At 61.0% G+C, this 112,386-nt stretch carries 105 protein-coding genes, 5 tRNA genes and 1 pseudogene (1 of these 111 only partly in view); 88 read left to right on the forward strand and 23 right to left on the reverse strand.

Annotated elements, in window-relative coordinates:
• The 21 genes and pseudogenes from B9Z47_RS12765 to B9Z47_RS12865 all read left to right on the forward strand — a co-directional run.
• Window positions 1-127 (forward strand): annotated as a pseudogene (locus B9Z47_RS12765) (elongation factor Tu); the annotation flags it as partial.
• An 11-nt stretch (window positions 128-138) separates the two neighbouring features.
• Window positions 139-214 (forward strand) — tRNA-Trp (locus B9Z47_RS12770).
• Between the two features lie 99 nt (window positions 215-313).
• On the forward strand, window positions 314-697 hold the full coding sequence (gene secE, locus B9Z47_RS12775) for a preprotein translocase subunit SecE (protein WP_108331633.1): 384 nt from the start codon (window positions 314-316) through the stop codon (window positions 695-697).
• Complete coding sequence (gene nusG / locus B9Z47_RS12780; RefSeq protein ID WP_108331634.1) at window positions 697-1,278, forward strand: transcription termination/antitermination protein NusG; 582 nt, start codon at window positions 697-699, stop codon at window positions 1,276-1,278. Before secE ends, nusG begins: the two co-directional genes overlap by 1 nt.
• A gap of 112 nt (window positions 1,279-1,390) precedes the next feature.
• On the forward strand, window positions 1,391-1,822 hold the full coding sequence (rplK, locus tag B9Z47_RS12785; protein WP_062407242.1) for a 50S ribosomal protein L11: 432 nt from the start codon (window positions 1,391-1,393) through the stop codon (window positions 1,820-1,822).
• A complete protein-coding gene (gene rplA / locus B9Z47_RS12790; protein WP_108331635.1) occupies window positions 1,823-2,518 on the forward strand; it encodes a 50S ribosomal protein L1 in 696 nt (231 codons plus the stop codon).
• A 257-nt stretch (window positions 2,519-2,775) separates the two neighbouring features.
• A complete protein-coding gene (rplJ, locus tag B9Z47_RS12795) occupies window positions 2,776-3,282 on the forward strand; it encodes a 50S ribosomal protein L10 (protein ID WP_108331636.1) in 507 nt (168 codons plus the stop codon).
• A gap of 40 nt (window positions 3,283-3,322) precedes the next feature.
• Window positions 3,323-3,697: a 50S ribosomal protein L7/L12 gene (gene rplL, locus B9Z47_RS12800; RefSeq protein ID WP_090140537.1), complete on the forward strand. Its 375-nt coding sequence runs from the start codon at window positions 3,323-3,325 to the stop codon at window positions 3,695-3,697.
• Window positions 3,698-3,992: 295 nt separating this feature from the next.
• Window positions 3,993-8,117, forward strand: coding sequence for a DNA-directed RNA polymerase subunit beta (rpoB, locus tag B9Z47_RS12805; RefSeq protein WP_108331637.1), 4,125 nt, complete (start codon window positions 3,993-3,995; stop codon window positions 8,115-8,117).
• Window positions 8,118-8,140: 23 nt separating this feature from the next.
• Entirely contained in the window at window positions 8,141-12,355 is a 4,215-nt protein-coding gene (gene rpoC / locus B9Z47_RS12810; RefSeq protein WP_108331638.1) for a DNA-directed RNA polymerase subunit beta', read from the forward strand.
• Between the two features lie 99 nt (window positions 12,356-12,454).
• Entirely contained in the window at window positions 12,455-12,997 is a 543-nt protein-coding gene (locus B9Z47_RS18440; protein ID WP_146185804.1) for a LemA family protein, read from the forward strand.
• Window positions 12,998-13,028: 31 nt separating this feature from the next.
• The gene (rsmB, locus tag B9Z47_RS12820; RefSeq protein WP_108331640.1) at window positions 13,029-14,381 is read left to right on the forward strand and encodes a 16S rRNA (cytosine(967)-C(5))-methyltransferase RsmB; all 1,353 of its coding nucleotides are present in this window, start codon (window positions 13,029-13,031) and stop codon (window positions 14,379-14,381) included.
• The gene (locus B9Z47_RS12825) at window positions 14,338-14,976 is read left to right on the forward strand and encodes a DUF4390 domain-containing protein (RefSeq protein ID WP_233253800.1); all 639 of its coding nucleotides are present in this window, start codon (window positions 14,338-14,340) and stop codon (window positions 14,974-14,976) included. The genes rsmB and B9Z47_RS12825 overlap by 44 nt, the downstream gene beginning before the upstream one ends.
• A 1-nt stretch (window position 14,977) precedes the next feature.
• Entirely contained in the window at window positions 14,978-17,275 is a 2,298-nt protein-coding gene (locus tag B9Z47_RS12830; protein WP_108331641.1) for an ATP-binding protein, read from the forward strand.
• A 19-nt stretch (window positions 17,276-17,294) separates the two neighbouring features.
• Window positions 17,295-17,954 (forward strand): response regulator, encoded by a 660-nt coding sequence (locus B9Z47_RS12835; protein ID WP_108331642.1) that lies wholly within the window; start codon window positions 17,295-17,297, stop codon window positions 17,952-17,954.
• Between the two features lie 54 nt (window positions 17,955-18,008).
• A tRNA-Phe gene (locus tag B9Z47_RS12840) sits at window positions 18,009-18,084 on the forward strand.
• 57 nt (window positions 18,085-18,141) lie between these two features.
• Window positions 18,142-18,217: transfer RNA gene (locus B9Z47_RS12845), tRNA-Asn, on the forward strand.
• A 25-nt stretch (window positions 18,218-18,242) separates the two neighbouring features.
• Window positions 18,243-18,319: transfer RNA gene (locus tag B9Z47_RS12850), tRNA-Asp, on the forward strand.
• Between the two features lie 11 nt (window positions 18,320-18,330).
• A tRNA-Gly gene (locus B9Z47_RS12855) sits at window positions 18,331-18,406 on the forward strand.
• An 8-nt stretch (window positions 18,407-18,414) separates the two neighbouring features.
• Complete coding sequence (locus tag B9Z47_RS19005; RefSeq protein WP_108331643.1) at window positions 18,415-18,612, forward strand: hypothetical protein; 198 nt, start codon at window positions 18,415-18,417, stop codon at window positions 18,610-18,612.
• A 16-nt stretch (window positions 18,613-18,628) separates the two neighbouring features.
• Window positions 18,629-19,618 (forward strand): tripartite tricarboxylate transporter substrate binding protein, encoded by a 990-nt coding sequence (locus tag B9Z47_RS12865; protein WP_108331644.1) that lies wholly within the window; start codon window positions 18,629-18,631, stop codon window positions 19,616-19,618.
• A gap of 83 nt (window positions 19,619-19,701) precedes the next feature.
• Here B9Z47_RS12865 and B9Z47_RS12870 read toward each other — a convergent pair whose 3' ends face one another.
• Both B9Z47_RS12870 and B9Z47_RS12875 read right to left on the reverse strand, forming a co-directional pair.
• Window positions 19,702-20,625: an MBL fold metallo-hydrolase gene (locus B9Z47_RS12870; protein WP_108331645.1), complete on the reverse strand. Its 924-nt coding sequence runs from the start codon at window positions 20,623-20,625 to the stop codon at window positions 19,702-19,704.
• A 3-nt stretch (window positions 20,626-20,628) separates the two neighbouring features.
• Window positions 20,629-22,314: an AMP-binding protein gene (locus B9Z47_RS12875; RefSeq protein WP_108331646.1), complete on the reverse strand. Its 1,686-nt coding sequence runs from the start codon at window positions 22,312-22,314 to the stop codon at window positions 20,629-20,631.
• Window positions 22,315-22,598: 284 nt separating this feature from the next.
• Between B9Z47_RS12875 and B9Z47_RS12880 the strand changes: the two genes are divergently transcribed.
• From B9Z47_RS12880 to B9Z47_RS12915, 8 genes are all read left to right on the forward strand, one after another.
• Window positions 22,599-23,219, forward strand: coding sequence for an N-acetyltransferase family protein (locus tag B9Z47_RS12880; protein ID WP_369912248.1), 621 nt, complete (start codon window positions 22,599-22,601; stop codon window positions 23,217-23,219).
• Window positions 23,220-23,300: 81 nt separating this feature from the next.
• Window positions 23,301-24,188, forward strand: coding sequence for an HlyC/CorC family transporter (locus B9Z47_RS12885; RefSeq protein ID WP_108331761.1), 888 nt, complete (start codon window positions 23,301-23,303; stop codon window positions 24,186-24,188).
• Window positions 24,185-25,747, forward strand: coding sequence for an apolipoprotein N-acyltransferase (lnt, locus tag B9Z47_RS12890; protein WP_108331648.1), 1,563 nt, complete (start codon window positions 24,185-24,187; stop codon window positions 25,745-25,747). Before B9Z47_RS12885 ends, lnt begins: the two co-directional genes overlap by 4 nt.
• Window positions 25,748-25,936: 189 nt before the next feature.
• The gene (gene glyQ, locus B9Z47_RS12895) at window positions 25,937-26,842 is read left to right on the forward strand and encodes a glycine--tRNA ligase subunit alpha (RefSeq protein WP_108331649.1); all 906 of its coding nucleotides are present in this window, start codon (window positions 25,937-25,939) and stop codon (window positions 26,840-26,842) included.
• A gap of 12 nt (window positions 26,843-26,854) precedes the next feature.
• Window positions 26,855-28,987, forward strand: a complete 2,133-nt coding sequence (gene glyS, locus B9Z47_RS12900) for a glycine--tRNA ligase subunit beta (protein WP_108331650.1) — start codon at window positions 26,855-26,857, stop codon at window positions 28,985-28,987.
• 20 nt (window positions 28,988-29,007) lie between these two features.
• Window positions 29,008-29,589, forward strand: coding sequence for a D-glycero-beta-D-manno-heptose 1,7-bisphosphate 7-phosphatase (gene gmhB, locus B9Z47_RS12905; protein ID WP_108331651.1), 582 nt, complete (start codon window positions 29,008-29,010; stop codon window positions 29,587-29,589).
• Between the two features lie 27 nt (window positions 29,590-29,616).
• Window positions 29,617-30,366, forward strand: coding sequence for a 1-acyl-sn-glycerol-3-phosphate acyltransferase (locus B9Z47_RS12910; protein ID WP_108331652.1), 750 nt, complete (start codon window positions 29,617-29,619; stop codon window positions 30,364-30,366).
• Between the two features lie 19 nt (window positions 30,367-30,385).
• Window positions 30,386-31,336, forward strand: coding sequence for a M48 family metallopeptidase (locus tag B9Z47_RS12915; RefSeq protein WP_108331653.1), 951 nt, complete (start codon window positions 30,386-30,388; stop codon window positions 31,334-31,336).
• On the opposite strand, the gene B9Z47_RS12920 is transcribed toward B9Z47_RS12915, so the two are convergent.
• A complete protein-coding gene (locus tag B9Z47_RS12920; protein WP_108331654.1) occupies window positions 31,327-32,451 on the reverse strand; it encodes an MBL fold metallo-hydrolase in 1,125 nt (374 codons plus the stop codon). The two genes, B9Z47_RS12915 and B9Z47_RS12920, sit on opposite strands and share 10 nt — an antisense overlap.
• A gap of 132 nt (window positions 32,452-32,583) precedes the next feature.
• Here B9Z47_RS12920 and B9Z47_RS12925 point away from each other — a divergent pair, with 132 nt between their 5' ends.
• The 12 genes from B9Z47_RS12925 (at window position 32,584) to B9Z47_RS12980 (ending at window position 43,013) form a co-directional block, all read left to right on the forward strand.
• The gene (locus B9Z47_RS12925) at window positions 32,584-32,988 is read left to right on the forward strand and encodes a MerR family DNA-binding transcriptional regulator (RefSeq protein WP_108331655.1); all 405 of its coding nucleotides are present in this window, start codon (window positions 32,584-32,586) and stop codon (window positions 32,986-32,988) included.
• 98 nt (window positions 32,989-33,086) lie between these two features.
• Window positions 33,087-33,521 carry a PaaI family thioesterase gene (locus B9Z47_RS12930; RefSeq protein WP_108331656.1) on the forward strand — a complete coding sequence of 145 codons (435 nt, stop codon included), beginning with the start codon at window positions 33,087-33,089 and terminating at the stop codon, window positions 33,519-33,521.
• Window positions 33,522-33,582: 61 nt separating this feature from the next.
• On the forward strand, window positions 33,583-34,764 hold the full coding sequence (locus tag B9Z47_RS12935; protein WP_108285900.1) for an isovaleryl-CoA dehydrogenase: 1,182 nt from the start codon (window positions 33,583-33,585) through the stop codon (window positions 34,762-34,764).
• A 46-nt stretch (window positions 34,765-34,810) separates the two neighbouring features.
• A complete protein-coding gene (can, locus tag B9Z47_RS12940; protein ID WP_108331762.1) occupies window positions 34,811-35,464 on the forward strand; it encodes a carbonate dehydratase in 654 nt (217 codons plus the stop codon).
• A 13-nt stretch (window positions 35,465-35,477) separates the two neighbouring features.
• Complete coding sequence (locus B9Z47_RS12945) at window positions 35,478-35,984, forward strand: hypothetical protein (RefSeq protein ID WP_108331657.1); 507 nt, start codon at window positions 35,478-35,480, stop codon at window positions 35,982-35,984.
• Between the two features lie 11 nt (window positions 35,985-35,995).
• A complete protein-coding gene (locus tag B9Z47_RS12950; RefSeq protein WP_108331763.1) occupies window positions 35,996-37,180 on the forward strand; it encodes an acetyl-CoA C-acyltransferase in 1,185 nt (394 codons plus the stop codon).
• A gap of 127 nt (window positions 37,181-37,307) precedes the next feature.
• Window positions 37,308-37,985 carry an SDR family oxidoreductase gene (locus B9Z47_RS12955; protein WP_108331658.1) on the forward strand — a complete coding sequence of 226 codons (678 nt, stop codon included), beginning with the start codon at window positions 37,308-37,310 and terminating at the stop codon, window positions 37,983-37,985.
• A gap of 20 nt (window positions 37,986-38,005) precedes the next feature.
• The gene (locus B9Z47_RS12960) at window positions 38,006-39,133 is read left to right on the forward strand and encodes an acyl-CoA dehydrogenase family protein (protein WP_108331659.1); all 1,128 of its coding nucleotides are present in this window, start codon (window positions 38,006-38,008) and stop codon (window positions 39,131-39,133) included.
• Window positions 39,134-39,182: 49 nt separating this feature from the next.
• Window positions 39,183-40,574, forward strand: a complete 1,392-nt coding sequence (gene trkA / locus B9Z47_RS12965) for a Trk system potassium transporter TrkA (protein WP_108331660.1) — start codon at window positions 39,183-39,185, stop codon at window positions 40,572-40,574.
• On the forward strand, window positions 40,574-42,037 hold the full coding sequence (locus B9Z47_RS12970; protein ID WP_108331661.1) for a TrkH family potassium uptake protein: 1,464 nt from the start codon (window positions 40,574-40,576) through the stop codon (window positions 42,035-42,037). The genes trkA and B9Z47_RS12970 overlap by 1 nt, the downstream gene beginning before the upstream one ends.
• Window positions 42,038-42,073: 36 nt before the next feature.
• Window positions 42,074-42,505: a rhodanese-like domain-containing protein gene (locus B9Z47_RS12975; RefSeq protein WP_108331662.1), complete on the forward strand. Its 432-nt coding sequence runs from the start codon at window positions 42,074-42,076 to the stop codon at window positions 42,503-42,505.
• A 115-nt stretch (window positions 42,506-42,620) separates the two neighbouring features.
• Window positions 42,621-43,013 (forward strand): YchJ family protein, encoded by a 393-nt coding sequence (locus B9Z47_RS12980; protein WP_108331663.1) that lies wholly within the window; start codon window positions 42,621-42,623, stop codon window positions 43,011-43,013.
• Here B9Z47_RS12980 and B9Z47_RS12985 read toward each other — a convergent pair.
• Complete coding sequence (locus B9Z47_RS12985) at window positions 42,989-43,405, reverse strand: VOC family protein (RefSeq protein WP_108331764.1); 417 nt, start codon at window positions 43,403-43,405, stop codon at window positions 42,989-42,991. The genes B9Z47_RS12980 and B9Z47_RS12985 overlap by 25 nt on opposite strands.
• Before the next feature lie 68 nt (window positions 43,406-43,473).
• Between B9Z47_RS12985 and B9Z47_RS12990 the strand changes: the two genes are divergently transcribed.
• Window positions 43,474-44,121: an HAD family phosphatase gene (locus tag B9Z47_RS12990; protein WP_108331765.1), complete on the forward strand. Its 648-nt coding sequence runs from the start codon at window positions 43,474-43,476 to the stop codon at window positions 44,119-44,121.
• Between the two features lie 21 nt (window positions 44,122-44,142).
• On the opposite strand, the gene B9Z47_RS12995 is transcribed toward B9Z47_RS12990, so the two are convergent.
• Entirely contained in the window at window positions 44,143-45,186 is a 1,044-nt protein-coding gene (locus tag B9Z47_RS12995) for an AraC family transcriptional regulator (protein WP_108331664.1), read from the reverse strand.
• A gap of 133 nt (window positions 45,187-45,319) precedes the next feature.
• On the opposite strand from B9Z47_RS12995, the gene B9Z47_RS13000 reads away from it, so the two are divergent.
• From B9Z47_RS13000 to B9Z47_RS13025, 6 genes are read left to right on the forward strand one after another with little or no spacing between them, the layout of a single operon-like run.
• Window positions 45,320-46,927 (forward strand): carboxyl transferase domain-containing protein, encoded by a 1,608-nt coding sequence (locus B9Z47_RS13000; protein ID WP_108331665.1) that lies wholly within the window; start codon window positions 45,320-45,322, stop codon window positions 46,925-46,927.
• Window positions 46,928-46,971: 44 nt separating this feature from the next.
• On the forward strand, window positions 46,972-47,292 hold the full coding sequence (locus tag B9Z47_RS13005; RefSeq protein WP_108331666.1) for a type II toxin-antitoxin system VapB family antitoxin: 321 nt from the start codon (window positions 46,972-46,974) through the stop codon (window positions 47,290-47,292).
• Window positions 47,289-47,696, forward strand: coding sequence for a PIN domain-containing protein (locus B9Z47_RS13010; RefSeq protein ID WP_108331667.1), 408 nt, complete (start codon window positions 47,289-47,291; stop codon window positions 47,694-47,696). The genes B9Z47_RS13005 and B9Z47_RS13010 overlap by 4 nt, the downstream gene beginning before the upstream one ends.
• A complete protein-coding gene (locus B9Z47_RS13015; RefSeq protein WP_108331668.1) occupies window positions 47,684-48,223 on the forward strand; it encodes a DinB family protein in 540 nt (179 codons plus the stop codon). Before B9Z47_RS13010 ends, B9Z47_RS13015 begins: the two co-directional genes overlap by 13 nt.
• Complete coding sequence (locus B9Z47_RS13020; RefSeq protein WP_108331669.1) at window positions 48,220-49,002, forward strand: enoyl-CoA hydratase/isomerase family protein; 783 nt, start codon at window positions 48,220-48,222, stop codon at window positions 49,000-49,002. Before B9Z47_RS13015 ends, B9Z47_RS13020 begins: the two co-directional genes overlap by 4 nt.
• A gap of 9 nt (window positions 49,003-49,011) precedes the next feature.
• Window positions 49,012-51,024, forward strand: coding sequence for an acetyl/propionyl/methylcrotonyl-CoA carboxylase subunit alpha (locus B9Z47_RS13025; protein ID WP_108331670.1), 2,013 nt, complete (start codon window positions 49,012-49,014; stop codon window positions 51,022-51,024).
• A gap of 24 nt (window positions 51,025-51,048) precedes the next feature.
• Here B9Z47_RS13025 and B9Z47_RS18590 read toward each other — a convergent pair whose 3' ends face one another.
• The gene (locus B9Z47_RS18590; RefSeq protein WP_158271686.1) at window positions 51,049-51,222 is read right to left on the reverse strand and encodes a hypothetical protein; all 174 of its coding nucleotides are present in this window, start codon (window positions 51,220-51,222) and stop codon (window positions 51,049-51,051) included.
• Between B9Z47_RS18590 and B9Z47_RS13030 the strand changes: the two genes are divergently transcribed.
• The 4 genes from B9Z47_RS13030 to B9Z47_RS13045 are packed head-to-tail and all read left to right on the forward strand — an operon-like array spanning window position 51,215 to window position 53,819.
• On the forward strand, window positions 51,215-52,135 hold the full coding sequence (locus tag B9Z47_RS13030; RefSeq protein WP_108331671.1) for a glyoxylate/hydroxypyruvate reductase A: 921 nt from the start codon (window positions 51,215-51,217) through the stop codon (window positions 52,133-52,135). The genes B9Z47_RS18590 and B9Z47_RS13030 overlap by 8 nt on opposite strands.
• Before the next feature lie 17 nt (window positions 52,136-52,152).
• Window positions 52,153-53,061 (forward strand): hydroxymethylglutaryl-CoA lyase, encoded by a 909-nt coding sequence (locus B9Z47_RS13035; RefSeq protein WP_108331672.1) that lies wholly within the window; start codon window positions 52,153-52,155, stop codon window positions 53,059-53,061.
• A gap of 3 nt (window positions 53,062-53,064) precedes the next feature.
• Window positions 53,065-53,586 (forward strand): YbaK/EbsC family protein, encoded by a 522-nt coding sequence (locus tag B9Z47_RS13040; protein ID WP_108331673.1) that lies wholly within the window; start codon window positions 53,065-53,067, stop codon window positions 53,584-53,586.
• Window positions 53,583-53,819 (forward strand): DUF1289 domain-containing protein, encoded by a 237-nt coding sequence (locus B9Z47_RS13045; RefSeq protein ID WP_108331674.1) that lies wholly within the window; start codon window positions 53,583-53,585, stop codon window positions 53,817-53,819. The genes B9Z47_RS13040 and B9Z47_RS13045 overlap by 4 nt, the downstream gene beginning before the upstream one ends.
• A 10-nt stretch (window positions 53,820-53,829) precedes the next feature.
• Here the strand turns inward: B9Z47_RS13045 and B9Z47_RS13050 are convergent, their stop codons facing one another.
• Complete coding sequence (locus B9Z47_RS13050) at window positions 53,830-54,273, reverse strand: universal stress protein (protein WP_108331675.1); 444 nt, start codon at window positions 54,271-54,273, stop codon at window positions 53,830-53,832.
• A 150-nt stretch (window positions 54,274-54,423) separates the two neighbouring features.
• Between B9Z47_RS13050 and B9Z47_RS13055 the strand changes: the two genes are divergently transcribed.
• A complete protein-coding gene (locus B9Z47_RS13055) occupies window positions 54,424-55,059 on the forward strand; it encodes a 2-hydroxychromene-2-carboxylate isomerase (RefSeq protein ID WP_108331676.1) in 636 nt (211 codons plus the stop codon).
• Between the two features lies 1 nt (window position 55,060).
• On the opposite strand, the gene B9Z47_RS13060 is transcribed toward B9Z47_RS13055, so the two are convergent.
• Window positions 55,061-55,315, reverse strand: a complete 255-nt coding sequence (locus tag B9Z47_RS13060) for a DUF4212 domain-containing protein (protein ID WP_108331677.1) — start codon at window positions 55,313-55,315, stop codon at window positions 55,061-55,063.
• A gap of 294 nt (window positions 55,316-55,609) precedes the next feature.
• Here B9Z47_RS13060 and B9Z47_RS13065 point away from each other — a divergent pair, with 294 nt between their 5' ends.
• The 3 genes from B9Z47_RS13065 to B9Z47_RS13075 all read left to right on the forward strand — a co-directional run bounded on the left by B9Z47_RS13065 (window position 55,610) and on the right by B9Z47_RS13075 (window position 64,238).
• Window positions 55,610-57,370: an MFS transporter gene (locus tag B9Z47_RS13065; RefSeq protein WP_108331678.1), complete on the forward strand. Its 1,761-nt coding sequence runs from the start codon at window positions 55,610-55,612 to the stop codon at window positions 57,368-57,370.
• 89 nt (window positions 57,371-57,459) lie between these two features.
• Window positions 57,460-57,651 (forward strand): hypothetical protein, encoded by a 192-nt coding sequence (locus tag B9Z47_RS13070; protein WP_108331679.1) that lies wholly within the window; start codon window positions 57,460-57,462, stop codon window positions 57,649-57,651.
• 440 nt (window positions 57,652-58,091) lie between these two features.
• Window positions 58,092-64,238 (forward strand): excinuclease ABC subunit UvrA, encoded by a 6,147-nt coding sequence (locus B9Z47_RS13075; RefSeq protein WP_369912296.1) that lies wholly within the window; start codon window positions 58,092-58,094, stop codon window positions 64,236-64,238.
• A gap of 69 nt (window positions 64,239-64,307) precedes the next feature.
• Here the strand turns inward: B9Z47_RS13075 and B9Z47_RS13080 are convergent, their stop codons facing one another.
• From B9Z47_RS13080 to nthA, 3 genes are read right to left on the reverse strand one after another with little or no spacing between them, the layout of a single operon-like run.
• The gene (locus B9Z47_RS13080) at window positions 64,308-64,697 is read right to left on the reverse strand and encodes a nitrile hydratase accessory protein (protein ID WP_233253795.1); all 390 of its coding nucleotides are present in this window, start codon (window positions 64,695-64,697) and stop codon (window positions 64,308-64,310) included.
• A gap of 10 nt (window positions 64,698-64,707) precedes the next feature.
• Window positions 64,708-65,385 (reverse strand): nitrile hydratase subunit beta, encoded by a 678-nt coding sequence (gene nthB / locus B9Z47_RS13085; RefSeq protein WP_108331681.1) that lies wholly within the window; start codon window positions 65,383-65,385, stop codon window positions 64,708-64,710.
• Complete coding sequence (nthA, locus tag B9Z47_RS13090) at window positions 65,382-66,017, reverse strand: nitrile hydratase subunit alpha (RefSeq protein ID WP_108331767.1); 636 nt, start codon at window positions 66,015-66,017, stop codon at window positions 65,382-65,384. Before nthA ends, nthB begins: the two co-directional genes overlap by 4 nt.
• A gap of 192 nt (window positions 66,018-66,209) precedes the next feature.
• Here nthA and yajC point away from each other — a divergent pair, with 192 nt between their 5' ends.
• The 3 genes from yajC to secF all read left to right on the forward strand — a co-directional run bounded on the left by yajC (window position 66,210) and on the right by secF (window position 69,456).
• The gene (yajC, locus tag B9Z47_RS13095) at window positions 66,210-66,542 is read left to right on the forward strand and encodes a preprotein translocase subunit YajC (protein WP_108331682.1); all 333 of its coding nucleotides are present in this window, start codon (window positions 66,210-66,212) and stop codon (window positions 66,540-66,542) included.
• A 70-nt stretch (window positions 66,543-66,612) separates the two neighbouring features.
• Complete coding sequence (gene secD / locus B9Z47_RS13100) at window positions 66,613-68,493, forward strand: protein translocase subunit SecD (RefSeq protein WP_108331683.1); 1,881 nt, start codon at window positions 66,613-66,615, stop codon at window positions 68,491-68,493.
• A 12-nt stretch (window positions 68,494-68,505) separates the two neighbouring features.
• On the forward strand, window positions 68,506-69,456 hold the full coding sequence (secF, locus tag B9Z47_RS13105; RefSeq protein WP_108331684.1) for a protein translocase subunit SecF: 951 nt from the start codon (window positions 68,506-68,508) through the stop codon (window positions 69,454-69,456).
• A gap of 137 nt (window positions 69,457-69,593) precedes the next feature.
• On the opposite strand, the gene dprA is transcribed toward secF, so the two are convergent.
• A complete protein-coding gene (dprA, locus tag B9Z47_RS13110) occupies window positions 69,594-70,739 on the reverse strand; it encodes a DNA-processing protein DprA (protein ID WP_108331685.1) in 1,146 nt (381 codons plus the stop codon).
• A gap of 201 nt (window positions 70,740-70,940) precedes the next feature.
• Here dprA and def point away from each other — a divergent pair, with 201 nt between their 5' ends.
• From def to B9Z47_RS13135, 5 genes are all read left to right on the forward strand, one after another.
• Window positions 70,941-71,447, forward strand: a complete 507-nt coding sequence (gene def / locus B9Z47_RS13115) for a peptide deformylase (protein WP_108331686.1) — start codon at window positions 70,941-70,943, stop codon at window positions 71,445-71,447.
• A gap of 21 nt (window positions 71,448-71,468) precedes the next feature.
• Window positions 71,469-72,443: a methionyl-tRNA formyltransferase gene (gene fmt, locus B9Z47_RS13120; RefSeq protein WP_108331687.1), complete on the forward strand. Its 975-nt coding sequence runs from the start codon at window positions 71,469-71,471 to the stop codon at window positions 72,441-72,443.
• Window positions 72,443-73,174 (forward strand): AzlC family ABC transporter permease, encoded by a 732-nt coding sequence (locus B9Z47_RS13125; RefSeq protein WP_108331688.1) that lies wholly within the window; start codon window positions 72,443-72,445, stop codon window positions 73,172-73,174. Before fmt ends, B9Z47_RS13125 begins: the two co-directional genes overlap by 1 nt.
• Window positions 73,171-73,506 carry an AzlD domain-containing protein gene (locus B9Z47_RS13130; protein WP_108331689.1) on the forward strand — a complete coding sequence of 112 codons (336 nt, stop codon included), beginning with the start codon at window positions 73,171-73,173 and terminating at the stop codon, window positions 73,504-73,506. Before B9Z47_RS13125 ends, B9Z47_RS13130 begins: the two co-directional genes overlap by 4 nt.
• Window positions 73,507-73,612: 106 nt before the next feature.
• Entirely contained in the window at window positions 73,613-74,830 is a 1,218-nt protein-coding gene (locus tag B9Z47_RS13135) for a phosphoglycerate kinase (RefSeq protein WP_108331690.1), read from the forward strand.
• Between the two features lie 312 nt (window positions 74,831-75,142).
• On the opposite strand, the gene B9Z47_RS13140 is transcribed toward B9Z47_RS13135, so the two are convergent.
• Window positions 75,143-76,258, reverse strand: coding sequence for a fatty acid desaturase (locus tag B9Z47_RS13140; protein ID WP_108331691.1), 1,116 nt, complete (start codon window positions 76,256-76,258; stop codon window positions 75,143-75,145).
• A 231-nt stretch (window positions 76,259-76,489) separates the two neighbouring features.
• Between B9Z47_RS13140 and pyk the strand changes: the two genes are divergently transcribed.
• The 3 genes from pyk (at window position 76,490) to B9Z47_RS13155 (ending at window position 80,258) form a co-directional block, all read left to right on the forward strand.
• Window positions 76,490-77,923, forward strand: a complete 1,434-nt coding sequence (gene pyk, locus B9Z47_RS13145; RefSeq protein ID WP_108331692.1) for a pyruvate kinase — start codon at window positions 76,490-76,492, stop codon at window positions 77,921-77,923.
• A gap of 245 nt (window positions 77,924-78,168) precedes the next feature.
• Window positions 78,169-79,233 (forward strand): class II fructose-bisphosphate aldolase, encoded by a 1,065-nt coding sequence (gene fba, locus B9Z47_RS13150; RefSeq protein ID WP_108331693.1) that lies wholly within the window; start codon window positions 78,169-78,171, stop codon window positions 79,231-79,233.
• Between the two features lie 116 nt (window positions 79,234-79,349).
• Complete coding sequence (locus B9Z47_RS13155; RefSeq protein WP_108331694.1) at window positions 79,350-80,258, forward strand: phosphoribosylaminoimidazolesuccinocarboxamide synthase; 909 nt, start codon at window positions 79,350-79,352, stop codon at window positions 80,256-80,258.
• A gap of 173 nt (window positions 80,259-80,431) precedes the next feature.
• On the opposite strand, the gene trxA is transcribed toward B9Z47_RS13155, so the two are convergent.
• A complete protein-coding gene (gene trxA / locus B9Z47_RS13160) occupies window positions 80,432-81,385 on the reverse strand; it encodes a thioredoxin (RefSeq protein WP_108331695.1) in 954 nt (317 codons plus the stop codon).
• Between the two features lie 81 nt (window positions 81,386-81,466).
• Here trxA and purE point away from each other — a divergent pair, with 81 nt between their 5' ends.
• From purE to B9Z47_RS13175, 3 genes are read left to right on the forward strand one after another with little or no spacing between them, the layout of a single operon-like run.
• Window positions 81,467-81,967: a 5-(carboxyamino)imidazole ribonucleotide mutase gene (gene purE, locus B9Z47_RS13165; protein ID WP_108331696.1), complete on the forward strand. Its 501-nt coding sequence runs from the start codon at window positions 81,467-81,469 to the stop codon at window positions 81,965-81,967.
• Window positions 81,964-83,154: a 5-(carboxyamino)imidazole ribonucleotide synthase gene (locus B9Z47_RS13170; protein WP_108331697.1), complete on the forward strand. Its 1,191-nt coding sequence runs from the start codon at window positions 81,964-81,966 to the stop codon at window positions 83,152-83,154. The genes purE and B9Z47_RS13170 overlap by 4 nt, the downstream gene beginning before the upstream one ends.
• 8 nt (window positions 83,155-83,162) lie before the next feature.
• Window positions 83,163-84,155 carry an L-threonylcarbamoyladenylate synthase gene (locus B9Z47_RS13175; RefSeq protein WP_108331698.1) on the forward strand — a complete coding sequence of 331 codons (993 nt, stop codon included), beginning with the start codon at window positions 83,163-83,165 and terminating at the stop codon, window positions 84,153-84,155.
• Between the two features lie 66 nt (window positions 84,156-84,221).
• On the opposite strand, the gene B9Z47_RS13180 is transcribed toward B9Z47_RS13175, so the two are convergent.
• The 3 genes from B9Z47_RS13180 to dacB form a co-directional block, all read right to left on the reverse strand.
• Window positions 84,222-85,493 carry a lipase family protein gene (locus B9Z47_RS13180; protein ID WP_108331699.1) on the reverse strand — a complete coding sequence of 424 codons (1,272 nt, stop codon included), beginning with the start codon at window positions 85,491-85,493 and terminating at the stop codon, window positions 84,222-84,224.
• Between the two features lie 113 nt (window positions 85,494-85,606).
• On the reverse strand, window positions 85,607-85,861 hold the full coding sequence (locus tag B9Z47_RS13185; RefSeq protein ID WP_108331700.1) for a SemiSWEET transporter: 255 nt from the start codon (window positions 85,859-85,861) through the stop codon (window positions 85,607-85,609).
• A gap of 35 nt (window positions 85,862-85,896) precedes the next feature.
• The gene (gene dacB, locus B9Z47_RS13190; RefSeq protein WP_233253796.1) at window positions 85,897-87,588 is read right to left on the reverse strand and encodes a D-alanyl-D-alanine carboxypeptidase/D-alanyl-D-alanine-endopeptidase; all 1,692 of its coding nucleotides are present in this window, start codon (window positions 87,586-87,588) and stop codon (window positions 85,897-85,899) included.
• 53 nt (window positions 87,589-87,641) lie between these two features.
• On the opposite strand from dacB, the gene B9Z47_RS13195 reads away from it, so the two are divergent.
• The 4 genes from B9Z47_RS13195 to B9Z47_RS13210 are packed head-to-tail and all read left to right on the forward strand — an operon-like array spanning window position 87,642 to window position 90,860.
• Window positions 87,642-88,637: a DMT family transporter gene (locus B9Z47_RS13195; protein WP_108331701.1), complete on the forward strand. Its 996-nt coding sequence runs from the start codon at window positions 87,642-87,644 to the stop codon at window positions 88,635-88,637.
• Window positions 88,634-89,410 carry a tRNA (adenosine(37)-N6)-threonylcarbamoyltransferase complex dimerization subunit type 1 TsaB gene (tsaB, locus tag B9Z47_RS13200; protein ID WP_108331702.1) on the forward strand — a complete coding sequence of 259 codons (777 nt, stop codon included), beginning with the start codon at window positions 88,634-88,636 and terminating at the stop codon, window positions 89,408-89,410. The genes B9Z47_RS13195 and tsaB overlap by 4 nt, the downstream gene beginning before the upstream one ends.
• Before the next feature lie 8 nt (window positions 89,411-89,418).
• A complete protein-coding gene (gene rimI, locus B9Z47_RS13205) occupies window positions 89,419-89,916 on the forward strand; it encodes a ribosomal protein S18-alanine N-acetyltransferase (RefSeq protein WP_108331769.1) in 498 nt (165 codons plus the stop codon).
• An 8-nt stretch (window positions 89,917-89,924) separates the two neighbouring features.
• Window positions 89,925-90,860 (forward strand): uracil-DNA glycosylase, encoded by a 936-nt coding sequence (locus tag B9Z47_RS13210; RefSeq protein WP_108331770.1) that lies wholly within the window; start codon window positions 89,925-89,927, stop codon window positions 90,858-90,860.
• Between the two features lie 71 nt (window positions 90,861-90,931).
• On the opposite strand, the gene asd is transcribed toward B9Z47_RS13210, so the two are convergent.
• Window positions 90,932-91,789 (reverse strand): archaetidylserine decarboxylase, encoded by an 858-nt coding sequence (asd, locus tag B9Z47_RS13215; protein ID WP_108331703.1) that lies wholly within the window; start codon window positions 91,787-91,789, stop codon window positions 90,932-90,934.
• 123 nt (window positions 91,790-91,912) lie between these two features.
• On the opposite strand from asd, the gene B9Z47_RS13220 reads away from it, so the two are divergent.
• Together B9Z47_RS13220 and B9Z47_RS13225 are read left to right on the forward strand one after the other, a co-directional pair.
• On the forward strand, window positions 91,913-92,842 hold the full coding sequence (locus tag B9Z47_RS13220) for an ATP-binding cassette domain-containing protein (RefSeq protein ID WP_108331704.1): 930 nt from the start codon (window positions 91,913-91,915) through the stop codon (window positions 92,840-92,842).
• A 2-nt stretch (window positions 92,843-92,844) separates the two neighbouring features.
• On the forward strand, window positions 92,845-93,651 hold the full coding sequence (locus B9Z47_RS13225; protein ID WP_108331705.1) for an ABC transporter permease: 807 nt from the start codon (window positions 92,845-92,847) through the stop codon (window positions 93,649-93,651).
• 136 nt (window positions 93,652-93,787) lie between these two features.
• Here the strand turns inward: B9Z47_RS13225 and B9Z47_RS13230 are convergent, their stop codons facing one another.
• Complete coding sequence (locus B9Z47_RS13230; protein ID WP_158271687.1) at window positions 93,788-95,266, reverse strand: S-layer family protein; 1,479 nt, start codon at window positions 95,264-95,266, stop codon at window positions 93,788-93,790.
• 238 nt (window positions 95,267-95,504) lie between these two features.
• Here B9Z47_RS13230 and B9Z47_RS13235 point away from each other — a divergent pair, with 238 nt between their 5' ends.
• The 4 genes from B9Z47_RS13235 (at window position 95,505) to B9Z47_RS13250 (ending at window position 99,543) form a co-directional block, all read left to right on the forward strand.
• Complete coding sequence (locus tag B9Z47_RS13235) at window positions 95,505-96,422, forward strand: LysR family transcriptional regulator (protein WP_108331707.1); 918 nt, start codon at window positions 95,505-95,507, stop codon at window positions 96,420-96,422.
• Between the two features lie 43 nt (window positions 96,423-96,465).
• A complete protein-coding gene (locus B9Z47_RS13240) occupies window positions 96,466-97,539 on the forward strand; it encodes a tripartite tricarboxylate transporter substrate binding protein (RefSeq protein ID WP_108331708.1) in 1,074 nt (357 codons plus the stop codon).
• Window positions 97,540-97,629: 90 nt separating this feature from the next.
• Entirely contained in the window at window positions 97,630-98,505 is an 876-nt protein-coding gene (locus B9Z47_RS13245; protein ID WP_255418463.1) for a 3-hydroxybutyryl-CoA dehydrogenase, read from the forward strand.
• Between the two features lie 231 nt (window positions 98,506-98,736).
• Window positions 98,737-99,543: a crotonase/enoyl-CoA hydratase family protein gene (locus B9Z47_RS13250; RefSeq protein ID WP_108331710.1), complete on the forward strand. Its 807-nt coding sequence runs from the start codon at window positions 98,737-98,739 to the stop codon at window positions 99,541-99,543.
• Here the strand turns inward: B9Z47_RS13250 and B9Z47_RS13255 are convergent.
• Window positions 99,530-99,982, reverse strand: a complete 453-nt coding sequence (locus tag B9Z47_RS13255) for a potassium channel family protein (RefSeq protein ID WP_108331771.1) — start codon at window positions 99,980-99,982, stop codon at window positions 99,530-99,532. The two genes, B9Z47_RS13250 and B9Z47_RS13255, sit on opposite strands and share 14 nt — an antisense overlap.
• Before the next feature lie 156 nt (window positions 99,983-100,138).
• Here B9Z47_RS13255 and B9Z47_RS13260 point away from each other — a divergent pair, with 156 nt between their 5' ends.
• Genes B9Z47_RS13260 through B9Z47_RS13270 form a run of 3 tightly spaced genes read left to right on the forward strand, consistent with a single transcriptional unit; the run spans window position 100,139 to window position 103,390 of the window.
• Complete coding sequence (locus B9Z47_RS13260; protein WP_108331711.1) at window positions 100,139-100,906, forward strand: metallophosphoesterase; 768 nt, start codon at window positions 100,139-100,141, stop codon at window positions 100,904-100,906.
• Window positions 100,903-102,342: a bifunctional serine/threonine-protein kinase/universal stress protein gene (locus B9Z47_RS13265; protein WP_108331712.1), complete on the forward strand. Its 1,440-nt coding sequence runs from the start codon at window positions 100,903-100,905 to the stop codon at window positions 102,340-102,342. The genes B9Z47_RS13260 and B9Z47_RS13265 overlap by 4 nt, the downstream gene beginning before the upstream one ends.
• 28 nt (window positions 102,343-102,370) lie before the next feature.
• Window positions 102,371-103,390: a serine/threonine protein kinase gene (locus B9Z47_RS13270; protein ID WP_108331713.1), complete on the forward strand. Its 1,020-nt coding sequence runs from the start codon at window positions 102,371-102,373 to the stop codon at window positions 103,388-103,390.
• Window positions 103,391-103,392: 2 nt separating this feature from the next.
• On the opposite strand, the gene B9Z47_RS13275 is transcribed toward B9Z47_RS13270, so the two are convergent.
• Genes B9Z47_RS13275 through B9Z47_RS13285 form a run of 3 tightly spaced genes read right to left on the reverse strand, consistent with a single transcriptional unit; the run spans window position 103,393 to window position 106,580 of the window.
• Window positions 103,393-104,376 (reverse strand): glucokinase, encoded by a 984-nt coding sequence (locus B9Z47_RS13275; RefSeq protein WP_108331714.1) that lies wholly within the window; start codon window positions 104,374-104,376, stop codon window positions 103,393-103,395.
• A 10-nt stretch (window positions 104,377-104,386) separates the two neighbouring features.
• Window positions 104,387-105,901: a sensor histidine kinase gene (locus B9Z47_RS13280; protein WP_108331715.1), complete on the reverse strand. Its 1,515-nt coding sequence runs from the start codon at window positions 105,899-105,901 to the stop codon at window positions 104,387-104,389.
• A gap of 10 nt (window positions 105,902-105,911) precedes the next feature.
• Entirely contained in the window at window positions 105,912-106,580 is a 669-nt protein-coding gene (locus tag B9Z47_RS13285; RefSeq protein WP_108331716.1) for a response regulator transcription factor, read from the reverse strand.
• Window positions 106,581-106,783: 203 nt separating this feature from the next.
• Here B9Z47_RS13285 and B9Z47_RS13290 point away from each other — a divergent pair, with 203 nt between their 5' ends.
• From B9Z47_RS13290 to fumC, 5 genes are all read left to right on the forward strand, one after another.
• The gene (locus B9Z47_RS13290; RefSeq protein WP_108331717.1) at window positions 106,784-108,028 is read left to right on the forward strand and encodes an ABC transporter substrate-binding protein; all 1,245 of its coding nucleotides are present in this window, start codon (window positions 106,784-106,786) and stop codon (window positions 108,026-108,028) included.
• 107 nt (window positions 108,029-108,135) lie between these two features.
• Entirely contained in the window at window positions 108,136-109,014 is an 879-nt protein-coding gene (locus B9Z47_RS13295; RefSeq protein ID WP_108331718.1) for a carbohydrate ABC transporter permease, read from the forward strand.
• Window positions 109,011-109,865, forward strand: coding sequence for a carbohydrate ABC transporter permease (locus B9Z47_RS13300; protein ID WP_108331719.1), 855 nt, complete (start codon window positions 109,011-109,013; stop codon window positions 109,863-109,865). Before B9Z47_RS13295 ends, B9Z47_RS13300 begins: the two co-directional genes overlap by 4 nt.
• 12 nt (window positions 109,866-109,877) lie before the next feature.
• A complete protein-coding gene (locus B9Z47_RS13305; protein WP_108331720.1) occupies window positions 109,878-110,945 on the forward strand; it encodes an ABC transporter ATP-binding protein in 1,068 nt (355 codons plus the stop codon).
• A 314-nt stretch (window positions 110,946-111,259) separates the two neighbouring features.
• Window positions 111,260-112,386 carry the 5' portion of a class II fumarate hydratase gene (fumC, locus tag B9Z47_RS13315; protein ID WP_369912299.1) on the forward strand. It continues 292 nt past the right edge of the window, so 1,127 of the gene's 1,419 nt are visible here — the first part of the coding sequence; it begins with the start codon at window positions 111,260-111,262; its stop codon lies beyond the right edge, outside the window.

Here is a 112,386-nt window from a genome sequence, read left to right on the forward strand (position 1 = left end):
TGGTGACAACGTGTCGATCACTGTGAAGTTGATCAACCCCATTGCGATGGAAGAAGGCTTGCGCTTCGCCATCCGCGAAGGTGGCCGCACGGTTGGCGCTGGCGTCGTTGCCAAGATCATCGCTTAAGAGGTTCATACAGGGGTATAGCTCAATTGGCAGAGCGTCGGTCTCCAAAACCGAAGGTTGTAGGTTCGATTCCTACTGCCCCTGCCACCTGAAAAAGGTGGATTTCAAGCCCGCTAGACCCTAGCGGGCTTCCTTGTCTGATAAGAGGCCTCAATTGGTTGGGGTGCAACAAAGGTTTCAAGCCGTATGGCATCGTCCGAAGTTCAAACTGTGAGTGCTGCTGGTGACAAAATGCGCTTGGCCTTGGCGGGTGCCTTGGTCATTGCTGCATTGGTAGCCTATTACATGCTGTCCAAACAAGGTGGCTTGGCGCAATGGGCGGGCTTGCTGGTGGGCTTGACGGCTGCGCTGGTCGTTTTCTTCACCAGCGAATCCGGTCGCCAGTTGATCGCCTTTGGTCGAGATGCTGTGCGTGAAGTCAAAAAAGTGGTCTGGCCCGAGCGCAAAGAAGCCATGCAGATCACGGCCTATGTGTTTGCTTTTGTGGTGGTGATGGCCCTATTCCTGTGGCTCACTGACAAAACTCTGGAATGGGTTTTTTACGATCTGATTCTTGGGTGGAAAAAATAATGAACGATGCTGTAGTCAATGCGCCCATGGCGGGTTCGTCCACCAATCCTGAACTGAAGTGGTATGTGGTTCATGCCTATTCGGGTATGGAAAAGGCGGTTGAGCGCAACATCATTGAGCGCATCGCCCGTTCGGGTATGGAGTCCAAGTTTGGTCGCATTCTTGTGCCCACCGAAGAAGTGGTGGAAGTCAAGAATGGTCAAAAACGGACCACAGAGCGTAAATTTTTCCCGGGTTATGTGCTGGTGGAAATGGTCATGGACGACGAAAGCTGGCACTTGGTCAAGCACACCAACAAGGTTACCGGCTTTGTGGGCGGCGCGAAAAATCGGCCTGCACCCATTTCCGAAGCAGATGTGGCCAAAATTGTGAGCCAGATGCAAGAGGGCACTGACAAGCCCCGCCACAAGGTGGAATTTGAAGTGGGTGAGTACATCCGCGTCAAGGAAGGCCCATTCACCGACTTCAATGGCACGGTAGAGGAAGTCAATTACGAGCGTAACAAGATGCGCGTCTCAGTGACGATTTTCGGTCGCGCCACACCCGTCGAGTTGGAGTTTAGCCAAGTCGAAAAAACCTGATCGGTTTGCAAAGTTTTCTGCCTGGCGTTTCTCGACTCGGCGCCAGGCATTGCAAGTGAGTCGTTAACCCCGGGGAGCTCATCAGAGCGTTATCACCCGTAAGGAGAAAAGCATGGCGAAAAAAATCGTCGGCTTCATCAAGCTGCAAGTTCCAGCTGGTAAAGCCAATCCATCGCCACCTATTGGCCCAGCACTGGGTCAACGTGGTCTGAACATCATGGAATTCTGCAAGGCGTTCAACGCCCAGACCCAAGGCGTCGAGCCAGGTCTGCCGTTGCCTGTGGTCATCACAGCGTTTGCAGACAAGTCCTTCACCTTCATCATCAAGACGCCACCTGCAGCGACCCTGATCAAGAAGTCCATCAAGATCGACAAGGCTTCGACCAAGCCAGGTCTGGAAAAGGTTGGCAAGATCACCCGCGCTCAGTTGGAAGAAATCGCCAAGACCAAGATGAAAGATCTGACGGCTGCCGATTTGGATGCTGCTGTTCGCACTATCGCTGGTACTGCCCGTTCCATGGGCGTGAATGTGGAGGGCGTGTAAATGTCCAAGCTGACTAAAAAGCAAAAAGCCCTCGAAGGCAAAGTGGACAGCAACAAGCTGTACGCGATTGCCGATGCTTTGAGCATCGTCAAAGAATGCGCGACTGCCAAGTTCGACGAGTCCATCGACGTGGCTGTGCAACTCGGTATCGATGCCAAGAAGTCTGACCAAGTGGTTCGTGGTGCTGTCGTGTTGCCTAACGGTACAGGCAAAACCGCCCGCGTGGCTGTGTTCGCACAAGGTGCCAAGGCTGAAGAAGCCAAAGCCGCTGGTGCTGATGTCGTCGGTATGGACGATCTGGCTGCCCGCGTGAAAGCGGGTGACATGCCTTTCGACGTGGTTATCGCCGCACCTGACGCCATGCGCGTTGTGGGTACTTTGGGTCAGATCCTGGGCCCACGTGGCCTGATGCCTAACCCCAAAGTGGGCACTGTGACCCCAGACGTGGCCACTGCCGTGCGCAACGCCAAAGCTGGTCAAGTCCAGTTCCGCGTTGACAAAGCCGGTATCGTGCACGGCACGATCGGGCGCCGTTCGTTTGATGCTGACAAGTTGCAAGGCAACTTGGCTGCCTTGGTCGAGGCTCTGGTCAAGGCCAAGCCAGCCACCAGCAAAGGTGTTTACCTGCGCAAAGTGGCCGTGTCTTCGACCATGGGTGTGGGCGTTCGCGTCGACACACAATCTATCGCGGCTTGATCGTGAGAAATTTGAGACGGTCTTAGGGTCGTCTCAATGTGGTGGGCTGCAGCGTCGCTGAAAAGAACGCGGCAGGCCATCCAAGACCGTTGGTGCACACACTGTTGTGCTTAATCCGCAAACAAGCAGTCTGACTGCAAGTTTGGGCCAACGCAGATGGCGATCCCGCTGCAGATGGATAAATATCCAAAACAGTTGGTCGCTGCAAATAGGCGTGCTCAAGGGGTGACCCGAAAGCACATATAAAGGAGTAGACCTTGAGTCTGAATCGCAGTGAGAAAGAAGCAGTCATTACCGAAGTGACTGACCTCGCCGCTAAAGCTCAAACGCTGGTGATGGCGGAATACCGTGGTATCACGGTCGCTGACATGACAAACTTGCGCGTCAAAGCTCGCAGCCTCGGCGTTTCGCTGACGGTGTTGAAAAACACCTTGGCTCGCCGTGCTGTGACAGGTACGCAGTTTGAAGTTGTCGCCGATCAGATGACCGGCCCGCTGATCTATGGCTTCTCTGAAGATGCTGTGGCTGCCGCTAAGGTGGTGGCTGACTTCGCGAAAACCAACGACAAGTTGGTGATTCGTGCAGGTGCATTTGCAGGTAAAGCTCTGGACGTCAATGGCGTTAAGCAATTGGCTAGCATCCCTTCGAAAGAAGTTTTGTTGGCTCAGTTGTGTGGCTTGCTGATGTCGCCAATGTCCCGCACCGCTGTGGTGTTGGGTGCTCTGGCGGCCAAAAAAGGCGAAGGCGAAGCTGTTGCCGCTTGAGGCCAGCGTTCGTGTTTTAACCAATTGTTAGGAAATAAAAATGGCATTCGATAAAGACGCATTTTTGACCGCGCTGGACAGCATGACGGTCATGGAACTCAACGACCTGGTGAAAGCCATCGAAGAGAAGTTTGGTGTGAGCGCTGCCGCCATGGCCGCTCCTGCTGCTGCTGGTGGCGGTGCCGCTGCTGCTGCTGAAGAGAAGACTGAATTCAACGTCATGTTGCTCGAAGCCGGCGCCAATAAAGTGTCCGTGATTAAAGCTGTGCGTGAAATCACCGGTCTGGGCCTGAAAGAAGCCAAAGACTTGGTGGACGGCGCTCCTAAAGCAGTCAAAGAAGGTCTGCCAAAAGCTGACGCTGAAGCTGCCAAGAAGAAGCTGGAAGAAGCTGGCGCCAAGGCCGAACTCAAGTAATTCGGTTTTGTTCCAAGGCTGGAGTGCCCGCAAGGGTCTCCAGCCTTTGGTGCTTGAAGGGCCTGCAGAAGAAACCGTCCGGGTTTCTTCTGCAGGTGTTTCAAAACACCGGAAAATGGATTTTCGAAGTCTCTTTTCCAGTGTTTTCTGACCCGACTGCAGAAGACCCTTGGTTCGGGTTGCGTGCAATGCGCAATCGTCCGCCAACGCTGGTAGAGGCCAGCCGCCAAGCCCGTTGATTAAGTTCCCAAACTCGATCGACACACAGTTCTGAAAGATCAAGCCCGGAGATCTCATGGCCTATTCCTATACCGAACGCAAGCGAATTCGCAAAAGTTTCGGCAGCCGCGAAAGCGTGCTCGAAGTTCCTTACCTGCTGCAAATGCAAAAAGACGCTTACACGTCGTTCTTGCAGGCAGGCGTTGTTCCATCCAAACGCACCCATGAAGGCTTGCAAGCCGCGTTTGAGTCCGCTTTCCCGATCGTCTCCCACAACGGCTTTGTGGAGATGAAGTTTGTCGAGTACAACCTGGCCAAGCCGGCGTTTGACGTGCGTGAATGCCAGACCCGTGGTCTGACTTTCTCCTCGGCTGTGCGTGCCCGAGTTCAGCTCATCATTTATGACCGCGAGTCTTCGACTTCGCAGTCCAAAGTGGTCAAGGAAGTCAAAGAACAAGAAGTCTACATGGGCGAAGTGCCTCTGATGACCGACAAAGGCTCCTTCATCATCAACGGCACTGAGCGCGTCATCGTGTCGCAGTTGCACCGTTCGCCGGGCGTGTTCTTCGAGCACGACAAGGGCAAGACACACAGTTCGGGCAAGCTGCTGTTCAGCGCACGCATCATCCCTTACCGTGGTTCGTGGCTCGACTTCGAATTCGACCCGAAAGACATCCTGTACTTCCGCGTCGATCGTCGCCGCAAGATGCCCGTGTCGATCCTGCTCAAGGCCATCGGCCTGAACCCTGAATCGATCCTGGCGAACTTCTTCGTCAACGACAATTTCCGCCTGATGGACAGCGGCGCACAAATGGAATTTGTGGCTGAGCGTCTGCGCGGTGAAGTCGCCCGTTTTGACATCACCGACAAGTCCGGCAAAGTCGTGGTGGCCAAAGACAAGCGCATCACCGTGCGTCACACGCGCGAGCTCGAGCAATCGGGCACCACGCACATCAGCGTGCCAGAAGATTACCTGTTGGGTCGCGTTGTTGCACGCAGCATCGTCGAAGCGGACACCGGCGAGATCATCGCCAAGGCCAACGAAGAGTTGACCGAAGCCTTGCTGAAAAAGCTGCGCACATCGGGCATTCAGGATTTGCCTTGCATCTACACGAACGAACTCGACCAGGGCGCGTACATTTCGCAAACCCTGCGCATCGACGAAACCGTCGACGAGTTTGCTGCACGCGTGGCCATCTACCGCATGATGCGTCCTGGCGAGCCGCCTACAGAAGACGCAGTGCAGGCCCTGTTCCAGCGCTTGTTCTACAACCCTGACACGTACGATCTGTCGCGCGTGGGCCGCATGAAGTTCAATGCCCGCGTCGGTCGCAGCGAGTCGACCGGCCCGATGGTGCTGACCAACGAAGACATTTTGGCCGTGGTCAAGATTTTGGTGGACTTGCGCAACGGCAATGGCGAAGTTGATGACATCGACCACCTGGGCAACCGCCGCGTGCGTTGCGTCGGTGAATTGGCCGAAAACCAGTACCGCACTGGTCTGGCGCGTATCGAAAAAGCCGTGAAAGAGCGTCTGGGCCAGGCCGAACAAGAGCCGCTCATGCCGCATGACCTGATCAACTCCAAGCCGATCTCGGCTGCGTTGAAAGAGTTCTTCGGTGCTTCGCAGTTGTCGCAGTTCATGGACCAGACCAACCCGCTGGCCGAGATCACCCACAAGCGCCGCGTGTCGGCTCTTGGCCCAGGTGGTTTGACCCGCGAACGTGCAGGCTTTGAAGTGCGTGACGTGCACGTGACCCACTACGGTCGCGTTTGCCCCATTGAAACGCCTGAAGGTCCCAACATTGGTTTGATCAACTCGCTGGCTTTGTACGCCCGCTTGAACGAGTACGGTTTCATTGAGACCCCATACCGTCAAGTGATTGACGGCAAAGTCACGATGAACATCGACTACCTGTCGGCCATCGAAGAAGGCAAGTACGTCATTGCCCAGGCCAACGCCACATTGGACAAAGACGGCAAGCTGACCGGTGACCTGGTCTCTGCCCGTGAAAAAGGCGAATCCATCCTGTGCGGTGCCGAGCGCATCCAGTACATGGACGTGTCACCTGCCCAGATCGTGTCGGTCGCCGCATCGTTGGTTCCATTCTTGGAGCACGATGACGCCAACCGCGCTTTGATGGGTGCCAACATGTCGCGTCAGGCTGTGCCTGTGCTGCGTCCTGAAAAGCCCATGGTCGGTACCGGCATCGAGCGCGTTGCAGCGGTCGACTCGGGCACTGTGGTCACGGCCACTCGCGGCGGTATCGTTGACTATGTCGACGCAACCCGCATCGTGATTCGCGTGAACGACGCTGAGGCATTGGCTGGTGAAGTGGGTGTGGACATCTACAACCTGATCAAATACCAGCGTTCCAACCAGAACACCAACATCCACCAGCGCCCGATCGTCAAGCGTGGCGACAAGCTGGCCAAGGGCGATGTGATTGCAGACGGCGCATCGACCGACCTGGGCGAGATCGCCATTGGTCAGAACATGCTGATCGCCTTCATGCCCTGGAACGGTTACAACTTCGAAGATTCGATCTTGATCTCTGAGCGTGTCGTGTCGGAAGACCGTTACACCTCGATCCACATCGAAGAACTCGTGGTCATGGCCCGTGACACCAAGCTGGGTGCCGAAGAAATTTCGCGCGACATCCCCAACTTGTCCGAGCAGCAACTGGGCCGTCTGGACGACTCCGGCATCATCTACGTGGGTGCCGAAGTGCAACCCGGCGACGTGCTGGTCGGCAAGGTCACACCCAAAGGCGAGACCACCCTCACGCCAGAAGAAAAACTGCTGCGCGCCATCTTTGGTGAAAAAGCCAGCGACGTGAAAGATACTTCGCTGCGCGTGGACCAAGGCTCGCAAGGCACCGTGATCGACGTGCAGGTCTTCACCCGTGAAGGCATCGTGCGCGACAAGCGCGCCCAGCAGATCATCGACGACGAACTCAAGCGTTTCCGTCTGGACCTGAACGACCAGCTGCGCATTGTGGAAGCCGACGCGTTTGACCGTATCGAGAAACTGTTGATCGGTCGCGTGGCCAATGGCGGCCCTCAGAAACTGGCCAAGGGCACCAAGATCGACAAGGCTTATTTGGAGTCGGTCGACAAGTTCCACTGGTTCGACATCCGTCCAGCCGAAGACGAAGTGGCCACCCAGCTGGAGTCCATCAAGAACTCCCTGGAGCAAACCCGTCACAGCTTCGACCTGTCTTTTGAAGAAAAGCGCAAAAAGCTCACCCAAGGCGACGAGTTGCCTGCAGGCGTGCTCAAAATGGTCAAGGTCTATCTGGCCGTCAAGCGTCGCTTGCAGCCCGGTGACAAGATGGCCGGCCGTCACGGTAACAAGGGTGTGGTCTCCAAGATCGTGCCTGTGGAAGACATGCCTTACATGGCCGACGGCACCCCTGCCGACATTGTGCTGAACCCGTTGGGCGTGCCATCGCGCATGAACGTCGGTCAGGTGCTCGAAGTGCACCTGGGCTGGGCCGGCAAAGGCATTGGCCACCGCATTGGCAACATGCTGCAGGCCGAGACCCAACGTCTGGAAAAAGTGGCCGAGCTGCGCAAGCTGTTCGACCAGCTGTACAACAGTCTGGGCCGCAAGGAAGACCTGTCGCAGTTGTCTGACGACGAAGTGCTGGCCATGGCCGAAAACCTCAAGGAAGGTTTCCCCTTCGCCTCGCCCGTGTTCGACGGTGCTGCCGAAGAAGAAATCCGCGCCATGCTGCACTTGGCGTATCCGGAAGACTTGGCCAAGGCCAAAGGTCTGACCGCGACACGCACGCAAGCGAACTTGTTCGACGGCCGTACCGGCGACGCCTTTGACCGTCCCACCACGATCGGTTACATGCATTACCTGAAGTTGCACCACCTGGTCGACGACAAGATGCACGCCCGTTCCACCGGTCCTTACAGCCTGGTCACGCAGCAGCCGCTGGGTGGTAAGGCGCAGTTCGGTGGTCAGCGTTTCGGTGAGATGGAAGTGTGGGCTTTGGAAGCTTATGGCGCCTCTTACGTTCTGCAAGAGATGCTCACCGTGAAGTCTGACGACGTGCAAGGCCGTACCAAGGTGTACGAGAGCATCGTCAAAGGCGAACACTCCATCGAAGCGGGCATGCCCGAATCGTTCAACGTGCTGGTCAAGGAAATCCGTTCGCTGGGCCTTGACATCGAGCTCGAGCGTTCTTAATTCACAGGCAAAGGATTTAAACCATGAAATCACTACTCGACCTGTTCAAGCAGTTCACGCCCGATGACCACTTCGATGCGATCCGCATTGGCTTGGCGTCGCCCGAGAAGATTCGTTCGTGGTCTTTCGGTGAAGTGAAGAAGCCGGAAACCATCAACTACCGTACCTTCAAGCCCGAGCGTGATGGTCTGTTTTGCGCCAAGATTTTTGGCCCTATCAAAGACTATGAATGCCTGTGCGGCAAGTACAAGCGCCTCAAGCACCGGGGTGTGATCTGCGAGAAGTGTGGCGTTGAAGTCACGCAGACCAAAGTGCGCCGCGAGCGCATGGGCCACATCGATCTGGCCGCGCCTTGCGCCCACATCTGGTTCCTGAAATCGCTGCCGTCGCGTCTGGGCCTGGTGCTCGACATGACGCTGCGCGACATCGAACGCGTGCTTTACTTTGAAGCCTATGTGGTGACCGATCCCGGCATGACCCCGCTGAAGAAATTCAGCATCATGAGCGAAGACGACTACGATGCCAAAGTCAAGGAATACGGTGACGAGTTCATCGCCAAGATGGGTGCAGAAGGCATTCGAGAGTTGCTTGAAGGCATCGACATCGAAAGCGAAATCGAACGCCTGCGTGGTGACTTGACCGGCTCTGAATTGAAGGTCAAGAAAAACTCCAAGCGCCTCAAAGTGCTGGAAGCCTTCAAGAAATCTGGCATCAAGCCCGGCTGGATGGTGCTCGAAGTGCTGCCCGTGCTGCCACCGGACCTGCGTCCTCTGGTGCCACTGGATGGCGGCCGATTTGCGACTTCCGATTTGAACGACCTGTATCGCCGCGTCATCAACCGCAACAGCCGTCTGCGCCGTTTGCTGGAGTTGAAGGCCCCTGAGATCATTGCCCGCAACGAAAAGCGGATGCTGCAAGAAGCCGTGGACAGCTTGCTGGACAACGGCCGTCGCGGCAAGGCCATGACCGGCGCCAACAAGCGTGCCCTCAAGTCTTTGGCCGACATGATCAAAGGCAAGAGCGGTCGTTTCCGTCAAAACTTGCTCGGTAAGCGTGTCGACTACTCCGGTCGTTCCGTGATCACCGTGGGCCCAACGCTCAAGCTGCACCAGTGCGGCTTGCCCAAGTTGATGGCCATCGAGTTGTTCAAGCCCTTCATCTTTGCGCGTCTCGAAGCCATGGGCATCGCGACCACCATCAAGGCCGCCAAGAAAGAAGTCGAAGCCGGCACACCGGTGGTGTGGGACATCCTGGAAGAGGTCATCAAAGAGCACCCTGTGATGCTCAACCGTGCGCCTACACTGCACCGTTTGGGTATCCAGGCCTTTGAGCCCTTGTTGATCGAAGGCAAAGCCATTCAGTTGCACCCCCTCGTTTGCGCGGCCTTCAACGCCGACTTCGACGGTGACCAGATGGCCGTTCACGTGCCCTTGTCGGTGGAAGCCCAGATGGAAGCCCGCACCTTGATGCTGGCCTCGAACAACATCTTGTTCCCTGCTTCTGGCGAACCGTCCATCGTGCCTTCGCAAGACGTGGTGCTGGGTCTGTATTACGCGACCCGTGACCGCATCAATGCCAAGGGCGAAGGCCTGATCTTCTCCGACATCGGTGAAGTGCAGCGCGCGCTGGATGCGGATGCTGTCGAGTTGACTGCAAAGATCAACGTGCGCATGACCGAGTGGACCAAAGACAAAGTCACGGGTGAATTCACTTCATCGGTGTCGATGGTCGAAACCACCGTCGGCCGTGCATTGTTGTCGGAAATCTTGCCCAAAGGCCTGCCTTTCTCCAACCTGAACAAAGCGTTGAAGAAGAAGGAAATTTCCAAGCTGATCAACACGTCTTTCCGCAAGTGCGGCTTGAAAGAGACCGTGGTGTTCGCCGACAAGCTGTTGCAAAACGGTTTCCGTCTGGCCACACGCGCCGGTATCTCGATCGGCATCGACGACATGTTGGTGCCGCCAGAGAAGCCCGCCATCATTGAAGCCGCTGAAAAAGAAGTCAAAGACATCGAGCAGCAATACGTCTCCGGTCTCGTGACCGCTGGCGAGCGCTACAACAAGGTGGTGGACATCTGGGGCAAAGCCGGTGACGTCGTCTCCAAGGTGATGATGGACCAACTCCGGAAAGAGAAGACCATCGACCGCCATGGCAACGAAGTCGATCAGGAATCGTTCAACTCGATTTACATGATGGCCGACTCCGGTGCCCGTGGCTCTGCAGCGCAGATTCGCCAGTTGGCCGGTATGCGTGGCCTGATGGCCAAGCCTGACGGCTCCATCATCGAGACCCCCATCACGGCGAACTTCCGTGAAGGTCTGAACGTGTTGCAGTACTTCATCTCGACCCACGGTGCACGTAAAGGTCTGGCCGACACGGCTTTGAAAACTGCCAACTCGGGTTACCTGACCCGTCGTCTGGTGGACGTGACCCAAGACTTGGTCGTGACCGAGCTCGATTGCGGCACCACCGATGGCTCGCTGATGCGCGCCATCGTTGAAGGTGGTGAAGTGATCGAATCGCTGCGCGACCGTATCCTGGGCCGTACCGTCGTCGAAGACGTCCTGCACCCCGAAAACCGTGCGGTCCTGGCCGAAGCGGGCGTCTTGCTCGACGAAGACATGCTCGACGAACTCGAAGCTGCTGGCGTCGACGAAGTTAAGGTGCGCACTGCATTGACTTGCGCCACACGTTTTGGCTTGTGCGCCAAGTGCTACGGCCGCGATCTGGGCCGTGGTGGTTTGGTCAACAACGGCGAAGCGGTTGGTGTGATCGCCGCCCAGTCGATTGGCGAGCCGGGCACCCAGCTGACCATGCGTACCTTCCACATCGGTGGTGCGGCTTCGCGTGCAGCCGTGGCTTCCAGCGTGGAAGCCAAGTCGAACGGTACCATTGGTTTCAATGCCACCATGCGTTATGTGACCAACAGCAAGGGCGAACTGGTGGTGATTTCCCGTTCCGGTGAAATTGTGATCGCCGAACACGGTCGTGAACGAGAGCGTCACAAAGTGCCTTATGGTGCGATTTTGTCGGTCAAGGCCGACCAGACCATCAAGGCTGGCACGATCCTGGCGAATTGGGACCCCTTGACCCGTCCGATCATCACCGAGTACGCCGGTACGGTGAAGTTTGAGAACGTCGAAGAAGGCCTGACTGTGGCCAAGCAACTGGACGAAGTCACTGGTCTGTCAACGCTGGTGGTCATCGACCCCAAGCGTCGTGGTGCTGCCAAGGTCATCCGTCCCCAGGTCAAACTGATTGACGCGCAAGGCAAAGAAGTCAAGATTCCTGGCACCGACCACTCGGTGACCATTGGCTTCCAGATCGGCTCGCTGATCCAGGTGCGTGACGGCATGGATGTGGGCCCAGGCGAGGTGCTGGCCCGTATCCCGGTCGAAGGTCAGAAGACCCGAGACATTACCGGCGGTTTGCCGCGTGTGGCCGAGTTGTTTGAAGCCCGCACACCCAAAGACAAGGGCATGCTGGCGGAGATCACTGGTACAGTGTCTTTCGGCAAGGAAACCAAAGGCAAAGTCCGTTTACAGATCACCGATCCTGAAGGTAAGGTCTGGGACGAATTGATCCCCAAGGAGAAGAACATCTTGGTGCACGAAGGCCAGGTGGTCAACAAGGGCGAGAGCATTGTGGACGGCCCCGCCGACCCGCAAGACATCTTGCGTCTGTTGGGCATTGAAGAACTGGCCCGTTACATCGTGGACGAGGTGCAGGACGTTTACCGCTTGCAAGGCGTGAAGATCAACGACAAACACATCGAGGTGATTGTTCGTCAGATGTTGCGTCGTGTTGTGGTCGAAAACATCGGTGATTCCAACTACATCTCCGGTGAGCAGGTGGAGCGTTCCGAAATGCTCAACACCAACGATGCATTGCGACGCGACGGCAAAATGCCGGCGACATTCAGCAACTTGTTGCTGGGTATCACCAAGGCATCCTTGTCGACCGATTCGTTCATCTCGGCCGCTTCCTTCCAGGAAACCACCCGTGTTCTGACCGAGGCGGCCATCATGGGCAAGCGCGACGAGCTCCGTGGCCTGAAGGAAAACGTCATTGTGGGTCGCCTGATCCCGGCCGGTACCGGTCTGGCCTACCACCAGGCACGCAAAGTGAAGGACGCTATGGACGACGCCGAGCGACGTGCCATCGCCGATGCCGAAGCAGCCGAATTGGCGGGTGATTCGACTGAGGATGTGGTTGCAGAGGGTGGTGAATCCACCTGATCGATGAGGTCACCCGTTTCGCGGTGACATTGGACAGCCCCTGTACCGCGGTGTGGTCAGGGGCTGTTTCATTCGAGACAACGCAAAGGAGGAACAGACATGTGGGCTCTGACGGTGGGTGTCCTGATGGCACTGTGCTTATTTTGGTCTGTGGGGGCTTACAACAGGTTGGTGCGTTTGCGGGCAGACGTCGTAAGGCAGTGGGGCAGTGTGGATGCTGTCTGGCTCCGGCTTCTTGTGCGTTTACAAGGCGGACTCGCTGCCAGACAAACCTTGGTCAACGACATTGATTTTCAAAGCCTGCAAGCTTTGCAATTGACCAGTGATCAAATGCTCGAAGCACTCGCGCAGGCTCGCTTGCAACCGTTGGACGAGGTCAATCAGAAGCAAGTGATTGCACAGCACCTTAAACTCGTCAGCGAAATAAGAGCTTTGCTGCAAACGGCAACCGAGGCCATTCAACCTGATTTGGAAATTGCCTTGAACAGGATGAGGCAGACGCTGCCTGCTGCAATGATTCCTTACCATGTCGCTGTAAGTGGCTACAACGACGCCTTGAAAATGCGTCCCGCATCTTGGCTGGCCAGGCACTTGAACTTCAAACCGGCTTTGCGCATGGATTTGACAGCCGCCTTGAATTGATCTGACCAGTGCAACATTTCACCTTATTACCATGAACACGCCACAAAGCAATGCCAGCCATTCCACTGCCTCGTCTGCGCCTTTGTGGCGATTGATGGTGGCAACGGGTAACGTGGTGCAGGCCGTCAGGGCCGGACGCTCGATGACGGCCGAGTTGGAGGCCGTTTCGGCAGAGCTTCGACCTGGTGTGCAAGCCTTGAGTTTTCAGGTCATGCGGCAATTGGGACGAGCGATAGCGCTGCGTGCATTGTTGGCGAAAAAGGCACCGCCGCCTGCAGCAGATGCCCTTTTGTGCACAGCACTTGCATTGGTGTGGGACGAGCATGCCGCACCATATCCGGTGCATACCTTGGTCAATCAGGTTGTGGAGGCCGCACAGCAGCAGCGTCAAACGCGGCCGCAAAGCGGCTTCATCAATGCATGTTTGCGGCGCTTCATGCGAGAGCGTGCAGAGTTGGTCGCACGCACTGAAACCGATCCACATGCCCAATGGAATCATCCCCATTGGTGGGTTGAGCGTTTGCAGCTTGAGCGTCCTGAGCAATGGCAAACTTTGTTGTCCGTGGCGCAAAAACCAGCGCCGATGACTTTACGTGTTCATCAGGGGCATCACACCGTAGCGGCGTATCAGTTGCAACTCGAAGTCCTGGGGATCTCATCCAAAAAGGTGGGTCTGAGCGGATTGCAACTGGACAAAGCTGTGCCCGTGCAACAACTGCCTGGATTTGCACAAGGGCATGTGTCGGTCCAAGACGCTGCCGCACAATTGGCAGCGCCTTTGTTGTTGGCGGGCTTGGATACAGAGAAGTCGTTGAAAATTCTGGATGCCTGTGCTGCACCGGGGGGTAAGACAGGTCACTTGCTGGAGTATTGTCCGCAAGCACGTGTGGTGGCGTTGGACGTGGACGCCGCGCGTTGCCAGCGCATTCATCAGAACTTGCAGCGCTTGGGTGTTCAGGCAGACGTCCGTGCGGCCGATGCGGGTCAAGTGTCTACCTGGTGGGATGGCGAGGCCTTTGACGCCATATTGCTTGATGCGCCCTGTACGGCATCGGGCATAGTGCGCAGGCATCCTGATGTGCGTTGGCTGCGTCGGCCAACGGACAGTGCGCAATTGGCGAAGATACAAGCGCAGTTGTTGCATGCCCTGTGGCCTTTGCTGGCGTTCGGGGGCAGACTTTTGTATTGCACATGCTCGGTGTTCAAGGCTGAGGGGGATGACGTGGTCCAAACGTTTGTTCGACGCAACACAGACGCGCTATTGCAAGCTTCACCAGGGCATTTGATACCCGGGCAGATACCCAGAGGCCTTCCAGTCGGGGACAATGCGCTGGGTGAGCATGATGGTTTTTATTACGCGTTGCTGGAAAAGCGTCGGCATTGATTTGATGCGAGGATTCTGGCGCATTCCGGCAGTATGGCTGCTGGGGCTTTCTTGTGCCTGGGCACAAAGTTCGGTATTGGATTTGACAGAACTGAAAGTCACGCGCCAAGACAGTGTGCTGGCATTGAGTGCTCAGCTGAAGTTGGAGTTGGGGCCTGTTTTAGAGGATGCCCTCACGAAGGGGCTTGCCTTGCATTTTGTCGCGGAAGCTGAGGTCATGCGGGACCGATGGTATTGGACCGATCGCAAACTGGCGACCGTCAATCGCTACTACCGTTTGGCTTTTCAGCCGCTCACACGCCGTTGGCGTCTGAATGTTTCCAGTGAACCTATTTCCGGTGCGGCATTGGCAGGCAGTATTTCACAAAATTTTGAAACCCTGAGTGACGCCCTCGGTGTCATTCGCAGACAGTCAGGCTGGCGGCTTGCCGATGTTGCCGACTTGAATCCAGAGGGACGTCAATACATCAGTTATGCGTTCAAACTGGACGTCTCGCAGTTGCCCAGGCCTTTTCAAATTGCTGCCGGCAACCAAGCCGATTGGAACTTGCAAGTGAGCAGAAGTTTGCGTATCGGTAAAGAGCTGGTGCGCTGAAATGCGCGGCATCAAAACAGCCAAGACCCAACCGTTTGATCAGCGATCAAAGCTCAATCGCTGGTTGGTCCTTATGGGCATAGTGAGTGTCGGGGTGATTGGCATCGGTTTGTTGGTTTTGATGACGCAAGCGACAGGCAATCGCGAGCGTTACAACCAAAACTACGAATGGTTGGTTTTGACCAATGCCGTTGTGGCCGCAGGCTTGCTTGTCACGATTGCTTGGGGCATGGTCCGCCTGTTGCTCAGGCTGCGCAGAGGGCAGTTTGGATCCAGACTGTTGCTCAAGTTGGCCGGCATTTTCGCCTTGGTGGGGGTCATTCCGGGTGTGCTGATTTACGTGGTTTCTTACCAGTTCGTATCACGGTCCATTGAAAGCTGGTTTGATGTCAAAGTTGAGGCGGCACTAGTAGCGGGCTTGAACCTGGGACGAGCCACCTTGGACACCCTCAGTGAAGATCTGGCCAAGCAGGCGAAAGCGGCCGCCACACAATTGGCGGAAACCAACGACATGACGGCCGGTTTTGCCGCAGAAAAAATCAGAACCCAAATGGGTGCAAGTGATGTTGTCATCTGGACGGGCAATGGCCGGATGGTGGCCAGTTCCGGGCAATCGCGGTTTCAAATCAGGGCAGAGCGTCCCAGTGCGCAGCAGCTCAAGGAGGCGCGTCAAAACGGCCGAGCCGTGTGGATCGAAGGGCTGGACGAATCCATACCCGGCGGTGATAAGGGGCGTATCAAGGTGCTGGTGTCCATTCCTCAGCTCAGTTTGGCCTTTGATGAGGATCGTCGCCTGTTGCAAGTCATTCAAGACTTGCCGCCGACCCTGGTGAACAATGCCTTGGACGTGCAATCAGCTTACCGCGAATACCAAGAGCGGGCATTGGCAAGAGAGGGGCTGCGACGCATGTACATCGGCACACTGACATTGAGTTTGTTTCTTGCTGTTTTGGGTGCCATTTTGCTGGCTGTTTTGTTGGGCAATCAACTGGCCAGGCCTTTGTTGCTTTTGGCCCATGGTATGCGACAAGTGGCAGCGGGAGACCTCCGGCCCAAACTGGCCTTGCAAGGCAAGGATGAATTGGGTGGATTGACACGCTCGTTTGCCGACATGACGCAACAACTCTCGGACGCACGTGGCAGTGTGGAGCGTAGCCTGAGCCAGCTGGGTCAGGCACGAAGCAATTTGCAAACGATTCTTGACAACCTCACGGCAGGGGTGATGGTGCTGGATGGACAAGGTGTCATTCAATCAGCCAATCCGGGGGCAACGCGCATTCTGCGTGTGCCCGTGGCGGCCTACGAGGGTCAAGCCATGTTGAAGTTATCAGGCTTGGAAAGTTTTTCCCAAGGTGTGGCCGATCAATTCACACTATTGCGATCTGACAAAGAAGCGCATGAGTTGGACCATTGGCAAAAATCTTTCGAGATCCATGCATCTGGCCAGGGCCTGGCCCAAACGGCCATTACCGTATTGGCACGAGGTGCGGTGCTACCGGATGGCATGCGCTTGCTGGTGTTCGATGACATCTCGGAAATCGTCTCTGCAGAGCGCGCGCAAGCCTGGGGAGAAGTGGCCAGAAGGCTGGCGCATGAAATCAAAAATCCCTTGACCCCCATTCAATTGTCAGCAGAAAGACTGCAGCGCCGGTTGATCGGAAAGCTGGCTGAGCCCGATGAAGCCGTGTTGGCCAAATCGGTCAAAACCATCGTTGATCAAGTGGATGCCATGAAGCGTCTCGTCAATGAATTTCGCGACTATGCTCGCTTGCCCACAGCAGAGCTAAAACCCGTACAACTCAACACATTGATTTCAGACGTGATGGCCTTGTACGCATCTGAACCGAATGACCATGTCAGTCGTGCGCTCATCACCACCGAACTGGACAATGCGTGCCCTGTCATCATGGGGGATGAACAGCAGCTGCGACAAGTCATTCACAATCTTTTGCAAAACGCACAGGATGCATGCGAGGCGCGAGGCAATGGTCTTCAAGATGCGCAAGTTTGTGTTCGCACGGATTGGGGTGCCTCCCGGCATCGGGTTCGACTGACAGTGACTGACAGTGGACCGGGGTTCACGCCCAACATCTTGCAGCGGGCTTTTGAACCCTATGTCACCACCAAGTCGAAGGGCACAGGTTTGGGCTTGGCCGTTGTGAAAAAAATCATTGATGAACATGGTGCCAAAATTGATCTTGGAAACATTCAGGAAAATGGCCTGATCAAGGGTGCTCAAGTGTCGTTATCATTCGCAGTTGTGCAGGCAACAGAGGCGCATGATCAGCCCTCTTCATGAACAGAGACAAGACAGGCATATGGCAAATATATTGGTGGTTGACGATGAGCTGGGCATTCGCGACCTGCTCTCAGAAATCCTCTTTGACGAGGGGCACCAGGTCGAACTTGCCGAAAATGCAGCCCAAGCCAGACAAGCGCGGCAAAACATGCGCCCGGATCTGGTCCTGCTGGACATCTGGATGCCCGACACGGATGGCGTCAGTCTGTTGAAGGAGTGGGCGGCTTCCGGACTGTTGAACATGCCTGTCATCATGATGAGTGGGCACGCCACCATCGATACTGCTGTGGATGCGGTCAAGATTGGTGCTCAAGCATTTCTGGAAAAACCCATCACCTTGCAAAAATTGCTCAAGGCGGTAGAACAAGGCTTGGCACGCGACCAAGTCAAGCAAGCGGTGTTGGCTGCAGCACCCCTGGCACCATCGAATTTTTTGTCCATGTCTTCGCTCCTGGCAGAGTCGAGCATGGCACCAGAAGTACAGCAAAGTTTTGAATTGGATCGCCCTTTGCGTGAAGCGCGGGATGCTTTTGAAAAAGCTTATTTTGAATTTCACTTGGCACACGAAGGTGGATCCATGACGCGGGTCGCTGAAAAAACAGGTCTTGAGCGCACACATCTTTATAGAAAACTCAAACAACTGGGTGTTGACTTGTCACGAAGCAAGCGTCTTGGTTGAATTGCGTTGACGCATGGCAGACGTGGCTTTTTCCTCTGCTATAATTCAAGCTTAGGCCCGGTAGCTCAGTTGGTAGAGCAGCGGATTGAAAATCCGCGTGTCGATGGTTCGATTCCGTCCCAGGCCACCAAATCAACGTCGTAGAAATTCAAGCTTCTACGACGTTTTCTTTTCGATAAAACCCTTTTCCTCGATAGCTCAGTCGGTAGAGCGCCGGACTGTTAATCCGTAGGTCCCTGGTTCGAGCCCAGGTCGAGGAGCCATCTGGGGTGGTGTCGAAAAAAGCACGGAGTGGTAGTTCAGTTGGTTAGAATACCGGCCTGTCACGCCGGGGGTCGCGGGTTCGAGTCCCGTCCACTCCGCCAAAGTGATATCTGCGGGAATAGCTCAGTTGGTAGAGCGCAACCTTGCCAAGGTTGAGGTCGCGAGTTCGAGCCTCGTTTCCCGCTCCAGATGCCGCATGCATCTGGTGATGCAAGCCTCAGTGGAACTGAACAAGCAAGGCTTTTTCGTTGCCGAGGTGCTCAAAGTGCTGCGCCCGCCAACCATCTGCTGGCGGGATGCCCAGCAGGTCGTTTCAAACATGCGTACACACCTGAGCTGCTTCGCGTCATTTTCCCGGCATGATTTGCCCTCAAAATCCGCTTCTGTACGATGAAGATGGAGTTCGTTGAATGACCCCCACAGATTTTTCTCGCCGCCAATGGGTGGCCTCTGCTGTGACCAGCAGTTTGCTTTGGCACGTTGGAGCTCGGGCCAGTGCATACCCTGAGCGAACAGTGCGAATCGTTGTGCCTTTTGCAGCGGGTGCAGGCACGGATGCGATGGGGCGTTTGTTGGCTCAGAAACTCTCGGACTTGCTCGGCGCCAGCGTGGTGGTCGAAAACAGGACGGGCGCATCGGGAGCCATTGGCACACAGCATGTGGCCCAGAGTGTGCCGGATGGTTACACACTCTTGCTGGTGGCGGCTCCATTTACGACAGTGTCTGCTGTTTTGCCGAGTGCAGGCTATGACCCCGTGACCAGTTTTACGCCGATCAGCATGGTGGCACAAGGACCGTTGATGTGGGCATGCAACAAAGATTTGCCGGTTCAAACCTTGGCTGAATTGGTGGCCTATGCCAAAGCGCGTCCGGGGCAACTCAACTATGGTTCAGCGGGAGCTGGCGGTATCAACCATTTGGTTTTGGAGCAATTGAAAGCGCGCACGGGGGTGTCGATTGTGCACATTCCGTATCGGGGCATAGCACCTGCTACGCTGGACATGATTGGGGGACAAATTCACCTGATCACGGGCACCATTCCGGCTTTGGCGCCGTTTGTGCGTGATGGTCGAATCAAGCCCTTGGCGGTAACGACGTCGCAGAGACACCAGGCATTGCCACAGGTTCCTGGGCTGCTGGAGTTGGGTTTGGCGGATCTGGTCGCTTTGAATTACTTCGGCTTGGTCGCACCCAAGAGTACGCCACTCGATGTGACGGAGCGGCTGGCTCAAGCGATTGGCCGTATCTCGGCCATGCCCGATGTGCAGGCGCGCTTCAGGGTGGATGCGCTTGAGGTCGCGCCATTGGGGTCGTCTTACCTTGAGCGATTCATACGCACTGACCTGGATGCCTGGAAAAAAGTGGTGCAGCAGCAAGGCATCAAAATCGATCAGCTCTGAGCGCCTGCATGACCGGGCTGGCAACAAGCGTTTTCAACGAAGCCAGAGCTGTTCTGGATAGACATCAAGGGCGTCCGCGAGACTCATGCGTCAAAAAGCATGTTGTTTTGCATTTGCACAGCACCACTGCGTGCCAGTTCGTCCAGCATCATGTCCAGCCATGCATTCAGGCTATGACCTTGTCCAAAACGCTGGTGAAGTTCTTTCATGTAGGGAACGCTCAAGGCCCATTCGTTGAATTCGACTTTCGAAATTTGGCCCCATTCAAGTAATTTGAACTTGATCAAGACCTTGGTGCCATAGCGGGCATGCCGCTCGGGCTGTCTGGCAAAACCTTCCAGCTTTTGGCGGGCCAGCGCCAATGCAGGCGCGACCTCGGTGAACACCGCGCCATGCCCGGGGATGATGGTGGCCGGGTTCAGTCGCTCGATCAGGTCCAGCGTTTGCCCCACTTCATCAAAGGCTGCCACACCGGCCAGTTCGGGAAACACCACGCCAAAACCGTTTTGCCACAAGGCGTCGGCTGACATGAGCAGGCGGTGCGCCGGGGCAAACAAAATCACCGAATGGGGGTCATGGCCCGGGGCTGCATGCACTTCCCAGTCCATGTCTGCCCAGTGGTGCGTGCAGCCCGGTTGCAGCAGTCCGGTGAAGCGAAAGGGGGGGCAATTTTGGCCGGTGGGCTGATAACTCAAGGCGTCTTCGTTCCAGCCCTGTACGGCATCTGCCAGACCTGGAGGAATCCAGGTGGACAGGGCGGGGTAATGCGCCTGCAGCGCCTGGTTGCCACCGCAGTGGTCGCTGTGCAGGTGCGTGTTGACCAGCTGGTCGAGGGGATGTCCCTGCAAAGCTTGCGTGACCAGGGCGAGGGTTTGCTCCTGATGGGTCACATACCCGCTGTCGACCAGGGTGGCGCTGTGTGCGTCCTGCAGCAAGATGTTGTTGGCCGACAGCCAACCACGTTCGAACACGGTGACGCCGGGCGGCAAAAGGCGGGTATGGGTCATGTTTTATTTCTGGCTGCGCAGGTCACGCCGCAAGATCTTGCCCACGTTGGACTTGGGCAGCTCGTCCCTGAATTCGATGTATTTGGGGCGCTTGTAACCCGTCAGGTTGTCATGGCAGAAACGGGCCACGACCTCTTCGGTGAGCAGAGGGTCGTTGCGCACCACAAACACCTTGATGGCCTCGCCCTGCATTGCGTCCGGAATGCCGATGACCGCACATTCCACCACTCCCGGGCAGGTCGAGATGAGATTTTCCAGTTCGCTCGGGAAGACGTTGAAACCGCTGACGATGATCATGTCCTTTTTACGGTCCACGATGCGTGTGAAGCCCTGTTCGTCCATGATGCCAATGTCGCCCGTGCGCATGAAACCATCGGCGGTGAAAGTTTTGGCGTTTTCCTCAGGCTGGTTGAAATAACCGGGCATCACGTTGGGGCCGCGGATGCAAATCTCGCCCGATGTGCCCAGTGGCTGGCTGTGCCCCGCATCGTCTTTGATGGCGATGTCGATGCTGGGCAGTGGCAGGCCAATGTTGCCGCTGAACACGGTCTGGGTGACCGGGTTGTTGGTGCCGATCGCACAGGTCTCGCTCATGCCCCAGCCTTCAATCATGGCGCTGCCTGTGGCCGCTTGCCAGCTGCGGGCCGTGCCTTCCGATGCGGCCATGCCGCCCGCTTGAGTCAGCTTGAGCGAAGAAAAATCAATGGCCTTGAACATCGGGTGCTGCATCAGGGCGTTGAACAGGGTGTTCACACCGGGCAACACATGAAAGGGACGCTGCTTGAGCACTTCGATGAATTTGGCGAAGTCGCGTGGGTTGGGCACCAAAGTCAGAAAGGAACCCTGTCGCATCGCCAGCAGGCACAGTGTCAGTGCAAAGATGTGGTAAAGCGGCAAAGCCGCCACGTTGTTGACTTTGCGCAGGTCAGGGATGTCGGTCAGCGCGGGCGAAAACCAAGCCTCGGCTTGCAAGATAGCGGCGACAACGTTGCGGTGGGTCAACACAGCGCCCTTGGACAGACCGGTCGTGCCGCCGGTGTACTGAAGGAATGCGGTGTCATCCAGTGATTGCGGCGTCGGACGCAGGGTCAGGTTGCGGCCCTGTGAAAGGGCTTGTTTGAAGGTCGTGACCGTGCGTCCGCCATCCAGCGGCAACTCGAATTCAGGCACCATTTTGGCCAGGTGACGCACGGCAAAGGTCATCCAGCGGCCATACCAGGGGCCCAGCAAGTCACCGATCGACGCCAGCACCACATGCTGCACGCCCGTCTGTGCGATCACGTCCTGCAAGGTGGCCGCAAAATTTTCCAGGATGACGATGGCGCTGGCGCCCGAATCCTTGAGCTGATGTGCCAGCTCGCGGGCGGTGTACAGCGGGTTCACGTTCACGCAGGTGTACCCGGCACGTAAAACAGCGGCCATGGTCACGGCAAACTGGGGCAGGTTGGGCAGCATGATGGCCACCCGGCTGCCCGGGGCCAGGCCCTGGCTTTGCAGCCAGGCACCCAGGGCGGTGGACAGCTGGTCCAATTCCTTGTAACTCATCCAGCGGTTCATGCAGACCGAGAACGGGCTGTCACCATGTTGACGAAAAGCCGTCTCCAGCAAATCGGTCAGGCTTTTGTATTGCTCGGTGTCGATGTCGTGGGGTACGCCGGGGGGGTAATTTTTTAGCCAGATACGTTCCATGTACTTCTCTCCTACTGAGTAAGCATTGTCACCAGCTCCGGTCTGTGCCGTGATCGGGCAAATCCCATGTGTGTGCGATAGAGGTCTCACAGGCGACAAATCCGGGGGCTGGTGAGGTCAAGGTAAAGGGTGCAAAATAAGCGTTAACCCTAGGTCTTGACATGAGCAGCCCCGCCCCACGCCCACCTTTTCGTTTGAGCCAGGTTTTGAGCCGTCTGTGGCAGCGATGGGTCAGGCCCGGAGACCCGCCACCCGGCAGCTCACCCAGCAGGCGTCTGAGAGCATTGCGCTGGGTGCCAATCCGGTCGCTGTCGGCCCGCCACAAGCCACGCATCGAACGGCATCTGCTGGCCCTGGCCCCGCAAGACCGATACCTGCGGTTCGGCTATGCCGCCACCGACGAGCAGATCGGGCGTTACGTGATGGGGCTGAATTTCGAGCGCGACGAGATTTTCGGCGTGTTCAACCGGCGACTGGAACTGGTGGCCATGGCGCATCTGGCCTATTCCATCGACCCGCAATGGGCCACCTGCGCCGAGTTTGGCGTGTCGGTGTCGTCCCATCAGCGCGGTAAGGGACTGGGGGCCCGGTTGTTTGACCATGCGGTCATGCATGCTCGCAACCAAGGCGTGAGCTTGTTGTTCATCCATGCCCTGAGCGAAAACTCGGCCATGCTCAAGATCGCCCGCCAGGCGGGGGCGGCGGTGCAACGTGACGGCAGCGAAAGCGAGGCCTATCTCACCTTGCCGCAAGCCAATCTGGACAGCCAGTTCAGCGGCTTGATGCAGGAACAAATGGCCCAGGTGGATTACCAGCTCAAAATGCAGGCCCAGCAATTTCGGGAGTGGTTGGCCACCTTGCAAGAGATTCGGCAAGGTGTGCGTGAGGCCCGCCACAAATCCTGAGCTCGGCCATGCGCTGGGCTGTCATGTGAATCCGCTATCCTAGAGGCCTTGCAACAACCGCATGTCCTGCACTTTGTGACTGTGTCAGACCCTTATCCTGCGCGCCCAGCCGAGCGCGAAGACAAGCGCAGTTTTCTGCAAAAACTCGCTGAATTCATCCATCCCGGACCAGACTCCACCGACGAATTGATCGAAACGCTGGCCGAGGCAGAGGACAACCAGATCATCAACGCCGAGAGCCGCCTGATGCTGGAAGGCGTGATCCGCATGGCCGATATGCGGGCGGGTGATGTCATGGTGGCTGCACCCCGCATGGACTTGCTGAACATTGAGGCCCCGTTTGAGCAATTGCTGCACCAGGTGATCGAGACCGCGCATTCGCGTTTTCCGGTCTACGAAGGCAAGCGGGAAAACATCATTGGTATTTTGCTGGCCAAAGATCTGCTGAAGTTGCAGCGAGCCCCTGAGCTGAACATTCGGGCCCTGCTGCGACCTGCCGTGTTTGTCCCTGAAAGCAAGGCCCTGAATGACCTGTTGCGACAGTTCCGTGACAACCGCAACCACCTGGCCATCGTCATCGACGAGTTTGGCCGCACCGCAGGTCTGATCACCATCGAAGATGTGTTGGAACAAATCGTGGGCGAGATCGAGGATGAATTCGACATCGCCGATGACGAGGGCGATATTTTTGGTTTGCCGGATCGCAGTTTCCGCGTCAGCGGTGACACGTCGTTGAATCGTGTCAGCGAAGCCTTTGGGGTGAATTTGCACAAAGCCCGAGAAGACGCTGAAGGTCCGGACTTCGACACCATTGGAGGACTGATTGCCCACGAAATGGGCCATGTGCCGCGTCGGGGTGAGCAGTACATTTTGGCGGGCCTGCAGTTTGTGGTCCTGCACACCCGGGCGGGGACCGTGCGCTGGTTCAAGGTTTTTCCTGCGGCCCCTGCACCAGGGAATCCTGGATGAAGTTCGGTCAGCAGCCTGCGCGCAGGTTTCAAACCCTGTGGCCTGCTTTGGCAGGTGCCTTGCAGGCCATGTCCATCGCCATGCCCGGCAGTGGCCAAGCACAGGGTTGGTTGCAGGTTCTGAGTCTGGCCATGCTGGCTGCTGGGCTGGCTGGCTTGGCCCGCAATGCTGTGTCTGGCCGCCCAAGCGTCCAGCAGGCCGCTTGGTTGGGCGGGGTGTTTGCCACGGGCTGGCTGGCGGGCTGTTTTTGGTGGTTGTACGTGTCCATGCACCATGTGGGGGGAATGCCCGCGCTGCTGGCGGCTCTGGCGGTGCTGGCACTCGCGGCATCATTGGGGCTGTATTACGCTGCTGCAGCGGCCACCTGGCTGGCTTTGGCGCGGGGCCTGACAGCCCATCGGCCCGGCCTGGCCAGCGCCTTGTTTGCCGCCTTGTGGACCTTGGCCGAGCTCATGCGCGGTCGCTGGCTCACCGGCTTTCCCTGGGGAGCCGGGGGTTACGCACACGTGGACGGCATGCTGGCCGCTTGGGCACCCTGGATCGGCGTCTACGGCATGGGTGCCATTGCCGCCTGGCTGGCCATGCGCCTGGCCCTGGCAGGCTGGCGGCTGCACGCGCTCAGGCCCTTGGTCGGTGTGGCGCTGGCCTCCTGGGGCCTGCAGGCCTGGGTGCCGACCTTCACGACCTCGGCTGGACTGGCGCAAGTCGAACTTCTGCAAGCCAACATTTCCCAAACTGACAAGTTCCAAGTGGGCAGTGGCGTGCGAGATGCGCTGCAGTGGTACGACGCCCAATTGCGCAGCACCCGCCAGCCCTTGGTGGTGGCACCGGAAACCGCGATTCCCCTGCTGCCACACCATTTGCCCGAAGGCTATTGGACCGGTTTGCAGCAGCATTTCGCTCGTTCAAACATATCGATGGCTTTGGTCGGGCTGCCCCTGGGCAACCTGGCCGAGGGTTACACCAATTCGGTGGTCGCCCTGGGGCCCGAAGGCAGCGCCCCTTACCGCTACAACAAATCGCACTTGGTGCCTTTTGGCGAGTTCATGCCGCCGGGCTTCGTCTGGTTCATCCGCATGATGAACATCCCGCTGGGTGATTTCCGCTCGGGCGGCTGGCGGCAACCCTCGCTGGTCTGGCAAGGCCAGCGTCTGGCCCCCAACGTCTGCTACGAAGACTTGTTCGGAGAGGAGTTGGCCATCCGTTTCCGGGATGCGGAGCAAGCCCCCACCGCCTTGGTCAATGTGAGCAACATCGCGTGGTTTGGCGACACCCTGGCGGTCGACCAGCATCTGAACATCTCGCGCCTGCGGGCCATGGAACTGGGACGCCCCATGCTGCGCGCCACCAACACGGGGGCTACGGCCATCATTGACCACATGGGCCGCGTCACGCAACAGTTGCCGCGTTTCACACGGGGCAGTTTGACCGGCACGTTTGACGGTCGACAGGGTCTGACGCCCTATGCACGCTGGGCTGCCAACTGGGGCTTGTGGCCGCTTTGGTGTTTGTGCTGTGCGGTGGTGGCGCTGACCCTGTGGCGTCGTCGGGTGCGCTGACCCGGCACAGGGGCGGTCGCTGCAAATTCGCCAGCTTGGACAGGATTGGGGCATCCTCTGCCCTCGGGGCGAAGTCGGCCACTTCACGCCAGACTGGCTGAACAGCAAAGACCGTAAAATCGAGGGTTCGCGCCAGTGCATGGTGCCCACTCAACCTATAAGCCAGCTTGCTGCTGGCCGCCTGAGTCCATGTTGACCTTCCAGCAAATCATTCTCAAATTGCAGCAATACTGGGACGCCCAGGGCTGTGCTCTACTCCAGCCCTACGACATGGAAGTTGGCGCGGGCACCAGCCACACCGCCACGTTCTTGCGCGCCATCGGCCCCGAGCCATGGAAAGCCGCCTATGTGCAGCCCAGCCGCCGCCCCAAAGACGGCCGCTACGGCGAAAACCCCAACCGTTTGCAGCACTACTACCAATTCCAGGTGGTTTTGAAGCCAGCGCCCAGCAACATCCTGGAGCTGTATTTGGGCAGCCTGGAAGCCTTGGGTTTTGACTTGAAGAAAAACGACATCCGTTTTGTCGAAGACGACTGGGAAAACCCAACGCTGGGCGCCTGGGGCCTGGGCTGGGAAGTCTGGCTCAACGGCATGGAAGTCACGCAGTTCACCTATTTCCAGCAAGTGGGCGGCATCGACTGCAAGCCGATCACAGGCGAGATCACCTACGGCCTGGAGCGCTTGGCCATGTATTTGCAGGGCGTGGACAACGTCTACAACCTGAAGTGGACCGAGACCATGAGCTATGGCGACGTGTACCACCAAAACGAGGTCGAGCAGTCCACTTACAACTTCGAGCACTCGGATGCTGATTTCCTGTTTGTGGCCTTCAGCGCCCACGAAAAACAGGCGCAGAACCTGATCGTTCAGCAGCTGGCGCTGCCCGCCTACGAGCAAGTGCTCAAGGCCGCGCACACCTTCAACCTGCTGGACGCGCGTGGCGCCATCAGCGTGACCGAGCGCGCCGCCTACATCGGCCGCATCCGCAACCTGGCCCGCAGCGTGGCCCAGAGTTATTACGAAAGCCGCGAACGTCTGGACTTCCCGATGGCCCCGCGTGAATGGGTTGCCCAAATGCCCAAGAAAGCCGCGTGAGGGAGAAACGACATGACGACACAAAATTTGCTGGTGGAATTGTTTGTGGAAGAGCTGCCGCCCAAGGCGCTCAACAAGTTGGGTGCGGCGTTTTCGGGCGTGCTGGCCGAGCAACTGAAGGCCCAAGGCTTGGCTTCGGCCGACGCGGTGGTGACGGCCTTTGCCTCACCCCGCCGCTTGGCCGCGCATGTGACCGCCGTAGCCGCGCAAGCCGCCGACAAGGCCGTGCAGCAAAAGCTGATGCCCGTGGCCGTGGGCCTGGACGCTGCGGGCAACGCGACACCGGCACTTCTGAAAAAACTGCAAGCTCTGGGCGCCGATGTGAGCGACCCGGCTGCGGCCGTGGCCGCGCTCAAGCGCGCCCCGGACGGCAAGGCCGAGGCGCTGTTTTACGACAGCCTGCTGAAAGGCGCTTCGCTGCAAGCGGGCCTGCAAAAAGCTTTGGAAGAAGCGCTGGCCAAGCTGCCCATCCCGAAGGTCATGCAGTACCAGCTGGAAACCGATTGCGAGCTTCCAGGCTGGAGCAGCGTGAATTTTGTGCGCCCCGCGCACAGCCTGATCGCCCTGCACGGCAGCGTCGTGGTGCCGGTCAAGGCGCTGGGCCTGACGGCTGGCAACAGCACGCAAGGCCACCGCTTTGAGGCCAAAGTCTCGCCCGTGGTCTTGCCCCACGCCGACCAATACGACGAAGTGCTCAAGCGCGACGGCTCGGTGATCGCCAGCTTTGCCGAGCGCCGCGCCGAAATTGTGCGCCAGCTGCAAGCTGCGGCTGCCAAGGTGGGTGGTGGTTGCCAACCGATTGAGGATGACGCCCTGCTGGACGAAGTGACCGCGCTGGTCGAGCGCCCGAATGTGCTGACCTGCCAGTTCGAGACCGAGTTTTTGGGCGTGCCGCAAGAGTGCCTGATCCTCACGATGAAGGCCAACCAGAAATACTTCCCTTTGATCGATGCGTCGGGCAAATTGACGAACCGTTTTTTGGTGGTGAGCAACATCAGCCCCGACGACGCCTCGTTCGTGATCGGCGGCAACGAGCGCGTGGTGCGCCCGCGCTTGGCCGATGCCAAATTCTTCTTTGACCAGGACCGCAAGAAAACGCTCGAATCACGCGTCGAAGGCCTGTCTAAAGTGGTCTATCACAACAAGCTGGGCACGCAAGGCGAGCGCATGGCGCGGGTTTGCGCCATCGCCAAGGCGATTGGCCAGCAAGTGGGTGGCGACGCCCTGGCCGCGCAAGCCGAACAGGCGGCCCGCCTGGCCAAAACCGATTTGCTGACCGACATGGTGGGCGAGTTCCCTGAGCTGCAGGGCATCATGGGCGGCTACTATGCCCGCCACGATGGCCTGTCCACCGAGGTGGCCGAGGCGATTGAAGACCACTACAAGCCGCGCTTTGCGGGCGACGAGTTGCCGCGCAACAATGTGGGCCTGGTGGTGGCGCTGGCCGACAAGCTCGAAACCCTGGTCGGCATGTTCGGCATTGGCAACGTACCCACGGGCGACAAAGACCCGTTCGCGCTGCGCCGCCATGCTTTGGGCGTGATCCGCATGCTGATCGAAAAAGACGTGGCTTTGGGCTTGCCGGAGTTGCTGGCCCTGTCTGCCCCCGTGTTTGGCGACAAGATCAGCGGTGGTGCAGACGCCTTGATCGACTTCATCTACGACCGCCTGTCCGGTAGCTTGCGCGAGCAAGGCTACAGCGCCCAAGAAGTCGACGCCGTCATGGCCCTGCGCCCGGCCCGTCTGGGTCAGGTCAGCCAGTTCCTGTCGGCCGTGCGTGCCTTTGCCGCCCTGCCCGAGAGCCCCGCGCTCGCCGCAGCCAACAAGCGCATCGGCAACATTCTGAAGAAAGCCGGGGAGGTGGACGCGCATGTGAACACTGCCTTGCTGCAGGAAGACGCCGAGAAAAACCTCTACGCCGTCATGCAAAAGCTCTTGCCTGAGTCGCAAGCGCAGTTCCAGGCAGGCGACTACACCGCCAGCCTGCAGACGCTGGCCGCGCTGCGCGCCCCGGTCGATGCCTTCTTTGACGATGTGATGGTCAACGCCGAAGAAATGGACTTGCGTCTGAACCGCCAGGGCTTGCTCAAAAGCCTGCACGTGGCGATGAACCGCGTGGCCGATTTGTCGCGTCTGGCGGCCTGAGTGCCTGATCCCGCTCCGCCATGAACACCCACCTAAAACTCGTCATCCTGGACCGCGACGGCACGATCAACCGGGCCAGTGACGAGTTCGTCAAATCACCGGACGAGTGGCACCCCCTGCCTGGCGCGCTGGAGGCGATCAGCCGCCTGAACCATGCCGGTTTTCATGTGGTGCTGGCGACCAACCAGTCGGGGCTGGGTCGGGGCTTGTTTGACATGGCTGCGCTCAACGCTGTACACAGCTGCATGCTCAAGACGCTGGCCGCATCGGGGGGGCGCATTGACGCGATTTTTTATTGCCCGCATGCGCCGGACGAAGGCTGCACCTGCCGAAAGCCCGCTCCGGGGTTGCTGCATCAAATTCAAGAGCGTTACGGTATGGAACTTCAAGGCGTTCCTTATGTGGGCGACAGCCTGCGTGACATGCAGGCCGCGGAGTCGGCCGGGTGTGCGCCGCATCTGGTCAAAACCGGGCGACATCCCGATGTGACAGCTTCGTTGTTGCCGCAGGACTTTCCTGTCCAGACGCAGGTCCACGCCGATCTGGCCGCTTTTGTGGATCACCTGCTGCGGGTCACGCCTGCCGCCGATGCCGTGGTCTGATGTGCCTTCACTGAATCCTCACGCCGCATGAATTTCATTCGCTCTCTTGTCCATATCTTGTGGATGGCCATCACTGTGGTGCCTTGGGCGCTGTTCGTGGTTGTCATCTCTTACTTTGTCAGCAGCACACGCTTGTACTGGATTTGTGCCGCATGGCTGCGTCTGGCGGTGAACAGCGGCACCTGGATTTTGGGCATTCAAAACCGCATTCAGGGCATGGAAAACCTGCCTCAAGGCAGCAAAGACCCGGCGGTCTTGCTGGTCAAGCACCAGTCCACCTGGGAGACCTTTGTCATGCCCGCGATCATGCCGCACCCGCTGGCCTATGTGTTCAAAAAAGAGCTGCTCAGCGTGCCGTTTTTCGGCTGGGCCATGGGCCGTCTGGACATGATTCACATCGACCGCAAGCAGCGCTCGCGCGCTTTTGCCAAGGTGGTTCAGCAAGGCCGCCGCCTCATGGAAGAGGGCGTGTGGGTGATCATGTTTCCGGAGGGCACGCGCATCCCTCGGGGCCAAAAGGGCGAATACAAAAGCGGCGGTGCCCGTCTGGCCATTGCAGCGGGCGTGCCGGTCATTCCAATTGCAGTCACGTCGGCGCGTTGCTGGCCGACCCGAGCGTTCGTGAAGACGCCCGGTGTGGTGGACATCTCGATCGGTAAAGCCATCTCCAGCGAGGGGCGCAGTGCCGATGAGCTGATGCTCGAAGCCGAGACCTGGATTGAGTCCGAAATGCACCGCCTTGACCCCGATGCTTATCCGGAATCAGTGGCCCACTGAGGCGTGTGGCGGGCAAACCATGCGTGCGCCTTTGCAATTTGTATTGGATTTTTTCACGGGGGGAGATCCCGTGATGCCAGCGTCCGGTCGTGCGTCCGGGCCTGCACAGGCCATACCCACCACGCCAGCCCTGTTGCCACGGGATGCGGATGCGCCGCCGTCAGACCACCGTTCTCCTGTTGTTGATTCGGGCTTGACCGGAGGCGCGCATGTGCTTGCCTCTTCTGGCTTCACCCACCCCGCAGCCAATCGCCATGCGCAGTTGCAAGAGGTGCGGGTGTCTTACCGTTTTGAGCGCTCGCGCCGCAAGAGCATCGGCTTCATGGTGGGTGCCGATGGCTTGGTGGTGCGCGCGCCCAACTGGGTGCCGCTGCGCGAGGTGGACGCCGCCGTGCAGGAAAAAGGGGCCTGGATCGTGGCCAAGCTGCAGCAGTTCAAGGAGCGGCAGACCGAGCAATTCCAAAAAGCCATCGAGTGGCGCCATGGTGCCGAGGTGCCTTTTTTGGGGCGCACGGTCCAGCTGTGTGTGCTCGAGCGCGGCGTGGGCCGGGTGTTGGGGCAAGACATTCCACCGGATCAGGTGTTGCCCGTCACAGTGCCGCCAGGGGCTTCGGTGACCCAGGTGCGCGATGCTGCGCAGGTGTGGCTCAAGAAGCAGGCCAAAGCTTTGTTTGAGCAGCGTCTGCACCACTTCGCGCCTTTGTTGGGCGTGCGCTGGCAAAAGCTCAGCCTGTCAAGCGCCAGCACGCGCTGGGGCAGTGCCCGCACGGATGGCCATATCCGCTTGAACTGGCGCTTGATCCACTTGCCGATCAGTCAAATCGACTATGTCGTGGTGCATGAACTGGCGCATCTTCGGGAGATGAACCACAGCCCCCGTTTCTGGGAAACCGTGGGCGAGGTCATGCCGGACTACGCACAGCGGCGCAAAGCCCTTCGGCAAGCGCCTGTGGACTTGGCTCAGGATTGAGCGGTGCTGAAACGGTAAATGCCGTCGGCACCGCGATGGCGTGCCAGTCGGCCAGCCAGCCAAAGCAAATTCAGATGGGCCACGGCTTCGCCCACGGCAAAGGTGGTCTGGTGGACATCCAGAGCGCGTCTGAAAATCAAAGGCAGTGCATCGTGCGCGCTGAGCGCCTGCTGGCTGCAGGCTTCCAGCAATTCGCTCAAACGTTCGTCATGGTGGGCGCGCAATTGCGCAATGCGGTTGGCAGCCCCTTTGAATGGCCGCCCGTGCGAGGGCAGGATCAGCGTCTCGTCCGGCAGGTGGGCCATTTTGTCCAGCGAGTCCAGAAACAGCTGCAGCGGGTTGCTGTCGGGCTCCATGGCGTACACGCTGACGTTGGTGGAAATCGAGGGCAGCAACATGTCGCCGCTGATCAGCAGCTGGTTGTGGGCATCGTGCAAAGCCATGTGCTCAGGTGAATGGCCAAAGCCGCTGATGCATTGCCAGGTTCGCTCGCCGATTTTGACCGGTGCACCCGCCATGAGACGCACGAACGTGGGCGGTATCTTGGGCACCATGCTGGGGTAGTAGCCCACGCGTGAGCTGACCACGGCCAATTCGTCGGGTTGGGTCCAGCCGTGGGCGGCAAAGAATTTCACGGTCGCATCGCCACCAAAGTTGGATTGACCGCTGCAAGCCAGCATGGCCGATTGGTATTCGCTGGTGCTGATCCACAAAGGCGCTTGCCAGCGTTCACACAGCCAATGCGCCAGGCCCATGTGATCCGGGTGCATGTGGGTCACCAGCACGCGCAAGATGGGCAGACCTTGCAGCAACGCTTGCTCAACCTGCAACCAGGCCTCTCGTGTGGCCGGGTTGTCGATCCCGCAGTCCACCGCCGTCCAGCCCTCTTGCATCACGCCCGCTTGTGTGGGGTGGGGCATGCGGTCGCGCAACAACCACAAATTGATGTGGTTGAGCGCAAAGGGCAGGCCCATGCGCAACCAAAAAATGCCCGGTGCCACCTCGGTGACTGAACCCGAGGCGGGCAACTGTTCGCCCAGGGGGTAGTGCAGCGGTGGGGGTTGGACGCTGGCCTCTGGTCGATGCATCACGGGGGCTGTGGGCAATGTGGACATACGTCAGGTGGTTTGGGTTAGCATTCGGATCATTGACGTTAACGTTAACGTCAAACATGAAATCACATTCTAGGGGGCGGTTTTTGACCCAACTGTCTCCGTTGCGCAAGCAAGCTAAGGACCCTCCACGCCATGGCGAACACGTACACGATCAGCGATCTGGCCCAGGAATTTGACCTGACCACCCGCGCCATCCGTTTTTACGAAGACATGGGCCTGCTGGAGCCCGAGCGCTCCGGTCCGGGTGGGCGCAACCGGGTTTATTCGGCCAGGGACCGCACCCGCCTGAAACTGACGCTCAGGGCCAAACGCCTGGGCTTGTCGCTCACCGAGGCCAAGGACCTGATCGACATGTACGACAGCCCGCGTGACACGGGCCCTCAGCTCAAGAAATTTCTGGTGGTGCTGGCCGAACACCGCCGTCAGCTCGAATCGCAACTGGCCGACCTGCAGGCGACGCTGGACGAGGTCAAAACCCACGAAAAAGAGACCCGCAGTTTGCTGAATAAGGCGTCCAAAGCCACAAATCCCGGTTGAATCCGGCGCAGACAAGGCGTGCATTCTGGTGTTCTCCTGATTGACGTTTACGTAAACGTCAATTAAAGTCTTGCCCTGAACTGCTTTCAGGACTCCATGTGACCACAGCCCCATCTCCTCATGAGCGCGTAGCCCTCAGCCTGGCCCGTCAAGGCATGATGACCCACTTGGGCGTGCGCTTGGTCTCGGCCACGCCCGGGCAGGTTGAGTTGGCCCTGCCCTACAGCGACAAACTGACCCAGCAGCAAGGGGGCTTCCATGGTGGCGCCATTGGCGCACTGGCGGACATTGCCGGGGGCTACGCTGCTCTCACGGTGGCACCCGAGGGCATGGAGGTGGTCACCGTGGAATACAAAATCAATTTTCTGAACAGTTTGCAGGGCGGCGAAATTCGCGCCATCGGCAAAGTGATCAAGGCGGGTCGCCGCGTCATCGTCACGTCGGCAGAAGTGGTACACATCGATGCCGATGGCAAAACATCGCCCTGCGCGGTGATGCAGCAGACCGTGGCACCCGTTCCCCAAACGTATTAACCCCTGTTTCAAGCCGCAGCACAGCGCGCTGAACCCCAAAAGACCCCCACAAGGAGACCCCATGAACAACCTGCCCGGCCTGAATTTCCAACTCGGTGAAGACATCGACGCCCTGCGCGACGCGGTGCGTGACTTTGCCCAAGCCGAAATCGCCCCCCGCGCCGCCGAGATTGATCGCAACGACCAGTTCCCGATGGACCTGTGGCGCAAGATGGGCGATCTGGGTGTGCTGGGCATCACCGTGGGTGAGGAATACGGCGGTGCCAACATGGGCTATCTGGCGCACATGATTGCCATGGAAGAAATTTCGCGTGCCAGCGCCTCTGTGGGCCTGAGCTATGGCGCGCACTCCAACCTGTGCGTGAACCAGATCAAGCGCAATGGCACACCCGAGCAGCGCGCCAAATACCTGCCCAAGCTGATTTCTGGCGAGCATGTCGGGGCCTTGGCCATGTCCGAACCCGGTGCAGGCTCGGACGTGCTGAGCATGAAGCTCAAAGCCGAAGACAAAGGCGGTTATTACCTGCTCAACGGCTCCAAGATGTGGATCACCAACGGTCCCGATGCCGACACCTTGGTGGTGTACGCCAAGAGCGAGCCAGAACTCGGCGCGCGCGGCGTGACGGCCTTTTTGATCGAAAAAGGCATGAAGGGTTTTTCCATCGCGCAAAAGCTCGACAAGCTGGGCATGCGCGGCAGCCACACGGGCGAGCTGGTGTTCAACAACGTCGAAGTACCCGAAGCCAACATCCTGGGTGGTCTGAACAACGGCGCCAAGGTGCTGATGAGCGGCCTGGACTACGAACGCGCTGTGCTCACGGGTGGCCCGTTGGGCATCATGCAGTCCGTCATGGACAACGTCATCCCCTACATCCACGACCGCAAGCAGTTTGGCCAAAGCATTGGCGAGTTTCAGCTGATTCAGGGCAAAGTGGCCGACATGTACACCGTGCTGCAAGCCGGTCGCAGTTTCGCCTACACCGTGGCCAAAAACCTCGATCTGCTGGGTGCCGAGCATGTGCGTCAGGTGCGCAAAGACTGCGCCAGCGTCATCCTCTGGACGGCTGAAAAAGCCACTTGGATGGCAGGCGAGGGCGTGCAGATTTTCGGCGGCAACGGCTACATCAACGAATACCCGCTGGGTCGCCTCTGGCGCGACGCCAAGCTGTACGAAATTGGTGCGGGCACGTCAGAGATTCGCCGCATGCTGATTGGCCGAGAGCTGTTTGCCGAAACCTGCTGAAGTCGTCTGTCACACAGCGCAAGGCCAGTGCGGCGACAATCCGACCATGACCTCTTCACTGCAAAACCTTCTGGACAACAACCGCCAATGGTCTGAGCGCATGGTGCGCGATGACCCGGCTTTTTTCTCGCGCCTGGCCAACCAGCAAAACCCCAAGTATTTGTGGATCGGCTGCTCCGACAGCCGCGTGCCCGCCAACCAGATCACCGGGCTGGACCCGGGCGAGGTGTTCGTGCACCGCAACGTGGCCAACGTGGTGGTGCATTCCGACCTGAACGCCCTGTCGGTCATCCAGTACGCGGTGGACGCGCTCAAAGTCGAGCACATCATGGTGGTTGGGCATTACGGCTGCGGTGGCGTGCTGGCCACGCTGCGGGGCATGCGCGTGGGCCTGGCCGACAACTGGCTGCGCCATGTGCACGACGTCAAGGTGCGCCACCGTCGCCGCCTCGATCACCTGACGGTGCCCGAGCAAGAAGATGCTTTGTGCGAGATGAACGTGATCGAGCAGGTGGGCAACGTGGCCCTGACCAATGTGGTGCAAGACGCCTGGTCGCGCGGACAAAAGCTCAGCGTGCACGGCTGGTGCTATGGCATCAAAGACGGACTGGCCAAAGACCTGGGCGTGAGCATGAGCGGCGCGCACGAGGTGGTGGACGTGTTCCGCAACGCCTTCAAGCGCTACCCCCGGGGCGTCTGAGCGCCGTGTGCTCATGAGCTTGGCCGAACTTCTGGAGATGGGCAGTTATGCGGTGACCGTGTTCGGTCTGCCCTATGCGGCCTGGGCCTTCTGGGTTGAGCAGCGCAAGGAGCGCGAGAACGAAGAAGAAGAGGCTTACCAGCACCTGTCGGACGCCTACAACGATTTCCTGAAAGTGGTGCTGGACCACGCTGATCTGCAGCTGCGCACCACGCAGGCTCTGCCGAACCCGACGCCCGAGCAGCGCGAGCGCATGATGACCATCTTCGACATGCTGATCGCCTTGTTCGAGCGGGCCTATCTGATTGCGTATCGCGCGGAAATGAGCGCCACCGAACAGCGGCGCTGGAACTCCTGGGACGACTATATGCGCGAGTGGTGCAGGCGTGACGATTTCCGCCAAGCCTTGCCCCTCATGCTGCGTGGCGAAGACCCCGACTTCGTGGCTTATATCCGCCGCATTGCCGAAGAAGAAACCGGCGAACACCTCATCATTGCCGACATCCACCAAAACACTTGAAAGGCCCCACCATGTCACTCGATCCCATCGTCATTGTCAGCGTTGCCCGCACACCCATGGGCAGCTTCCAGGGCGACTTCTCCGCGCTGGCCGCCCACGACTTGGGCGGCGCGGCCATCAAAGCCGCTGTCGAGCGCGCAGGCATCAGCTCTGAGCTGGTCACCGAAGTGCTGTTTGGCAACTGCCTGATGGCGGGCCAGGGCCAGGCGCCTGCGCGTCAGGCGGGCTTCAAAGGCGGCTTGCCCAAGAGCGCGGGCGCAGTCACGCTGTCTAAGATGTGTGGTTCCGGCATGCGTGCGGCCATGTTCGCGCACGACATGCTGGTGGCGGGCACGCACGATGTGCTGGTGGCCGGCGGCATGGAAAGCATGACCAATGCGCCCTACCTCATGCTCAAGGGCCGAGGTGGCTACCGCATGGGTCATGACCGCATCTTCGACCACATGATGCTCGACGGCCTGGAAGACGCTTACGAGCCCGGCCGCAGCATGGGCACCTTTGGCGAAGATTGCGCGGCCAAATACAGCTTCACCCGCGCCGAGCAAGACCACTTTGCCACCACCAGCGTGCAGCGTGCCAAGGCCGCCACCGAGTCGGGCGCGTTTGCCACCGAAATCACGCCTGTGACGGTGAAAGACCGCAGCGGCGAGCGCGTGGTGTCCATTGACGAAGGCCCGGGCAAAGTCAAACTCGACAAGATCACCAGCCTCAAGCCCGCCTTCAAAAAAGACGGCACCATCACCGCCGCCAGCAGCTCGTCCATCAACGACGGCGCGGCCGCGATGGTGCTGATGCGCGAGAGCACCGCCGCCAAGCTCGGCTGCAAACCGCTGGCCCGCATCGTTAGCCATGCCACCCACGCGCAAGAGCCCGAGTGGTTTGCCACTGCCCCCGTGGGCGCGACCCAAAAGGCGCTGGCCAAAGCCGGTTGGAAAGTGGAAGACGTCGACCTGTGGGAGGTCAACGAAGCCTTTGCCGTGGTGCCCATGGCGCTGATGAAAGAGCTGAACGTGCCGCACGACAAGGTCAACGTGAACGGTGGTGCCTGTGCTTTGGGCCACCCCATCGGTGCATCCGGTGCCCGCATCATGGTCACCCTGATCCACGCGCTCAAGGCGCGAGGCCTCAAGAAGGGTCTCGCCACGCTGTGCATCGGCGGCGGCGAAGGCACGGCTGTGGCGTTGGAGTTGGTGTGAATTCGGTTTCCGTAGGTCGGAGCTTCAGCTCCGACATCTGCCTGCAAAGGTTTCATGTCGGGGCTAAAGCCACCGACCTACAGCTGGACTGCCGCGCTTCGCTCTCAGTGACGAATGGAGATGCCTCATGACCACCGTCCTCCTCATCGGCGCATCCCGCGGCATCGGCTTTGAATTGGCCCGCCAATACCTGGCCGACGGCTGGCGCGTGATCGCCACCGCCCGCTCTGACGATGGCTTGGCCCGGCTCAAAGCCCTGGGCGCACAAACCCTGCGCCTTGACGTGGCCAACCCGGCCAGCAACTCGGGCCTGTCCTGGCAGCTCGATGGCGAAAAAATCGACCTGGCCATTTACGTGGCGGGCGCGATGGACCGCAACAATGCCAGCACCCCGCCCACCCGCGACAGCTTTGACGCCGTGATGCACGCCAATGTGATGGGCGCGATGCAGGTCATTCCCCAGATCGCGCCCATGGTGCAAGAAACGCAAGGCGTGATCGCTTGCATCAGCTCCATCATGGGCAGCATGCACGAAACCACCAGTGGCAATGCCGCGCTTTACCGCGTGAGCAAGGCGGCGCTCAACATGGTGGTGCGCTGCACGCAAGCCGAGCAGCCCGACGTGACCGTGCTGGCCATCCACCCCGGTTGGGTGCAGACCGACATGGGCGGCGCGCAAGCCCCCCTCACGCCCGAGCAAAGCGCAAGCAGCCTGCGCCAAACGCTGAACCACATCCTTGAACATCGCGACCCGAAACACCGGGGTGCATTTTTGAACCACGACGGCCAGAGCCTGCCGTGGTGACCCGATAAAGAAAGACAGACATGCTGCTGACCCCCGACCAGGAAATGATCCGCGACGCCGTGCGCGACTTTGCACAACGCGAACTCTGGCCCCGCGCCGCGGAGTGGGACAAAAAGCACCACTTTCCCAAAGGTGTGCACAAGGGCCTGGCCGAGCTGGGTGCGTATGGCATTTGTGTGCCCGAAGAACTGGGCGGGGCGGGCCTGGACTACGTGACGCTGGCGCTGGTGCTCGAAGAAATCGCGGCCGGTGACGGCGGCACCAGCACCGTCATCAGTGTGACCAATTGTCCCGTGAACGCCATCTTGATGAAGTTTGGCAACGCACAGCAAAAGAAGCAGTGGCTCGAACCTCTTGCGCGTGGCGAGATGCTGGGCGCGTTCTGCCTGACCGAGCCGCATGTGGGCAGCGATGCTTCGTCGTTGCGCACGACGGCGGTGAAAGACGGCGACAGCTACGTCATCAACGGGGTCAAACAGTTCATCACCAGTGGCAAGAACGGGGACGTGGCCATCGTCATCGCCGTGACCGACAAGGGCGCAGGCAAAAAAGGCATGAGCGCTTTCCTCGTGCCGACCAACGCCCCGGGCTATGTGGTGGCGCGCCTGGAGGACAAGCTGGGCCAGCACAGCAGCGACACCGCACAGATCAACTTCGACAACTGCCGCATCCCGGCTGAGAACCTGATTGGCAAAGAAGGCGAGGGCTATGGCATTGCCCTAGGCGGTCTCGAAGGCGGGCGCATCGGCATCGCCGCGCAGAGTCTCGGCATGGCCCGCAGTGCGCTCGAAGTGGCGATTGACTACGCCAAGCAGCGCGAAAGCTTTGGCACCCCCATCTTCAACCACCAGGCCGTGGGTTTCCGCCTGGCCGACTGCGCCACGCAGCTTGAAGCCGCGCGCCAGCTGATTTGGCACGCGGCCAGCCTGCGCGACGCGGGACGCCCTTGCCTCAAAGAGGCCGCCATGGCCAAGCTGTTTGCCAGCGAGGTGGCCGAAACAGTTTGCTCGGCCGCCATCCAGACCCTGGGCGGCTACGGTTATGTGAGCGACTTCCCGGTCGAGCGCATCTACCGCGATGTGCGCGTGTGCCAGATTTACGAAGGCACCAGCGACGTGCAGAAAATCATCATCCAGCGCGCACTTTGATGTGGTGACCGGGCGGTTGCCCCCGGCCGCTCACGTATGATTTCGGCTTATGAATATCATCATCCTGGGCGCGGGCCGCGTGGGCGAAAGCGTCGCTGAAAGCCTGGTCTCCGAGCAAAACGACATCACCGTCATTGACCAGGACCCGGCACGCCTGCGCTTGCTGGAAGAGCGCCTGGACCTGCGCGGCGTGGTGGGCAATGGCATCCAGCCTTCGGTGCTGCAAGAGGCGGGTGCCAAGGATGCCGACATGCTGATCGCCTGCGCCGCGGCAGACGAATCGAATCTGGTGGTCTGCAAGATTGCCCACGACCTGTTCAACGTGCCCACCACCATCGCCCGGCTGCGTTCGCCCGAGTTCAATGAAGGCGATGAACTGCTGGGCAAATCGGGTTTCGCGGTGGACCATGTGATCTGCCCGGAAGAGTCGGTCACCCGTTACATCGAGCAACTCATACAGTATCCCGAGGCCTTGCAGGTGCTTGAATTTGCCGAGGGCCGGGTCAGCCTGATCGTGGTGCGCGCCGCGGTCGATAGCCTGCTGGTGAACCACACCATTGCCGAGTTCCGTGACCGTTTGCCCGATGCCCAGATGCGCGTGGTGGCCCTGTACCGCCAAGACGCCCAGGTCGACGCCGCGCCCGAGACGCGCATCCTGCCCGGCGACGAGGTCTTTGTGCTGGCCGACACACGCAAGATCCGCATCGTGCTGGCGGGTATCCACAAAACCGACAAACCCGTGCAACGCCTGATGCTGGCTGGGGGCGGCAAAGTGGGCTTGCGCCTGGCGCGCATTCTGGCCAACCAGTACGACGTGAAGCTGATCGAGCGGGACAAAAAGCGCTGTGAATACCTGGCCAGCCAGCTGCCCTCGAGCACACTCATCCTCAACGGCGACGGTGCCGACGAAGACTTGCTGCACGAAGAAAACGTGGGCGAGATGGACCTGTTTCTGGCGCTGACCAGCGACGACGAAGACAACATCATGTCCGCCATGTTGGCCAAGCGCATGGGCGCGCGCCGCGTCATGGCCCTGATCAACCGCCGCGCTTACGCTGACATGATGCAGGGCAGCACGATCGACATCGCGATCTCGCCCGCGCAAACCGTGATCGGCGAGCTGTTGGCGCATTTGCGCCGGGGTGATGTGGCGGCGGTACACAGCTTGCGCCGGGGCGCGGCCGAAGCGCTGGAGGGCATTGCGCGCGGCGACCTCAAAACCTCCAAGCTGGTCGGGCGACGCGTTGAGGAAATCAAGCTGCCCCCGGGCGTGAGCATGGGTGCCATTGTCCGGGGCGAGGGTAAAAAGTCCGAGGTGCTCATGCCGCACCACGACACCCTGATCGAGGCCGACGACCACATCATTCTGTTCATCCCCAACAAGCGCGATGTGCGTGCGGTGGAAAAACTGTTCCAGGTCAGCGCGACCTTTTTCGGCTGATGCTCAAGACCTTTTTCCCCGTGCTGTCGCTGATGGCGCGCATCCTGCTCGCGTTTTCGGTCACCTTTCTGGTGCCCGGCATCTGGGCCTGGTTTGAAGACCACCGCGACCTGCAGTGGATCTGGCTGGCGGGTTTCGGTCTGACGGCCGTTAGCGGTTTGCTGTTGGCGGCCATCACCCAGCGCCATCGGCGCGAACTGCTGGCCAAGGACGGCTTCTTGCTGGTCAACCTGGTGTGGCTGGTGTTGCCCGCCTATTCGGCCTTGCCGCTCATGTTTCTGGTGCCCGAGATCACCTGGTTCAAGGCCTACTTTGAAGCCATGAGTGCGCTCACCGCCACCGGGGCCACGGCCTTGTCGGGGCTGGACCATTTGCCGGTGTCGGTCAACATCTGGCGCTGCTTTTTGCAGCTGATCGGTGGCCTGGGCATCATGCTGCTGGTGGTGGCGGTGCTGCCTTTGCTGGGGCTGGGCGGTGTGCAGCTGTACAAGGCCGAGACCCCCGGCCCCATGAAAGACACCAAGTTCACCCCTCGCATCGCCGAGACGGCGCGGGGCCTTTGGGGCGTTTACTTCTTGTTTTCGGGCGCGTGTTGGCTGGCCTACCGCTGGGCCGGCATGAGCTGGGCCGATGCCTTCATGCACATGTGCACCACCATGGGCCTGGGTGGTTTTTCTTCGCATGACGCCAGCTTTGCGCACTTCAATTCGCCCCTCATCGAAATGGTGGCCATCGTGTTCATGACGCTGGCGGGCATCAGTTTTGTGCGCTACTTCGTGGTGCTGCGCAGCCTGTCGCTCAAGCCCGTGACCGGTGACCATGAAATCCGCACCTATTTCGCGGTGCTGGTCTTGTCCACCCTGCTGCTCTCCGCCTTGTTGCTGGCCCATGGTGTGTACACCGATGTGCCGCAGGCTTTGCGTGCCAGCGCTTTCCATGTGGTGTCGCTGGCCACCACCACCGGCTATGCCGCCACCGATTACGCCCTGTGGCCTGTTTTTGCACCGGTCATGCTGATGTTTCTGGGCTGCTTCGTGTCGTGCGCGGGCTCCACGGGCGGCGGCATCAAGATGGTGCGCATGATTTTGTTGATCAAGCAGGCCCGGCGCGAGCTGGTGCGCATCATCCATCCGCGTGTGGTCAACCCGGTCACCTTGGGCGGCGGCGTGTTGCCCATGTCGGTCATGACGGCGGTGCTGGGCTTCATGCTGATTTATGGTGCCGCCACCATGGGCCTGAGCATGTTGCTCTTGCTCAGCGGCATGGACATCGTCACCGCGTTCTCGGCGGTGATCGCCACCGTCAACAACATTGGCCCCGGGCTGGGCGAGGTGGGGCCGTCGGGCAACTTCGGTGGTCTGAGCCCGTTTCAGCTGGGCGTGTTGACGTTTGCCATGCTGCTGGGCCGACTTGAATTGTTGTCGGTGCTGGTGCTGTTCAGTTCACACTTCTGGCGTAAATAAACCCGGCTCTTTTGCCGTTGACACGAGGAGACACACATGCCCATCACCAAAGGATTCCAAGCCCTCGTGGACGAGGCCATGGCCCAGGTCACCACGCACAGCGTGGATGACGTCCGCGCCCGCTTGAGCGACCCCCAAGTCCAGATCGTGGACATCCGCGACCCGCGCGAGCTGGAACGCGAGGGCACCTTGCCGGGCGCCTTGCTCGCGCCCCGGGGCATGCTCGAATTCTGGGTGGACCCGGCTTCGCCCTACTTCAAGCCCGTGTTCGCCGACGAAAGCAAACAGTTCATCCTGTTTTGCGGCGCAGGCTGGCGCAGCGCCCTGGCCACCAAAACCCTGCAAGACATGGGCATGACCAACGTGGCCCACATTGACGGCGGTTTTGCTGCCTGGAAAAAAGCCGCCGCTCCCACCGTCACGCTGGAGCAGCACAAGGCCGAAAGCGCCTCGCGCAAAGGGCATTGATGCTGTTTTCCTGTAGATCGGAGGCTTCAGCCTCGACGAACTGGGCGGGTCCAGCATGTCGGGGCCACAGCCAGTGACCTACAGCCCTGCCTGAAGCTGCCGACAAACCAAATCCATGAATTTGACCCCCTGCCCCTGTGGCCGCACCACCCCTAAAGGCCAAGCCCTGAGTCTGGCTGACTGCTGTGGCCCTCTGCACGACGGCCTGGCCGCGTCCGATGCCGAGCGCCTGATGCGCTCGCGTTACAGCGCCTTCGTGCTGGGCAACGTGCCGTATTTGCTCGCCACTTGGCACAGCAGCCACCGGCCTGTCGAACTGACGCTCGAAGCCGGGGCCAGATGGCTGGGGCTGGACATCAAACAGCACCGCGTCACGGGCGCTGACACGGCAGAGGTCGAATTTGTGGCCCGCTTTCGCGTTGGCGGTAAGGCCGTGCGCCAGCACGAACGCAGCCGCTTTGTGCGCGAGGAGGGGCGTTGGTTTTATGTGGATGGCGATGTCCTGTGATGGGGCACTTCGTACAGCTCGAGCGGCAGTCCGTCGGGGTCGGCAAAAAATACAAAGCGCTGTCCTGTGTATTCATCGGTGCGGATGTCTTCGACGGCGATGTTTTGGGCAAGCAGGTGTTGCACCCAAGCGGTGACGCTTTCGACGGCAAACGCCAGGTGGCGTAGACCTCGCGCTTCAGGGTAGCTTGGGCGAGGTGGCGCGCCTTTGAAAGAAAACAGCTCGACTTGAGCGCCATCCGGCAACACCATGTCCAGCTTCCAGGACGCACGTTCAGCTCTGAAGTTTTCAGCCAGTACCTTCAGGCCCAGCACTTGGGTGTAAAAGTGTTTGGACCGTTCGTAATCTGAACAAATGATGGCGGCGTGGTGGATGCGAAGCAGGTTGGGCATGGTGAGCGCTTTGGTGGTCAATTTGAGGTCGTAGTTTGCCTTGAAGCGATGGCTTTATGATCATTGGCATGAACTTTGAAGCCATTTTGTTTGACTGCGACGGCGTGCTGGTGGACAGCGAAGCCATCACCTGCGGCGTGCTGCGCGACATGTTCGAAGAGCAGGGCTGGCGCATGACGCTGGCCGAGTGCATGCAGCGCTTTGTAGGCCACACGGTCAAAAGTCAGCGTGACACCATTGAAGCGCACACAGGCGTGCCGTTGACCGACGCTTGGCTGGAACAGTTTTTTGCCCGGCGCAATGAGCGCTTGACGCAAAGCATCACCGCCATCGACGGCGTGCACGAAGCGGTGGCGCACCTGCACGACCACTGTCAGGGCCGCATTGCCGTGGCCTCCGGTGCCGACCGCTTCAAGGTCGAAATGATGCTCAGGCAAGTGGGGCTGATGGATTTTTTTGAAGGCCGGATTTTCAGTGGGCATGAGATGCCGCGCAGCAAGCCGCACCCCGATGTGTACCTGGCCGCAGCCGCGCACCTGCAGATCGACCCGGCGCGCTGTCTGGTGGTGGAAGACACCACGGTGGGCATCACGGCGGGCGTGGCCGCAGGAGCCACCGTGTGGGCCTATGCCGCGCCGCCCGCCGAGCATGCGCCGCTGTTGCAGGCTGGGGCGCACCGGGTGTTCACCGGCATGCACGCGCTACGTCTGGCTTGAGCCCGGATTGACGGGCGTTTTTCACGGCAACCTGGCCAGCCTGAACTCCTCAGGCGTTTGCCCCGTCCAGCCTTTGAACGCCCGCATGAAACTTTTCTCGTTCTGAAAACCCACCTCGGTGGTGATCTGTTTGATCGGGCGTTGCGTGCGCAGCAGCAGGTCCATGGCCAGGTCGCGTCGTACCGCGTCTTTGAGTTGCTGCAGGCTGGCCCCTTCTTCTTTGAGTTGGCGGTGCAGGGTGCGCGCCGAGAGGTTCAGCCAAGCGGCCAGGTCGTCGGCGTTGCGGCTGTGCTCGGGGTGTTCGGCCAGGGTCTGGCGTACCTTTTCCACCAGCAGGCGATCGCGCCGGTAGGGGCGTACCGTGAGCAACAAGGCGCGTTGCAGCATGCGTTGCAGGGCGGCCTCGTCGCGGCGCACCGGCAGGCTCAGGTAACCCGCGTCGAACTGCAGGCTGTGCGCTGGGCCGTTGAATTGCGTGGGGCCGTCAAACAGTACGCGGTAACTGTCCGCGTGGGACGGTGGGGCAAAGCGCAAGCTGGTTCGCAGCAGCGGAATGCGCGAGTCGGTCAGCCAGCACGCCACGCCCAATGCATTGCGCAGTACCGACACCACGGCAAATTCCTGCAGTGCACCCAGAGGCCGGTGCTCTTGCAGCTGCAAATGCGCCACGCCGGATTCGGTACTGACTTGCAGGTGAATGTCGTCGGTCAGCAGGCCGTGGTGGCGGCACCAACGCTGCAGCGCGACGCCCAAGGTGGGTGCGGTCAGTGAGGCACGCACCAGCATGCCGTAGCTGCCCCAAGGCAGGCGACGGCTGAACCAGCCCAAAGCCTCATCGTCCAGCTCGCGCATGGCGGTGGCCGACAGCCACTCCATTTGCAGCGCGGTGATGCGGGCATCGTCTCGGTTCAGTAAGTTTGGCGCAATTTGTGCCTCGGTCAGGGCAGGCATGGGGTCCATGTCGCGCTGGGTGTAGGCCTGCACAATGGCTTTGACAAAAGCCATTGGCGTCTCGGCACGACCGGTGAGGGGCGGGTGAAACGGGGCGGGCAGTGCATGGTCCATGTGGCTTGAAATTGTGGCACGATTTGCAACCCAATTGACGCCACAAGACACGCAAACGGGCCTAAGCTGGCAGGCATTGCACATTCGATGCGCCCTAGGACCGGGTCCGACGGGCCACAGCCAAGGAAGACACATGACTGTTTTGCACTCCCAACTGAACCCGCGTTCAGCTGATTTTCAGTCCAACGCCTCCGCCATGCGTGGCTTGGTCGATGACCTGCGCATCCACCTGGAGCGCGTGGCCCAAGGCGGTGGCGAAGGCCCCCGCGCCAAGCACACCGCCCGGGGCAAGCTGCTGCCGCGTGACCGCGTGCAAATGCTGCTCGACCCCGGCACGCCTTTCCTCGAAGTTGCACCGCTGGCTGCGCTCAACATGTACAACAACGACGCGCCCAGCGCGGGCGTGATCGTGGGCATTGGCCGCGTGAGCGGGGTGGACTGCATGATCGTCTGCAACGACGCCACGGTGAAGGGCGGCACCTATTACCCGATGACGGTGAAAAAGCATTTGCGTGCCCAAGAGATCGCACAGCAAAACCGCCTGCCCTGCATTTATCTGGTGGACTCGGGCGGTGCCAACTTGCCCAACCAAGACGAGGTCTTCCCCGACCGCGACCACTTTGGCCGCATCTTCTTCAACCAGGCCAACATGAGTGCTTTGGGCATTGCCCAGATCGCGGTGGTCATGGGCAGTTGCACAGCAGGCGGCGCTTATGTGCCCGCCATGAGCGACGAGACGATCATTGTCAAGAACCAGGGCACCATCTTTTTGGGTGGCCCGCCCTTGGTCAAGGCCGCCACGGGCGAAGTGGTTACCGCCGAAGATTTGGGCGGTGGCGACGTGCACACCCGTCTCTCCGGTGTGGCCGATCATCTGGCGCAAAACGATGTGCACGCGTTGGCATTGGCCCGTCAGGCCGTCAACAATTTGAATGCGCAAAAGGCCCCGAACATCGCCACGCACGCGCCCGTGCCACCCCAGTTCGACGCGCAAGAGCTGTATGGCGTGATCCCGACCGACACTCGCAAACCTTTTGATGTGCGCGAAATCATCGCCCGCATCGTCGATGGCTCCGAGTTCGACGAATTCAAATCGCGCTTTGGCACCACCTTGATTTGCGGCTTTGCCCGCATCGAAGGCATGCCGGTGGGCATCATCGCCAACAACGGCATCTTGTTCAGCGAGTCGGCTTTGAAGGGGGCGCACTTCATCGAGTTGTGCTGTCAGCGCAAGATCCCGCTGGTCTTCTTGCAAAACATCACGGGCTTCATGGTCGGCCGCAAATACGAAAACGAAGGCATTGCCCGCAACGGCGCGAAGATGGTCACGGCCGTGGCCACGGCCGCTGTGCCCAAGTTCACCATCATCATTGGCGGCAGCTTTGGCGCGGGCAACTACGGCATGTGCGGCCGCGCCTACAGCCCCCGCTTCTTGTGGATGTGGCCCAACGCACGCATCAGCGTCATGGGCGGCGAGCAGGCGGCCAGCGTCTTGGCCACGGTCAAGCGCGACGGCATTGAAGGCAAGGGCGGCCAGTGGAGCATGGAAGAAGAAGAAGCTTTCAAAGCGCCGATCAAGCAGCAATACGAAGATCAGGGCCACCCTTATTACGCCACCGCCCGCATCTGGGACGACGGCGTGATCGACCCGGCCGACACGCGTCGTGTGCTGGCGCTGGGCCTGAGCGCTTCGCTGAATGCCCCGATTCCCGAGACGAAATTTGGACTTTTCCGCATGTGATGTGTATGGTTTTGTAAAATCATACACATTCAGAAGGTTTCCAAATGCGCACCAACATCGTGATCGACGACAAGCTCATGGCCGACGTCATGGCTTCGGGGGATTTCAAGACAAAGAGGGAAGCGGTCGAAGAGGGCTTGCGACTGCTCAAGCGCAAGAAGGCTTATGCAGCGTTGTTGGCCGCGCGTGGCACTTTGTTTTGGGACGACTCCGACGAAGCCTGGGCCAAGGCGCGCGAAGAGCGGCAACTTGCAGAGACCGTGCAAGAACCTGTTGCAACTTATGCGGTCAAACCCGCCGTTGAAGTTCGAAAACCCCAAGCAGGCGCTGAAGCCAAGCGGCGTGGGAAAGGCAAGTCAACATGATTTTGCTGGACGCCAGCGTACTGATCGATCACTTTCGAGGCACGATCAACCCACAGACCCAACAGTTAAAGCGCTGGCTCACAGGGGAAGATGGGCCGCCCGACATTGGCGTAGCCGATCTGGTTATTTTTGAAGTGGTACGAGGCTTCTCCACAGCCAGTGCCCAGGCCCGGGCGCGGGACCTCCTGCTGGACTTGGAGGTGGTGGAAATTGGTGGCCTCGACAACGCCCTGCAGGCGGCCACACTCTATCAACGGTTGCGCCAATCTGGCCGCACCGTGCACAGCCCCATCGACGTGCTGCTGGCCAGTTACTGCATGACCCACGGCCACACGCTGCTGCACCGCGACGCAGATTTTGAATCACTCAAAACCTTGGGAGGGCTGGATACATGGCCACACTGAGCACGTCATCCAGCCCCTGGCATGTCCACTTTTTGCAACTGGCCCGCTACAACCGCTGGGCCACGGGCCGTTTGTTGGACGCGGTGGCGGTCTTGCCCGAGACCGACTACCGGCGCGATGTAGGCCTGTTTTTCAAAAGCCTCCATGGAACGCTCAACCACTTGCTCGTTGGCGAGCACATGCTGTGGTATCCGCGTTTTGCCAGAGGCGTGTTACCGGTGTTGGCCCTGGATGCCGAAATCGAGCCTGACCGTGAACGCTTGGCGCAGGCGCTCAAAGGCGGTGCAGTTAACTGGGTGCAACTGATTGGCACCTGGCCTGTCGAGCGTTTTGATGGCCAACTGAGCTACACCACCATGCGCGGTACGTCTGCCCATTTGCCATTTGCCGCCACGCTGGCGCATGTGTTCAACCACGCCACCCACCACCGTGGCCAGATCACGGCGGCCCTGACCGCCATGGGCCAGCCTTGCCCGGAGCTGGACATGGTGTATTTCCTTCAGACAGAACAGGCCCCCCAAGCATGAGCAAAGCCCTGAACATCTCCACCCAAGGTGGCGTGCAAACCATCACGCTGTCGCGCCCCGATGTGCGCAACGCCTTCAACGACGAGGTCATTGCCGAGCTGAAAAACGCTTTTCTGGCGGTGGCTCAAGACAGCGCCGTGCGCTGCGTGGTGTTGGCCGCCGAGGGCCCGGCTTTTTGCGCAGGCGCAGACCTCAACTGGATGCGCCGCATGGCCGACTACACCCGGGCCGAGAACCTGGCCGATGCGGGCGAGCTGGCTGCCATGCTGCGCGCCATCTACGAGTGCCCTCAGCCGACCATCGCCCGCGTGCAGGGCGATGTGTATGCGGGTGGCATGGGTTTGGTGGCGGCGTGCGACATGGCGGTGAGTGTGGATGCAGCGAATTACTGCCTGAGCGAAGTCAAGCTGGGCCTGATTCCGGCGACCATCAGCCCCTATGTGATCCGCGCCATGGGCGCACGCGCAGCGCACCGCTACTTTTTGACGGCCGAGCGCTTTGGCGCGGCCGAGGCGCACCGCATTGGCCTGGTGCACGAGGTGGTCAGCGCCGATGCGTTGGACGCGAAAGTGGCCGAGTTGACGCAAGCGCTGGTGAACGCTAGCCCCCACGCTGTGCGTGCCTGCAAGAAGCTGGTGCAGGACGTGGCCGAACGCGAGATCAACGACGCGTTGGTGGCGCAGACGGTGGCGGGTATCGCCGACATCCGTTCAAGTGTAGAGGGCAAAGAAGGCGTGCAGTCTTTCTTGCAAAAACGCAAACCTAATTGGTTGGGCTAAGGAAAAAACATGTTCAAAAAAATACTGATCGCCAACCGTGGCGAAATCGCCTGCCGCGTCGCGGCCACTGCCCGCCGGATGGGCATCCAAACCGTGGCTGTCTATTCAGACGCCGACGCTGGGGCCAAGCATGTGCAAGCCTGCGACGAAGCGGTGCATGTGGGCGGCAGCGCCCCCAAGGACAGCTACCTGCAGTGGCAGCGCATTCTGGACGCCGCCAAAGCCACGGGGGCCGAAGCCGTGCACCCCGGTTACGGTTTTTTGAGCGAGAACGAAGACTTCGCCAAGGCTTGCGCCGCAGCCGGTCTGGTGTTCATTGGTCCGCCCGCTTCGGCCATTTTGGCGATGGGTTTGAAAGCCGAGTCCAAGCGATTGATGGAGTCGGCCGGTGTGCCGCTGGTGCCCGGTTACCACGGGGCCGACCAAGACCCGGCGCTCTTGCAACGTGAGGCCGATCGCATCGGTTACCCAGCCCTGATCAAGGCCAGTGCGGGCGGTGGCGGCAAAGGCATGCGCGTGGTCGAAAATTCTGACGACTTCGCCGCAGCGCTGGCGAGCTGCAAGCGCGAAGCCATCAACAGCTTTGGCAGCGATGCGGTGCTGATTGAAAAGTACGTGCAGCGCCCGCGCCATATTGAGATCCAGGTGTTTGGCGACACGCAGGGCAACTGTGCGTATTTGTTCGAACGCGATTGCTCGGTGCAGCGCCGCCACCAAAAGGTGCTGGAAGAAGCCCCAGCCCCCGGCATGACCGAAGCCCTGCGCGCGCAAATGGGTGCAGCTGCTGTGGCCGCAGCCAAGGCGGTGAACTATGTGGGTGCAGGCACGGTGGAATTCATCGTCGAGCAAACCGCGTACGACCAGCCCGAGTCGATGAAGTTCTTTTTCATGGAGATGAACACGCGCTTGCAGGTGGAGCATCCCGTGACCGAAGCCATCACTGGGCTGGACTTGGTGGAATGGCAACTGCGTGTGGCCAGTGGCGAGCCATTGCCCTTGCAGCAAAGTGAAATCCGCATGACGGGCCACGCCATCGAGGCGCGCATTTGCGCCGAAAACCCGGACAACAACTTTTTGCCCGCCACGGGCACGCTGCAGGTGTACCGCAAGCCGCAAGCCAGCAGCTTCGAACGTGACACGATCCGCATCGACGACGGCGTGCGCGAGGGCGACACCATCAGCCCGTTTTACGATTCGATGGTGGCCAAGCTGATCGTGCACGGCGATACCCGCGAGCAAGCACTGGCCCGCCTTGATGTTGCGCTGGCCCAGACTCACATCGTGGGCCTGAACACCAACGTGCAGTTCTTGCGCCATGTGGTGCGCAGCGAGGCGTTTGCCACCGCCAAGCTCGACACCGCGCTCATCCAGCGCGAAGCCGCCGTCCTCTTCAAACAAGAAACCGTGGGCCTGCCCGCTGCCGTGGCTGCGGTGGTGGCGCACACATTGCACGCTGAAAAAGCCTTGCAGGGCGCAGACCCCTTCAGCCGCCGCGATGGCTGGCAGTCGCACGGCCTGGCGCAGCGTCGCTTTGAATTTGTCTGGCAAGACCAGCCGCGCTCGGCCCGTCTGAACTATTTGCATGACGGCGCTTTGAGCCTGTCGATGGAAGGCGATGACGCCAGCGCTGGCGTGCTGACATTTGCCGCCGATGGCGCTGGCCTGTGGGTGCAGTGGGGTAGCGCCCCACGCCGCTTCAGTCAGCTCGACTGGCAAGGCGAAACCGCGCACCTCTTCACGCCCCAAGGCGCAACCCGCATCACCGTGCTCGACCCGCTGGCGCACGCCGGAGAAGCCGCGCAAGAAGGCGGTCGCCTCACGGCCCCTATGCCCGGCAAGGTGGTGTCCTTTGCCGTGAAGGCCGGAGACAAAGTCAAAGCGGGTCAGCCGCTGGCGGTGATGGAGGCCATGAAGATGGAGCACACCATCAGTGCTCCGCAAGACGGCACGGTGGCCGAGCTGCTGTACGCACCCGGCGATCAGGTCACCGAGGGCGCGGAGCTGCTCAAGCTGACTGCGTGATGGGCCGAGGTGTTACCCCAGCGGTCATCGCGAGCGCAGCGTGGCGATCCAGTTGATTCGATCGCTGTAGGTCGGAGCTTCAGCTCCGACATGGTGCACCGCGAACCGCATGTCGGGGCTGAAGCCGCCGACCTCCTGGATGACAACCTGGGTGACACGCCGGGTATCCCTCTGCTGACAAAATCCGAGCATGAACATCACGATCTGTTTTGATAAGTTGCCGCCCGAGCCTTGGGTGCAGGGCTTGCAGCAAGCCTTCCCGCAGGCCAGTGTGTCTGCCTGGGCACCCGGTGCGCCCGTGGCCGACCACGCCATTGTCTGGGCCCCTCCTCAGCAGTTCATCGACGAACAGCGCGGCCTGAAAGCCCTGTTCAACATCGGCGCAGGCGTGGACGCCTTGCTGCAGCTGAAATTGCCGCCAAGCCTCAAGGTGGTGCGCCTGGACGACGCGGGCATGTCGGTGCAGATGGCCGAATACGTGTGCCATGCGGTGATCCGGCACTTCCGAGAGTTCGATGGTTACGACGCCGACACCCAAACGGGCAAATGGTCGTACCGCAAGCCGCGCAGCAGGGCCGACTTTGCGGTGGGCGTGATGGGCCTGGGTGTGTTGGGCGAGCGCGTGGCCAAAGCGCTACAGGTGTTTGACTTTCCGGTCAACGGCTACAGCCGCAGCGCCAAAAACCTGCCTGGCATCCGCTGCTTCAGCGGGGCGCAGGGCTTGCCAGAATTCCTGGCCGCCACACGCGTGCTGGTCAACCTGATGCCGCTCACGCCCGAGACCGAAAACATCCTCAACCAGTCCACCCTGTCGCAGCTGCAAAAGGGTGGTTACGTCATCAACGTGGCCCGGGGGAGGCATCTGGTTGAAGAAGACCTGATTACCCTGATCGACAGCGGTCATCTGTCCGGGGCTACGCTCGATGTGTTCCGCACCGAGCCACTGCCTGCTGAGCACCCGTTTTGGCGTCACCCCCAAATCATCGTCACGCCCCATACCTCGGCCCGCACCCTGCGCGAAGAAAGCATCACTCAAATCGTGGGCAAAATCCAGGCCTTGCAGCGCGGCGAAGCCATCAACGGTGTCGTCGACCCCCAACGCGGTTATTGAGCAGAAAGATAAACACCATGGCCCTTCCTTTACGCGTTCAGCTCATCGACGTCGGCCCCCGCGACGGTCTGCAAAACGAAAAACAACCGGTGCCTGCGTCGGTCAAGATTGAACTGGTGCACCGCCTGCAAGCCGCAGGCCTGACCGAGATCGAGGTCACCAGTTTTGTTTCTCCGAAGTGGGTGCCGCAGATGGCCGACAACGCCGAGGTGATGGGCGGCATCACACGCCAAAACGGTGTGCGCTATTCGGTGCTCACGCCCAACCTGCAAGGCTTTGAAGCCGCACGCCTGACGAAGCCCAACGAGATCGTCGTCTTTGGCGCGGCCAGCGAAGCCTTCAGCCAGAAGAACATCAACTGCTCCATTGCCGAAAGCATCGAGCGCTTCGCCCCCGTGGTGCAGGCGGCACTGGCCGCAGGCATCGCGGTGCGGGGTGCCATGAGTTGCACGGTGGGCTGTCCTTACGAGGGCGATGTGGCCCCCGAGCGCGTGGCGTATCTGGCGGGTCTGATGAAGCAAATCGGCGTGCAGCGCGTGGACGTGGCCGACACGATTGGCGTGGGCACGCCGCTCAAGGTGCAAAAGGCCATTGAGGCAACGCAGCAGCACTTCGATGTGGACCACATCTGCGGCCACTTTCATGACACCTACGGACAGGCCTTGTCCAACACGCTGACGGCACTGCAGATGGGCGTCTGGAATTTCCAGTCGTCTGTCGCGGGCTTGGGCGGTTGCCCTTATGCCAAGGGAGCCACAGGCAATGTGGCGACCGAAGACGTGGTCTACCTGCTGCACGGCATGGGCATTGAAACCGGCATCGATCTGGACAAGCTGATCGATGCAGGTGCGTTCATCAGCGATTTTCTGGGCCGCCCCTCCGGCTCGCGTGTGGCCCGGGCCATCCTCAACAAGCGGGCGGGCTGAACCATGTGCGGATCAGAACTCCATGCCTTGCCTGAGGGCGTTCAACGCGTGGCCCGTGTGTTGCAGGACGCTGCGCACCCACACGCCCCGGTCATGCTCGATGGTGCAGCCCGCACCGCGCAAGAAGCCGCCGATGGCTTGGGGGTGCAGCTGGGCCAGATTGCCAAGAGCGTGATCTTCAAGCGCAAGCAAGATGGCTTGGCCGTGCTGGTGGTGGCCTCGGGCGACCGTCGGGTGGACGAGAAGAAAGTCTCTGCCCTGGTGGGCAAAATCGGCCGTGCCGATGCCGATTTCGTCAAAGCCCAAACGGGCTTCACGATCGGTGGCGTGTCACCCGTGGCGCACCTGAACCCGCCAGTGACCTTGCTCGATCAAGACCTGTGGCGCTTTGACGTGGTCTGGGCAGCGGCCGGGCATCCGCATGGCGTGTTCCAGTTGCAGCCCGAAGACCTCCAGCGCCTGACCGGCGCGCCGGTGGCCGATGTGGCCCAGGCAGAAGCCAGAACGGATGAGGTCACCGCATGATGCGCCGCTTCCAGAAATTGGCCGAACGTGCGGCGCAGGTGCTGGCCGAAGCGGTTCCGCATGTGCCTTCGCCTTGCGTCTCGGTGTGCGTGATGCATCCGCAGACCGGCTTGTGCGAAGGTTGTTTGCGCACCCTGTCTGAAATCGGTGACTGGAGCCGTTTGCCGGACGATGCCAAGCGGCAGGTCTGGCAGCGCATTCAGGTGCGCCTGTCATCGGTCTCGTCGAACTGATCCCGCCGCGTCAGTCGCTGCGCTCCACCACGATCAACACATTGCAGGGCGACTCTTCCACCAGCGACTTGGCGGTGGAGCCACTCCACCAGCGGCGCAGCAGGTTCTTTTCGTGCTTGTGGCCCACCACCAGCAAGTCCGCCGACACCTGCTCGGCGTGGCTGGTCAGCGCCTTGATGACTTCGCCTTTGAGAACAGCCCCTTGTGCGGCAAAACCCATGGCTTTCAAGGTGGCCACGCCTTCATTCAGTTGCGCTGTCAACTGCTGCTCCATGGCCGCCGTGTTGGTCGAGGTGTAATAACCCATTTCCATCGATCCCACATCCAGGGGCGTGGGCACCACCGCCACCAAGGTCAGCTGGGGCTGCCCCCAATGCGCCAGTTCCCTGATTTCCAGCAGCGCTTTTTGCCCGCTGGCCGAGCCGTCGTAAGCCAAAATGATGTGCTTGTACATGGAGCCTCCTTGTGTGACGGGCCCGCTGGCCTGGGTGTCATGGACTGCGCCTGAAAGAACAGGCTTGCTGGAAATTTTACGGACAAGCCCGATCCCGCAAGTCAGTGTTGACCCTATAGACTGTGTACCGTCACGCACCGAACCCAAGCCATGAAAACGATTCACTTTTACCTGGACTTCATTTCTCCTTATGCTTGGTTGGCTTTTGACGCCTTGCCCAAGGCGTTGCAAGGCATCAGCCACAAGGTGGTGCACAAGCCGGTGTTGTTTGCCAGCATGCTCAAACACCATGGGCATTTGGGTCCCGCCGAAATCAGCAGCAAACGCGACTGGACTTACCGGCAGGTGTTGTGGCTGGCCCGGCAGCAAGGAACGACCTTGCAGTTGCCTGCCATGCACCCGTTCAATCCCCTGGGTTTGTTGCGCTTGGCCACTGCCTGCGATGCCGATGGCGAGCCCAATCGATTTGTGTGTGAAAAGCTGTTTCAGCATGTCTGGTGCACGGGGCTGGACGCCGCGGATCCGGAGCGTTTGCTGCAGTTGAATGCGCAATTGGCACCGGGACGCGATCCCGTGAGTGCCGAGGTCAAGCAGGCGCTGCAAGCCCACGCCGATGAGGCCATTGCACTTGGCGTTTTTGGGGTGCCAAGCTTTGTGGTGGATGACCAACTGTTTTGGGGTCAGGACGCATTGCCCATGCTGCGTGCGTATTTGAAGGGCGATCCCTGGTTTGATGGTCCCGATTGGCATGCGCCGGCGCAGTGTCGGGTGGGCATTCGCCGTTGAGTCAGTCAGTGGTCGACTCTTGGGCTTCCCAGCGGTTCATGAGCCAGGCGTAGACCACGACGACGGCCAGAAAAATCAGGATCGAGCCTTGTGCCGCCATCCAGAAATGGAAAGGCCAGCCCCACACTTCAAATGACAGACGGCGCGCAAAAAAACCAGGACCGAAACTGGCGGCAGCCCAGACCAACAGCAGGACAACCGTCAAACGCCGTTGGCGTGTTTTCAGTGCAGGGGAGGGCGTCGGAATTTCGACCATGTCCAAGCATAGGGGACAAAGCGGTCCATCTTGCGCTCAGTGTTTTCCCTTGGCCTGCGTGGTCAAACGTATTGTTACAAGGGTTTTTACTTATTTTTCCGACGGTGTTCCAGATAAATTTCCTAGGGTTTAACCCCTTGAAAAGGGTATTTGAAGGGCAACCGCCCACTGAATCAAAGGGTTAACCCTTGCGCTGTAAGCTGGCGTTGGATAAGCGTCAGAAGCGGGTCAGAGCCAGCACCAAGAATCGCAGCAAGTCTTCATGTTGGAGACTGCATTTTTTGGAGACAGCTTATGGCTACAACAGTAGACCGCCCGATGTCGGCGGAAGAGAAGAAGGTGATTTTTGCCTCTTCTCTGGGTACCGTGTTTGAGTGGTACGACTTTTACCTGTACGGATCGCTTGCCGCGATCATTGCAAAACAGTTCTTCAGTGGTCTGGACGAAGGCTCTGCCTTCATCTTCGCGCTGCTGGCGTTTGCTGCCGGTTTCATCGTGCGTCCTTTCGGCGCGCTGGTGTTCGGCCGTTTGGGCGACATGATCGGTCGCAAGTACACCTTCCTGGTGACCATTTTGCTGATGGGTGCATCCACCTTCATCGTCGGTATCTTGCCTAACTACGCCAGCATCGGCGTGGCCGCTCCCATCATCCTGATCTGCTTGCGTTTGCTGCAAGGCTTGGCACTGGGTGGTGAGTACGGTGGTGCTGCCACTTATGTGGCCGAGCACGCCCCTCACGGCAAGCGCGGTGCCTACACCGCCTGGATCCAGACCACCGCGACTTTGGGCTTGTTCTTGTCGTTGATGGTGATTTTGGGCACACGGACCATCATCGGTGAAGAAGCCTTCGCCGACTGGGGCTGGCGCGTGCCGTTCATTGTTTCGATCATCATGTTGATCATCTCGGTCTACATCCGTTTGAGCATGAACGAATCGCCTGCTTTCGTGAAAATGAAAGCCGAAGGCAAGACCTCCAAAGCGCCTCTGTCCGAAGCTTTCGGCCAGTGGAAAAACCTGAAGATCGTGATCTTGGCCCTGATCGGTCTGACTGCCGGTCAAGCCGTGGTCTGGTACTCCGGTCAGTTCTACGCCTTGTTCTTCTTGACGCAAGCCCTCAAGGTGGACGGTGCGACTGCCAACATCATGGTCGCGATCTCGCTGATCATCGGCACACCTTTCTTCATCGTGTTCGGCGCACTGTCTGACAAGATTGGCCGCAAGCCGATCATCTTGGCCGGTTGCCTGTTGGCCGCTTTGACGTACTTCCCTGTGTTCAAGGCTTTGACAAAAGCAGCCAACCCCGACTTGGCCGCAGCCCAGGCCGCATCGCAAGTGGTGGTGATTGCTGATCCAGCCGAGTGCTCGTTCCAGTTCAACCCCACAGGGACTGTGAAGTTCACATCGTCTTGCGACATTGCCAAGCAACGTTTGGCTGGCGCTTCGGTGAGCTACTCCAACGAAGTGGCACCTGCCGGTACACCTGCCATCATCAAAGTGGGCGCGACGACCGTTCAGGTCAAGTACTCTGCTGAAGACGTGGCTGCCGCCAAGGCCAAGGCCGAGGAAAAACTGGCTGCCCTGAACGCGGCTGAACCTAAAGACGCCAAGGCGATCGAAGCTGCCACCAAGTCAGTCAAAGACCTGAGCAACGAGAAGACCGCTGGTGCTACTTTGCTGGGCGCCAACCTGGGTGCGGCCTTGAAAGCGGCCAACTACCCAGCCAAAGCTGACATGGCCAAGTTCGACAAAGTCACCGTCATCATGATCCTCACCTATTTGGTGCTGCTCGTGACCATGGTGTACGGCCCCATCGCCGCCATGCTGGTTGAAATGTTCCCCACCCGCATCCGTTACACCTCCATGTCCCTGCCTTACCACATCGGTAACGGCTGGTTCGGTGGCCTGTTGCCCACCACGGCGTTCGCCATCGTGGCCCAGACCGGTAACATGTACAACGGCCTGTGGTACCCGATCATCATCGCCGGTGCAACCGTCGTGATCGGTGGCTTGTTCATCAAGGAAACCAAAGACGTCGACATCTACGCTGACGACTGATCGATCTTGTAAGCATCCCGGGGTGACTCGGGTGCTACATTCTGGGCCTTCCCTCTGTGGAGGGCCTTTTTCATGATTGGAGATGAACTATGTGGAAAATTGCTGTTGGATTTGTGATCTTTGCTGCCTTGGGGATTTATGTGATCAGCAAGGGCGGTGACAAGTTGGACATGGGTGGTGAAAAGCATGGTGCCGATGCTGTGCATGTCGAGCCAGCCAAGGCCGATGCCTCTGCTGCGCCTGCTGCAGCCCCTGCTGCTGACGCCAGCGCTGCCAAATAAACGTTCTCGACAGGCCTGGCGAAGCTCAGGCCCGCCCAGTCAAAGCCACGCCTGTGCGTGGCTTTTCTTTTGGGCGGCAGAAATGTCATGGTCTGCGACCTAGAATGTTCGGCCTTCACCCCATAAAGCCCAGCATGTCCCAAGGTCTCATCCGCATCCGTGGTGCCCGTCAGCACAACCTCAAAAATCTCGATCTGGACATCCGCACAGGCGAGTTGACGGTGGTCACCGGCCCCAGTGGCTCGGGCAAGTCGAGCCTGGTGTTCGACACGCTGTACGCCGAAGGCCAGCGCCGCTATGTAGAGACCTTCAGCGCCTATGCCCGACAGTTTTTGGACCGCATGGACAAACCGGCGGTCGACAAGGTCGAAGGCGTGCCCCCGGCGATTGCGATCGACCAGACCAACCCGGTGCGCAGCTCGCGCTCCACCGTGGGCACCATGACCGAGCTGAACGACCACCTGAAGCTGTTGTTCGCCCGCTTGGGCCAGCTGTTTGACAAAGACACCGCGCAGCCCGTGCGCCACGACAACCCCGACACGATTTATGCCGAACTGGCCCAGCGTGCCGCGCAAGCGGGCGACCCGCGCCTGTACCTGACTTTTCCGGTCGAGCTGCCCGCGAACACCAGCGCCGAGCAGGTTGAGCAGTGGCTGTCGGCCAGCGGCTTCACCAAGGTGCAGGCCGAGCGCGAAGTGGCCACCCTGACCGGCCCGCGCAAAGTGCTGGACGTGATCGCCGACCGTTTCCGTTTGGGCAAGGCCGAAAAAGCCCGCGTGGTCGAAGCCATCGAAGTGGCCCTCAAACGTGGCGGCCGCCTGAATGTGTATGTGGAGAAATCGGGGTCAGATCCCAATTTCTCCGCTGCTGCTTCCTCTGAAGCCGCCTTCGACATCTGGCGCTTTTCTACGGGCCTGCATTGCCCCGACAGCGACCAGCGCTACACCGACCCGATCCCGTCGATGTTCTCCTTCAACTCCGCCGTGGGCGCGTGCGAGACCTGCCGCGGCTTTGGGCGCGTGATCGGGGTCGATTACGGTTTGGTCATTCCCAACCCCAAGCTCACGCTGCGGGCCGGGGCCATCAAGACGCTGCAAACGCCCGCCTGGCAAGAAAACCAGGACGATCTGATGCGCCACGCAGAGGCCGCAGGCATTCCGCGTGACACCGCTTGGGACAAGCTGACGAAAGCGCAACAAGATTGGGTGATCCACGGCTCGCCCGAGTGGAAGGGGCGCTGGAACCACCAGTGGTATGGCGTGAAGCGCTTTTTTGAGTACCTGGAGAGCAAGGCCTACAAGATGCACATCCGGGTGCTCTTGTCCAAGTACCGCAGTTACACCGAATGCCCAACCTGCCAAGGGGCGCGTTTGAAGACCGAGAGTTTGCTCTGGCGCATTGGCAGCCATTCCGATGCCGATGGTGTCTTGCCGGTGGAAAAACGCTTCATGCCGGCGGGTGTGAATTGGACGCGTGCGCAGTTGGAGGCGCTGCCGGGTTTGAGTTTGCACGACATGATGATCATGCCGCTCGATCGTTTGCGTTTGTTTTTTGACCGGGTGTCGGCGTCGGGTCATTTGGGGCAGGCTGCTGTGGGCATGGCAGGGGAGGCTCCGGCCGGGGATGGGCTGGGCTCCTCATACGGCGGGGGTACGCCCAAATCGTCGCCCAGCCCATCCCCGGCCGAAGCCGTAGGAGCGGGTGCAAACGCACCGACACACGGAGTCACCAAGACGGCGGTTGATACAGCGACCGAGAGGGCGCTAGACGCTCGATCGACCACAAGGTCTGCATCAGAGCGGGGGGCGGGCGACGATTTGGGCGTACCCCCGCCGTATGAGGAGCCCGCCCCCCGCTCTGATGCAGACCGGACCTCAGCAGAAACCACCGAAGCAAATCAGGCAAAAAACCAAGGCCCAAGCGCCGAACAAAAAGCCCTGCAACTCTTGCTGGAAGAAATCACCACCCGCCTCAAATACCTGTGCGACGTGGGCATTGGTTACCTCACCCTCGACCGCCAAAGCCGCACCTTGAGCGGCGGCGAAGTCCAGCGCATCAACCTCACCACTGCTCTGGGCACCAGCCTCGTCAACACCTTGTTCGTATTGGACGAACCCAGCATCGGCCTGCACCCGCGTGACATGCACCGCATCACCTTGGCCATGCACCGCCTGCGCGACGCGGGTAATACGCTGGTGGTGGTCGAGCACGACCCGGCGGTGATGATGGCCGCCGACCGCATGATCGACATGGGCCCTGGCCCGGGCGAGCGAGGCGGGCAAATCGTGTTTGATGGCACCACCGCCGACCTGCGCAACGCCGACACGCTCACGGGCGCTTATTTGGGCGGGCGCAAACAAGTGGGCCTGGGCTTCAAGCGCATGGTCACCGACAGCACGCCGCGTTTGATTTTGGAAGGTGCACGCGAGCACAACCTGCAAAACATCAGCGTGGACTTTCCCCTGCAGCGCCTGGTCACCATCACCGGCGTCAGCGGTTCGGGCAAGTCGAGTCTGATCCAGGACGTGCTGGCCCCGGCCCTGATGCGGCACTTTGGCAAGGCCACAGAAACGCCCGGCGCGCACGACCGCTTGCTGGGCGCCGACCACCTGAGCGATGTGGTGTTTGTGGACCAGTCGCCCATTGGCAAAACCGCACGTTCCAACCCGGTGAGTTATGTGGGCGCGTGGGACTCGATCCGCGAAATTTTTGCGACTGCGCCGCTGTCGCGCCAGCGCGGCTACACCGCCAGCAAGTTCAGCTTCAACGGTGGCGATGGCCGCTGCCCCACATGCGGCGGCTCGGGCTTTGAGCACGTCGAGATGCAGTTTTTGAGCGATGTGTATTTGCGCTGCCCCGACTGTGACGGCAAGCGCTACCGGCCTGAAATTCTGGAGATCACCGTCGAGCGCCAGGCCTTGGGTCAGGCGCAGCCGCGCCATCTGAATGTGGCCGATGTGCTGGACTTGACGGTGAGCGAAGCGGCCGCTTTGTTCGCACAAGACCGCGACGTGATCCGCGCCCTGCAACCCATCGTCGATGTGGGCCTGGAATACGTGAAGCTGGGCCAGCCTGTGCCCACCTTGTCGGGTGGTGAGGCGCAGCGCCTCAAGCTTGCAGGCTTTTTGGCCGAGGCCGCCAAAAGCGCCTCCAAGAGCCGCCAGAGTCTGGCGCGCAAGGGCACGCTGTTTTTGTTTGACGAGCCGACCACGGGCCTGCATTTTGATGACATCGCCAAGCTCATGCGGGCTTTGCGCAAGCTGCTTGAAGCGGGGCATTCGCTCATCGTCATCGAGCACAACCTGGACGTGATCCGCGCCAGCGATTGGCTGATCGATTTGGGGCCAGAAGGCGGTTATGCCGGAGGCCTGATTGTGGCCGAGGGTACGCCGGACGATGTGCGCCAACACGCCACATCGCACACGGGGCTGGCGCTTCGTGAATATGCGGCTGCGATGGGCGAGGTGTTTGTGGTGGCTGAGCGGTTGAGTGCGGATGTGTACGTTGGTGGGGGCGAGGCTGCGGTGTCAGCGGGTTCCTCATACGGCGGGGGTACGCCCAAATCGTCACCCGCTGACACCGCAGCCTCGCTGGCTCGCGTTCGAGGCGTGGAGGGTGCCTCCTCACTGGTTCCGGTTGCTCGGCGTGCGCCTGTGTTGAACAACAACATCCAGATCGTCAACGCCAAAGAGCACAATCTCAAAAACCTGAGCGTGGACATTCCACGCGGCAAGTTCAATGTGGTCACTGGCGTGAGTGGTTCGGGCAAATCCACGCTGGCGTTTGACATCCTGTTCAACGAAGGCCAGCGCCGTTATTTGGAAAGCCTGAACGCCTACGCGCGAAGCATCGTGCAACCCGCAGGCCGCCCTGAGGTGGATGCGGTGTATGGCATTCCGCCCACCGTGGCGATTGAGCAGCGCTTGTCGCGCGGCGGCCGCAAATCCACCGTGGGCACCACCACCGAGGTCTGGCATTTCTTGCGCCTGCTGTACGTCAAGCTGGGCATTCAGCATTGCGTGCACGACAACACGCCGGTGCAGCCGCAAACGCCCGACAGCATCATCGCGCAGCTGATGACGCAGTTCCGGGGGCAGCACATTGGCCTGTTGGCTCCGCTGGTCAGCAACCGCAAAGGCGTTTACACCGAGCTGGCCGATTGGGCGCGGCCGCGTGGCTACACGCACTTGCGCGTCGATGGTGACTTTTTGCCCACGCAAGGTTTTCCGCGCATCGACCGGTTTAAAGAGCACAACATCGAACTGCCGGTGGCCAGTCTGGACGTGTTGCCGTCCAGCGAAACCGCGCTGCGCCAGGCGCTGACCAAAACGCTGGAACACGGCAAAGGCGTGGTGCATGTGCTGAGTGATTTGGATGGTTTGCGCGAAGCCATGTTCAGCGGCGAGTCCACCGCTCGCATTGGGCAGCACCGCGTGTTTTCGACGCTGCGGGCTTGCCCGGCCTGCGACACCTCGTATGCCGAACTGGACCCGCGCCTGTTCTCGTACAACAGCAAACACGGCTGGTGCCCCGACTGCGTGGGCACAGGCGTCAAGCTCAGCAAGGACGAGCGCAAAGTGTTCGACGATTCGGTGCGTGACGACAAAGACAAAGGCCGCGAGCAGACCTTTGCCGAGCCCGAAATCGAAGACTTGGCCAACGTGGCCTGCCCGAGTTGCGAAGGCACCCGGCTGAACGCCACGGCACGCGCCGTGCGGCTCGGCTCTGCGCCGGGCCAAGGCTGGCGCATCACCGACATCGCCAGTTTGTCGGTGACCGACGTGCGGCATTGGGTGGACAAGTTGCAACTCACCGGCCGCGATGCCGACATCGCCCGCGATCTGGTGCCCGAAATCAAGAGCCGCCTGGAGTTTCTGGAAGAGGTCGGCCTGGGTTACCTCACGCTCGACCGGGGCGCACCCACACTGTCGGGCGGCGAGGCGCAGCGCATCCGCCTGGCCGCGCAACTGGGCAGCAACCTGCAAGGCGTGTGCTACGTGCTGGACGAACCCACCATTGGCCTGCACGCCCGCGACAACCAGATTTTGCTGAACGCCTTGCAAAGTCTGAGCGACAAGGGCAACACGCTGGTGGTGGTGGAGCACGACGAAGACACGATCCGCCGAGCCGACCACATCATCGACATCGGCCCCAGCGCCGGCAAACGCGGTGGCCGCTTGGTGGCACAAGGCTCGGTGGCCGACATCACGGCTTCTGCCGACTCACAAACCGGTCGCTATTTGCTGCACGCGATGAAGCATCCGATGCAAGTACGCAGGGTGGTGGATGCTTCTGCGTGGGGCCATGCCGTGGGCTCCTCATACGGCGGGGGTACGCCAAAATCGTCGCCCACGCCACCGCCCCACGCAGAGGCGGTGGAGAAATTGGGGTCAGATCCCCATTCTTTGCAAGCTGCGACGGCCGCTGAAACCGCCATCACAACTGCAACGGCCACCGCCAAAGTTAAAGGCAAAAAGAAAGCCGCTCAGCCCGCTGTAGCAGAAACGCCCGAAGTGCTCACACCCCAGTGGCTCACCCTCACCGGTGCCAACTTGCACAACCTGCGCCAGGTCGATGTGCAAGTGCCTCTGAAACGATTGGTGGCCGTCACTGGTGTCAGTGGCTCCGGCAAGTCCACCTTGGCCCGAGATGTGCTGTTGGCGAACGTGCAAGCGTTGGTCAGCCAGCGCTCCACCTTTGCGGGCCGCACGGCACAAGACGCAGGCCAGCGCGTGGCCTTGAGCGCGTGCAGCGATGTGCAAGGCTTTGAGACCATTGACCGTGTGCTCGAAGTGGATCAAACCCCGATTGGCAAAACACCGCGCTCTTGCCCGGCCACTTACATCGGTTTTTGGGACACGATCCGCAAACTGTTTGCGGAAACGTTAGAAGCGAAAGCGCGTGGCTATGCGGCCGGGCGCTTCAGCTTCAACACCGGCGAAGGCCGCTGCCCTGGCTGCGAAGGCCAGGGCATGCGCACCATTGAGATGAGCTTTTTGCCGGATGTGAAAGTGCCCTGTGAAACTTGCCGGGGTGCCCGGTTCAACCCCGAAACGCTGGCCGTCACCTGGCGCGGCAAGAGCATTGGCGACGTGCTGCAGATGGAAGTGGATGAAGCGGTGGACTTTTTTGCCACCATGCCGAGCATCGCGCACCCCTTGCAGCTGCTCAAGGACGTGGGTCTGGGTTACCTCACGCTGGGGCAGCCATCACCCACATTGAGTGGTGGCGAGGCACAGCGCATCAAGCTGGTGACCGAACTCACCAAGGTGCGCGACGAAGTGGGCAAGCGCGGCAACAAAGCGCCGCACACTTTGTATGTGCTGGACGAGCCCACGGTGGGTCTGCACATGGCCGATGTGGACAAGCTCATCAGCGTGTTGCACCGCTTGGTGAATGCAGGCCACAGCGTGATCGTGATCGAACACGACCTGGACGTGATCGCCGAGGCCGACTGGGTGATTGACCTGGGGCCGGAAGGCGGGAATGCCGGTGGCCGCATCGTGGCGGCCATGACGCCTGAAGCCTTGGTGCGCTTGGGCACGCACACGGGCAAGGCGCTGAGGCCAGTGCTGGCACGGGTGTGAGGTTGGACAAAGCCGGTCGAAGCCGTTTGCAGGACGCTTGCGCCGGAGCACGGGTTCACGCCGTAGGCATCAATTCAGGGGGCTGACCACTTCCAGTGTGATGGCTTGCCCGTGCGGCGTGCGCTCAGCTGCGGCCAGCCAGGCGTGTTCGAGGTCGTGGAGTTGCTCGGGCGTGCCCAGTTGGCGCTCGATCACCAGCAGCTCCAGCGCATTGAGCCAGTGCGTGTAATACAGGCTGCCGTCGTCGGCTTCGCCGCGCGTTTGGCCCGCGCGGATTTCGCGCGTCAGGGCATCGGCCCACTGCGGCCAGGTGAACACGCCTTTTTCGTGCAGCTGCAAGGTCATGGCAAAGGCGTGGGCCTGCCAGGGCGCTTCAAACACCGCGCCGTTGTGGGCTGTGGGGGGCATGGGAAAGCCGTCGCCACAGGCTTTGGCCAGATCGTTCAGGGTGGGGGTCATATTTGGGTCATCAGGCGGGCAAGGCTTCCAGATAAGACTCCCAGGCGTCCATGCTCACCTGGTGCCCGGCTTCGGCTTGGGTGCCCCAAAGTTCGGTGCTGTCAAACACCACGGTGTACAGGTGCTCGGCGGTGCCGTCAAAAGGCGGCAGCATCTTGCTCACATGCCGGTCGGGCAGGATGTGGCTGCCGTGGTGCAGCACCACGGTGCCGACATGGCCCCGCACGTACCGCGGCAACCGGGTGTGGCCCTGGGGGTTCAAATTCAGGGCGCGTACGCGCTGGCCCACGGCAAAGCGCGGCGCTTGGGTGCTGGGCCGGTCGGCGGGGCTGCCTTGGGCCAGTGCGGCATCAACCTCGGCAGCTTTCAACACGCGCACGTTGTTCACGGCCGGCGTGAGCGGCTGACCCAAGGCCAGTTCTTCGGCGGTGATCAGGCCGCGCTCAATCAGCATGTTTTGCAGCGCCTTGAGCCAGATGGCGTAGTAAGGTCCCTGGATGTAGTCCAGCGGGGGCAGGGACTCGCGTGCCGAGCGGGCCAGGTCGATGTTCCACAGGCCGCTGGCGCCCATGGCCACCGTCACGCCCAATGCGCGGCGCTCCCACTCGCCATGAAACAGCGGTTCGTTGGCCTCGATGCGAACCGGGCCGTAGCCTTGCAGGCCGCCCATGTCGTGCAGGCCGTTCATGGGGCCTCCTTGGGTTTCGACTCAGGGTTCAAAGGCAGTCCGGTGCCGATCATCGAATCGCGGGTGACCAGTTGGGCCAGTTGCTCCTGGCTCCAGCCCTCGGTGCCAGCGGGGCGCTCGGGCAGCACCAGGTAGCGCACTTCGGCGGTGGAGTCCCAGACGCGGATGTTTTGCCCCGGCGGCAGGGTCACGCCAAAGTCGGCCAGCACGGCACGCGGCTCGATCACGGCGCGCGAGCGGTAAGCCGCGCTTTTGTACCAGACCGGGGGCAGGCCCAGCACGGGCCAGGGGTAGCAGCTGCACAGCGTGCAGACCACCATGTTGTGGGTGTCCGGGGTGTTGGCCACGGCCACCATGTGCTCGCCCTGGCGGCCGGTGTAGTCCATCGAGGCGATGGCGGCGGTGGCGTCTTGCAGCAGCCAGTCCCGAAAAGCCGGATCGGCCCAGGCGCGGGCCACCACTTTGGCGCCGTTGTGTGGACCCACATGCACCTCGTAGGTTTCGATGATGCGGTCCACGGCAGCGGGGTCGAGGTAGCCTTTTTGCGTCAGCAGGGTTTCCAGGGCGCGTACCCGCACGTCCATTTCGCCCAGGGTGCTGTGATCGTGGTCATGTCCGCTGTCATGGTGCATGGCATCTCCTGCTGTGCCTGAGGCCTTGCGGTTCAGGGTTTGTACGGTGTTGGGGCCCGTTTTCATGGGCTGACCGTGGTGGAAAAGGGCTTTCAATCGGCATCATAGCGCCGCATACAATGGCGGCTTCGTTCGCGTGGCGCAGCTTTTGCGTCACGATAAATCCCGAATCTGTCTTTTTGTGGAGTGTCCATGTTCATTTCTTCCGCTTTCGCCCAAACCGCTCCTGCAGCAGCCGCTGGTGGCGACATGCAGTCCACCCTGATGAGCATGTTGCCTTTGCTCCTGATGTTTGCGGTGCTGTATTTCGTCATGATCCGCCCTCAAATGAAAAAGCAAAAAGAGCACCGCGCCATGATCGACGCGTTGGCCAAAGGCGACGAGGTGGTCACGGCGGGTGGTTTGTTGGGCAAGGTCAGCAAGATCGGTGACGCCTACATTGGCGTGGAGCTGGCCACAGGCGTGGAAGTCCAGTTGCAGCGCAGCGCTGTGGTCCAGGTGTTGCCCAAAGGCACCTTGAAGTAATCCATCCAGACCTTTTCCATGGGGCCTTGGCCATGGCTGGCCCCGTTTTTCATCCTGCACGCGAGTCTTTATGAACCGTTACCCGGTCTGGAAGTACGCGATCATCGTGATCGCATTGTTGCTGGGGGTGGTTTACACACTGCCCAACTTCTTTGGTGAGGCCCCTGCCGTGCAGGTGTCTTCGGGCAAGGCCACCATCAAGGTGGACACGTCCACGCTGCAAAAGGTCGAAGATGCCCTCAAGGCGGCAGGCACCATGCCCCAAAGTGTGGCGCTCGAAGGCGGCTCGATCCGTGCACGATTCGAGAGCACCGACCAGCAGCTCAAGGCCAAAGACGCCATCCAGAAAGCCTTGATCCCGGATGCCGCAGACCCGCAATTTGTGGTGGCGCTGAATCTGGTGTCGCGCTCGCCGGCCTGGCTGACCGCCCTGCATGCATCGCCGATGTACCTGGGCCTGGATTTGCGCGGGGGTGTGCACTTCATGCTGCAAGTGGACATGCAGGCGGCGCTGAACCAGCGCCTGGAGTCGCTCACAGGAGACTTGCGCAGTGCATTGCGCGAGAAAGACATTCGCCATGGCGGTATTGCCCGCAATGGCCAGAACATCGAAATCCGTTTGCGTGACGCGCAGCAGCAAGACGCTGCTAAGCGTCTGGTCACCGACCAGTTTGCCGATATGCAAACGCGTGAAGTGAACAATGGCACCGAATTCAGCCTGGTGGTCAGCATCAAGCCCGAAGCGGGCCGCAAGGTGCAGGAGCAGGCCCTCAAGCAGAACATCACCACGCTGCACAACCGCATCAACGAACTCGGCGTGGCCGAGCCGGTCATCCAGCAGCAAGGGCTGGACCGCATCGTCGTGCAGCTGCCAGGCGTGCAGGACACGGCCAAGGCCAAGGACATTCTGGGGCGCACCGCCACGCTGGAAGTGCGCATGGTGGACGAAAGCACCGAAGCGCGTGCCGCCGAACAGGGCGGTGGCATGGTGCCGTTTGGCACCGAACGCTATCTGGAACGCGATGGCCGCCCCCTGATCGTCAAGAAACAAGTGGTGTTGACGGGCGACAACCTGACCGATGCCCAGCCGGGTTTTGACAGCCAGACCCAGGAGCCCGTGGTCAACCTGACGCTCGACGCCAAGGGTGCCCGCATCTTCAAGGATGTGACCCGCGACAACGTCGGCAAGCGCATGGCCATCATCTTGTTTGAAAAGGGCAAGGGCGAAGTGGTGACTGCGCCTGTGATCCGCGCCGAAATCGGTGGCGGCCGTGTGCAGATTTCCGGTCGCATGACCACGGCCGAGGCCAACGACACCGCGCTGCTGCTGCGTGCCGGTTCGCTGGCTGCGCCCATGGAGATCATCGAAGAGCGCACCATCGGCCCGAGCCTGGGTGCCGAGAACATCGCCAAGGGCTTCAACAGCGTGACCTGGGGTTTCCTGGTGATCGTGGCTTTCATGGTGGTTTATTACGCCATGTTCGGGCTGTTCTCCGGTATCGCGCTGGGCGTGAACCTGCTGTTCCTGGTGGCCATCTTGTCCATGTTGCAAGCGACCTTGACCCTGCCCGGCATGGCCGCGATGGCGCTGGCGCTGGGTATGGCGATTGACTCGAACGTGCTGATCAACGAGCGCGTGCGTGAAGAGCTGCGCAACGGCGTGAGCCCGCAAGCAGCCATCCACGCCGGTTACGACCGTGCCTGGGCCACGATTTTTGACTCCAACATCACGACGCTGATCGCGGGCGTGGCCTTGTTGGCCTTTGGTTCCGGTCCGGTGCGCGGCTTTGCGGTGGTGCACTGCATCGGCATTTTGACGAGTATGTTCTCGGCCGTGTTCTTCTCGCGTGGCCTGGTCAACCTTTGGTACGGTGGCAAGAAGAAACTCAAATCGGTGTCGATCGGCACCGTGTGGCGGCCCGAGCCGGGCACTGCGGTGAAAGCGGACTGAAGGGAACGGATCATGGAATTATTCAAAATCAAAAAAGACATCCCGTTCATGAAGCACGCGTTGGTCTTCAACGCGATTTCCTTCATCACCTTTGCACTGGCGGTGTTTTTCCTCTTCAGCCGTGGCCTGCACCTGTCGGTGGAGTTCACGGGCGGCACCTTGATGGAAGTGAGCTACAGCCAGCCCGCAGACCTGCAAAAGGTGCGCGGCACAGTGGCTACGCTCGGGTTCAGCGAAGTGCAGGTGCAAAACTTCGGCTCGGCACGCGATGTGATGATCCGTTTGCCTGCGCAAAAGGGCGTGAGTTCGGCGCAGCAAAGCGATAAGGTGTTGGCTGCCCTGAAGGCCGACAGCCCCGATGTCACATTGCGCCGCACCGAATTCGTTGGCCCGCAAGTGGGTGACGAGCTGGCCGAAGACGGCCTCAAAGCCTTGGGCTTTGTGGTGCTGGGCATCATGATTTACTTGGCCATTCGCTTCGAGTGGAAGTTCGCCGTCTCGGCCATCATCGCCAACTTGCATGACGTGATCATCATTTTGGGATTTTTTGCCTTCTTCCAGTGGGAATTCTCATTGGCGGTGTTGGCAGCCGTCCTGGCGGTGCTGGGTTATTCGGTCAACGAGTCGGTGGTGATTTTTGACCGGATTCGCGAAAACTTCCGCCGCTACCGCAAGATGAACACGGTGGAGATCATCGACAACGCGATCACCTCGACCATCAGCCGCACCATCATCACCCACGGCTCGACCCAGATCATGGTGCTGTCGATGTTGCTGTTTGGTGGCGAGACCTTGCACTACTTCGCCATGGCGCTGACCATCGGCATTTTGTTCGGCATTTACTCGTCGGTCTTCGTGGCGGCGGCCATTGCCATGTGGTTGGGCATTCAGCGCGAAGACCTGATCAAGCCCGTCAAGAAAGACAACGACCCGACCGATGAGAATTCGGGCGCGGTGGTCTGAAACCTCGTCAGTCCCACAAGGGCACCTTTGGGTGCCCTTTGTCTTTCGGGTGCCCTTTGTATGGGTGGCCTGCAGTCGGCGCTTCATGGCCCACACTGACGTGGGTTGTGGGGCATCTCGCGGCTGAAGCCACGGACCTATGCCCTACCGACCCGTTGAAACAAGCCCCCAGGCAAGCGGCCCACCTGGCCCATCAGTTCCAGCTCCAGCAGCTGGGCTTGCAGCTGGGCGGTGGGCCAGCCGCAGCGCGCTTGCAGGGCGTCCAGATTCACCGGGTCGTGTCCCATGGCGCTGAGCAAAGCGTCTTCGGGGGCGTCTTCGGCCGTCATCCCGGCGCCTGAGGTTGCCAGTGCCAGCGGCACTTGCGCGAACGGGTCCGGCAGGCGCAGCTCCTCCAGCACATCTTGCGTCGATTCCACCAGTTTGGCCCCTTGCTTGATCAGTGCATGACAGCCTTTGGACTGGGGCGAGTGGATGGAGCCCGGAATGGCCATCACATCGCGCCCTTGCTCCAGTGCTTGTTTGGCGGTGATCAGCGAGCCCGATTGCAATGCGGCTTCGACCACCAGGGTGGCTTGTGACAAGCCTGAAATCAGCCGATTGCGGCGCGGAAAATTGGGGGCCAGCGGCGGCGTGCCCAGTGGGTATTCGCTGAGGATCAGGCCTCGTTGGGCGATCTGGTGTGCCAGATCGCGGTGCTGGCGCGGGTAGACCCGGTCAAGCCCCGTGCCGACGATGGCGATGGTGGGCAGAGGGTGTGCGCCTGCGCCCAGCAAGGCCCCTTCGTGCGCCGCACCGTCCACGCCCAGCGCCAGGCCCGAGACGATGGTCAGGCCACTGGCGGCCAGGCCGCAGGCGAAATCGCGGGCATTGATCGCGCCTTGTGGTGTGGGGTTGCGGCTGCCCACGATGGCCAGGGCGGTGGATGGGGTCAGCGTGGGCAACTGCTGTGTCCGGCCGATGGCGTACAGCATCAGCGGTGGGTCGGGGATGTTCAGCAAGGCGGTCGGGTAGTGGTCATCGCCCAGGGTCACCAGCGCGTGGTCTGGTGCTTGTAACCATTGGCGGGTATCCTCCAACAAGGCTGGCCAGCCATCGGGAACGGCCATCAGGGCCCGCGCTTGTGCGGGTTGGACCACTTGGCGCAGCGCGCTTTCGCTTTGTTGGAACACGGCTTGTGCCGAACCCCAGGCCGCCAGCAAGCGGCGCATGGTTTCGTTGCCTACGCCCTGGGTCAGCGAGAGTCTCAGCCACGCCCCCAACTCCTCATCGGTTTGCACCATTTGGGTCTCCCTGTGCGGCCTTGGGGCCGTCGAGCTGCCATTGTGGGTCAAAGGCGGGCATGCGCCAAGGGCCTTTGGCCGTATGCGGAGCCCGGCTTGTCACTGCTGTCGTGCTTTATTGCGGGCTTGTCCGGCGGGTTTGCGCAAAGCGCGTCCGAATTGGGGACAATACAGGCCTGATTTCTTTCCGTTCGAGACAACATGGCCCTGCTCCCCATCCTTTGCTACCCCGACCCTCGCCTGCACAAGGTGGCCCAGCCCGTGCAGACGGTGGACGCCCGCGTGCACGCCCTGATCGACGACATGCTGGAGACCATGTACGAAGCGGGCGGCATTGGCCTGGCGGCTACACAGATCGATGTGCACGAGCGTTTGGTGGTGATCGACGCCTCCGAAGATCGCAACCAGCCCATGGTGCTGATCAACCCCGAGATCACCTGGATGAACGACGAGCGCGTCAAGGGCGAAGAAGGCTGCTTGTCGGTGCCTGGCATTTACGACGGCGTGGAGCGCGCCACGAAAGTCAAAGTGACGGCCTTGGACCGCGATGGCCAAAGCCGCAGCATCGAGGCCGAGGGCATGCTGGCCATTTGCATCCAGCATGAGCTGGACCACCTGATGGGCAAGGTGTTTGTGGAGTACCTCTCGCCCCTCAAGCAAGGCCGCATCAAGACCAAAATGGTCAAAGCCCAAAAAGCCGGGCGCTGAAGCCGCTTGGAAGTACCACTGATGCGTTTGATTTTTGCGGGCACGCCCGAATTTGCCCAGGTGGCCCTGGTCGCCTTGCACGCCGCAGGCCATGAGATCGTGCTGGTGCTGACACAGCCCGACCGCCCAGCCGGGCGCGGCATGAAACTGCAGCCTTCACCCGTCAAACAATGGGCTTTGGACCATGCTGTGCCCGTGGCCCAGCCGCGCAGCCTGCGCTTGGACGGCAAATACCCCGAAGACGCCGCCGCAGCCCGCCAGACCCTGCTGGACGCAAAACTCGACCAAAAAGCCGACGCCATGATCGTGGCGGCTTACGGTCTGATCCTGCCCCAATGGGTGCTGGACTTGCCGCCCAAGGGTTGCCTGAACATCCACGCTTCTTTGTTGCCCCGCTGGCGCGGTGCGGCCCCGATCCACCGCGCCATCGAAGCGGGCGACATGCAAACCGGCATCACCATCATGCAGATGGACGCTGGCCTGGACACGGGCGACATGCTGCTGGTATTGCCGTGCACCATTGCGCCTGATGACACCACCGCCGTGCTGCACGACCGCCTGGCCGACCTGGGCGGGCAAGCCATCGTGCAGGCACTGGCCAGTTTGGACAGCTTGCCTCGTCAGCCGCAGCCCTTGGAGGGCGTGAATTACGCACACAAGATCGACAAAGCCGAAGCTGCGCTCGACTGGGCCTTGAGCGCCGAAGTGTTGGCGCGGCGCATCCGGGCCTTTGACCCGTTTCCGGGCATGACCGTGCCGCTGGCCACCGCCTCCGGTGTGGAAACCCTCAAGCTCTGGCAAGCCGTGGCCGAAGCCGCCGTGCAGACTGCCGCGCCGGGCACCGTGCTCAGCGCCGATGCGTCTGGCGTGCGTGTGGCCTGTGGTGAGGGTCAGCTGTGCTTGACGCAGTTGCAGCGCCCGGGGGGCAAACGCCTCGGCGCGGCCGACTTTTTGCGCGGTTGCCCTTTGCAGCCGGGTCAGCGATTGGTGGCCTGATGTTTTTCCGGCCCACGCTCTACCGCCGCGCCGAGTTCTGGCAAGGCCTGCGCGACCTGGCCCCGCAAGCGCCCGGCGTGGCGGCTTGGGGCCTGATGACCGGTGTGGCCATGGTCAAGTCGGGCATGAGCGTGTTCGAGGCCGTGGCCATGACCATGTTGGTGTTCGCGGGCAGCTCACAATTGGCAGCCATTCCACTCTTGGTGGCCGGGGCCCCGGCTTGGGTGATTTTGGCGACCGGGTTTTGCGTGAACCTGCGTTTTGTCGTGTTCAGTCTGCACCTGCGGCCGTATCTGATGCACCTGCCGCGCTGGCAGCGCATGTGTCATGGCTATTTCACCGCCGACATCACCTATGTGTTGTTCACTCGCCATTACCCGCACCCTGCCACCACCGACGCCGAGCGCACAGGGCAAGAGGCCTATCTGGCGGGCAACTATTTCCTCAACTGGTGCAGCTGGATCGTGGCCAGTTTGCTGGGCGTGGGCCTGGCCAACCTGATCCCGCCCGCGTGGGGCTTGGGCTTTGCGGGCATCCTGTGCCTGCTGGGCATCCAGTGCTCGCTGGCCAGCTCGCGCATGCGCATCCTCTCTGCGGTGGTGGCGGGTGGGGCCGCAGTGATCGCTTACAACCTGCCGCTCAAACTCAACATCGTGGTGGCGATCGCCGTGGCGGTGATCCTCTGCCTCACGGTGGAAAAGATCCGGCCTGCACCCAAGGTGGCCGCATGAACGGCACCGATCTGTGGTCTTTGGCGGTGATCGTGGGCCTGGCCGTGGTCACGGTGGCGGCGCGCAGTTTCTTTTTCATCTCCAGCCAATCCTGGCAGCTGCCCCATTGGGCCCAGCGTGGCCTGCAATACGCGCCCATTGCCGCGTTGTCGGCGGTGGTCATCCCCGAAATCATCACCGTGCAGGGCGAACTGGTCAGTACCTGGCAGGACGCTCGACTCTATGCGGCCATCGCTGGAGTGGTTGCTTACTTTTGGCGACGTGATGTGCTGATCACTATTTTGGGTGGCATGGCGGTGTATTTGCCCTTGCATCTGGGGTGGGGTTGGTAAGTTCACGCGGGTCTTGTTCCGCGTTCGTATCCATTTCTGCGTCAGCCGAAGTCAGTCGGGGCTTTTAAAATCGATGTGAATCGATCCATCCACTTACCCTCACACCATGAACGTCATCCGTTTTTCCGACCTGTGCGCCCAGGGCAAAGCCCAAAACCAGCGCGTTTTCATCCGTGCCGACCTGAACGTGCCACAAGCCGACGACGGCAGCATCACCGAAGACACCCGCGTGCGCGCCAGCGTGCCCTGCATCCAGATGGCACTGGATGCAGGTGCCGCCGTGATGGTGACCAGCCACCTGGGCCGCCCCACCGAGGGCGAGTTCAAACCCGAAGACTCGCTGGCCCCGGTGGCAAAGCGCCTGAGCGAACTGCTCGGCCGTGATGTTCCGTTGGTCGCCAACTGGGTAGGCTCAGAAGGCAACGCCAGCGTTGCGGGCGTGACCGTGGCCCCCGGCCAGGTCGTGCTGCTCGAAAACTGCCGCGTGAACAAGGGCGAGAAGAAGAACAACGAAGAGCTGGCCCGCAAGATGGCCCAGCTTTGCGACATTTATGTGAACGACGCCTTTGGCACCGCCCACCGTGCCGAAGGCACCACCTACGGCATCGCCCAGTTCGCGCCGATTGCTTGTGCAGGCCCCTTGCTGGCCGCCGAGATCGATGCGATTGGCAAGGCCCTGGCCAACCCTAAGCGTCCACTGGCGGCCATCGTGGCGGGCTCCAAGGTCAGCACCAAACTGACCATCTTGAAGAGCCTGTCGCAAAACGTGGATCAGCTGATTGTGGGCGGCGGTATTGCCAACACTTTCATGCTGGCGGCGGGTCTGAACATCGGCAAAAGCCTGGTCGAAGCCGATCTGGTGGGCGAGGCCAAAGCGGTGATCGAGGCCATGAAGGCTCGCGGAGCCGACGTGCCGATTCCGACCGATGTGGTCACGGCCAAGACGTTTGCGGCAGATGCTGTGGCCACCGTCAAAAAAGCCACTGAAGTGGAAGACGACGACATGATTCTGGACATTGGCCCTGAGACGGCCGCCAGACTGGCCGCCCAGCTCAAGCAGGCAGGCACCATTGTCTGGAACGGTCCGGTCGGCGTGTTCGAGTTTGCCGCTTTTGAAAACGGCACCAAGGTCATCGCCCAGGCGATTGCCGAGTCCAGCGCGTTCAGCATCGCAGGCGGTGGCGACACGCTGGCCGCGATTGCCAAATACGGCATTGAAAAGCAGGTCGGCTACATCTCTACGGGCGGTGGTGCTTTCCTTGAAATTCTGGAAGGCAAGACCTTGCCTGCGTTCGAGATCCTGGCCAAACGCGCTGCGGGTTGAAGATGAAAAGTCGTGGCTGAAGCCGCCGACCTGAGGTCTGGCTTGGAGGTCGGTGGCTTCAGCCCCGACTTGCGTGGCACCTTATCCCGTCATTGCGAGCGAAGCGTGGCCAACCAGTGGCACCGCTCGCACAAGCCCTGCGGCTGAACCTACCGTCAAGACTGGATTGCCGCGCTTCACTCGCAATGACGGCTTCGTTGTATGGCCGCGCTTTGCTCGCTGTGACGGAAAAGCTGTCCAGCGCACGCTGTGTGCCCCCAACAAAAAACCCCGCATCGCGGGGTTTTTTGTTGGTCAGGGCAAAGACCCTGTTCAGGCCTGCGCTGCCGCTGGCAGGTTGCCGCGCACTGGGCTGGTCATGTTGCCCTTGAAGTCGGTCCAGCATTCGCGGGTGAAATCGTACATCTTGCAGTTTTTGGCGGTCTCGAAGTACCACCTCCAAGAGAACGGCTGCACGATGATGCGGCCGGGCAGCATTTCTTCGAGCTTGGATTGCGCTTGCTTCAATCGGTACAGCGGGATGCTCATGTCCACATGGTGGGCGGTGTGCTCCATGATGTGGTGCATCAGCGCGCCGATGTTGAACGGGAAAGTCAGGTGCACCGTGGTCGATACGAAAGGCGCGGCCTTGGTCCAGGCGGCCTTGTTGTCGTGCCAGGAGACCTTGACGTGGGTGTGGTGCACATAGACCACGAAGCCGATCATGCTGTTCCAAAAGAAGAAGGGCACCACAAAACCCAGCAGCAGCGACAGCCAGACCGACTGGCCTGTGTACACGGCAGCTGCAGCGATGGTGGCGATCCAGAAGGCAGCAAACACCGTGACCAGCGAACTGTCCTTGAAGAAGATCGGGCGTCGCGTGGGCATGTGGGTCTTGTTGGGGAAGAACTCGCGTTTCCACCAAATTTCGATCATGTAATACAGGCCCGGTGCCCAGCCGCTGCGGTAAGCGCGCTCCAGCAGCTTTTGCAGGGGCGAGAGGGCTTCAAACTCGGCGGCCGTCAGGGGTGTCCAGACGAAGTCGACGCCCTTGAGGTTGGTGTAGCCGTGGTGCACCACGTTGTGGCCGGTGTCCCACAGGCTGTAGGGCGTGAGCGAGGGCAAAAACGCGATGCGGCCCAGCACCTTGTTGAGTTCGCGGCGCGGTGTCAGGCTCTGGTGGCACGCGTCGTGGCCGATGATGAACAAACGGCCAATGACGAAGCCGGCAGCCAAGCCACACAGCAGTTTGGCCCAGACGGCGTCGAAGACGATGGTGCCTGCGATCAGACTGAAAAACAGGGCGTAGTCCAGGATCAGGAGCAGGAAAGCCCGCAAGGTGCTGCGTTCGGACAAGGGGATCAGCCACTCGCGCAAAGTCTTGCGGTGCGGCAGGGGTTGGTCCAGTGGAATGGGCTGGTCAGTGGTCGGTGTGTGCAATGCAGTCATGACGCTTCAATGTAAATCGCTCAGGCGCAAGTTTAGTCGGCCTGACACTTCCTTGGCCTGACAAGGATCAATCCAGTGCCTTGACAGGGGCAAATGGGTCTATGCCCTGAATTCTTTAGGATGCTTATTGTGAGCTTTTGCGCGGATCAACCGGCAGGTGTTTGCCGAAAGAACCGGGTATGTAACCGATTCCGTGTGAAAATTGAAACCAAGTTACAAGGAGACCATTGAATGCCCCGACGCGCCACCAAAATCGTTGCCACCCTAGGCCCTGCTTCCAGCGATCCTGCCCTGCTTGAGGCCATGATCCGTGCCGGCGTCAATGTGGTGCGACTGAATTTCAGCCACGGCAAGGCGCAAGACCATGTGGACCGCGCCCGTCTGGTGCGCGAAGCTTCGCAACGCGCTGGCCGCGAAGTGGCCATCATGGCCGACCTGCAAGGCCCCAAGATCCGCGTGGGCAAGTTTGCCGAAGGCAAAGTCATGCTGGAGCCCGGTGCAGCCTTTGTGCTGGACGCCTCGCGCACCGAACCGGGTGACCTCGAGGGCGTGGGCCTGGACTACAAAGAACTGCCCCGTGACGTGAAAGCCGGTGATGTGCTGCTGCTCAACGACGGACTGATCGTGCTCACCGTCAACGCCGTCAAGGGCGAACAGGTGCACACCACCGTCAAGCTCGGCGGCGAGCTGTCCAACAACAAGGGCATCAACAAGCAAGGCGGTGGCCTGACGGCCCCGGCGCTGACCGCCAAGGACATGGACGACATCAAGACCGCGATGAGCTTGCGCGCCGACTACGTGGCGGTGAGCTTCCCTAAAAACGCCACCGACATGGAAATGGCCCGCCAGCTGTGCAATGTGGCGGGGGCCGAATACGGCCACAAGCCCGGCCTGATCGCCAAGATTGAGCGCGCAGAAGCCATTCCGCACCTCGAAGCCATCCTCAAAGCCAGCGACGGCATCATGGTGGCCCGGGGTGATTTGGCCGTGGAAGTGGGCAACGCCGCCGTTCCCGCCCTGCAAAAACGCATGATCAAGCTGGCCAAGGTGCACGACAAGGTCGTCATCACCGCCACCCAGATGATGGAAAGCATGATCACCAACCCGGTGCCCACGCGTGCCGAAGTGTCCGACGTGGCCAACGCTGTGCTCGACGGCACCGACGCCGTGATGCTGAGCGCCGAGACGGCCGCAGGCAAATACCCACTGGAGACCGTGGAAGAAATGGCCAAGATTTGCGCGGCCGCTGAAAGCGCCGAAGACCCGGCTTTGGACGCGGACTTCAAAGGCCAGATGTTCAGTCGCATTGACCAGTCCATCGCCATGGGCGCGCTGTTCACCGCCCATCACCTAGGCGCCAAAGCCATCGTGGCCTTGACCGAATCGGGCTCCACCGCCTTGTGGATGAGCCGTCACCGCGTACACATCCCGATTTACGCACTGACCACCAAACTGACATCCCAGCGCAAGATGGCGCTTTACCGCAACGTGCGCCCCCTGTTGATGGACACCAGCGCCGACCGCGACACCGCCTTGGCCGAAGCCGAAGCGCACCTGAAAAGCCGCAACATCGTGGGCACGGGCGATGTGTACGCCATCACCTGCGGTGAGCCCATGGGTTCGCCGGGCGGCACCAACATGCTCAAGATTTGCAAAGTCGCTTGAGTGGGCCTGCCAAGGGGCCAAGCGCCTGCTCGGTAGAGGGGCGCTGCGTGTTGCGCAGCCTGACCTGAGGCCGGCCAGGCCGGCCGCAGGGGCTCAACCCGGTTTCATGGGGGTGCCGCAGTAGCCCCCTGTTGGCCATTGGCGTCGCTTCCGGCAACTTCGTTGGCGGCGTAAAATCCTGAGCAGTTACAAGCCGGGTACAGCCCGGCCCACCAGAATCCTCAACTCTCCGGGAAATTACCACCATGGCACTCGTTTCAATGCGTGAACTGCTCGATCACGCCGCCGTCAACGGCTACGGCATTCCGGCCTTCAACGTCAACAACCTGGAGCAGGTCCAGGCTGTCATGACCGCGGCCGACGAAGTCGGTGCGCCAGTCATCCTGCAAGCGAGCGCGGGTGCCCGCAAGTACGCGGGCGAGCCTTTCATCAAGCACCTGATCCAGGCCGCCACCGAGCAGTGGCCCCACATCCCGCTGGTCATGCACCAGGACCACGGCCAGAGCCCTGCGGTCTGTCAGGGCGCGATCAACCTGGGGTTTTCTTCGGTCATGATGGATGGCTCCTTGTTGGAAGACGGCAAGACCCCGGCCGACTTTGCCTACAACGTGGATGTGACCCGCCGTGTGGTCGACATGGCCCACCAACTGGGCGTGTCGGTCGAGGGTGAACTGGGCTGCCTGGGCAACCTGGAAACCGGCGAAGCCGGCGAAGAAGATGGCATTGGCGCGGTGGGCAAGCTCGACCACAGCCAAATGTTGACCGACCCGGAAGAAGCCGCCCAGTTCGTGAAGGCCACCGGCTTGGATGCGTTGGCCATTGCGATTGGCACCAGCCATGGCGCGTACAAGTTCAGCCGCAAGCCCACGGGCGACATTCTGGCCATTTCGCGGGTCAAGGAGATCCACCTGCGCATCCCCAACACCCACTTGGTGATGCATGGCTCGTCCAGCGTGCCACAGGAGTTGCTGGCCATGATCAACCAGTACGGTGGCCAGATGAAGGAGACCTATGGCGTGCCCGTCGAGGAAATCCAGGAAGCCATCAAGCATGGCGTGCGCAAGATCAACATCGACACCGACATCCGCCTGGCCATGACGGCGGCCGTGCGCAAGTTCCTGGTGGAAAACCCCGACAAGTTCGACGCCCGCGAATGGCTCAAGCCCGCGCGCGAAGCGGCCAAGCAAATTTGCAAGCAGCGCTACCTGGAGTTTGGTTGCGAAGGACAGGCGTCCAAGATCAAGGGCGACAACTTGCAGGTGGTGGCAGCCCGCTACGCCCGGGGTGAGCTGGCCCAGGTGGTCCATTGATCCACGTGGCCTGCGGTGCTGAAAACAGGCCGCCGTCCCTGCGATAATCATGCCGAATGGCCCGTTGACTGTTCAACGGGCCTTTTTCTTTTTTGCTGTTGCCTGATTGTTTTGCCATGACCTCTGCACTCCACACCTCGGCCCTGACTTCCTTGCCCCTGCTGGCGCGCGGCAAGGTGCGTGACAACTACGCTGTGGGCGACGACCGAATCCTCATGGTGGCATCGGACCGGATCAGTGCGTTCGACGTGATCATGGGTGAGCCGATTCCGGGCAAGGGCGTGTTGCTGACGCAAATGGCCTTGTTCTGGTTTGACCAGCTTGGCCCCCAGGGGCTGAACATCTGCCCGATCCACCTGACGGGCGAGGCCCCGGAGGGTGTGGTCTCTGCGCAAGAGGTGCCCCAGGTCAAGGGCCGCTCCATGTTGGTCAAGCGCCTCCAACCCATCCCGGTCGAAGCGGTGGTGCGCGGTTATCTGGCGGGCAGCGGCTGGAAGGAATACCGGGAAAGTCAGGCCGTGTGTGGTGTGAAGTTGCCTTCAGGCCTGAAAAACGCCAGCCGACTGCCCGAGCCGATTTACACCCCCGCAGCCAAAGCAGCGGTGGGTGAGCACGACGAAAACATCACCTTTGAGCAAACCGTGGACATGATCGGTGCCGATTTGGCAGGCCGCATCCGCGACATCAGCATCCAGCTGTACAAGGCCGCACGCGACATCGCGGCTGCCAAAGGCATCATCATTGCCGACACCAAATTCGAGTTCGGTCTGGACGCCGACGGCACACTGGTGCTGATGGACGAAGTGCTGACGCCCGATTCGTCGCGTTACTGGCCCGCCGACAGTTATGTGGAAGGGGCCAACCCACCCAGCTACGACAAGCAGTTTCTGCGCGACTGGCTGGAGACCGCCCAGATCAATGGCAAGCCTTGGGACAAGACCCCACCCGCACCGCGCTTGCCGCGTGAGGTGATCGAGAAAACAGCCGCCAAGTACGAAGAGGCCATGAAAAAGCTGATGGCTTGAATGTCGCCGTTGTGGTGGCCGCCGGTTCTTGATGGCCCCCGGGCAAAGATGGGCCAAGGGCGGCCGGAAAGTGGTTTGTTCGTGCCCCGCGAGCCCTGGTCGGCAAGGGTGCGGAGCCAGCATTCCTTGTGGTGTCTGGCCCCCGCGTGCTCCGCCGTGTTTGGTGTGTGGCCTCAGTTGAGGGCCATGCTCAGCTTGCGCCGGTAGCTGGAGATCATGGCCAGCAGCGGGTCTTCGGCCACGGCCGCTTTGCCCATCAACTCAATGCCGCCCGCCGATTTGCCTGTAGCGTCTTGCGTTTTGGGTTTGGGCGGTGTCATCAGCTCCAGCAGGGCGACAAAGGTTTTGCGCGGGGCCTCGTCGTCCCATTTCTTGTCGCGCATGATGATTTCCAGCAACTCGTCCATGGCCGCTTCCCATTGGCCTACGGCAATCAAGAGGCGGCTTTTGGCAAAGCGGGTTTCAAAGTCGCGCTTGTTCTGGCCAATCAGTTCGTCAAATTGGGCCAGCTCCCATTGGCCACGGGGGTCGTTGGTCACGAATTCCAGGGCGTTGAGCCACTGGGTTTGGGCCTCAAAGCGCAGCGGCACCGGAATGCGGCCCATGGCCGGGGCCAGCAAGGCGGCGGCTTCGGCCAGTTCGCCCAGACCGATCAGCAGTTTGACCAGGTCAAAGCGGGCATCGTCGTTGCCGGGGTCGGTGGCCAGAGCCTGCTCCAGCGCGGCGCGGGCGCTGTGTTCGTCACCGGCTTGCAGGTGCTGCTGGGCCTCTTCGGCGGCCGCTTGGGCCTGCAGTTCTTCGGCGGCGGGCAGGTGCTTGTCCAGGAACTGCTTGATCTGACCTTCGGGCAAAGCGCCCATGAAACCATCGACCGGCTGGCCGTTTTTCAGTAAAACGCAGGTCGGAATGCTTTTGATGCCAAAGGCCTGGGCCAATTGCTGCTCTTCGTCGGAGTTGATTTTGACCAGCTTGAAGCGACCTTCGTAGGCGACCTCCACCTTTTCGAGGACGGGGCCGAGCGATTTGCAGGGGCCGCACCAAGGGGCCCAAAAGTCCACCAGCACGGGCGTGGTCATGGAGGCTTCAATCACCTCGGCTTCAAAATTTTGTATCGTGACGTCCATCATGGCGGGCAGTGTTCCGGGTTGTGTTTCGGCTACAGGTGAGGCGAAACCTTAAAATTCAAGATTGATCACGAAAAGCACCCAATGACTCAAGCGCTCATCGGCGTCGTCATGGGTTCCAGCTCCGACTGGGACACCATGCAGCACGCAGTCCAGATTCTCCAACAGTTTGGCATCCCCCACGACGCCCGCGTGGTTTCGGCCCACAGAATGCCCGACGATATGTTCGCCTATGCACAGAGCGCGGCCGAGCGCGGCCTGCAGGCCATCATCGCGGGCGCGGGCGGCGCGGCGCATTTGCCCGGCATGATCGCGGCCAAAACTGTGGTGCCGGTGCTGGGTGTGCCGGTGCAGACCAAGGCGCTGTCGGGTGTGGATTCGCTGCACAGCATTGTGCAAATGCCCAAGGGCGTGCCGGTGGCCACTTTTGCCATTGGCGCAGCCGGAGCGGCCAACGCCGCCCTGTTTGCGGTGGCCATGCTGGCCAACCACGATGCGTCGCTGCGCCAAAAGCTCGAAGCCTTCCGCGCCGAGCAAACTGCGGCTGCACGCGCCATGACACTCCCGCCCGTGGGTGCCGCATGAGCCGCGCGATTTTGCCGGGCTCCATGGTCAATGGCCAACCTGCCACTTTGGGCGTGATGGGTGGCGGCCAGCTGGGCCGCATGTTCGTCCACGCGGCGCAGGCCATGGGCTACTTCACGGCGGTGCTGGACCCCGATGCGGCCAGCCCGGCCGGGCGGGTCAGCCACCACCACATCCAGACCGATTACCTGGACGAGCAGGGCCTGGCGCAACTGATGCAACGCTGCGCCGCCATCACCACCGAGTTTGAAAACGTGCCCGCCCCCGCGCTGGTCACGTTGGGCGCTCACCGCCCGGTGGCCCCCGCTGCCGAATCGGTGGCGATTGCACAAGACCGTGCGGCTGAAAAAGCCCACTTTGTGCGTTGCGGCGTGCCGGTGGCACCGCACGCGATCATCGCCAAGCCTGAGCACTTGGCGGCCGTCAGCGATGACTTGTTGCCGGGTATTTTGAAGACCACCCGCATGGGCTACGACGGCAAAGGCCAGATCCGCGTCAAGACCCGTGAGGCATTGACCGCCGCCTGGGATCAGCTCAAAAACGTGCCTTGCGTGCTGGAAAAAATGCTGCCCCTGAAGGCCGAATGCTCGGTCATTGTGGCGCGTGGGGCCGATGGGCAGATGGTCAACTTCCCGGTGCAACTCAATTTGCACCGGGAAGGCATTTTGGCGGTGACCACGGTGCACGAAAGCGCCGTGCCTGCTGAGCTGGCGGCACAAGCCGTGGCCGCCACGCGTGCGATCGCTCAAGGTCTGCACTACGTGGGCGTGCTGTGCGTGGAGTTTTTCATCCTCGAAGGTGGCCAGCTGGTGGTCAACGAGATGGCCCCGCGCCCGCACAACAGCGGCCATTACACGATGAACGCCTGTGACCAGTCTCAGTTTGATTTGCAGGTGCGCACACTGGCGGGTTTGCCGCTCACGCAGCCGCGCCAGCATTCCAGCGCCATCATGCTCAATCTGTTGGGCGACCTGTGGCCTGCGCCCAGCGCTACAGGCAAAGGCCTGACCAGCCCCGACTGGAGCCAGGTGCTGGCGCTGCCGGGTACGCATTTGCACCTGTACGGCAAGTTGTCGGCCAGGCCCGGGCGCAAGATGGGGCACCTGAACATCACGGGTGCCACGCCTGAGGCCGTGCGCGGTACAGCGCTGCAAGCGGCGGCGCTGCTGGGCATCGAAGCGTTTTAAGGTTGGGCATGATCCTGAGCGCGAACGAAGCGGCCATCGCCCAAGCCGCGCAAGCCTTGCAGGGTGGCCAACTGGTCGGCCTGCCCACCGAGACGGTCTATGGCCTGGCGGCGAACGCGACCGATGACGCGGCGGTGGCGCAAATTTTTGTGGCCAAGGGCCGTCCCGCCGATCACCCGTTGATCGTGCATGTGGCCGGTGTTGCGCAAGTGCCCTTGTTTGCATCGCAGGTGCCCGAGTTCGCGCAGCGTTTGATGCAGGCTTTTTGGCCCGGACCGCTGACTTTGATCTTGCCGCGCCAAAGCGGTGTGGCCACGGCTTCGGCCGGGGGGCAAGACTCGATCGGTTTGCGCTGCCCCTCGCACCCGGTGGCGCAGGCCTTGTTGCGTGCTGGGCTGCCCCTGGGCGTGCTGGGCGTTTCGGCCCCCAGCGCCAACCGTTTTGGCCGGGTGAGCCCCACCAGCGCCGCGCATGTGCAGTCCGAGTTGGGCCCTGATTTGTTGATATTGGACGGCGGCGATTGCGAAGTCGGCATCGAGTCCACCATCATCGACTGCACACGCGGCGAGCCGGTGCTGCTGCGCCCGGGGCAGATCACGCGTGCGCAAATTGAGGCCGCTTGTGGCCGCGCCGTGCTGGACAAGGATGCGGTGACGCAGCCCGCACCCCGCGCCTCTGGCACCCTCGAATCACATTACGCGCCCCGCGCCAAGGTGCGGCTGATGTCGGCGCAGGACATCGCCCACAGGCTGCAAGCCTTGGGGCCGCATGCCAACAACTTGGGCATCTGGTCTGCCCAACGCCCAGAAGATGGAGCGGGCCTGGGGGCGGGCGTGGTGTGGCGCGAACAGCCCGTCACAGCCGAGCAAGCGGCGCACGACCTGTTCGGTGTGCTGCGGGATCTGGACGCCCGGGCCGTGACGCAGATCTGGGTGCAGCTGCCGCCCGACACGCCCGAGTGGGAAGGCGTGCGGGATCGTTTGCAACGGGCGGCTGCGTGATCCGCATATTTTGAAAAAAAACCAGGCCCGCAGTGAGCGGGCCTGGTTTTGCGCTGGGACGGTTGATTATTTCACGCTGTCAAACAGTGCTTTGGCCTGCTGGTGGCAGAACGGTGGCTCGTACGTCCCGTGGTAAGCGGCGTAATACGAGGCGGGACTGGCGTTCAGCACCTCACCGTAAACGTACCGAATGGTTGCATCAACGTCCACCGAGCTGACGTTGGTCAGGTTTTTGGCATCGAATGCGGCTTTCATCACGGTTTGGTGGACGGCCGGTGGCACGGTCGGGTCACCGCTGCCGCCGCACAGCAGGACTTTGGACTTGGGCGTCCAGTCGAGCAGGTCGTTTTTCTTGGCCGCCAGATAGACGGGGTTTTGCGGATTGGTCGCAATGTCCGCAGCAAAGGCGGGCTGGAACAAGGCATCGCGTGCCTGGTTGGGCGTCTCGCCGTTCATGCCGGGCAATTTCCCGCTGCCGACCAAGGTGGCATAGGTCAGTGTGGGGTTGGGCAATAGGGTTTCGATCCAGTCTGAGTACGGGGTCTGGAAAGCGGTTTTCACGTCGCTGTACAGCGTGCCGTAGATTTTTTGCCAAGCGGTCACCAGGTAAGGCACGAAGAACTGGTAACCCGCAATGGCCTCGGTCAATTTCATGGAGCCCGACAGGTTGTAAGGGCCTGCCAGGTGTGCACCGGCCACCACCTGGATTTCGCCGGGCAGATTTTTTTCGATTTCGCGGTGCGCGGCCATCGAGGCGTGGCCCCCTTGCGAGTAGCCCGTCAGCATGACCTTGCCATTGAGGCTGCCGCCCATGGCGACGGCGGCATGGCGTGCCGCCCGGATCGAGTCGATGACCGAGGTGGCTTCGGAGTCGGCATGCAGGTAAGGGTGGAAGCTGTAATTGGATTTGGCAAAACCCAAGTAGTCGGTGGCCACCACCGCATAGCCTTGTCCAGCGTACATGGCCGCCAGCAAGCCTGTTTCACTGTCCTGCGGGTTGGCCAGTGTGCGGGGTTTTTGGACGTCGGTGCCCTTGGCGTAGGCCACCAAGGGCGCAGCCGCCGTGCAATCGGTGCCCGTGGGCAGGAGCAAAACACCTGAGGCATTGGTGCTTTCGCCTTTGACGCCTGGGGTCACATAGTTCAATGAAATCACTTTGACATCGCACTTGGCTTGACCGCTGAGGCCGACCAAGGGGCCGGCATTGAGTTGCGCTTTGGTCAGTGTGGTCAGCAACACGGGTGTTTCGACCAAGGAGCCCAGTGGGGTATCGCTGCCGCCGCAAGCAGCCAACAGCGCAACGCCCAGAATTGAAATGCCGTACTTCATTGTTTTCATGCCTTGTCTCCAGTGATTGAAAAAGAACGGGCGTTCTTTTTCAATGACTTTATAGGTGCCGGGCAGTTCAAGCCATGGGGTATATACCGATGTATTTCAAGGTCTCGCAGCCCTCATCGGTAACGCAGCTTCATCACCAGAATCATCAGTGCCAAACTGGTGGTGATGGTGTTGGCGATGATGATCGGCCAGGCCACCAGCAAGATGCCATAGACCAGCCACAGGGCCACGCCTGCAGTGAACAGGCTGTACATGCCCAGCGAGATGCCGCTCACGTCGCGGGTGCGAAAGGTCTGCCAGGCTTGCGGAATGAAGCTGGCGGTGGTCAGGAAGGCGGCCAAAGAGCCGACCCAGTCGATGAGGTTCATGTGGGGAAGTCCCTGCGTGTGCGGGTGTCGTGTGTTCAACGTGCTGCACTGCGTTGTGCGGTCTTGCGTTCTGGGGTGTTGGGTGGCCGACGGCTGGCGGTGCTCGCGTCCAAGTCGCGCACGGTCCATTCGAGCAGCTGGTCCAGCGCGGCCCGGGCCTGGTGCGCGTTGGGGTGGTGCAGCACGGCCACCAGGGTGTAGCGCTGGCCGCTTTGCCCCTGCACATAACCGGCCACCGAGGCCACGTCGCGCAGGGAACCGGTTTTCAGCCAGGCGTTGCCGATCACGGGCGACTGTGGGCTGCGGTCTTTGAGGCGGGCAGCGGTGCCGTCCACCCCGGCGATGGCCAGCGAGTCGACAAAATGCCGGGCGTGCGGGCTGGCGTGCGCGGCCTGCAGCAAGGCCGTGAGGGCCTGCGCGGTGCTGCGCTCGGTGCGCGACAGGCCCGAGCCGTTGTCCAGCACCGGCTCGTCAACTCCGGCAAAGCCTTGACGCCACCATTGCGACAGCCGCAAGCGCGATGCCTCCAAGCGCCCGGGTGCGCCCAGCTCGCTCGACAGCGTGAGGTACAGCTGCTGGGCCATCACGTTGTTCGAAAATTTGTTGATGTCCTGGATGATCGCGGACAGGGGCAGGGACGGTGCTTCCAGCAGCAGCTTGGCCGAGGCCGGGCGTGTGCCGTAGCGCACTTGTCCTGTGAGCTGCCCGCCCGCGCCCAGCCAAAGTGCCTGCATAACGCGCGGCGCATACGCTTCGGGCTCGGGGTAGGCCACGGGCCATTCGCGCTCGCCGCAGCTGGCGGGGTAGCGGCCCGCAAAGCGCACTTGCTGGGCTTGGCTGAAGTCGGCCTGCAACTGGCGACGCCAGTCGCTGCAAGGGGCTTGGCTCAGCGGCAGTTGCGTGGGTGCCGATAAACCGGCCAGTGGCGGCTCAAAGCGCACCTGCACCAGTCCGCTGGCGGTATCGGGTGTGAACTTGTAGACCACGGCCTTGAAGTTGAGCAGCAGCCCGTCCGGCCCCACGTTGTAAGGGCGCAGGGGCTCGTCGTCGAAGGGCTCGCTGCGCTCGCGCACGTCGAACACGCTGCGGTCAAGCACGATGTCACCGCGCACCTCGCGCACGCCCGCCGCCCGGACCTGGGCCAGCAGGTCCTGCAGGCGCTCGACCACCAGCTTGGGGTCGCCGCTGCCGCGCACGATCAGGCTGCCGTGCAGCACGCCATCGCGCACAGGGCCATCGGTGTACACCTGATTGCGCCAAACGTGGTCGGGCCCCAACAGGCTCAAGCCGGCGTAGGTGGTGAACAGCTTCATGACCGACGCGGGGTTCACGCTGGCTTGCGCGTGGTGCGACAAGTGGCGGGGCCAGGCTTTGGCAGCCGCAGTGCCATCGGGCAAGGGGGTGATCTGCACGCTCAGGGCCGAAGGCGGGACCTTCGCCTGACGCAGGGTGTGGATCACCTCCAGCGGCAAATCGGTCTGGGCGCGCCCTGATGGGGCTTGGGGGGCGGGGATGTCCACGCTCTGGCCGCTGGCGGGCCCTGCCAAGGCACCGCCCAAGGCCAGCGCCGACAGCAGTGGCCAACCGCACACGCCTGTCCGCCAGATGGCCCAGGCTGCAGGCAAGAGCAGGGACCTCACGGCCGTGGGTAAAGCGTTGGCGGGCGCCCTGAGGGCATGGGTCGAATGGCAGGTCAAAAAATGGCGCAATGCGCGGAGCGGGCTCATCGGGCAAGTCTAACGGGCAGAGTCCGCAGCGGCGGGGCCGTATGATCCGGGCCATGCGATTTTCTTCAAAAACTGTGGGTCTGGTTTCGGCCGCCATCACGGTGCTCATCTGGACCGGTTTCATTGTCGTTGCGCGCGCCTCAGCGTCCCGGGGGTTGTTGCCTCTGGACATTGCGCTGACCCGCATTCTGGGGGCCAGCAGCATCTTGTTGCCTTGGGCTTGGTGGCTGATGCGCTCTGCACGGCAGGCAGGACAGAAGGTCGGTTCGTTGGGCGGTTTGTCTCCCTTGCCGTTGGTTCCGACCGTGCAGGTCGGCTTTTTAGGTGGCTTGCTGTACGCGGTGCTGGCCTACACAGGCTTCTTTTACGCACCCGCCACGCACGCCTCGGTGTTGATGCCCGGCAGCTTGCCTTTGTGGACCACTTTGCTGGCCTGGCTGGTGTTGCGTGAAAACGTGTCTTCGGCCCGCGCTCTGGGCTTGGGCTTCATTGTGTTGGGCGATGTGTTGGTGGGCGGCGCGAGCTTGCTCATGGCTTTTGACGGGGGCGAGGTCTGGAAGGGCGATTTGCTGTTCATGGCGGCGGCTTGCTGTTGGGCGGGATACAGCGTGATGGTGCGTCGGGGCGGTCTGGATGCGGTCCGCGCGACCATGGCCATCACCGCCTTTGCTTTTGTGGGTTTTGTGCCGGTGTACCTGGTCTTGATCGGCGTGGGGGCGTTGCCCACCCACTTGCTGTTGGTGCCATGGACCGAGATCTTGTTTCAGGCGCTGTTTCAGGGTGTGGGCTCGGTCGTCATCTCGGGCATCACGTTCACGCAGATGGTGCGCCATTACGGCCCGGTTCGCTCGACCATGATCACGGCGCTGGTGCCGGGCTTGTCGGCGCTGGGTGCAGTCTGGTTTTTGGGTGAGCCCATGCACTGGAATTTGTGGGCCGGGCTGGCGCTGGTGACGAGCGGCATCTTGTTTGGTGTGCGCCAGGCGCCAAAGCCTGTGGCTCAGGCGGCTTTTCCAGCGGGCCCTGTCGAGGCCGGAGGAAAGCCATGAGCACCACCCCCGGGCAGCGCTGGCTGGCCTTTGACACCAGCACCGACGTGCTGTCGTTGGCCGCAGCGCGCGGCGAACGGCTTTGGACACAAACCCTGCCCGGTGGCGCGCAGGCCTCGAGTGGCCTGATTCCGGCAGTGCTGGCCCTGCTGGCCGAGGCCGACATGCCGCTGGCTTCGCTGGACGCCATCGTGTTCGGCCGTGGCCCGGGCTCATTCACCGGCTTGCGCACCGCGTGCGCCGTGGCACAGGGCCTGGCTTTTGGCGCAGACGTGCCGGTTTTGCCCGTCGACACCTTGCTGGCCGTGGCCGAAGAGGCGCGTTGGACGCAAGTGCAGGCGGGTGTGACGGCACCCGATGCCGAGCTGACTGTGCTGGCCTTGCTGGACGCCCGCATGGACGAGGTGTACAGCGCTGCTTACCGCTGGGTGCAGGGGCAGTGGTCAGGTCACGGGGCTTGGCAGGAAGCCGCACCCTTGCGGGTCGGCGCGCCCGAAAGTGTCGCGATGCCGACGGGCCAGCGCGTGCTGCAGGCGGGCAACGCGTTTGCGGCTTATGGCGAGCGTTTGCCGCCCCATGGCTTGCGGTGCGAGGCCTTGCCCACAGCCGCCGCCTTGCTGCGCCTGGCCCCCGCCTTGTGGGCGCAAGGCCTGGCCGTGCCGGCCGAGCAGGCCATGCCGCTGTACATCCGCGACAAGGTGGCCAACACCACCGCCGAGCGCGAGGCCATGAAGGCCGAGGCCCTGCAGGCCAAGGCCGCCGCGCAGCCATGAGTTCGGTCATGAACGCCGACAAGTTGTCCACAGGCCCGCAGCCATCAGAAGCCACGCGCAACCGCGTCACGCTGGCTCCCATGACGCAGGAGGATCTGGATGCGGTCATGGCCATCGAGCAAACCGCCTACAGCCACCCCTGGACGCGCGGTAATTTTCAGGACTCGCTCAACCCGCTGTTTGATGCCCTGTGCCTGTGGCTGGACGGCGAATTGTTGGGCTACTTTTTGGCCATGCGAGGCTTTGAAGAGATGCACTTGCTCAACATCACCGTGGCCCCAGCCCGTCAAGGCCAGGGTTGGGGGCGCATGATGCTGGACGCCTTGGCGCTGATGTCGCGCCACGCAGGCGCGCAGTGGCTGTGGCTGGAGGTGCGCCAAAGCAACCAGCGCGCCTTGCAGGTCTATGAGCGCCATGGCTTCAAGCAGGTCAGCATCCGCAAGGATTACTATCCGGCAGGCCGCCAGCAGCGTGAGCATGCGGTGGTGATGAGTTTGAAATTGTGAGCCTGAACATGAGCGACCCCACCCGATTCGACCTGGACGACCGCCAACGCGCCATGCTGGCCGAGATGGGCGTGCGCGTGTGGTGGCCGTCGTCTGCGTCGGCACCTTTGCCGGCCGGCAACACGCTGGATGCAGCCCCGGCTGCAGGTCAGGCCAATCCCCTTGCCGTGGCGGGTGCTGCTGCAGCGCTGGTGACACCCGGCACGGCTGAGCCCTCGCGTGCGCAGCCTGTGCCCCCCAACTTGGACCGCAGTGGTCCTGCTGCGCGCTCGCAGCGCGCAGCAGTTGCGGTGCCGCCGGCAGCATCGCTTGTCGTCTCGGGCGGCGCTTTTTCCGCTGTGCCGGATGGTGTGTCGAGCATGGGCTGGGATGAATTGCAAACCACCGTCAATGGCTGCACCTCATGCGCTTTGTGCAGTGCGCGCAAAGCGCCGCTTCTGGGGTCGGGCCATGCACAGGCCTCCTGGATGGTTGTAGGGGATTTGCCTGCTGAAGAAGACGATCAGACAGGCCAGACCTTCACAGGCAAGGAGGGCCAATTGCTGGACAACATGCTCAAGGCGGTGGGTGTGCGTCGTGTGGGCATGGCTCGGCCGGATGAAGTTTTGTCACCTCGAAACGAGGCGTACCTGACCCACGCCGTCAAATGCCGGCCGCCTGGTGGGCGCAATCCCGAGGCGGCTGAGTTGGCGGTTTGCTCGGCGTATCTCTCGCGACAGGTGGCGCTGGTGCGGCCTCAGGTGATTCTGGCCATGGGCCGGTTCGCCATTCAGACCTTGCTGGGCAGCACGGAGCCCATGGGCAAGTTGCGCGGTCGTTTGCACGACTTTCAGGGGGTGCCGGTGGTGGTGACTTACCACCCGTCCAGCTTGTTGCGCAACTCGGCCGACAAGGCCAAGGCCTGGGCCGATTTGGTGCTGGCACTGAAGGTGGTCAAGGCCTGAAACATGGCCGTGTCGCCACGCCCGGCCTTGTGGCCTGTGGCGGTGGCTTCAGCCTCCGATAAGGTCCCCGATCAGCGTGGGGTGCCCATGGCTTCACCCATGACAATGGGCTTGCCAGGCGTCCAATCGGCGTTGAACTTCATCACGCCTTGCGGGAAAAGCATGACCACGGTGGAGCCCAGCAGGAAGCGGCCCATTTCTTCGCCTTGCGCCAAGGCAATGTTGCCCATCTCGTAAGCCCATTCGCGCACCGTGCCCGGGCGTGGCGGGTTGACGACGCCGTGCCAGACGGTGGCCATGCTGCCCACAATCGTGGCCCCCACCAGCACCATCACAAACGGGCCGTGCTCGCCTTCAAAAACACACACCACCCGCTCGTTGCGCGCAAACAGGCCGGGCACGCCACGGGCCGTGGTCGGGTTGACCGAAAACAGATCGCCCGGCACGTAAATCATCCGGGTCAAGCGGCCCGCGCAAGGCATGTGGATGCGGTGGTAATCACGCGGGCTGAGGTACAGCGTGGCAAATTCGCCGTCCTGAAACTGCGCGGCCAGCGCCGCATCGCCCCCCACCAGCGCCTGCGTGCTGTAGCTGTGGCCTTTGGCTTGAAACACCCGGTCGCCCGCAATCGGCCCGCACTGGCTGATCGCGCCGTCCACGGGGCTCACAAAATCGGCCGCTGCCAGCGGGCGGGCGCTGTCCTTCAATGGGCGCGTGAAAAAGGCGTTGAAACTCTTGTAGCTGGCCGTGTCCGGATTGGCCGCTTCGGCCATGTTCACGTTGTAGCGGCGCACAAAGCGGTCGATGATGCCGGTGGTCACGCCGCCCCACTGGCTGCCCGCCACCCAGCCCGCAAAGGCGGTCAGGGCTTGTTTGGGGATCAGGTATTGCGGCAGGACCGCCAGGCGGTCAGAAAAGGAACTGGACATGAAGGGGCCGCGAGCGCGGTTCACAAGAAGACCCTGATTTTATCGGGACGTAGCTGCGGGTTTCCCCTGTGGGAGTCCGCCCTTGCGGCCGAATGGTTGCGTCACAGCAGGCACAATCTGCGCATGAACTCCCCATTGCTTTCGGTCGAACATCTGGTCAAACGCTACGGCGACGCCACGGTGGTCAATGACCTGTCTTTCCACATCGAGCCCGGTGAATGCCTGGGCGTGATCGGCCCCAACGGTGCCGGCAAAACCACCACGCTGCGCATGTGCTTGGGTTTGTCCGAGCCGGACAGTGGCGACATCCGCTACTTTGATGGCTTGCAAATGCCGCGTGACGCGCTGGCCATCAAGGCCCGGCTGGGGGTGGTGGCGCAAATGGACACGCTGGACCCGGACTTCAGCTCGGAAGAAAACCTGCTGGTCTTTGGTCGCTACTTTGGCCTGCCAGACGCCGTGATCCGCGAGCGCATCCCGCCGCTGCTCGAATTTGGCGCCCTCAGCCACAAAGCCAAGGCCAAGCCCGGCGAGTTGTCGGGCGGCATGAAGCGCCGCTTGAGTCTGGCGCGCGCCCTCATCAATCACCCGCAACTGCTGATGCTGGACGAGCCCACCACGGGCCTGGACCCGCAAGCGCGCCACCTGATGTGGGAGCGCCTGCAGGTGCTGCTGCAAGAAGGCAAGTCGATCTTGCTCACCACCCACTTCATGGACGAGGCCGAGCGCCTGTGCAGTCGCCTGTTGGTGCTGGACCAAGGCCGCAAGATCGCCGAAGGCAAACCCCGCGACCTGATCGCCGAGCACCTGGAGCCCGAAGTGGTGGAGGTGTTTGGCCAAGGCGCGGTGGCGCTGGCGCAAGAAGCCAGCCTGAAAGCGTTAGCAGGCCGGGTGGAGGTGAGCGGCGAAACCGTTTTCTTCTACACCCAAGACAGCCGCGCCCTGATGCACGCTCTGGAGGCCTGGCCCGCGCTGCGCACCTTGCACCGACCTTCTAATTTGGAAGACCTTTTTTTGAAATTGACCGGACGCCAGATCCGAGAGGAAGGTTGAACATGAGCCAAATTCAAAACAACATCTGGGCCGCGCCCCGCCTGTCTATGCGCTGGTGGCCTGTGTTCCAGCGCAATTGGCTGGTCTGGAAAAAGCTCGCCATCCCCAGCTTGGTGGGCAACATCGCGGAGCCCTTGATGTGGCTGGTGGCCTTTGGCTACGGCCTGGGTTCACTGGTCGGCCAGATCGAGCTGGGCGGCGAAAAAGTGCCCTACATCCTGTATCTGGCCAGCGGCAGCATCTGCATGAGCGCCATGAACGCGGCCACGTTTGAGGCGCTGTACTCGGCGTTCTCGCGCATGCATGTGCAAAAAACCTGGGACGGCATCATGAACGCCCCGGTGCGCTTGGACGACGTGGTGCTGGCCGAAATGCTTTGGGCTGCCTTCAAGGCGCTGTTCACCGTCACCGCCATCCTGGGTGTGATGCTTGCCCTGGGCATCAGCCACAGCTGGAAACTGCTGGTCGCTTGGCCCGTGCTGCTGGGCGTGGGCATCACCTTCAGCTGCATGGCGCTGATCTTTAACGCGCTGGCCAAAGGCTACGACTTCTTCACCTACTACTTCACCCTGTTCCTCACGCCCATGATGTTCCTCTCGGGCATTTTTTTTCCGCGTGAGCAACTGCCGGCGTTGGTGCGCGTGATTGCCGACTGGCTGCCGCTGTCGGTGGCGGTGGATCTGGTGCGCCCCTTGTTTCTGGACCGCTGGCCCGACCAGCCGCTGCGCCATGTGCTGGTGCTGGCGGTGTTTGCGGTGGTGTCGTTCTGGGTGGCGCTGGCGTTGACACGCAAGCGGTTCAGGCGTTGATGGTTTTGACAGGGTCTGCGCTTGCCAGTCCGACGTCGTTTCATTTCAGACCTATTTGTGCTGCAAAGACAAAAAAGCCCTCCGAGGAGGGCTTTCCCGGCTTGAAGGCCTGGTGCGATGTGCGAAGCACGAAACCTCAGATCGCCAGCAGTCGGGCCAACCAAACGTCGCTCGAGCCTGCATTCGTGCGGTCACCAGCGATCAAAATTTTGCCGTCTGACTGAACGGCCAGCGCGTGCGCAAAGTCGTTGCCAGCGCCCAGCGAAATGGCCACCACACCGTCAGGAGTGCCATCGCTGTTGCCTTGGCCGAAAGAGGTGTCAAGCGTGCCGTTGCTGAGCAAGCGTGCCACAGCTGCGTTGGTGGATCCATCGCTGGCCACCGTGAACCCTGCCACGACAATCTTGCCATCTGCCTGCATGGTAATGGCAACGCCCGTGTCATTGCCTGTGCCCAAGCTCAGGCCTGTGACGCCGTGGGGTGTGCCGTCCGATGCGTCAGCACCGAAAGAATTGTCGAGCGAGCCGTCCGTGTTGAGGCGAGCGACAGCGATGTTCGTGGAGTTGTCTGCAGCGGTGGTTGCCCCCACCACCAAAATCTTGCCATCTGATTGCAGGGTGACTGCACTGGCCGCGTCATTGCCGTTGCCAAATGAGATGCCAGCCACGCCGTCCACCGTGCCGTCGGCGGATCCCACACCGAAAGAGCTGTCCAGCTCGCCATCCGAGTTCAGTCGCGCCACAAACGCATTGGTCGTGCTGTCTGCCGCACGTGTGGTGCCTGCAACGACGATGCGGTTGTCAGGTTGGATGACCAAGCCATTGGCTTGGTCATCACCATCACCGAGACTGATGCTGACCACACCCGCTGGTGTGCCATCGGTGCCGCTGGCACCAAACGCACTGTCCAAGCTGCCATTGGTGTTGACACGGGCCAGCATGAGGTTCTTGGTGCCCGACAGCGTCGTGGAACCTGCAACGACCAGTTTTCCATCGGCTTGGATGGCCAAGGCATTGGCGACATCTTCGCCAGCGCCGCCCAAGTCCACCGCCACCACACCTGCCACCGTGCCATCGTTGGCGTCAGCGCCAAAGCTGGTATCCAGCACGCCTGCGCTGGTCAACCGAACCAGGATGATGTTGCTGGTGCCGTTGGTGGGTTTGCTGGTGCCTGCCACGACAATTTTGCCGTCGGCCTGAATTTTGACAGCCATGGCGACATCGGAGGAGTCGCCCAAATCAAGGGTGACCGTGCCATCTGGGGAGCCGTCGCTGTTGCCCACGCCAAAAGTCACATCCAGGCTGCCGTCGCTGTTGAAGCGCTCGACCACGATGTTGCTGGTGCCGCCGTTGGCGTCGCTGGTGGTGCTGCCCGCCACCACGATCTTGCCGTCCGTTTGAACGGCCATGGTTTTGGCATAGTCGTTGCCCGCACCCAAAGAGCGACCCACCACACCATCGGGTGTTCCATCGCCCGTACCCGCGCCGAAAGTGGCATCCAGTGTGCCTGCCGTGGGCAAGAGGCTGCTGCCACCGCAGCCCACCACCAACGAGGTTGTAAAAGCCACCAACATGGCTGCTGCGACTTGGCGTCGAAATTGGCCGAAGGAAGACATGGATGTTGAAAGACCTGAATGCATTGAATTCCCTTTGAAAAGTAATTAAATATTTCTCTTTTGCTGCGCTGATTCACGGTTCTGAATCTCACACGACAAAAATTCTAAAAGTGTTAACATTGAAAATAAGATCGAAATTCGTTCAATAGAATTTCAAATATTGAAAATCACAAATATTGTCAAAGGCGCATGCGCACAAGCAGGGCCGTGATTTGTCAATGAACAGCAGCGGTGATGGATGGAAACGGAAAATCTCCGACTTTTTGCGGCCGTGTGCGAGCTCGGCAGCTTGCATCATGTGGCTTCCCGTGAGGAGATGTCAGCGCCGACCCTGACGCGCAAGATCCAGCAATTGGAGTCCGAGATGGGTACCGAGTTGCTCAAACGTGGCCGTCGTGGGGTGCAAGCGACACCCGAGGGTTTGCTTTTGTTGGAAAAATCCATGCATTTGCTCGGCCTTGTCGAAGATCTGCAAAACCTGTTACCAAAGCGGCAAAAACAACATACGGGAATCGTCACCATCATGGGTTCTTTCAGCATGACGGCAGGGCGTTTGCTGGATGACATAGAGGGTTTTCTCTCGATTGAGGAAAACAAAAATGTCCGGATCATTTTGAAGGAGGCGGACAAACAGACGATTGTTGATAGCGTGCGTGCGGGTCGTGCAGCGATGGGCGTGTTTTGGGATGCCGCGGAAACGTCGGGTTTGCAGACGTTTCCTTATTGCTACGACAAAGGTTCAATCGTTGTCCATCGATCGCATCCCTTGGCGCAGCGCGAAACGCTGACATACCAAGAGGCGGCTTGCTACCAAACGGTACGTACCAAAACCACCAGGTTGGTCGAGGTCATGCTCGAGCGCAGTGGGGTTCTCGACCGCTTGTCCCAAAACAATCGGATCGAAGTGCCGACCTTTGAGGCTTTGTTGAGGTTGGTCAGAAAAGGCGCTTATGTGGGGCTCTGTCCCCGTGAGGTGGCGCAGGTGTATGCGGACTACTTTGAACTCAAAATCATCCCGCTGTCAGACCGTTGGGCTCACCGCCGGCATGTCATCGGCTGTATCAACAGCGCATCGTTGACCGCCGCAGCGCGTGGTTTGCTGGACCATCTTTGTGCTCAGGCCAACACAAATGCCACGGACGACTTGGCTCTGTGAATAGCGTGATCGGTGATGGGCTGCCAGCAACTTGGACGGGTGCATGGACTCAGTGTCCACACGCCGTTGCATTGGCCGCAGCGCATCAGTTCAAGCCCGCAGTTCGCGCAGTTCTTATGGGCTTTGCAGTCCACATGACAGCAAGGAGCGTGCCTTGAGTCGGTGGTTAAAAAGTATGCGTTGCTTTGCAGCCCTTTTGTTGCTTGCGCACATGGGTTCTCAAGCCATGCTGATCGAGCGTCACATGCGGCCCATTACGCTGGTGGTCGGTTATGCGCCAGGCGGTTTGAGTGATCGGTTGGCGCGAGTGGTCGCCAAGTATTTGGAGCAAGAAATTGACAGGCCCGTGGTGGTCAAAAATGTGAGCGGTGCCGGGGGCGTGTTGGCCGCCAATGAGGTCTTGTATGCCCATGTCGAATCGCCGACTTTGCTGGTTGGAGATTCGGCATTGATCGTCTCTCATGTGACCCAAGCACCACAGTCGGTAGACCTGTCTCTTTTATTTCCAATAGGGACGTTGGGCAGCACGTCGTTTGTGGTGGCTGTGGCCAACCCATCAAAATTTCGCACCTTGAATGATTTGCTGGGCAATAAGACCGATTCATTGAAAAGACTGACCGTTGGCACGCCGGGGGCCAATACGGTCCATGATCTGACTGCCCGCTTGATGCTCGATCGTGCGCAGACGAAGGCGGAAATGATCCATTACCGAGGTGGGGTACCCATGTTGGCCGACTTGCTCGAGGACCGGTTGTCATTCGGGCTTTTGAGTCTGGTGACGGCCCGGGAGTATGAGAGATCCCAACAAATCAGAATTCTCGCCGTGACCGGAGAGCGTCGCAGTCGTCTTTTTCCGAACACGCCCACTGTGTCCGAAAGCTATTCCGGGCTCTACAGTGCCTCCACCGCTTATCTGTTGGCGTCCCCCCAAATGTCAGACGAGCTCAAATTGACGCTGACCCAAAAATGGGGACAGATCATTCGAAAAACAGACTTTTTGAATGAGTTACGTTCGTTGGAGATGAGTGCGCCATTTTTGGATGCTGCCGGCGCTGCAGTGAAAATCACCGAAGAAAAAAAGTGGTGGACAAAGTTGGTCAAAATCCAGCCCCATTGAAACTTCAGGAATGACAGCCGACCCGCAAGATGTTGGCACAGACAGACGTGTCAGTGGGTAGACATCAGTCGCAGCTAAGATATTTAATTCATTTCACATGCATTTCAAGGAAAAAAGATGAGCATTCAAACCGTAGGCATCATTGGCGCAGGCACCATGGGCAATGGCATCGCACAGGCGTGTGCGGTGTCAGGCATTCAGGTGGTGATGGTCGACATCTCGGACGCGGCCGTGGCCAAGGGCGTGGCCACCGTGACCAGCAGCCTGGACCGTTTGGTCAAGAAAGAAAAGATCAGCGAGGCCGACAAGGACGCTGCGCTGGCACGCATCAAAGGCAGCAGCAGTTACGACGACCTCAAGGGCGCTCAGCTGGTCATCGAAGCCGCCACTGAGAACCACGAACTCAAGGTCAAGATCCTCAAGCAGTTGGATGCCTTGCTGGCGCCCAACGTCATCATCGCGTCCAACACCTCGTCGATCTCGATCACCCAGTTGGCCGCTGCCACCCAGCGCGCTGACCGTTTCATCGGTATGCATTTTTTCAACCCTGTGCCCATGATGGCGCTGGTGGAGATCATCCGGGGCCTGCAGACCAGCGACGCCACGCACGATGCGGTGCACGACATGGCGCTGGCCTTGGGCAAAACCCCGATCACCGTCAAGAACGCACCGGGCTTTGTGGTCAACCGCATCTTGGTGCCCATGATCAACGAGGCTTTCTTTGTGTTGGGCGAAGGACTGGCCGAAGCCGAAGCCATTGACGCGGGTATGAAGCTTGGTTGCAACCAGCCCATTGGCCCGCTGGCGCTGGCCGACATGATTGGTCTGGACGTGTGCTTGGCCGTGATGGAGGTCTACCTCAAGGAATTCGGCGACAGTAAATACCGCCCCAGCCCCTTGCTCAAAGAAATGGTGGCCGCAGGCCGTCTGGGCCGCAAGACCGGGCAGGGCGTTTACAAGTACTGAACGCCAGTTGGGATCGGGGCAAGCAAGGCGATGCCCTGTTTGGACTTCACGCCGTGATGAGCCGGCGAGCAATGCAGCGTGCCCGGAGCGCCAGCGGAGGGACGGCGAAGTCGGCTCGCCGCCGCCGGGCGCAACACCCGGCCAAACACCGCTCGCTGGGGTGCAGGCATTCGATGAAGGCTGTCACGTTCGTGAACGCGACATCGCCATGTCGACCTCTACCATGAGGCCATGAACACCACCCCCCACCCCGAAGGCCAGATCGACTGCAGCGTGCACGGTGCAGTCCTTCAGATTGGCATCAACCGCCCCGCCAAGCGCAACGGCTTCACGCCCAAGATGTTCCGTGAGCTGGGTGAGGCCTACACCCGGCTCGACGACGACCCCGCATTGCGCGTGGGCGTGTTGTGTGCGGCGGGCGACCACTTCACTGCCGGGCTCGATTTGCCCACCATCGCGCCGCTGATGCAGCGTGGCGAAAAAGCTGTGCCCCTGGGCCTGGTCGACCCGCTGAACCTGGGCATGGAAGGCTACCGCCGCCGCACCAAACCCATGGTGGTGGCGGTGCAGGGCATCACCTACACGCTGGGCATCGAGCTGATGCTGGCGGCCGACATCGTGGTCGCGGCCGACGACTGCCGGTTTTCTCAGCTGGAAGTGCAGCGCGGCATCATGGCCACGGGCGGTGCCACGCTGCGCATGGCCGAGCGGGCGGGCATGGGCAATGCGCTTTTGCATTTGCTCACGGCCGATGTGTTTGACAGCGCCGAAGCCCTGCGCCTGAACTTTGTGCAAAAGGTGGTGCCTGCGGCGGGCTTGTTGGCCGAGGCCATGCGCATTGCCGACCTGATCGCCGCGCAAGCGCCGCTGGCGGTGGTGGCCACGCGGCAGAACGTGCTCAAGGGTGTGGAGCAAGGCCCGCTGGTGGCCATGCACGACTTTTTGCCTGTGCAGCAACGCTTGTCGCGCAGCGAAGATGCCGCCGAGGGCGTGCGTTCGTTCGTGGAGAAACGTGCCGCCCGCTTCACCGGCCAGTGAGGTGCGACCCGCCCGATGGGTCGGCTGGGCGTGATGTTTCCCGTGCCTGAATCTCGCGCCGCAGATCGGCCACTTCCTGACGCAGGTGGCCGATTTCCTGCATCAGGTCTTTTTCGATTTGGCGCTCTTCGTCTTCGACTTCCTTTTCCACAAAAATGGCCGACAGCGAGGCGGTGACCAGCGACAACACGGCCAGGCCCAGCAGCACCACGATCACTGCAAAGGCGCGCGAGGCCTGGGTGGACGGCACCACGTCACCAAAGCCCACGGTGGCGGCGGTGGTGAAGGCCAGCCACAGACCGTCCGACAGGGTGACGATGCGTGGGTCAATCAGCCAGAAGCCCAGACCCCCCAGCCCCAAGATGGCCACGGCCAGCAGCAGGGAGTAGATCAGGCCCTGGCGGATCAGGCGATGGAGGCGGCGGTGTTGCTCAGGCATGCGCTGGATTTTCGCCCATCGGGCGCGATGGGTTGGGAACATCACGGATGTTTGGACGCCTTGATGCGCGTCAAGGCGTGGGGGCGGCTGTGGGTGCAAGATTCGCTTCAGGCCCATCGAAGATGATGGGGCACGATTCCCCATTCAGGAGACCCCATGAGGTTGGCCCTCTTGTCAGACCTGCACGCCAACTGGCAAGCGCTGTCTGCCTGTTTGTCTCACGCCCAGGCGCAAGGCGTGGACGGACACGCCTTTTTGGGTGACTTGGTCGGTTATGGTGCCGATCCCGGCCAAGTGCTGGATCAGGTCATGGCCCTGCACGCGCAAGGCGCGCAGGTGCTGCAAGGCAATCACGATGCGATGGCGGTTTCGCCGCCGCCGGGCGAAGCTTCGTTGGGTGCGAGCACGAGCGGCTGGACGCATGGCCAGCTGAACCGTGCGCAGCGCGATTATTTGGCGCAGCTGCCGCTGACCGCCACGGTGGAACATGTGCTGCTGGTGCACGCCAGCGCCGACAAGCCCGAGGCCTGGCGCTATGTGGATGGCGAACGTGCCGCCATGGCCTGTCTGGATGCTGCCAGGGGCGGCGGTGTGGTCGATGGTGTTCCGCCAAACCATGTGATGGTGGGGCATGTTCACCATCAGACCCTGTATTACCAAGGTGCCGGACGCGGCCTGATGCCTTTCAGACCCACGCCCGGCGTGGGCGTGCCGGTGCCGCGCCTTCGTGCCTGCGTGGCCACGGTGGGCTCGGTCGGGCAGCCGCGCGATGGCGACCCCCGGGCCATGTATGCCATCTACGACATGCGCGCAGGGCGGTTGATTTTTCACCGCGTGCCCTATGACCATGCCGCCGCCGCGCAGGCCATTCGGCAGGCCGGTTTGCCCGAGTACTTTGCCCATCGCCTGGAGACTGGACGTTGAAACTGCTGCAACCTGGTGAAGTCATCGACGGCTTCGAGATCGACGAGTGTGTGCACGCCGGTGGCATGGCGCACATTTACACCGTGCGTTACGCGCCTTCGGCAGATGGCACGCGCCGTGCGTCCGAGTTCCCCATGGCCATGAAGATTCCGCGCATGACGGCGGGGGACGGGGCCGAAAACATCATCGGCTTCGAGATCGAGCACCAGATCATGCCCACGCTCACGGGTCCGCACGTGCCGCGCTTTGTCGCGGCGGGGGATCTGTCGCGCATCCCGTATTTGGTGATGGAATATGTGCAGGGGCAAACCTTGCAGCACTGGCTGGAGCGGGGTGCGCCCCTCATGCCCGACGAGATCGCCCGTTTGGGCGCGGCCATGGCCAAGGCCGCGCACAGCCTGCACCGCCAGAACGTGTGCCACCTCGACCTCAAGCCTGCGAATGTGCTCATCCGCCCCGATGGCTCGGCACTTTTGCTGGACTTCGGTTTGTCGTGCCATGCGCACTACCCGGACTTGCTGGCTGAAGAATTGCGCAAGGCGGTGGGCTCGCCGATCTGGATCGCGCCCGAGCAGGTGGTGGGTGTGCGCGGCGATCCGCGCAGCGATGTGTTTGCCATCGGCGTGATGCTCTACCAGCTGGCCACGGGCGAAGCGCCGTTTGGCGAGCCCGCCACCGCAGGCGGCATGCGCCAGCGTTTGTGGATGGACCCGGTGCCGCCGCGCCAGCGCCGACCCGATTTGCCCGAATGGTTGCAGGAAGTGATTTTGCGTTGCCTGGCCCCAGTGGCGGCCGAGCGCTACCCCTCGGCCGCGCACTTGTCCTTTGACCTGACGCACACCGACGACATCCGCATCACCGAGCGTGGACGCCAGACCCGGGGCACGGGTTTTTGGGTGCACTTCAAACGCTGGCTGCGCGCCGCCGGCATGCAGTACCAGCCCAGTCCCTTGCCTTCACAACAGATCGAGCAGGTGCCCATCGTGATGGTGGCCGTGCCTTATAAAGATGTGAGCGATGCCACGCTGTATTCCTTGCGCGAAGCGGTGTCGCGCTCGCTGGGCATCCGACCCGGGGCGCGGCTGGCCTGCGTGACCGTGATGGGCTCGGGCGACACCAGCACGACCGAGTCAGACAAAAGCGAAACCAGCGTGCACCGCTGGCACCTCACGCGCTTGCAGCAGTGGGCGCAGCCGCTGGACCTGAACGGGCATCAGACCTCGTTCCATGTGCTGGAGTCGGGCGATGTGGCCGATGCGCTGGTCAAGTACGCCGAAGGCAACCAGGTCAGCATGGTCATCCTGGGTGCGGCCACACATGGCCTGCAAATGCAGCGCTGGGTGGCCACTGTGCCGATCAAGGTGGCCATGGCGGCACCGTGCACGGTGATTCTGGTCAAGCCCGCTTTGCCATTCGAGCAACTGGTCAGCGCCTGAGCCCTTTGGGCTGCGCCACAATCGGTGCATGACCGAATCCAACGCCTTGCATCCTTACGCTGAACTCACCCCGGACCGGGTGATGGACGCCCTGACCGATCTGGGCCTGTGGCCCGATGGCCGTTTGCTGGCGCTCAGCTCTTACGAAAACCGGGTCTACCGTGCGCACCTGGACGAGCCGGTGCAGGGCAGCACGGCGGTGGTGCTCAAGTTTTACCGGCCGGGGCGCTGGAGCCGCGTACAAATTCAGGAAGAACACGACTTTGCAGCCGAGTTGTTGGTGGCCGAAGTGCCTGTGGTGGCGCCGATGGTGCTGAACGGCAAGACCCTGCACCAGAGCGCCGGGTTTGATTTTTCGGTCAGCCCCTTGCGCGGCGGCCGCACGCCCGAACTGGATGACTTTGACGTGCTCGAATGGATCGGCCGATTTCTGGCCCGCATCCACACCGTGGGCGCGGCCCAACCGTTTGCGCACCGCCCCACGTTGGATGTGCAGAGTTTTGCGCTGGAGCCGGCCGAGTGGCTGCAAAAGCATCAGATGATTCCGCTGGAAGTTGAGCGCGAATGGCGTGAGGCTTTTGCCGCAGCGCTGGCCCTGGTGCAGGACGCTTTTGCCCAGGGGGCGACTGACCGGCAACTGATTCGCCTGCACGGCGACTGCCATCCCGGCAACATTTTGTGGACGCCTGCCGAATTGCCCGGTGGCGGGCCGCACTTTGTGGACCTGGACGACGCCCGCATGGGCCCGGCGGTGCAGGATTTGTGGATGCTGCTGTCGGGCGATCGTGCTCAGCGCACGCAGCAGCTGTCGGCCTTGCTGGATGGCTATGAGCAGGTGCGCGATTTTGACCGCGCCGAGCTGAAGCTGATCGAGCCGCTGCGCACGCTGCGCTTGATCCACTACAGCGCCTGGCTGGCCCGGCGTTGGGAAGACCCGATATTTCCGGTCAACTTTCCTTGGTTTGGCACACCCGACTATTGGCGTGGCCAGGTGCTCATGCTGCAAGAGCAAATCGAGCAGATGCAGGAAGCGCCGTTGGTGGTGTGAGTTCAGCGCCGCGCAGGCTGCACGCCCAGCGCCATGGCGCAACCGATCAGCGCGGGTTGTTCGGCACGGATGACGTAGGTCGGGATGCGCAACATGTAGTTTTCAAAGCGGCCCTTGGCCTCAAACGCGGCCCTGAAACCCGACTGCGCAAAGTAGTTGCCCAAGCGCCCGATCACGCCGCCGCCAATGTAAATGCCGCCGCGTGCGCCCAGTGTCACGGCCAAGTTGGCCGCTGCGTTGCCCAGCAGGCGGCACATGCGGTCCAGTGCTTCTTCGCAGGCCACATCGCTGGTGGCCAGAGCGCGTTCGGTCACTTGCGCTGCCACCAAGGCTTCGGCCTTGGTGCCGTTCAGCTCACAAATGGCGCGGTACAAATTTTCCAGGCCCATGCCCGAGACCACGCGCTCGACAGAAACATGGGGGTGGGTGCGCCACAAAATGCGCAGGATGTCGGCTTCGCGCTCGCAGGTGGGCGACATGCTCACATGCCCACCTTCACCCGCAATGGGCACCCAGTCGCCCCGTCGCGAACGCACCAGCGACGATACGCCCAAGCCTGTGCCCGGACCGATCAGCCCCTTGGGCGCATCGGGCACGGGCTCGCCCGAGCCGATTTGTTGCAGGTCGCTGCCACCCAAGGCCGGTGCTGCCATGGCCATGGCCTCCCAGTCGTTCAGCATCAAGAGGCTGTCCAGCTGCAGCGCCTGTCGCGTGGCCTCAATGGAAAACTGCCAGTGGTTGTTCGTCATCTTCAGCACATCGCCGTCGATGGGGTTGGCAATGGCGATGCAGGCTTGTCGCACCCCGGTTTGGCCCACTTGCTGCAGATAGGTCTGCGCGGCTGCGGCCAGATCAGGAAACTGCCCGGTGGGCAAAGTCACTTCGTGTGTGATGGGCGAGCTGTCGCCGTGCACCAGGGCAAAGCGGGCATTGGTGCCGCCGATGTCGCCCAGCAGGCAAGGGGTTTGAGCGTGGTGTGCGTTCATGGGGAAGGGTTCAAGTTGCAGGTGTTGGTGACAGGGGTAAGCGGATCGACACGCACAGGCCATGGGGCAGCACTTCATCCAGCTGGACCTTGCCATGGTGGCGCTCCACGATTTCCTTGACGATGGCCAGGCCCAGGCCGCAGCCTTGCCCGATATCGCTGGCACGCACAAAACGCTCAAACACCCGTTCGCGATCGGCGGGTGCCAGGCCCGGCCCGGTGTCGGAGACTTGCAGCAGGGCGTGTGGCGTGGTGCTGGTGTGGTCGGCCGTCACGCGCACCGTCACCTGACTGCCTGCGCCCGCATAGTGCAGCGCGTTGTCGATCAGGTTGGTCAGGGCTTCGCGGATCAGCAGTTCGTTGGCCACCACCCACACGGGGGTGCAGGCCGCTTCGTCCATGCCCAGGTCGATTTGCACGCGCAGGGCGCGGGGCACCCATTCGGCGGTCAGGGTCTGGGCCATGCGGTGCAGGTCAAAGCGGCGGCGGTCGTGGGCCATCACCGATTCGGGCTCGGCCCGGGCCAGTGTCAGCAGCTGGTTGACCAGGTGGGCGCTGCGGGTGGCGCTGTCGTGCACGCGCTGCAGCCGGGCGCGCAGCTCGGGGTCGGTGGTCGATTGCAGGGCGATTTCGGTCTGGCTTTTGAGACCCGCCAGCGGCGTGCGCAGCTGGTGCGCGGCGTCGCCAATGAAGCGTTTTTGGGTGCTCACATTGCTTTGCACCGCCGCCAGCAAGGTGTTGAGCGCGGTGGCCAGTGACCAGAGCTCTCGCGGGGCCGAGGCCAGTTGCAAGGGGGCCAGATCGGTCGGTGCCCGCCCTTCGACCTGCTGGCGCAGGCGGCCCAGCGGGGCCAGCCCGGCGCGGATGCCCAGCCACACGATCAGCGTCATCAGCAGCACCAGACTCGACATGGGCAGCAGCATGTCCACCAAAATGCGCCGGGCCAGTTCCTCGCGGTTGGCGCTGCTGCGCGCCACCTGCACCAGCATGGTCTGGGGGGCGTTGGCCTCGTCGCCAAAGCGCAGGTACAGCGCCACCAAGCGCAGTGGCTGGCCGGGCGGTGTGTGCAGCGCGGCTCGGCCATTCACGGGCATGGTGCCGTCGTAAAAATAAGGCGTGTTCAGTTCGGGCTCGACCGGTTCGGCCTCCTGCGTGGGCAAGACCGGGGCGGGCAGAGACTGGTTGCCCAGAATGAATTGCCCGGGCGGCGAGCTGACCATGTAAAGCAGCTTGTCGGCCGGATCGGCTTCGAGCACGTCTTGCGCGGCACGCGGAAAGTCGATCAGCAGCCCATTGCCAATGGGCTTGAGTTGGCGCGCCAGCGCTCGGCTGGCTTGCAGCAGGCTCGCGTCCACCGCCTGGTTGGCATAGCCCGCTGCAAATTTGTAGGCTGCCACGCCCCCGGCCATCCACAGCACCATTTGCGGCAGCAGCACCCAAATCAACAGTTGCCGGGCGAGTGACACGCCCGCCTGACCGGGTGGGGTGGCTTGTTCGGGGGCAGGCGGGAGGGTGCTCGGGCTCATGGGGTGGGGCTCAAGCCTCGGCTTCCATCAGATAGCCCAAACCGCGCACGGTGCGGATCACCAGACCCGCGCCTTCAAGTTTGCGGCGCAGGCGGTGGATGTAGACCTCGATCGAATTGCCGCCGCCGGTTTCGCCGCCCTCGTCGCTCCAAGCCTGGTTGATCTGCTCTTTGGTGACCACCTTGTCGCGCTGGCTGACCAGCAGTTCCAGCAGCGTCCATTCGCGGCCGCTCAGCTCCAGTGGCTCGCCGCCCACCACGGCCCGGTGCGATGGGGCGTCCAGCGACAGCTTGCCAAACAAGGCCGAAGCGCTGGCCGGCTGGCTGCGCCGCAGCAAGGCTTGCAGGCGGGCCAGCAGCTCAGGAAAGTCAAAGGGCTTGGTCACGTAATCGTCGGCCCCGGCCTGCAGCCCAGCCACCCGGTCGTCTAGCGCATCGCGTGCGCTCAGCAGCACCACGGGCAAGGCGGGGTGGGTTTGGCGCACATGCTGGAGCACGGCCAGGCCATCCATCATCGGCAGGCCGATGTCGAGCACAGCGATGTCAAAGCTGTGCTTGTGCAGCAAATAGTCGGCCACCGCCCCGTTGGGCGCGTGTTCCACCTCAAAACCGGCCCCACCCAGTTGGGTGGTCAAGGCGTCGGCCAGCATCGCATCGTCTTCGGCAAGCAGCAATTTCATGCCCGAAGCTTAATGGATTGTTGCGACTGTGGCCTTTAAATCGTCAAATTCGGGGTCAGGGTTTAACCTGATGTTAATTTATTAATAGAATATTAATATCTGGTCCGTCGAGGTTGATGTGGGCCCACCTGCATGCAGTTCTGCCGCCTCGCACATCCACTCAGGCCCTTTGAGGCCATAACCGGGAGACTCTCTTGAAAGCTATGAAATTGTTCCAGCGTTCGATCTTGGCCACAGCCGCTGTGTTGGCCGTGGCTGCCCATGCCGGTGAAGTCGAAGTGCTGCACTACTGGACCAGCGGTGGCGAAGCCAAAGCCGCCGCCGCCCTGAAAGCCACGCTGCAAGCCAAAGGCCATGTCTGGAAAGACTTCGCCGTGGCCGGTGGCGGCGGTGACAACGCCATGACCGTGCTCAAGTCGCGTGTGGTCTCGGGCAATGCGCCTGCCGCTGCGCAAATCAAAGGCCCCGCTTTGCAAGAGTGGGCCGCTGAAGGCGTGCTCGCCAACATCGACGATGTGGCCAAAGCCGAGAAGTGGGACAGCCTGCTGCCCCCCGTGGTCGCCAACGTCATGAAGTACAAGGGCAACTACATTGCCGCCCCCGTGAACGTGCACCGCGTGAACTGGCTGTGGGCCAGCAACGACGCGTTCAAAAAAGCCGGTGTCAAAGTGCCGACCAACTGGGACGAGTTTTTTGTCGCGGCTGAAGCCCTGAAAAAAGCCGGCATCATTCCCGTGGCCCACGGTGGCCAAAACTGGCAGGACTTCACTGTGTTCGAGAGCGTGGCGCTGGGCGTCGGTGGCGCTGACTTCTACAAAAAGGCCTTGGTGCAACTGGATGCAGGCACTTTGTCCGGCGCGACCATGACCAAAGTGCTCGACACCTTCAAGAAGGTCAAGGGCTACACCGACAAGAACGCCGCTGGCCGTGACTGGAACCTGGCCACCGCCATGGTCATCAAGGGCGAAGCCGGCATGCAGCTGATGGGTGACTGGGCCAAGGGCGAATTTGTGGCCGCAGGCAAGACCCCTGGCAAAGACTTCACTTGCGCAGCCGCCCCCGGCACGGCCAAGTCCTTCACCTTCAACGTGGACTCGTTCGCGCTGTTCAAGCTGAAGAACGAAGCCAACGTCAAGGCCCAGAAAGACCTGGCCTCGGCCATCATGTCCACCGATTTCCAGGAACTGTTCAACCTGAACAAGGGCTCGATCCCTGTGCGCCTGAACATGAACCTGGCCAAGTTTGACGATTGCGCCAAACTCAGCTCCAACGATTTCGTGGCCACGGCCAAGAGCGGTGCGCTGGTGCCTTCCGTGGCGCACGGCATGGCCATCGGTTCGGCCACTTCCGGTGCGATCCAAGACGCGGTCAGCCAGTTCTGGAACGACGACAAGATGGCTACCCGCGACGCTCAGGCCAAGATCGCTTCGGCGGCCAAGGTCAAGTGAGTCTTTGAGCAGGCCTGCTGCGGATCGCGGCGGCCTGTTGCCCCCTTTAGCCACGGGGTTGCGGGCCACAAGCTCGCAGCCCGCGTCGGCCCCCGATTGGATCACCCATGTCTGCATCATCCCCTCAGCAAGCCGCGTGGCTGCCCCGGCTGGTCATTGCGCCCAGTTTTGTGGTGTCGCTGCTTTTTATCTATGGCCTGATGGCCTGGAACGGCTACCTGTCCCTGTCCGCCTCGCGGATCTTGCCTAACTACGAATTTGTGGGCCTGCAACATTACGCCGCCCTGATGGACAGCGACCGCTTTCAGGTGGCCATGACCAACATGGCCGTGTTTGGTGTTTTGTTCATAGGCGGGGCCATGGCGCTGGGCGTGTTGCTGGCCATCTTGTTGGACCAGAAGGTGCGCGGCGAAGGCGTTTTGCGCACCATTTATTTGTACCCCATGGCGGTCTCGTTCATCGTGACCGGCACCGCCTGGAAATGGATCATGAACCCCGGCCTCGGGCTGGAGCACCTGATGCACAGCTGGGGGTTCACGTCGTTCAGTTTTGACTGGCTGATCCAGCAAGACATGGCGATTTACTGCGTGGTGATTGCCGGTGTCTGGCAAAGCGCGGGCTTTGTCATGGCGCTGTTTTTGGCCGCGCTGCGCGGCATTGACGACTCGATCATCAAGGCCGCGCAGGTGGATGGCGCGAGCTTGCCAACCATTTACTGGCGCATCATTTTGCCCAGTTTGGGGCCGGTGTTTTTCAGCACCTTGCTGGTGGTCTCGCACCTGGCCATCAAGAGCTTTGACCTGGTCATGGCGCTCACGGCGGGCGGCCCCGGTTACGCCACCGACTTGCCCGCCACCTTCATGTACGCCACCGCATTCACCCGCGGGCAGATCGGTGTGGGTGCGGCCAGCGCCACCGTGATGCTGGCCACCGTGGCCGCCATCGTGGTGCCTTACCTGTATTCTGAATTGCGAGGCAAACGATGAACCGCTTGAACTTTCATCGCCTGATCCTGTGGAGCATGCTGCTGTTGTTTGCTGCGTGGTTTTTGGTGCCCTTGTATGTGATGCTGACCACCTCGCTCAAAGACGCCGAACAGCTGCGCTCAGGCAACCTGCTGAGCCTGCCCACCGCACCGACGCTGGCCGCCTGGTTCAAAGCCTGGGGCAGTGCCTGCACCGGCGTGCAGTGCGAAGGCCTCAAGCCCTTCTTCTGGAACTCGGTGCTGATGGTGGTGCCTGCGGTGCTGCTGTCCACGCTGATCGGCTCGCTCAATGGTTATGTGCTCTCCAAGTGGAAATTTCGCGGCAGCGAGACCCTGTTTGCCTTCATGCTGTTTGGCGTGTTCATGCCCATGCAGGTGGTGCTCTTGCCCATGAGCCAGGTGCTGGGCTGGCTGGGCGTGGCCAGCTCGGTGTGGGGCTTGATGCTGGTGCACGTGGTGGCGGGCATTCCATCGACCACGCTGTTTTTCCGCAACTACTACATCGGCTTGCCGGACGAACTGATCAAGGCCGCGCAGCTGGATGGCGCGGGTTTTTGGATGATCTTTCGCCGCATCGTGTTGCCGCTGTCTTTGCCGATTTTGGTGGTCACACTCATCTGGCAGTTCACCAACATTTGGAACGACTTTTTGTACGGCGTGGTGTTTTCGGGTGCCGACAGCAAGCCGATCACCGTGGGCCTGAACAACCTGGCCAACACATCGAGCGCCGTCAAGGAATACAACGTCGACATGGCCGCCGCACTGATCGCGGCATTGCCTACCTTGTTTGTGTATGTGGTGGCAGGTAAATATTTTGTGCGCGGCCTGACGGCTGGCGCCGTCAAAGGCTAAAGGAAAAAGACCATGGGCGCACTTGCCATTCGCAACATCCACAAGACCTACAACGAGACGGTCCACATCCTCAAAGGCATTGATCTGGAGATCGAAGCCGGAGAATTTTTGATTCTGGTCGGCCCGTCCGGCTGCGGCAAATCCACGCTGTTGTCGATGATCGCGGGCCTGGACCACCCCACCAGCGGCAGCATCCACATCGGTGAGCGCGATGTGACGAACTTGCCCAGCAAGGACCGCGACATCGCCATGGTGTTTCAGAGCTACGCGCTCTACCCCAACATGACCGTGGCGCAAAACATCGCCTTTGGCTTGGAGATTCGCAAAGTGCCCAAGGCCGAGCGTAAAGCGGCGGTGGACCGCGTGTCGGCCATGCTGCAAATCGGCCACCTGCTGGACCGCAAACCCGGGCAACTCTCGGGCGGTCAGCGTCAGCGTGTGGCCATGGGCCGGGCCCTGGCGCGAGACCCCAAGCTGTTTTTGTTTGACGAGCCACTGTCCAACCTCGATGCCAAACTGCGCGTGGAAATGCGCGCCGAAATCAAGCTCTTGCACCAGCGCACCCAAACCACCACGGTGTACGTGACGCACGACCAGGTCGAAGCCATGACGCTGGGCGACCGCATCGCCGTGATGAAAGACGGCTTGGTGCAACAGTTCGGCACACCTGCCCAAATCTACAACCGTCCGGCCAACCGCTTTGTGGCCGAGTTCATCGGCTCACCGGCCATGAACATGGTGGACGCTTCTCGTGTGGGTCAAGCATTGACTGCCCACGGCGTGGAACTGCCCATCACCGATGCGCAACGCGCCGCCCTGCAAGCCCACGGCAGTGCCGAGCTGGTGTACGGCCTGCGCCCCGAGAGCATCAGCTTTGCCGCACAAGGCTTGCCTGGCAAGCTCAGCATGATCGAGCCCACCGGCCCCGAAACCTATGCCACGGTGGACACCGCCGCAGGCAAGCTCACGGCCCGCGTGCCGGGCGTGCTGCAAGCGAATGTGGGCGATGCGGTGCACCTGCAATGGTCGGCCGAGCAGTCGCATTTGTTTGACCGGGCGAGTGGCGTGCGTTTGGCTTGAGTGTGGGCATGCAGCGCGTGTGCATGGGCTGACGCCATGCTGGCCATGTAGGTGGGAGGCGCGCCGGCGTTCTGTGCTCCAGCAGACAGATCGTTGAATGGCCTATCTGGATGATGTTGAAACGCAGAGTCCGCTTGCGCCTGTGACGTGGCAGGCATTGACAGCGGTCTTTCTGTTTTTCACAGGAGTCGCCATGGCCAAAGTTCTTGTTCTTTACTATGCCACTTATGGGCACATCGAGCTGGACGGTGCGCGGCATCAGGGCCAGCTGATTGCGCAAACCGCGCAGCGGATGTTTGACCGCTGAATGGCGCATGGAGGGCACCGTGGCCACCCGCCTCGAACACGATGCCATGGGCTCCATTGAGGTGGACGCCCAGCGCTTGTGGGGCGCGCAAACGCAACGTGCCCGTGTGCACTTTCGCATCTCTGACGAGCGCATGCCCATCGCGCTCATCCATGCGCTGGCCTCGGTCAAGCGGGCCTGTGCCAAGGTCAATGGCGATCTGGGCTTGCTGCCTGCCGACAAGGTGCAAAGCATCGTGGCAGCCGCAGACGAGGTGGTTGCAGGGCGGCACGACAGCGAGTTTCCGCTGGCGGTGTGGCAAACCGGCTCGGGCACGCAAACCCACATGAACATGAACGAGGTGCTGGCCAACCGGGGCTCCGAATTGATGGGCGGCATGCGGGGCATGCAGCGCCTGCTCCACCCCAACGACGATGTCAATCTTGGGCAGTCCTCCAACGACGTGTTTCCCACGGCCATGCACCTGGCTGCAGCTTGGGCCATCGAGCAGAACCTGTTGCCTGCGCTTGACCTGCTGCGGACGGCCTTGGCCGAAAAATCCAGGGCATTTGCGGGGCTCATCAAGGTGGGGCGCACGCACTTGCAGGACGCCACCCCGATCACGCTGGGGCAAGAGTTCTCGGGCTATGTGGCGCAATTGGCCTCTTGCCGCGCCAAATTGGTCGACGCCCTGTCGTGGCTGATGCCGCTGGCCATGGGTGGCACGGCGGTGGGCACCGGGCTCAACACCCATCCGCAATTTGGCGTGCGGGTGTGCGCCGAGCTGGCGCGTGTCCACCACTTGCCCTTTGAGAGCGCCGACAACAAATTTGCCGCCCTGGCCGCACACGATGCGCTGGTGGCGGGGCACGGGGTGCTCAAAATCCTGGCCGTGGCCTTGGTGAAGATCGCCAACGACATCCGCTGGTTGGCCTCTGGCCCCCGTTCAGGGCTGGGTGAAATCAGCCTGCCCGAAAACGAGCCGGGCAGTTCCATGATGCCGGGCAAGGTGAACCCCACGCAGTGCGAGGCGCTGATCATGGCCTGCATGCAGGTCATGGGCAACGATGTGGCCATGGGCATGGGCGGCGCTTCGGGGAATTTTGAGCTGAATGTCTGCAAGCCGCTGATGGCCCACAACCTGTTGCAAAGTTT

This window comes from Limnohabitans sp. 2KL-1 (assembly GCF_003063435.1).
Lineage (GTDB): Bacteria > Pseudomonadota > Gammaproteobacteria > Burkholderiales > Burkholderiaceae_C > Limnohabitans_A.

Coding starts and splice junctions, on each gene's coding strand:
- B9Z47_RS13210 (WP_108331770.1), top strand. CDS start 89,925: ATGAGCGACCCCACCCGATTCGACCTGGACGACCGCCAACGCGCCATG.
- B9Z47_RS13295 (WP_108331718.1), top strand. CDS start 108,136: ATGTCTGCATCATCCCCTCAGCAAGCCGCGTGGCTGCCCCGGCTGGTC.
- B9Z47_RS13030 (WP_108331671.1), top strand. CDS start 51,215: ATGAACATCACGATCTGTTTTGATAAGTTGCCGCCCGAGCCTTGGGTG.
- B9Z47_RS13275 (WP_108331714.1), bottom strand. CDS start 104,376: ATGAACGCACACCACGCTCAAACCCCTTGCCTGCTGGGCGACATCGGC.
- B9Z47_RS13225 (WP_108331705.1), top strand. CDS start 92,845: ATGAGCCAAATTCAAAACAACATCTGGGCCGCGCCCCGCCTGTCTATG.
- B9Z47_RS12995 (WP_108331664.1), bottom strand. CDS start 45,186: ATGGACCATGCACTGCCCGCCCCGTTTCACCCGCCCCTCACCGGTCGT.
- trkA (WP_108331660.1), top strand. CDS start 39,183: ATGAATATCATCATCCTGGGCGCGGGCCGCGTGGGCGAAAGCGTCGCT.
- B9Z47_RS13010 (WP_108331667.1), top strand. CDS start 47,289: ATGATTTTGCTGGACGCCAGCGTACTGATCGATCACTTTCGAGGCACG.
- B9Z47_RS13185 (WP_108331700.1), bottom strand. CDS start 85,861: ATGAACCTCATCGACTGGGTCGGCTCTTTGGCCGCCTTCCTGACCACC.
- B9Z47_RS13045 (WP_108331674.1), top strand. CDS start 53,583: ATGATGCGCCGCTTCCAGAAATTGGCCGAACGTGCGGCGCAGGTGCTG.
- B9Z47_RS13290 (WP_108331717.1), top strand. CDS start 106,784: ATGAAATTGTTCCAGCGTTCGATCTTGGCCACAGCCGCTGTGTTGGCC.
- fba (WP_108331693.1), top strand. CDS start 78,169: ATGGCACTCGTTTCAATGCGTGAACTGCTCGATCACGCCGCCGTCAAC.
- B9Z47_RS12955 (WP_108331658.1), top strand. CDS start 37,308: ATGACCACCGTCCTCCTCATCGGCGCATCCCGCGGCATCGGCTTTGAA.
- B9Z47_RS13140 (WP_108331691.1), bottom strand. CDS start 76,258: ATGACTGCATTGCACACACCGACCACTGACCAGCCCATTCCACTGGAC.
- B9Z47_RS13040 (WP_108331673.1), top strand. CDS start 53,065: ATGTGCGGATCAGAACTCCATGCCTTGCCTGAGGGCGTTCAACGCGTG.
- B9Z47_RS13155 (WP_108331694.1), top strand. CDS start 79,350: ATGACCTCTGCACTCCACACCTCGGCCCTGACTTCCTTGCCCCTGCTG.
- secF (WP_108331684.1), top strand. CDS start 68,506: ATGGAATTATTCAAAATCAAAAAAGACATCCCGTTCATGAAGCACGCG.
- B9Z47_RS13305 (WP_108331720.1), top strand. CDS start 109,878: ATGGGCGCACTTGCCATTCGCAACATCCACAAGACCTACAACGAGACG.
- B9Z47_RS18440 (WP_146185804.1), top strand. CDS start 12,455: ATGTGGGCTCTGACGGTGGGTGTCCTGATGGCACTGTGCTTATTTTGG.
- B9Z47_RS13230 (WP_158271687.1), bottom strand. CDS start 95,266: ATGTCTTCCTTCGGCCAATTTCGACGCCAAGTCGCAGCAGCCATGTTG.
- glyQ (WP_108331649.1), top strand. CDS start 25,937: ATGTTGACCTTCCAGCAAATCATTCTCAAATTGCAGCAATACTGGGAC.
- B9Z47_RS12990 (WP_108331765.1), top strand. CDS start 43,474: ATGAACTTTGAAGCCATTTTGTTTGACTGCGACGGCGTGCTGGTGGAC.
- gmhB (WP_108331651.1), top strand. CDS start 29,008: ATGAACACCCACCTAAAACTCGTCATCCTGGACCGCGACGGCACGATC.
- B9Z47_RS13035 (WP_108331672.1), top strand. CDS start 52,153: ATGGCCCTTCCTTTACGCGTTCAGCTCATCGACGTCGGCCCCCGCGAC.
- rsmB (WP_108331640.1), top strand. CDS start 13,029: ATGAACACGCCACAAAGCAATGCCAGCCATTCCACTGCCTCGTCTGCG.
- B9Z47_RS13125 (WP_108331688.1), top strand. CDS start 72,443: ATGTTTTTCCGGCCCACGCTCTACCGCCGCGCCGAGTTCTGGCAAGGC.
- B9Z47_RS13235 (WP_108331707.1), top strand. CDS start 95,505: ATGGAAACGGAAAATCTCCGACTTTTTGCGGCCGTGTGCGAGCTCGGC.
- B9Z47_RS13220 (WP_108331704.1), top strand. CDS start 91,913: ATGAACTCCCCATTGCTTTCGGTCGAACATCTGGTCAAACGCTACGGC.
- B9Z47_RS13135 (WP_108331690.1), top strand. CDS start 73,613: ATGAACGTCATCCGTTTTTCCGACCTGTGCGCCCAGGGCAAAGCCCAA.
- B9Z47_RS13250 (WP_108331710.1), top strand. CDS start 98,737: ATGAACACCACCCCCCACCCCGAAGGCCAGATCGACTGCAGCGTGCAC.
- B9Z47_RS12865 (WP_108331644.1), top strand. CDS start 18,629: ATGACCCCCACAGATTTTTCTCGCCGCCAATGGGTGGCCTCTGCTGTG.
- B9Z47_RS13060 (WP_108331677.1), bottom strand. CDS start 55,315: ATGGTCGAAATTCCGACGCCCTCCCCTGCACTGAAAACACGCCAACGG.
- B9Z47_RS13130 (WP_108331689.1), top strand. CDS start 73,171: ATGAACGGCACCGATCTGTGGTCTTTGGCGGTGATCGTGGGCCTGGCC.
- rimI (WP_108331769.1), top strand. CDS start 89,419: ATGAACGCCGACAAGTTGTCCACAGGCCCGCAGCCATCAGAAGCCACG.
- tsaB (WP_108331702.1), top strand. CDS start 88,634: ATGAGCACCACCCCCGGGCAGCGCTGGCTGGCCTTTGACACCAGCACC.
- B9Z47_RS13300 (WP_108331719.1), top strand. CDS start 109,011: ATGAACCGCTTGAACTTTCATCGCCTGATCCTGTGGAGCATGCTGCTG.
- glyS (WP_108331650.1), top strand. CDS start 26,855: ATGACGACACAAAATTTGCTGGTGGAATTGTTTGTGGAAGAGCTGCCG.
- B9Z47_RS12875 (WP_108331646.1), bottom strand. CDS start 22,314: ATGGAACGTATCTGGCTAAAAAATTACCCCCCCGGCGTACCCCACGAC.
- B9Z47_RS12835 (WP_108331642.1), top strand. CDS start 17,295: ATGGCAAATATATTGGTGGTTGACGATGAGCTGGGCATTCGCGACCTG.
- B9Z47_RS12825 (WP_233253800.1), top strand. CDS start 14,338: ATGATGGTTTTTATTACGCGTTGCTGGAAAAGCGTCGGCATTGATTTG.
- B9Z47_RS13050 (WP_108331675.1), bottom strand. CDS start 54,273: ATGTACAAGCACATCATTTTGGCTTACGACGGCTCGGCCAGCGGGCAA.
- secE (WP_108331633.1), top strand. CDS start 314: ATGGCATCGTCCGAAGTTCAAACTGTGAGTGCTGCTGGTGACAAAATG.
- B9Z47_RS13270 (WP_108331713.1), top strand. CDS start 102,371: ATGACCGAATCCAACGCCTTGCATCCTTACGCTGAACTCACCCCGGAC.
- B9Z47_RS13255 (WP_108331771.1), bottom strand. CDS start 99,982: ATGCCTGAGCAACACCGCCGCCTCCATCGCCTGATCCGCCAGGGCCTG.
- def (WP_108331686.1), top strand. CDS start 70,941: ATGGCCCTGCTCCCCATCCTTTGCTACCCCGACCCTCGCCTGCACAAG.
- purE (WP_108331696.1), top strand. CDS start 81,467: ATGACTCAAGCGCTCATCGGCGTCGTCATGGGTTCCAGCTCCGACTGG.
- B9Z47_RS13240 (WP_108331708.1), top strand. CDS start 96,466: ATGGACTCAGTGTCCACACGCCGTTGCATTGGCCGCAGCGCATCAGTT.
- B9Z47_RS12960 (WP_108331659.1), top strand. CDS start 38,006: ATGCTGCTGACCCCCGACCAGGAAATGATCCGCGACGCCGTGCGCGAC.
- nthA (WP_108331767.1), bottom strand. CDS start 66,017: ATGCACCATGACAGCGGACATGACCACGATCACAGCACCCTGGGCGAA.
- B9Z47_RS13065 (WP_108331678.1), top strand. CDS start 55,610: ATGGCTACAACAGTAGACCGCCCGATGTCGGCGGAAGAGAAGAAGGTG.
- B9Z47_RS13025 (WP_108331670.1), top strand. CDS start 49,012: ATGTTCAAAAAAATACTGATCGCCAACCGTGGCGAAATCGCCTGCCGC.
- B9Z47_RS12920 (WP_108331654.1), bottom strand. CDS start 32,451: ATGTCCACATTGCCCACAGCCCCCGTGATGCATCGACCAGAGGCCAGC.
- fmt (WP_108331687.1), top strand. CDS start 71,469: ATGCGTTTGATTTTTGCGGGCACGCCCGAATTTGCCCAGGTGGCCCTG.
- B9Z47_RS19005 (WP_108331643.1), top strand. CDS start 18,415: ATGCATCTGGTGATGCAAGCCTCAGTGGAACTGAACAAGCAAGGCTTT.
- B9Z47_RS12915 (WP_108331653.1), top strand. CDS start 30,386: ATGCGTGCGCCTTTGCAATTTGTATTGGATTTTTTCACGGGGGGAGAT.
- B9Z47_RS13170 (WP_108331697.1), top strand. CDS start 81,964: ATGAGCCGCGCGATTTTGCCGGGCTCCATGGTCAATGGCCAACCTGCC.
- B9Z47_RS12985 (WP_108331764.1), bottom strand. CDS start 43,405: ATGCCCAACCTGCTTCGCATCCACCACGCCGCCATCATTTGTTCAGAT.
- B9Z47_RS13285 (WP_108331716.1), bottom strand. CDS start 106,580: ATGAAATTGCTGCTTGCCGAAGACGATGCGATGCTGGCCGACGCCTTG.
- B9Z47_RS12950 (WP_108331763.1), top strand. CDS start 35,996: ATGTCACTCGATCCCATCGTCATTGTCAGCGTTGCCCGCACACCCATG.
- B9Z47_RS13075 (WP_369912296.1), top strand. CDS start 58,092: ATGACCGAGCTGAACGACCACCTGAAGCTGTTGTTCGCCCGCTTGGGC.
- B9Z47_RS13055 (WP_108331676.1), top strand. CDS start 54,424: ATGAAAACGATTCACTTTTACCTGGACTTCATTTCTCCTTATGCTTGG.
- B9Z47_RS18590 (WP_158271686.1), bottom strand. CDS start 51,222: ATGTTCATGCTCGGATTTTGTCAGCAGAGGGATACCCGGCGTGTCACC.
- B9Z47_RS12980 (WP_108331663.1), top strand. CDS start 42,621: ATGAATTTGACCCCCTGCCCCTGTGGCCGCACCACCCCTAAAGGCCAA.
- yajC (WP_108331682.1), top strand. CDS start 66,210: ATGTTCATTTCTTCCGCTTTCGCCCAAACCGCTCCTGCAGCAGCCGCT.
- B9Z47_RS13180 (WP_108331699.1), bottom strand. CDS start 85,493: ATGAAAACAATGAAGTACGGCATTTCAATTCTGGGCGTTGCGCTGTTG.
- B9Z47_RS12970 (WP_108331661.1), top strand. CDS start 40,574: ATGCTCAAGACCTTTTTCCCCGTGCTGTCGCTGATGGCGCGCATCCTG.
- B9Z47_RS13280 (WP_108331715.1), bottom strand. CDS start 105,901: ATGAGCCCGAGCACCCTCCCGCCTGCCCCCGAACAAGCCACCCCACCC.
- dprA (WP_108331685.1), bottom strand. CDS start 70,739: ATGGTGCAAACCGATGAGGAGTTGGGGGCGTGGCTGAGACTCTCGCTG.
- nusG (WP_108331634.1), top strand. CDS start 697: ATGAACGATGCTGTAGTCAATGCGCCCATGGCGGGTTCGTCCACCAAT.
- B9Z47_RS13175 (WP_108331698.1), top strand. CDS start 83,163: ATGATCCTGAGCGCGAACGAAGCGGCCATCGCCCAAGCCGCGCAAGCC.
- B9Z47_RS12925 (WP_108331655.1), top strand. CDS start 32,584: ATGGCGAACACGTACACGATCAGCGATCTGGCCCAGGAATTTGACCTG.
- B9Z47_RS13195 (WP_108331701.1), top strand. CDS start 87,642: ATGCGATTTTCTTCAAAAACTGTGGGTCTGGTTTCGGCCGCCATCACG.
- rplK (WP_062407242.1), top strand. CDS start 1,391: ATGGCGAAAAAAATCGTCGGCTTCATCAAGCTGCAAGTTCCAGCTGGT.
- B9Z47_RS12945 (WP_108331657.1), top strand. CDS start 35,478: ATGAGCTTGGCCGAACTTCTGGAGATGGGCAGTTATGCGGTGACCGTG.
- rpoC (WP_108331638.1), top strand. CDS start 8,141: ATGAAATCACTACTCGACCTGTTCAAGCAGTTCACGCCCGATGACCAC.
- B9Z47_RS12975 (WP_108331662.1), top strand. CDS start 42,074: ATGCCCATCACCAAAGGATTCCAAGCCCTCGTGGACGAGGCCATGGCC.
- rplL (WP_090140537.1), top strand. CDS start 3,323: ATGGCATTCGATAAAGACGCATTTTTGACCGCGCTGGACAGCATGACG.
- B9Z47_RS12830 (WP_108331641.1), top strand. CDS start 14,978: ATGCGCGGCATCAAAACAGCCAAGACCCAACCGTTTGATCAGCGATCA.
- B9Z47_RS12870 (WP_108331645.1), bottom strand. CDS start 20,625: ATGACCCATACCCGCCTTTTGCCGCCCGGCGTCACCGTGTTCGAACGT.
- B9Z47_RS13015 (WP_108331668.1), top strand. CDS start 47,684: ATGGCCACACTGAGCACGTCATCCAGCCCCTGGCATGTCCACTTTTTG.
- asd (WP_108331703.1), bottom strand. CDS start 91,789: ATGTCCAGTTCCTTTTCTGACCGCCTGGCGGTCCTGCCGCAATACCTG.
- trxA (WP_108331695.1), bottom strand. CDS start 81,385: ATGATGGACGTCACGATACAAAATTTTGAAGCCGAGGTGATTGAAGCC.
- B9Z47_RS13000 (WP_108331665.1), top strand. CDS start 45,320: ATGACTGTTTTGCACTCCCAACTGAACCCGCGTTCAGCTGATTTTCAG.
- dacB (WP_233253796.1), bottom strand. CDS start 87,588: ATGAGCCCGCTCCGCGCATTGCGCCATTTTTTGACCTGCCATTCGACC.
- B9Z47_RS12935 (WP_108285900.1), top strand. CDS start 33,583: ATGAACAACCTGCCCGGCCTGAATTTCCAACTCGGTGAAGACATCGAC.
- B9Z47_RS13260 (WP_108331711.1), top strand. CDS start 100,139: ATGAGGTTGGCCCTCTTGTCAGACCTGCACGCCAACTGGCAAGCGCTG.
- B9Z47_RS13070 (WP_108331679.1), top strand. CDS start 57,460: ATGTGGAAAATTGCTGTTGGATTTGTGATCTTTGCTGCCTTGGGGATT.
- rplA (WP_108331635.1), top strand. CDS start 1,823: ATGTCCAAGCTGACTAAAAAGCAAAAAGCCCTCGAAGGCAAAGTGGAC.
- pyk (WP_108331692.1), top strand. CDS start 76,490: ATGCCCCGACGCGCCACCAAAATCGTTGCCACCCTAGGCCCTGCTTCC.
- B9Z47_RS13080 (WP_233253795.1), bottom strand. CDS start 64,697: ATGACCCCCACCCTGAACGATCTGGCCAAAGCCTGTGGCGACGGCTTT.
- B9Z47_RS13020 (WP_108331669.1), top strand. CDS start 48,220: ATGAGCAAAGCCCTGAACATCTCCACCCAAGGTGGCGTGCAAACCATC.
- lnt (WP_108331648.1), top strand. CDS start 24,185: ATGAAGTTCGGTCAGCAGCCTGCGCGCAGGTTTCAAACCCTGTGGCCT.
- B9Z47_RS12910 (WP_108331652.1), top strand. CDS start 29,617: ATGAATTTCATTCGCTCTCTTGTCCATATCTTGTGGATGGCCATCACT.
- B9Z47_RS13005 (WP_108331666.1), top strand. CDS start 46,972: ATGCGCACCAACATCGTGATCGACGACAAGCTCATGGCCGACGTCATG.
- secD (WP_108331683.1), top strand. CDS start 66,613: ATGAACCGTTACCCGGTCTGGAAGTACGCGATCATCGTGATCGCATTG.
- can (WP_108331762.1), top strand. CDS start 34,811: ATGACCTCTTCACTGCAAAACCTTCTGGACAACAACCGCCAATGGTCT.
- rpoB (WP_108331637.1), top strand. CDS start 3,993: ATGGCCTATTCCTATACCGAACGCAAGCGAATTCGCAAAAGTTTCGGC.
- nthB (WP_108331681.1), bottom strand. CDS start 65,385: ATGAACGGCCTGCACGACATGGGCGGCCTGCAAGGCTACGGCCCGGTT.